This window comes from Streptomyces sp. NPDC053076, assembly GCF_044546845.1.
Classification (GTDB): domain Bacteria; phylum Actinomycetota; class Actinomycetes; order Streptomycetales; family Streptomycetaceae; genus Streptomyces.
The window spans coordinates 228,709-343,330 of sequence record NZ_JBITZL010000004.1; the positions used below are offsets into that span (position 1 = coordinate 228,709).

94 protein-coding genes, 3 pseudogenes and 1 riboswitch (2 of these 98 running past the window's edge) are annotated in these 114,622 nt (G+C 71.6%); of the genes and pseudogenes, 32 read left to right on the forward strand and 65 right to left on the reverse strand.

The annotated features are described in order from the left end of the window. From cimA to ureA, 6 genes are all read right to left on the reverse strand, one after another. On the reverse strand, nt 1–410 hold the 5' portion of the coding sequence (gene cimA, locus ACIGYR_RS18485) for a citramalate synthase (protein ID WP_399598245.1). Its footprint begins 1,201 nt before the window's first position; only the first 410 of its 1,611 coding nucleotides appear in the window; its start codon is at nt 408–410; its stop codon lies beyond the left edge, outside the window. 285 nt (nt 411–695) lie between these two features. After that, nucleotides 696–2,006: an MFS transporter gene (locus tag ACIGYR_RS18490; protein WP_399598243.1), complete on the reverse strand. Its 1,311-nt coding sequence runs from the start codon at nt 2,004–2,006 to the stop codon at nt 696–698. A 123-nt stretch (nt 2,007–2,129) separates the two neighbouring features. Beyond that, nucleotides 2,130–2,756, reverse strand: a complete 627-nt coding sequence (locus ACIGYR_RS18495; protein ID WP_399598241.1) for a TetR/AcrR family transcriptional regulator — start codon at nt 2,754–2,756, stop codon at nt 2,130–2,132. A gap of 185 nt (nt 2,757–2,941) precedes the next feature. Then, nucleotides 2,942–3,985, reverse strand: coding sequence for an agmatine/peptidylarginine deiminase (locus ACIGYR_RS18500; RefSeq protein ID WP_399598238.1), 1,044 nt, complete (start codon nt 3,983–3,985; stop codon nt 2,942–2,944). 17 nt (nt 3,986–4,002) lie between these two features. Beyond that, nucleotides 4,003–5,727 carry an urease subunit alpha gene (locus ACIGYR_RS18505; protein WP_399598235.1) on the reverse strand — a complete coding sequence of 575 codons (1,725 nt, stop codon included), beginning with the start codon at nt 5,725–5,727 and terminating at the stop codon, nt 4,003–4,005. Then, nucleotides 5,727–6,419 carry an urease subunit gamma gene (gene ureA / locus ACIGYR_RS18510; RefSeq protein WP_399598232.1) on the reverse strand — a complete coding sequence of 231 codons (693 nt, stop codon included), beginning with the start codon at nt 6,417–6,419 and terminating at the stop codon, nt 5,727–5,729. The genes ACIGYR_RS18505 and ureA overlap by 1 nt, the downstream gene beginning before the upstream one ends. A gap of 144 nt (nt 6,420–6,563) precedes the next feature. On the opposite strand from ureA, the gene ACIGYR_RS18515 reads away from it, so the two are divergent. After that, nucleotides 6,564–7,994, forward strand: coding sequence for a cytosine permease (locus tag ACIGYR_RS18515; protein ID WP_399598229.1), 1,431 nt, complete (start codon nt 6,564–6,566; stop codon nt 7,992–7,994). A gap of 257 nt (nt 7,995–8,251) precedes the next feature. Here the strand turns inward: ACIGYR_RS18515 and ACIGYR_RS18520 are convergent, their stop codons facing one another. Both ACIGYR_RS18520 and ACIGYR_RS18525 read right to left on the reverse strand, forming a co-directional pair. Next, the gene (locus tag ACIGYR_RS18520) at nt 8,252–9,340 is read right to left on the reverse strand and encodes a branched-chain amino acid aminotransferase (protein WP_391847117.1); all 1,089 of its coding nucleotides are present in this window, start codon (nt 9,338–9,340) and stop codon (nt 8,252–8,254) included. 239 nt (nt 9,341–9,579) lie between these two features. After that, nucleotides 9,580–10,623 (reverse strand): 3-isopropylmalate dehydrogenase, encoded by a 1,044-nt coding sequence (locus ACIGYR_RS18525; RefSeq protein WP_391847115.1) that lies wholly within the window; start codon nt 10,621–10,623, stop codon nt 9,580–9,582. Between the two features lie 144 nt (nt 10,624–10,767). Here ACIGYR_RS18525 and ACIGYR_RS18530 point away from each other — a divergent pair, with 144 nt between their 5' ends. Further along, entirely contained in the window at nt 10,768–12,312 is a 1,545-nt protein-coding gene (locus ACIGYR_RS18530; protein ID WP_399598225.1) for a purple acid phosphatase family protein, read from the forward strand. 112 nt (nt 12,313–12,424) lie between these two features. On the opposite strand, the gene ACIGYR_RS18535 is transcribed toward ACIGYR_RS18530, so the two are convergent. From ACIGYR_RS18535 to ACIGYR_RS18550, 4 genes are all read right to left on the reverse strand, one after another. Then, nucleotides 12,425–12,556, reverse strand: coding sequence for a hypothetical protein (locus tag ACIGYR_RS18535; protein ID WP_391847111.1), 132 nt, complete (start codon nt 12,554–12,556; stop codon nt 12,425–12,427). Nucleotides 12,557–13,065: 509 nt separating this feature from the next. Beyond that, nucleotides 13,066–13,644 (reverse strand): GNAT family N-acetyltransferase, encoded by a 579-nt coding sequence (locus tag ACIGYR_RS18540; protein WP_399598223.1) that lies wholly within the window; start codon nt 13,642–13,644, stop codon nt 13,066–13,068. A 60-nt stretch (nt 13,645–13,704) separates the two neighbouring features. Further along, nucleotides 13,705–15,336 (reverse strand): L-glutamate gamma-semialdehyde dehydrogenase, encoded by a 1,632-nt coding sequence (gene pruA / locus ACIGYR_RS18545; RefSeq protein ID WP_391847107.1) that lies wholly within the window; start codon nt 15,334–15,336, stop codon nt 13,705–13,707. A 172-nt stretch (nt 15,337–15,508) separates the two neighbouring features. Further along, nucleotides 15,509–16,435 carry a proline dehydrogenase family protein gene (locus tag ACIGYR_RS18550; RefSeq protein WP_391847104.1) on the reverse strand — a complete coding sequence of 309 codons (927 nt, stop codon included), beginning with the start codon at nt 16,433–16,435 and terminating at the stop codon, nt 15,509–15,511. A gap of 161 nt (nt 16,436–16,596) precedes the next feature. On the opposite strand from ACIGYR_RS18550, the gene ACIGYR_RS18555 reads away from it, so the two are divergent. Beyond that, nucleotides 16,597–17,877, forward strand: a complete 1,281-nt coding sequence (locus tag ACIGYR_RS18555) for a PucR family transcriptional regulator (protein WP_399598218.1) — start codon at nt 16,597–16,599, stop codon at nt 17,875–17,877. Between the two features lie 141 nt (nt 17,878–18,018). On the opposite strand, the gene ACIGYR_RS18560 is transcribed toward ACIGYR_RS18555, so the two are convergent. Next, nucleotides 18,019–18,603: a TetR/AcrR family transcriptional regulator gene (locus ACIGYR_RS18560; RefSeq protein ID WP_399598215.1), complete on the reverse strand. Its 585-nt coding sequence runs from the start codon at nt 18,601–18,603 to the stop codon at nt 18,019–18,021. A 96-nt stretch (nt 18,604–18,699) separates the two neighbouring features. Between ACIGYR_RS18560 and ACIGYR_RS18565 the strand changes: the two genes are divergently transcribed. Then, nucleotides 18,700–20,241, forward strand: coding sequence for an MFS transporter (locus tag ACIGYR_RS18565; protein WP_399598211.1), 1,542 nt, complete (start codon nt 18,700–18,702; stop codon nt 20,239–20,241). A 114-nt stretch (nt 20,242–20,355) separates the two neighbouring features. Here the strand turns inward: ACIGYR_RS18565 and serA are convergent, their stop codons facing one another. The 6 genes from serA to ACIGYR_RS18595 all read right to left on the reverse strand — a co-directional run bounded on the left by serA (nt 20,356) and on the right by ACIGYR_RS18595 (nt 30,323). Beyond that, a complete protein-coding gene (gene serA / locus ACIGYR_RS18570; RefSeq protein ID WP_399598209.1) occupies nt 20,356–21,945 on the reverse strand; it encodes a phosphoglycerate dehydrogenase in 1,590 nt (529 codons plus the stop codon). A gap of 226 nt (nt 21,946–22,171) precedes the next feature. Then, nucleotides 22,172–23,170, reverse strand: coding sequence for a ketol-acid reductoisomerase (ilvC, locus tag ACIGYR_RS18575; RefSeq protein WP_391847094.1), 999 nt, complete (start codon nt 23,168–23,170; stop codon nt 22,172–22,174). 120 nt (nt 23,171–23,290) lie between these two features. Next, entirely contained in the window at nt 23,291–23,815 is a 525-nt protein-coding gene (ilvN, locus tag ACIGYR_RS18580; protein WP_201843191.1) for an acetolactate synthase small subunit, read from the reverse strand. A gap of 20 nt (nt 23,816–23,835) precedes the next feature. Next, on the reverse strand, nt 23,836–25,686 hold the full coding sequence (locus ACIGYR_RS18585) for an acetolactate synthase large subunit (protein ID WP_391847092.1): 1,851 nt from the start codon (nt 25,684–25,686) through the stop codon (nt 23,836–23,838). Between the two features lie 243 nt (nt 25,687–25,929). After that, complete coding sequence (locus tag ACIGYR_RS18590; RefSeq protein WP_399598203.1) at nt 25,930–28,950, reverse strand: putative bifunctional diguanylate cyclase/phosphodiesterase; 3,021 nt, start codon at nt 28,948–28,950, stop codon at nt 25,930–25,932. A gap of 395 nt (nt 28,951–29,345) precedes the next feature. After that, on the reverse strand, nt 29,346–30,323 hold the full coding sequence (locus ACIGYR_RS18595) for a 2-hydroxyacid dehydrogenase (protein ID WP_399598200.1): 978 nt from the start codon (nt 30,321–30,323) through the stop codon (nt 29,346–29,348). A 75-nt stretch (nt 30,324–30,398) separates the two neighbouring features. Between ACIGYR_RS18595 and ACIGYR_RS18600 the strand changes: the two genes are divergently transcribed. Together ACIGYR_RS18600 and ACIGYR_RS18605 are read left to right on the forward strand one after the other, a co-directional pair. Further along, a complete protein-coding gene (locus ACIGYR_RS18600; RefSeq protein ID WP_399598658.1) occupies nt 30,399–31,397 on the forward strand; it encodes an aldo/keto reductase in 999 nt (332 codons plus the stop codon). Nucleotides 31,398–31,495: 98 nt separating this feature from the next. Beyond that, entirely contained in the window at nt 31,496–32,653 is a 1,158-nt protein-coding gene (locus tag ACIGYR_RS18605; RefSeq protein ID WP_399598197.1) for a PQQ-dependent sugar dehydrogenase, read from the forward strand. Between the two features lie 280 nt (nt 32,654–32,933). Here ACIGYR_RS18605 and ACIGYR_RS18610 read toward each other — a convergent pair whose 3' ends face one another. The 17 genes and pseudogenes from ACIGYR_RS18610 to ACIGYR_RS18690 form a co-directional block, all read right to left on the reverse strand. Continuing rightward, nucleotides 32,934–33,320 carry a DUF6191 domain-containing protein gene (locus ACIGYR_RS18610; RefSeq protein ID WP_399598195.1) on the reverse strand — a complete coding sequence of 129 codons (387 nt, stop codon included), beginning with the start codon at nt 33,318–33,320 and terminating at the stop codon, nt 32,934–32,936. Nucleotides 33,321–33,356: 36 nt separating this feature from the next. After that, a complete protein-coding gene (locus ACIGYR_RS18615) occupies nt 33,357–36,401 on the reverse strand; it encodes an AAA family ATPase (protein WP_399598193.1) in 3,045 nt (1,014 codons plus the stop codon). Nucleotides 36,402–36,643: 242 nt separating this feature from the next. After that, the gene (locus tag ACIGYR_RS18620; RefSeq protein ID WP_399598191.1) at nt 36,644–36,835 is read right to left on the reverse strand and encodes a hypothetical protein; all 192 of its coding nucleotides are present in this window, start codon (nt 36,833–36,835) and stop codon (nt 36,644–36,646) included. A gap of 194 nt (nt 36,836–37,029) precedes the next feature. Continuing rightward, nucleotides 37,030–37,740 carry a hypothetical protein gene (locus ACIGYR_RS18625; protein WP_399598188.1) on the reverse strand — a complete coding sequence of 237 codons (711 nt, stop codon included), beginning with the start codon at nt 37,738–37,740 and terminating at the stop codon, nt 37,030–37,032. A gap of 54 nt (nt 37,741–37,794) precedes the next feature. Continuing rightward, complete coding sequence (locus ACIGYR_RS18630) at nt 37,795–38,370, reverse strand: GNAT family N-acetyltransferase (RefSeq protein WP_399598185.1); 576 nt, start codon at nt 38,368–38,370, stop codon at nt 37,795–37,797. 206 nt (nt 38,371–38,576) lie between these two features. Beyond that, nucleotides 38,577–38,939 carry a hypothetical protein gene (locus tag ACIGYR_RS18635; RefSeq protein WP_399598182.1) on the reverse strand — a complete coding sequence of 121 codons (363 nt, stop codon included), beginning with the start codon at nt 38,937–38,939 and terminating at the stop codon, nt 38,577–38,579. Between the two features lie 142 nt (nt 38,940–39,081). Continuing rightward, nucleotides 39,082–40,596, reverse strand: coding sequence for an Asp-tRNA(Asn)/Glu-tRNA(Gln) amidotransferase subunit GatB (gatB, locus tag ACIGYR_RS18640; RefSeq protein ID WP_391847072.1), 1,515 nt, complete (start codon nt 40,594–40,596; stop codon nt 39,082–39,084). A 16-nt stretch (nt 40,597–40,612) separates the two neighbouring features. Further along, nucleotides 40,613–40,852, reverse strand: a complete 240-nt coding sequence (locus ACIGYR_RS18645; protein WP_161292640.1) for a hypothetical protein — start codon at nt 40,850–40,852, stop codon at nt 40,613–40,615. Next, entirely contained in the window at nt 40,849–42,348 is a 1,500-nt protein-coding gene (gene gatA, locus ACIGYR_RS18650) for an Asp-tRNA(Asn)/Glu-tRNA(Gln) amidotransferase subunit GatA (protein WP_399598177.1), read from the reverse strand. Before gatA ends, ACIGYR_RS18645 begins: the two co-directional genes overlap by 4 nt. 5 nt (nt 42,349–42,353) lie before the next feature. Continuing rightward, the gene (gatC, locus tag ACIGYR_RS18655) at nt 42,354–42,650 is read right to left on the reverse strand and encodes an Asp-tRNA(Asn)/Glu-tRNA(Gln) amidotransferase subunit GatC (protein WP_006130840.1); all 297 of its coding nucleotides are present in this window, start codon (nt 42,648–42,650) and stop codon (nt 42,354–42,356) included. Between the two features lie 93 nt (nt 42,651–42,743). Next, nucleotides 42,744–43,238 carry a cupin domain-containing protein gene (locus tag ACIGYR_RS18660; RefSeq protein ID WP_399598174.1) on the reverse strand — a complete coding sequence of 165 codons (495 nt, stop codon included), beginning with the start codon at nt 43,236–43,238 and terminating at the stop codon, nt 42,744–42,746. 25 nt (nt 43,239–43,263) lie between these two features. Next, nucleotides 43,264–43,389, reverse strand: a pseudogene (locus tag ACIGYR_RS18665) (DUF4267 domain-containing protein); the annotation flags it as partial. A 459-nt stretch (nt 43,390–43,848) separates the two neighbouring features. Next, nucleotides 43,849–46,089 (reverse strand): putative bifunctional diguanylate cyclase/phosphodiesterase, encoded by a 2,241-nt coding sequence (locus ACIGYR_RS18670; RefSeq protein ID WP_399598171.1) that lies wholly within the window; start codon nt 46,087–46,089, stop codon nt 43,849–43,851. A gap of 259 nt (nt 46,090–46,348) precedes the next feature. Further along, on the reverse strand, nt 46,349–48,544 hold the full coding sequence (ligA, locus tag ACIGYR_RS18675; protein ID WP_399598168.1) for an NAD-dependent DNA ligase LigA: 2,196 nt from the start codon (nt 48,542–48,544) through the stop codon (nt 46,349–46,351). 15 nt (nt 48,545–48,559) lie between these two features. Beyond that, on the reverse strand, nt 48,560–49,567 hold the full coding sequence (locus tag ACIGYR_RS18680; RefSeq protein ID WP_399598165.1) for a methionine synthase: 1,008 nt from the start codon (nt 49,565–49,567) through the stop codon (nt 48,560–48,562). A 31-nt stretch (nt 49,568–49,598) separates the two neighbouring features. Next, entirely contained in the window at nt 49,599–50,297 is a 699-nt protein-coding gene (locus tag ACIGYR_RS18685; protein WP_399598162.1) for an SDR family oxidoreductase, read from the reverse strand. A gap of 7 nt (nt 50,298–50,304) precedes the next feature. Next, nucleotides 50,305–50,844 (reverse strand): TIGR00730 family Rossman fold protein, encoded by a 540-nt coding sequence (locus tag ACIGYR_RS18690; RefSeq protein WP_391847059.1) that lies wholly within the window; start codon nt 50,842–50,844, stop codon nt 50,305–50,307. Between the two features lie 64 nt (nt 50,845–50,908). Here ACIGYR_RS18690 and ACIGYR_RS18695 point away from each other — a divergent pair, with 64 nt between their 5' ends. Together ACIGYR_RS18695 and ACIGYR_RS18700 are read left to right on the forward strand one after the other, a co-directional pair. Beyond that, nucleotides 50,909–51,232: a DUF427 domain-containing protein gene (locus tag ACIGYR_RS18695; protein WP_399598159.1), complete on the forward strand. Its 324-nt coding sequence runs from the start codon at nt 50,909–50,911 to the stop codon at nt 51,230–51,232. Between the two features lie 37 nt (nt 51,233–51,269). Then, nucleotides 51,270–52,052, forward strand: a complete 783-nt coding sequence (locus ACIGYR_RS18700) for an alpha/beta fold hydrolase (protein ID WP_399598156.1) — start codon at nt 51,270–51,272, stop codon at nt 52,050–52,052. 47 nt (nt 52,053–52,099) lie between these two features. Here the strand turns inward: ACIGYR_RS18700 and mnmA are convergent, their stop codons facing one another. Then, nucleotides 52,100–53,230 (reverse strand): tRNA 2-thiouridine(34) synthase MnmA, encoded by a 1,131-nt coding sequence (mnmA, locus tag ACIGYR_RS18705; RefSeq protein ID WP_391847053.1) that lies wholly within the window; start codon nt 53,228–53,230, stop codon nt 52,100–52,102. Between the two features lie 60 nt (nt 53,231–53,290). On the opposite strand from mnmA, the gene ACIGYR_RS18710 reads away from it, so the two are divergent. After that, nucleotides 53,291–53,971 (forward strand): N-acetylmuramoyl-L-alanine amidase, encoded by a 681-nt coding sequence (locus tag ACIGYR_RS18710; RefSeq protein ID WP_391847051.1) that lies wholly within the window; start codon nt 53,291–53,293, stop codon nt 53,969–53,971. A 10-nt stretch (nt 53,972–53,981) separates the two neighbouring features. Here ACIGYR_RS18710 and ACIGYR_RS18715 read toward each other — a convergent pair whose 3' ends face one another. From ACIGYR_RS18715 to ACIGYR_RS18725, 3 genes are all read right to left on the reverse strand, one after another. After that, nucleotides 53,982–55,151 (reverse strand): cysteine desulfurase family protein, encoded by a 1,170-nt coding sequence (locus tag ACIGYR_RS18715; protein WP_399598153.1) that lies wholly within the window; start codon nt 55,149–55,151, stop codon nt 53,982–53,984. A gap of 113 nt (nt 55,152–55,264) precedes the next feature. After that, a complete protein-coding gene (locus tag ACIGYR_RS18720; RefSeq protein WP_391847048.1) occupies nt 55,265–55,543 on the reverse strand; it encodes a DUF4190 domain-containing protein in 279 nt (92 codons plus the stop codon). Nucleotides 55,544–55,574: 31 nt separating this feature from the next. Further along, a complete protein-coding gene (locus ACIGYR_RS18725) occupies nt 55,575–55,739 on the reverse strand; it encodes a hypothetical protein (RefSeq protein ID WP_391847046.1) in 165 nt (54 codons plus the stop codon). Nucleotides 55,740–55,884: 145 nt separating this feature from the next. On the opposite strand from ACIGYR_RS18725, the gene ACIGYR_RS18730 reads away from it, so the two are divergent. Continuing rightward, a complete protein-coding gene (locus ACIGYR_RS18730; RefSeq protein WP_391847044.1) occupies nt 55,885–56,511 on the forward strand; it encodes a TetR family transcriptional regulator in 627 nt (208 codons plus the stop codon). Nucleotides 56,512–56,628: 117 nt separating this feature from the next. Here ACIGYR_RS18730 and ACIGYR_RS18735 read toward each other — a convergent pair whose 3' ends face one another. Further along, entirely contained in the window at nt 56,629–57,606 is a 978-nt protein-coding gene (locus tag ACIGYR_RS18735) for a helix-turn-helix transcriptional regulator (RefSeq protein ID WP_399598148.1), read from the reverse strand. A gap of 105 nt (nt 57,607–57,711) precedes the next feature. Between ACIGYR_RS18735 and ACIGYR_RS18740 the strand changes: the two genes are divergently transcribed. Next, nucleotides 57,712–58,311, forward strand: a complete 600-nt coding sequence (locus ACIGYR_RS18740; protein WP_399598145.1) for a TIGR03086 family metal-binding protein — start codon at nt 57,712–57,714, stop codon at nt 58,309–58,311. On the opposite strand, the gene ACIGYR_RS18745 is transcribed toward ACIGYR_RS18740, so the two are convergent. The 11 genes from ACIGYR_RS18745 to ACIGYR_RS18795 all read right to left on the reverse strand — a co-directional run bounded on the left by ACIGYR_RS18745 (nt 58,298) and on the right by ACIGYR_RS18795 (nt 71,044). Then, nucleotides 58,298–59,158 carry a thioesterase family protein gene (locus ACIGYR_RS18745; protein ID WP_391847038.1) on the reverse strand — a complete coding sequence of 287 codons (861 nt, stop codon included), beginning with the start codon at nt 59,156–59,158 and terminating at the stop codon, nt 58,298–58,300. The two genes, ACIGYR_RS18740 and ACIGYR_RS18745, sit on opposite strands and share 14 nt — an antisense overlap. 246 nt (nt 59,159–59,404) lie before the next feature. Continuing rightward, on the reverse strand, nt 59,405–60,064 hold the full coding sequence (locus tag ACIGYR_RS18750) for a trimeric intracellular cation channel family protein (protein WP_391847036.1): 660 nt from the start codon (nt 60,062–60,064) through the stop codon (nt 59,405–59,407). Nucleotides 60,065–60,111: 47 nt separating this feature from the next. After that, nucleotides 60,112–61,503 carry a M1 family metallopeptidase gene (locus tag ACIGYR_RS18755; protein WP_399598140.1) on the reverse strand — a complete coding sequence of 464 codons (1,392 nt, stop codon included), beginning with the start codon at nt 61,501–61,503 and terminating at the stop codon, nt 60,112–60,114. A 99-nt stretch (nt 61,504–61,602) separates the two neighbouring features. Next, on the reverse strand, nt 61,603–63,210 hold the full coding sequence (locus tag ACIGYR_RS18760; protein WP_399598137.1) for an ABC transporter ATP-binding protein: 1,608 nt from the start codon (nt 63,208–63,210) through the stop codon (nt 61,603–61,605). Continuing rightward, nucleotides 63,207–64,301: an ABC transporter ATP-binding protein gene (locus ACIGYR_RS18765; protein ID WP_391847031.1), complete on the reverse strand. Its 1,095-nt coding sequence runs from the start codon at nt 64,299–64,301 to the stop codon at nt 63,207–63,209. Before ACIGYR_RS18765 ends, ACIGYR_RS18760 begins: the two co-directional genes overlap by 4 nt. Continuing rightward, on the reverse strand, nt 64,298–65,305 hold the full coding sequence (locus ACIGYR_RS18770; RefSeq protein WP_391847029.1) for an ABC transporter permease: 1,008 nt from the start codon (nt 65,303–65,305) through the stop codon (nt 64,298–64,300). The genes ACIGYR_RS18765 and ACIGYR_RS18770 overlap by 4 nt, the downstream gene beginning before the upstream one ends. 72 nt (nt 65,306–65,377) lie before the next feature. Beyond that, nucleotides 65,378–67,150 carry an ABC transporter substrate-binding protein gene (locus ACIGYR_RS18775; RefSeq protein ID WP_399598133.1) on the reverse strand — a complete coding sequence of 591 codons (1,773 nt, stop codon included), beginning with the start codon at nt 67,148–67,150 and terminating at the stop codon, nt 65,378–65,380. Nucleotides 67,151–67,184: 34 nt separating this feature from the next. After that, the gene (locus ACIGYR_RS18780; RefSeq protein ID WP_391847025.1) at nt 67,185–68,183 is read right to left on the reverse strand and encodes an ABC transporter permease; all 999 of its coding nucleotides are present in this window, start codon (nt 68,181–68,183) and stop codon (nt 67,185–67,187) included. A gap of 350 nt (nt 68,184–68,533) precedes the next feature. Then, nucleotides 68,534–69,322 (reverse strand): enhanced serine sensitivity protein SseB C-terminal domain-containing protein, encoded by a 789-nt coding sequence (locus tag ACIGYR_RS18785; RefSeq protein WP_391847398.1) that lies wholly within the window; start codon nt 69,320–69,322, stop codon nt 68,534–68,536. 195 nt (nt 69,323–69,517) lie between these two features. Then, entirely contained in the window at nt 69,518–70,309 is a 792-nt protein-coding gene (locus ACIGYR_RS18790) for an enhanced serine sensitivity protein SseB (RefSeq protein WP_391847023.1), read from the reverse strand. A 66-nt stretch (nt 70,310–70,375) separates the two neighbouring features. Beyond that, on the reverse strand, nt 70,376–71,044 hold the full coding sequence (locus ACIGYR_RS18795; RefSeq protein WP_399598129.1) for an AAA family ATPase: 669 nt from the start codon (nt 71,042–71,044) through the stop codon (nt 70,376–70,378). Nucleotides 71,045–71,224: 180 nt separating this feature from the next. Next, nucleotides 71,225–71,321: riboswitch (glycine riboswitch) on the forward strand. A gap of 158 nt (nt 71,322–71,479) precedes the next feature. On the opposite strand from ACIGYR_RS18795, the gene gcvT reads away from it, so the two are divergent. The 4 genes from gcvT (at nt 71,480) to ACIGYR_RS18815 (ending at nt 75,876) form a co-directional block, all read left to right on the forward strand. Continuing rightward, complete coding sequence (gene gcvT, locus ACIGYR_RS18800) at nt 71,480–72,598, forward strand: glycine cleavage system aminomethyltransferase GcvT (RefSeq protein ID WP_391847019.1); 1,119 nt, start codon at nt 71,480–71,482, stop codon at nt 72,596–72,598. A gap of 138 nt (nt 72,599–72,736) precedes the next feature. Continuing rightward, nucleotides 72,737–73,114: a glycine cleavage system protein GcvH gene (gene gcvH / locus ACIGYR_RS18805; protein ID WP_391847017.1), complete on the forward strand. Its 378-nt coding sequence runs from the start codon at nt 72,737–72,739 to the stop codon at nt 73,112–73,114. A 14-nt stretch (nt 73,115–73,128) separates the two neighbouring features. After that, the gene (gene glyA / locus ACIGYR_RS18810) at nt 73,129–74,406 is read left to right on the forward strand and encodes a serine hydroxymethyltransferase (RefSeq protein ID WP_399598127.1); all 1,278 of its coding nucleotides are present in this window, start codon (nt 73,129–73,131) and stop codon (nt 74,404–74,406) included. Nucleotides 74,407–74,508: 102 nt separating this feature from the next. Next, complete coding sequence (locus ACIGYR_RS18815) at nt 74,509–75,876, forward strand: L-serine ammonia-lyase (protein WP_391847013.1); 1,368 nt, start codon at nt 74,509–74,511, stop codon at nt 75,874–75,876. A 78-nt stretch (nt 75,877–75,954) separates the two neighbouring features. Here the strand turns inward: ACIGYR_RS18815 and ACIGYR_RS18820 are convergent, their stop codons facing one another. After that, nucleotides 75,955–77,712 (reverse strand): M28 family peptidase, encoded by a 1,758-nt coding sequence (locus ACIGYR_RS18820; RefSeq protein ID WP_399598124.1) that lies wholly within the window; start codon nt 77,710–77,712, stop codon nt 75,955–75,957. Between the two features lie 260 nt (nt 77,713–77,972). On the opposite strand from ACIGYR_RS18820, the gene ACIGYR_RS18825 reads away from it, so the two are divergent. After that, entirely contained in the window at nt 77,973–79,004 is a 1,032-nt protein-coding gene (locus ACIGYR_RS18825; protein ID WP_399598122.1) for a phosphatidylinositol-specific phospholipase C domain-containing protein, read from the forward strand. Between the two features lie 93 nt (nt 79,005–79,097). Continuing rightward, nucleotides 79,098–79,655 (forward strand): GH25 family lysozyme, encoded by a 558-nt coding sequence (locus ACIGYR_RS18830; protein ID WP_399598119.1) that lies wholly within the window; start codon nt 79,098–79,100, stop codon nt 79,653–79,655. Nucleotides 79,656–79,720: 65 nt separating this feature from the next. Here the strand turns inward: ACIGYR_RS18830 and ACIGYR_RS18835 are convergent, their stop codons facing one another. Both ACIGYR_RS18835 and ACIGYR_RS18840 read right to left on the reverse strand, forming a co-directional pair. After that, nucleotides 79,721–80,380 (reverse strand): NADPH-dependent F420 reductase, encoded by a 660-nt coding sequence (locus ACIGYR_RS18835; protein WP_399598117.1) that lies wholly within the window; start codon nt 80,378–80,380, stop codon nt 79,721–79,723. 140 nt (nt 80,381–80,520) lie between these two features. Further along, a complete protein-coding gene (locus tag ACIGYR_RS18840) occupies nt 80,521–81,513 on the reverse strand; it encodes a zinc-dependent alcohol dehydrogenase family protein (RefSeq protein WP_399598115.1) in 993 nt (330 codons plus the stop codon). Between the two features lie 103 nt (nt 81,514–81,616). Here ACIGYR_RS18840 and ACIGYR_RS18845 point away from each other — a divergent pair, with 103 nt between their 5' ends. The 3 genes and pseudogenes from ACIGYR_RS18845 to ACIGYR_RS18855 all read left to right on the forward strand — a co-directional run bounded on the left by ACIGYR_RS18845 (nt 81,617) and on the right by ACIGYR_RS18855 (nt 83,665). Continuing rightward, nucleotides 81,617–82,537 carry an AraC family transcriptional regulator gene (locus ACIGYR_RS18845; RefSeq protein ID WP_399598112.1) on the forward strand — a complete coding sequence of 307 codons (921 nt, stop codon included), beginning with the start codon at nt 81,617–81,619 and terminating at the stop codon, nt 82,535–82,537. Between the two features lie 5 nt (nt 82,538–82,542). Next, nucleotides 82,543–82,773, forward strand: a pseudogene (locus ACIGYR_RS18850) (2-isopropylmalate synthase); the annotation flags it as partial. A 103-nt stretch (nt 82,774–82,876) separates the two neighbouring features. Further along, complete coding sequence (locus tag ACIGYR_RS18855; RefSeq protein WP_399598109.1) at nt 82,877–83,665, forward strand: ABC transporter ATP-binding protein; 789 nt, start codon at nt 82,877–82,879, stop codon at nt 83,663–83,665. A 61-nt stretch (nt 83,666–83,726) separates the two neighbouring features. Here the strand turns inward: ACIGYR_RS18855 and ACIGYR_RS18860 are convergent, their stop codons facing one another. The 7 genes from ACIGYR_RS18860 to ACIGYR_RS18890 form a co-directional block, all read right to left on the reverse strand. Further along, nucleotides 83,727–83,939, reverse strand: coding sequence for an EF-hand domain-containing protein (locus ACIGYR_RS18860; protein WP_391847397.1), 213 nt, complete (start codon nt 83,937–83,939; stop codon nt 83,727–83,729). 205 nt (nt 83,940–84,144) lie between these two features. Then, nucleotides 84,145–85,332: a beta-propeller fold lactonase family protein gene (locus ACIGYR_RS18865; protein ID WP_399598105.1), complete on the reverse strand. Its 1,188-nt coding sequence runs from the start codon at nt 85,330–85,332 to the stop codon at nt 84,145–84,147. Next, on the reverse strand, nt 85,332–86,138 hold the full coding sequence (locus ACIGYR_RS18870; RefSeq protein WP_399598104.1) for a polysaccharide deacetylase family protein: 807 nt from the start codon (nt 86,136–86,138) through the stop codon (nt 85,332–85,334). Before ACIGYR_RS18870 ends, ACIGYR_RS18865 begins: the two co-directional genes overlap by 1 nt. Before the next feature lie 183 nt (nt 86,139–86,321). Further along, a complete protein-coding gene (locus tag ACIGYR_RS18875) occupies nt 86,322–86,930 on the reverse strand; it encodes an ATP-binding protein (protein WP_391847396.1) in 609 nt (202 codons plus the stop codon). 195 nt (nt 86,931–87,125) lie between these two features. After that, nucleotides 87,126–87,893 (reverse strand): enoyl-CoA hydratase/isomerase family protein, encoded by a 768-nt coding sequence (locus ACIGYR_RS18880; RefSeq protein WP_399598103.1) that lies wholly within the window; start codon nt 87,891–87,893, stop codon nt 87,126–87,128. A 162-nt stretch (nt 87,894–88,055) separates the two neighbouring features. Next, complete coding sequence (locus tag ACIGYR_RS18885) at nt 88,056–89,273, reverse strand: Ig-like domain-containing protein (RefSeq protein WP_399598101.1); 1,218 nt, start codon at nt 89,271–89,273, stop codon at nt 88,056–88,058. 165 nt (nt 89,274–89,438) lie between these two features. After that, on the reverse strand, nt 89,439–90,662 hold the full coding sequence (locus ACIGYR_RS18890) for an Ig-like domain-containing protein (protein ID WP_399598099.1): 1,224 nt from the start codon (nt 90,660–90,662) through the stop codon (nt 89,439–89,441). A gap of 311 nt (nt 90,663–90,973) precedes the next feature. Between ACIGYR_RS18890 and glgX the strand changes: the two genes are divergently transcribed. The 5 genes and pseudogenes from glgX to ACIGYR_RS18915 all read left to right on the forward strand — a co-directional run bounded on the left by glgX (nt 90,974) and on the right by ACIGYR_RS18915 (nt 96,536). Beyond that, nucleotides 90,974–93,217 (forward strand): glycogen debranching protein GlgX, encoded by a 2,244-nt coding sequence (gene glgX / locus ACIGYR_RS18895; protein WP_399598097.1) that lies wholly within the window; start codon nt 90,974–90,976, stop codon nt 93,215–93,217. Between the two features lie 147 nt (nt 93,218–93,364). Beyond that, entirely contained in the window at nt 93,365–93,871 is a 507-nt protein-coding gene (locus tag ACIGYR_RS18900; protein WP_391846991.1) for a SigE family RNA polymerase sigma factor, read from the forward strand. Nucleotides 93,872–93,881: 10 nt separating this feature from the next. Beyond that, a complete protein-coding gene (locus tag ACIGYR_RS18905) occupies nt 93,882–94,421 on the forward strand; it encodes a hypothetical protein (RefSeq protein WP_399598093.1) in 540 nt (179 codons plus the stop codon). 37 nt (nt 94,422–94,458) lie between these two features. Then, a pseudogene (locus ACIGYR_RS18910) lies at nt 94,459–95,298 on the forward strand (dolichyl-phosphate beta-glucosyltransferase); the annotation flags it as partial. After that, nucleotides 95,298–96,536 (forward strand): hypothetical protein, encoded by a 1,239-nt coding sequence (locus tag ACIGYR_RS18915; protein WP_391846987.1) that lies wholly within the window; start codon nt 95,298–95,300, stop codon nt 96,534–96,536. The pseudogene ACIGYR_RS18910 and the gene ACIGYR_RS18915, both read left to right, overlap by 1 nt. 24 nt (nt 96,537–96,560) lie before the next feature. Here the strand turns inward: ACIGYR_RS18915 and ACIGYR_RS18920 are convergent, their stop codons facing one another. Both ACIGYR_RS18920 and ACIGYR_RS18925 read right to left on the reverse strand, forming a co-directional pair. Continuing rightward, the gene (locus ACIGYR_RS18920) at nt 96,561–98,411 is read right to left on the reverse strand and encodes an ABC transporter ATP-binding protein (RefSeq protein ID WP_399598090.1); all 1,851 of its coding nucleotides are present in this window, start codon (nt 98,409–98,411) and stop codon (nt 96,561–96,563) included. Then, the gene (locus ACIGYR_RS18925) at nt 98,408–100,192 is read right to left on the reverse strand and encodes an ABC transporter ATP-binding protein (protein WP_399598088.1); all 1,785 of its coding nucleotides are present in this window, start codon (nt 100,190–100,192) and stop codon (nt 98,408–98,410) included. Before ACIGYR_RS18925 ends, ACIGYR_RS18920 begins: the two co-directional genes overlap by 4 nt. A gap of 384 nt (nt 100,193–100,576) precedes the next feature. Between ACIGYR_RS18925 and ACIGYR_RS18930 the strand changes: the two genes are divergently transcribed. The 3 genes from ACIGYR_RS18930 (at nt 100,577) to ACIGYR_RS18940 (ending at nt 105,134) form a co-directional block, all read left to right on the forward strand. Next, nucleotides 100,577–102,631, forward strand: a complete 2,055-nt coding sequence (locus tag ACIGYR_RS18930; protein WP_399598085.1) for a M4 family metallopeptidase — start codon at nt 100,577–100,579, stop codon at nt 102,629–102,631. A 248-nt stretch (nt 102,632–102,879) separates the two neighbouring features. Then, nucleotides 102,880–104,541: a M4 family metallopeptidase gene (locus tag ACIGYR_RS18935; RefSeq protein WP_399598082.1), complete on the forward strand. Its 1,662-nt coding sequence runs from the start codon at nt 102,880–102,882 to the stop codon at nt 104,539–104,541. A gap of 71 nt (nt 104,542–104,612) precedes the next feature. After that, nucleotides 104,613–105,134, forward strand: coding sequence for a DUF1990 domain-containing protein (locus tag ACIGYR_RS18940; protein ID WP_391846977.1), 522 nt, complete (start codon nt 104,613–104,615; stop codon nt 105,132–105,134). Nucleotides 105,135–105,255: 121 nt separating this feature from the next. Here ACIGYR_RS18940 and ACIGYR_RS18945 read toward each other — a convergent pair whose 3' ends face one another. Then, on the reverse strand, nt 105,256–107,874 hold the full coding sequence (locus ACIGYR_RS18945; protein ID WP_399598078.1) for a glycosyltransferase family 1 protein: 2,619 nt from the start codon (nt 107,872–107,874) through the stop codon (nt 105,256–105,258). A 335-nt stretch (nt 107,875–108,209) separates the two neighbouring features. On the opposite strand from ACIGYR_RS18945, the gene ACIGYR_RS18950 reads away from it, so the two are divergent. The 4 genes from ACIGYR_RS18950 to glgB all read left to right on the forward strand — a co-directional run. Then, nucleotides 108,210–110,399 carry an alpha-1,4-glucan--maltose-1-phosphate maltosyltransferase gene (locus ACIGYR_RS18950; protein WP_399598075.1) on the forward strand — a complete coding sequence of 730 codons (2,190 nt, stop codon included), beginning with the start codon at nt 108,210–108,212 and terminating at the stop codon, nt 110,397–110,399. Beyond that, complete coding sequence (treS, locus tag ACIGYR_RS18955) at nt 110,396–112,117, forward strand: maltose alpha-D-glucosyltransferase (protein ID WP_399598074.1); 1,722 nt, start codon at nt 110,396–110,398, stop codon at nt 112,115–112,117. Before ACIGYR_RS18950 ends, treS begins: the two co-directional genes overlap by 4 nt. Before the next feature lie 104 nt (nt 112,118–112,221). Further along, entirely contained in the window at nt 112,222–113,607 is a 1,386-nt protein-coding gene (locus ACIGYR_RS18960) for a phosphotransferase (RefSeq protein WP_399598071.1), read from the forward strand. A 192-nt stretch (nt 113,608–113,799) separates the two neighbouring features. Further along, nucleotides 113,800–114,622 carry the start of a 1,4-alpha-glucan branching enzyme gene (gene glgB, locus ACIGYR_RS18965; protein WP_399598655.1) on the forward strand. It continues 1,403 nt past the right edge of the window, so only the first 823 of its 2,226 coding nucleotides appear in the window; the start codon lies at nt 113,800–113,802; the stop codon falls past the right edge of the window.

Sequence of the window (114,622 nt, forward strand, 5' to 3'; positions counted from 1 at the left end):
CGGACCATCTCCAGGTTCTCGTCCAGGGTCGTGCGCAGCGCCAGCTCCACGTGCCGGTCGTGCGACTTGGCGACCAGGGTGATCACCGGGGCGCCGGACTCCAGCAGCGCGTTGACCTGGGGGTCCTCGGCGGCTTTGGCACCGGGGCGGCGGGTGGCGCCGAAGGCGACCAGCTGGGCGTGCCGGAACTCGATCTCCGCCTGCGCGCGGGCGAAGAACTCGGTGTCGCGGGGGTTCGCGCCGGGCCATCCGCCCTCGATGAAGCCGACGCCGAAGTCGTCCAGGTGCCGGGCGATGGCGAGCTTGTCCGCGACGGTGAGGTTGATGCCCTCGCGCTGCGCGCCGTCGCGCAGCGTGGTGTCGAAGACGTGGAACGAGTCGTCGAGCTCGCTGGTTTCCGTCTCGGTCATGGTCTCAAGGCTCCTGTTGTGAATCTTCGGTCTTACCGGAATGACCGGCTCCACCGTCCCCCCAATACTCCCTCGCGCTCCGTTCCCGGCTGAAGGTGGGCCGGAAAACGAAAAAACCCCTCGCGGGTGCGAGAGGTCTGCGCGCGGGTCGAGAACGACGGTGGCCACCCGCACCTGGTCGTACGAGGTGGTCACTGCGGACCGGCGCGCCTGCTGCCCATAATCATGGCGAACGAGAGCACGGAGGCAGTCTGGCACAGCACCGCCCCCGGCTCACCGCCCGTCTCAGGATGCGGTCGTCAGACTGGACTCCCCGGATTCCTCGGCGGCCTTCACCCGGGCCAGATCCAGGTCCTTCGTCTCGCGCATGGTGACGTACACCAGCAGGGACACGGCGGCACAGCCGGCCACGTACCAGTAGAAGCCGGATTCGATGCCGCCGTTCTTGAACCACAGGGCGACGTACTCGGCGGTGCCGCCGAAGAGGGCGTTGGCGATGGCGTACGGCAGGGCCACACCGAGCGCGCGCACGCCGGTCGGGAACAGCTCGGCCTTCACGCAGGCGTTGATGGAGGTGTAGCCGGTGACCACGACCAGCGCGAGCAGGGCGAGGCCGAGGGCGGGCCAGTAGCCGTCGACGTGCCTGAGCAGGGTCATGATCGGGACGGTGAGGAAGGTGGAGCCGACCGCGAAGGTGATGAGCAGCGGGCGGCGGCCGATCCGGTCGGACAGGGCGCCCGCGAGCGGCTGGAGCGCGGCGAAGACGATCAGTGCGGTGAAGGAGACCAGGGTGGCCGTCTCCTTCGACAGGCCCGCGGAGTTGGAGAGGTACTTGGTCAGGTAGGTGGTGTACGTGTAGTAGGCCACCGTGCCGCCCATGGTGAGGGCGATGACCAGGAACGCCTCCCGCTTGTGCTGCCACAGGGCGCGCAGCGTGCCGCGCTCCTCGGCGTGCGAGGTGTCCTCCGCGTACACCTCGGTCTCCAGCATGCTGCGGCGCAGGTAGAAGATGACCGCCGCGCCGAGGGCTCCCACGACGAACGGGATGCGCCAGCCGTAGCTGTGCAGGGCGTCGTCGGACATGGTGCGCTGGAGGATGATCTGCAGGCCTAGACCGACGATCTGGCCGGCCGTCATGGAGACGTACTGGAAGCTGGAGGCGAAGCCGCGCCGGGCCGGGTCCGACGCCTCGGTCAGATAGGTGGCGCTGGCGGCGTACTCGCCGCCCACCGACAGGCCCTGGAGCAGGCGTGCGACGAGCAGGACGAGCACGCCGCCGTAGCCGGCCACCGCGTAGGTCGGGGCCACGGCGATCAGGATCGCCGACGCCGACATCAGCGAGACGGTCAGCGTGAGCGCGGCCTTGCGCCCCTTGCGGTCGCCGACCCTGCCCAGCAGCCAGCCGCCCACGGGCCGCATGAAGAATCCGACGGCGAAGATGCCCGCGGTGTTCATCAGCTGGGCGGTGGGGTTGCCGCTCGGGAAGAACGCGCCGGCGAAATAGGTGGCGAAGCTCGCGTACACGAACCAGTCGAACCACTCCACCATGTTGCCGGCCGAGCCGACCCAGATCTTCTTCCAGTGTTGTCGTCCCATGAGCCGTTACCTGCCCGGCGGCGGAGTGAACGATTCCTTTGCCCGGCGACGGCGCCACGAAGGGGCGCGGGGAACCGCGCGATCAGCCACGGCGGACCCGCGGTCGCCAGGCGCCAGGTGCTCCTACGGCGACTGGGCGTCGGACGCCAAAAGCGCGTCCGCGATGAACTCCCGCACATGCGCCAGCACTTGCTCCCGGTCGGTACCGCGCAGCCCGATGGCGACATGGATGGAGAACCCGTCGAGCAGTGCACGCAGCCTCGTGGCGAAACGGTCCGCGTCCACCGCCCGGAACTCCCCGCGCGAGACGCCCTCGGCGATCAGGGCGACCAGGTCGCGGTGCCAGGCCCCTTCGATGGCCGCCTGCCGGGCCCTCGCGTCGTCGTCGGCGTTCTGCGAGCGGTTCCAGACCTCCAGCCAGAGCGTCCAGTGCGGGTCGCGGTGGCCGTCGGGTACGTACAGGTCGACATAGGCGGACAGCCGTTCGCGGGCGGTTCCGGGGCCGGTGAGCAGGCGGCCCCGCTCCCCGCCGAGCCGGCCCTCGCTCCACTCCAGGGTCCGCAGCAGCAGCTCGTCCTTGGAGCGGAAGTAGTACAGCAGGTGCCCGCTGCTCATGCCGACCTCGCGGCCCAGCGCCGCCATGGTGAGCTTCTCCAGACCCCGCTCGGCGATCATGTTCATGGCCGCGGCGAGGACGTCCTCGCGGGGCGGGGCGGGGGTACGGCGGCGGGGGGAAGGAGCCGCGCTCATGCCGGGACCTCCCCTGTGCCACCGGGAACGAACCGGGTGGGCCACCGCCCGCCCGGTCCCGGCCCGCCGTCCCGGCCGGGGGACCCGGACAGTGCGTCGGGAGGCCGGACGGGCTCGGTCGGTCGGCGGCCGCACGCGGCGCTGAGCAGTACATCCACGCGTATGTTCTACCCGACCGGCTTTCCTCACCGGACCTTCGGCTGCTGCTGCGTGATGCAGTGGATACCGCCGCCGCCCGCGAAGATCGTGCGGGCGTCCACGAGGGTCACCGTCCGCTCGGGGAAGAGACGGCGGAAGATCCCGGCGGCGATCTCGTCGCGCGGGTCGTCGAAGCCGCACAGCACGACGCCGCCGTTGCAGAGGTAGTGGTTGATGTAGGAGTAGTCGGCCCAGTGGCCGTCGGCCTCCAGGACGGTCGGGGCGGGCACCTCGACGACCTCCAGCTTGCGGCCCCGGGCGTCGGTCGCCGACTTCAGCAGGCCGATGACCTCCTTGGTGACCTCGTGGTCGGGGTGGGCCGGGTCCGGCTGGTGGTGCGCGACCACGACGCCGGGGCGGGCGAAGGCGGCGACGATGTCGACGTGGCCGAGGGTGCCGAAGCCGTAGGGCGGGTAGTCGCCGGTCAGGCCGCGGGGCAGCCAGATCGCCTTGCTGGTGCCGAGGTGGGCGTGGATCTCGGCCTCGACCTCCGCCTTGGACCAGTGCGGGTTGCGCTCGGGGCCGAGCTGCACGGTCTCGGTGAGCAGGACGGTGCCCTCGCCGTCGACGTGGATCGCGCCGCCCTCGTTGACCAGCTTCGAGGCGTACGTCTTGGCGCCCGCGAGGTCACTGACGTACGCGCCGATCTTCGAGTCGTGCTCCCAGCGCGCCCAGTCCTGGGCGCCCCAGCCGTTGAACGTCCAGTCGACGGCGGCCAGTTCGCCCCGGTCATTGGTGAGGAACGTGGGGCCGATGTCCCGCATCCAGGCGTCGTCCAGCTCGCGCTCGACCGTCTCGATGCCGGGTCCGAGCAATGCCTGCGCCTGCGCGGACTGGCCGGGGCCGCAGACGACCGTGACCGGCTCGAAGCGGAGGACGGCGCGGGCCACCGAGGCCCAGGCGACGCGGGAGAGGCGGAGGTCGTCCGGGTCGTCGAAGGTGGGGTTGGGGCTGGGCCAGGCCATCCAGGTGCGCTCGTGCGGGGTCCACTCGGCGGGCATGCGGAAGCCGTCGGCTGCGGGCGTGGTCATGTGATTTTCCCGGGATCTCAGAGGAAGTAGAGGCGGTTGAGGGAGACGGATTCGGCGGGCTCGGAGCTGAGCGGGTCGCCGTCGAGGGTGACCAGACCGGTGCGCTGGTCGACGTCGACCGCTCCGATGCGGGCGTTCAGCCGCAGGTCGGCGGGCCCGATCCCGCGGGTGCCGCGCACGGCGACCCGGCGCCGGCGGGTGGGCATGATGTCGTTGCCCTGGTCGACGGCGGCCTGGGCGACGAACGCGACCGAGAGGTCCGCGGCCGTGGCGCCGTACGAGCCGAACTGCGGTCCCAGGACCAGGGGTTCGCAGGTGTCGGTGGCCGCGTTGGGGTCGCCGACCACGCCGTACGCGGGGAAGCCGGACTTGAGGACGAGCTGCGGCTTGGCGCCGAAGTACTCGGGGCGCCACAGCACGATGTCGGCGAGCTTGCCGACCTCGATCGACCCGACCTCGTGCGCGAGGCCGTGCGCGAGGGCCGGGTTGATGGTCAGCTTGGCCATGTAGCGCAGGACGCGGGCGTTGTCGTCGCCCTCGCCGTCGCCCTCCATCGGACCCAGCTCGCCCTTCATCTTCCCGGCCATGGCGAAGGTACGGCGGACCGTCTCGCCGGCCCGGCCCATGCCCTGGGCGTCGGAGGAGGTGATGCCGATCGCGCCCAGGTCGTGCAGCACGTCCTCGGCGCCCATCGTGCCGGCCCGGATCCGGTCGCGGGCCATGGCCGCGTCGCCGGGCAGGTCGGGCTTGAGGTCGTGGACGGAGACGATCATGCCGTAGTGCTCGGCGACCGCGTCCCGGCCGAAGGGCAGGGTGGGATTGGTGGAGGAGCCGATGACGTTCGGCACTCCGGCCATCTTCAGCACGTTGGGGACGTGCCCGCCGCCGCAGCCCTCGATGTGGAAGGCGTGGATCGTGCGGCCCTCCAGCACCCGGAGGGTGTCCTCGACCGACAGGCACTCGTTCAGGCCGTCGCTGTGCAGGGCCACCTGGACGTCGTGCTCCTCGGCGACCCGCAGCGCGGTGTCCAGGGCGCGGGTGTGCGCGCCCATGTCCTCGTGCACCTTGAAGCCGCTGGCCCCGCCCTCGGCGAGCGCCTCGATCAGGGGTGCCTCGTGGGACGACGAACCCCGGCCCAGGAAACCGATGTTGACCGGCCAGGCGTCGAAGGCGTTGAAGGCGTGGCGCAGCGCCCAGGGCGAGTTGACGCCGACGCCCCAGACCGGGCCGAACTCCTGTCCGATGATCGTGGTCACCCCGGAGGCGAGGGACGCCTCCATGATGCGCGGGGACAGCAGATGGACGTGGGTGTCGACGGCGCCCGCGGTGGCGATCAGCCCCTCGCCGGAGACGATCGAGGTGCCGGTGCCGACGACCACGTCGACGCCGTCCAGGGTGTCCGGGTTGCCGGCCCGCCCGATGGCGCGGATGCGGCCTTCCCGGATGCCGATGGACACCTTCCTGATCCCCTGCACCGCGTCGATCACGACGACGTTGCTGATCACGACGTCACAGGTCTCGCGGACGGCGGCGGCCTTCAGGTGCAGTCCGTCGCGCGCGGTCTTGCCGAAGCCGGCCAGGAACTCGTCGCCGTACTTCTGGGCGTCGGACTCCACGCGGATGGTCAGACCGGAGTCGCCGAGGCGGACGCGGTCGCCGGCGCGGGGTCCGTGGGTGGCCGCGTAGGCGTGCGGGTCGACATGGATCGACCGGCTCACCTCGCGCCCCTTCGAGCGGCTCATCACCGGCCTCCTTCCGTCGTGACGCCGAGATATCCGCAGGCGGCGGCCCTGCGCAGGGCCTCCTCCCGCGCTCCGGGCGCGTCCAGCGGCCCGTCGACCAGGCCGGCGAAACCGATCGCGACGCGCTCGCCGCCCACGGGTACGAGCCCGACCTCCTCGCTCCCCCCGGGCCCGAAGCGGACCGAGGAGCCCGCGGGTACGGCGAGCCGCATCCCGTAGGCGCTGCGGCGGTCGAAGTCGAGGCGCGGGTTGGCCTCGAAGAAGTGGAAGTGGGAGGTGACGGAGACCGGCACGGTCGCGGTGTTGGTGACGCGGAGCCGGACGACCGGTTCGGGGTCGGCGTGCTCGGGGCCGGGGAGCAGCGCGCCCGGCGCCCGCTCGCCCAGGCCGCCCCCGATGGGGTCGGAGACGACCGCGAGCCGGGAGCCGTCGTCGAAGACGGCCTCGACCATCACCTCGGTGACGACGTCGGCGACGCCCGGCAGCACGTCCTGCGGGCCGAGCACCGACCGGGCCGCCTCGATGGCCTCGGCGAGCCGCCTGCCGTCCCGGGCGGCCTCGCAGACGGCGTCCGCGATCAGCGCGGTGGCCTCCGGCACGTTGAGCCGGAGGCCGCGCGCCCGGCGGGCCCGGGCCAGCTCGGCGGCTCCGAAGAGCAGCAGCCGGTCACGTTCCGTTGGGGTCAGTCTCACGACGCGGCACCTCCTTGTCTTCCGCAAGTTAGAACATCACTCTAAACACAGAATTCACCGAACAGAAGCATTGACCGGAGCTGACGGTTCACGTCACATTGAACGTCGCTCTAAACCAGTGGCGGCCGTCGAAGGAGACCAGCCATGCCGATCGAACAGCACGGAGTCGACACCATCCCGGAGGAGGAGCGGACCAGCGGTCCGCGTGACCTCGTGTCGATCCTGCTCGGCTCCAACCTCTGCCTCGGGGTGATCATCTTCGGCTGGCTGCCGCCGTCCTTCGGGCTCGGGTGGTGGGCGTCGGTCAGCGCGATCGTGGCGGGGACGGCCATCGGCACCCTGTTCACGGCTCCGCTCGCGCTGGTCTCCCTGCGCACCGCGACCAACCTGTCCACCTCCTCCGGCGCCCAGTTCGGGGTACGCGGCCGGCTGGTCGGCTCGGTCGTCGGACTGCTGCTCGCCCTCGGCTACACCGCGCTGACGGTGTGGATCGGCGGCGACGTCATGCTGGACGTCCTGGGCCGGCTCTTCGGGGTGCCCGCGGACGGGGTGTCGTACGCCCTCGTCTACGCGGTGCTCGCCGCGGCGACCGTCGCCGGCGCGGTCTACGGCTATCGGGTACTGCTCGCCATGTCCCGGGTGCTGGCCATCGGCATGACGGCCCTGCTGCTCCTGGGCGTGCTCGCCTACGCCCCGCACTTCACCACCGCCGCGCTGCCGGACGCGGGCGGCTATCTGCTGGGCTCCTTCTGGCCCACCTGGTTCCTGGCGGCGGTGGCCGCGGGCCTGTCCGGACCGATCGCCTTCATCACCCTGCTCGGCGACTACACCCGCTACATCTCCCCCGCCCGCCACTCCAGCCGCAAGGTCCTGCACGCCACCTGGCTGGGGCTGATCCTCGGGCTGCTGGTGCCCCAGCTGTTCGGCACGTTCACGGCGTACGCGGCCCGCGCGGCCACCGACTACGCGGGCCCGCTGGTCTCCGCCTCCCCCGGCTGGTACCTGGTGCCGCTGCTGCTGGCCGCCTCGGCCGGCTCGGCCGGCAACGCGGGTCTGATGCTGTACTCCATGGGCCTGGACCTGGACGCGATCCTGCCCCGCGCCTCCCGCGCCCGCGCCACCTGCACGGTCGCCGTCGTGGCCACCGCCTGCGTCTTCGCCGGCCACTACGCCTGGAACGCGCAGTCGGCGATGACGTCCTTCGTGCTCCTGCTGACCGCCATCGGCACCCCCTGGGCGGTCATCACCCTCATCGGCTTCGTCCGCTGCCGCGGGGTGTACGACGCCGACGCCCTACAGGTCTTCAACCGCCGTTCGCGGGGCGGGGTCTACTGGTACCGGGCGGGCTGGAACGTACAGGCTGCCACCGCCTGGGCGGCCGGCGCGGCGGTCGGCCTGCTGGCGGTGTCCCTGCCGTCGTACGAGGGCCCGCTGCTGACCCTGACGGGCGGGGTGGACTGCAGCTTCCTGCTGTCGGGTGCGGTGGGCGGGGCGGTGTACGTGCTGCTGCCCTCGGGCCGGGAACGGCCGAGGGCCGCCGCGGACGCCGAAGAATCCGAGGCGGCCCTGGCCTAGCGCTGTGGCCGGAAAGGTTTGCCGGAAGGCTCGCGGCGTCCGGTGCGGTGCATCGCAAGGCGGAGCATCACCCGCGTACTGGATGTACTCGGGTGATGCGACAACGCGGCGAGGTGCCGTGCCGGGCGCCGCGAGCCGGTGAACCTTTCCGGTTCACAGCACTAGGGACCTCGCGGGAACCACCGGAACACGCTGGGGAGCGGCTGCGGCACCGTCGCGGCCGACCGCGCAGTCCCCCGCGCCCCTGCGGGCGCTGCTCAGCCGATGCGGTGCATCCAGCCGTGCTTGTCCTCGGTCATGCCGCGCTGGATGCCGAGCAGGGCCTCGCGCAGCCGGCCGGTGACCGGGCCGGGCGTGCCGTCGCCGTGCGACCACTGGTCCGTCTTGGTCTTGACGTGACCGATCGGGGTGACCACGGCGGCGGTGCCGCACGCGAAGACCTCGGTGAGGGCGCCGGAGGCGGCGTCCGCCCGCCACTGCTCAAGGGTGATCGTGCCCTCCTCGGCGGTGTAGCCGAGGTCGCGGGCGACCTGGAGGAGGGAGTCGCGGGTGATGCCCTCCAGGATCGAGCCGGTCAGCGACGGGGTGACGATCCGGTCGCCGTAGACGAAGGCGACGTTCATGCTGCCGCTCTCCTCGACCTTGGTGCGGGTGACCGCGTCGAGGTAGACGACCTGGTCGCAGCCGTGCGCGGCGGCCTCGGCCTGCGGGAGCAGGGAGGCGGCGTAGTTGCCGCCGGTCTTGGCGTCGCCGGTGCCGCCCGGAACGGCGCGGACGTGGTCCTCGGAGACCCAGATGGTGACCGGCTTCACGCCACCGGCGAAGTAGGCGCCGGACGGGGAGGCGATCAGCATGAACAGGTACTCGTTGGCCGGGTGGACGCCGAGCGCGGCCTCCGTGGCGAACATGAACGGCCGCAGGTACAGCGACTCCTCACCACCGTGCGGCGGGACCCAGTCGGCGTCCTGGGAGAGCAGCGCGTCCAGGGCGGCGATGAACAGCTCCTCGGGCAGCTCGGCCATGGCCATACGGCGGGCGGAGGTGCGGAAGCGGCGGGCGTTGGCCTCGGGGCGGAACAGCGCGATCGAGCCGTCGGCCTGACGGTATGCCTTCAGGCCCTCGAAGATCTCCTGGCCGTAGTGCAGGACGTGGGTGGAGGGGTCCAGGGAGATCGGGCCGTACGGGACGAGCTGGGCGTCGTGCCAGCCGCGGCCCTCGGTCCACTTGATGGTCACCATGTGGTCGGTGAAGTGGCGGCCGAATCCCGGGTTGGCCAGGATCGCCTCGCGCTCGGTGGCGGCGAGCGGGCTGGCGGACGGCTTGAGCTCGATCGTGGGCGTCGTCATCAGTGGTGTCCTTCACCGGTTGTAGTGACGGGCCGCGTCACGCCTGTACTGCCGGTCGTCGGTGCTAGGACGTCCGAGCATTCCCTCATGTCGCGGCCCCGCGTTCGATTATCGCGCGGGGGGCGGCAGCGGACGGAATCGGGGTGATGCGGCCCGGGTTCGATGGTGGCACCCGGCGAGGCACAGGAAAAGCCGCCGGGTGCGGCAGCGACCCGGCGGCTTGGGTGTAGCGCGGCGGGTCAGCCGGCTACGCGTACGGCGAGCGCGTCGCCGACCTCGGAGGTGGAGCGGGCGGGCTTGCCGACACGCTCGGTCAGGTCGGCGGCGACCGCCGCGTCGATGCGGTCGGCCTCCGCGTCGTAGCCGAGGTGACGCAGCAGCAGGCCGACGGACAGGACGGTGGCGGTGGGGTCCGCCTTGCCCTGGCCGGCGATGTCGGGCGCCGAGCCGTGGACCGGCTCGAACATGGAGGGGAACTCCCGGCCGGGGTTGATGTTCCCGGAGGCGGCCACGCCGATGCCGCCGGAGACGGCCGCGGCGAGGTCGGTGATGATGTCACCGAAGAGGTTGTCGGTGACGATGACGTCGAAGCGGCCGGGGTCGGTGACGAGGTAGATCGTCGCCGCGTCGACGTGGATGTAGTCGGTGGTGACCTCGGGGAACTCCTTGGCCACCTGGTTGAAGATGTTCGTCCACAGGTGCCCGGCGAAGGTCAGCACGTTGTTCTTGTGGACCAGCGTGAGCTTCTTGCGCGGGCGTGCCTGGGCGCGGGCGAAGGCGTCACGGACGACGCGCTCGACACCGAAGGCCGTGTTGACGGAGACCTCGGTGGCGACCTCGTGCTCCGTGCCCTTGCGGATGGTGCCGCCGTTGCCGGTGTACGGGCCCTCGGTGCCCTCGCGGACGACGACGAAGTCGATCTCCGGCTGGCCGGCGAGCGGGGTGGCGACACCGGGGAGCAGCTTCGACGGGCGCAGGTTGACGTGGTGGTCGAAGGCGAAGCGGAGCTTGAGCAGGAAGCCGCGCTCCAGCACGCCGGAGGGCACCGACGGGTCGCCGATCGCGCCGAGCAGGATGACGTCGTGCCGCTTGAGCTGCTCCAGGTCGCCGTCGGTGAGGGTCTCACCGGTGGCGTGGTAGCGGCGGGCGCCGAAGTCGTACTCCTTGGTCTCCAGCTTCACATCCTGCGGCAGGACGGCGGAGAGGACCTTGAGACCCTCGGCCACGACCTCCTGGCCGATGCCGTCACCGGGGATCACTGCGAGATTGATGCTGCGAGACATGCCCGGCACCCTACTCCTCGTCCCATGGGATGACACACCTTGTCCGTCATGCGGACACCCGGACGGGTTGCCGGCGTCCACCCGTCGGCCCACGTTCACCCGTAGGTGGCACGGGTGTTGGGCTCCGGTGGAAGATTCCCTGACATGGAGACCCCTGACGTCGGCATTCCGCGTCCGCTCGCCGAGCGGCTGAGCATGGCCGAGCAGTACGAGTACCTGCGCACCCGCGTGCTCCCGCGCCGCACGCTGGTGACCGCGGGCACGGTGGCGGGCGGCCTGCTGACGGGCTGCGGCACCGCGGCCGGGAAGCCGCGGCCGGCCACCTCGCGGGCGCAGGGCTCGGCGGCCCTCCCCTTCGGCCGCCATCTCGCCTTCGGCTCCGACCCCAGGACCGGGACACGGATCTCCTGGCAGGTGCCGTTCGCCGTGAAGCGGCCGTACGTGCGCGTCGGCCTGCGTCCGGACGACCTCGGGCGCCGCGTCGCGGCGGAGCTGCGCCCGCTGCACACGCCCGCGGTGCAGGGGGTGCGCCCCGCACTGGAGCAGTACTACCTGCACGCGGCCGTGGACGGCCTCACGCCCGGCACCACCTACTACTACGGCGTCGGGCACGACGGCTGGGAACCCACGGCCCCCGCCCACCGCGCGGCCATCGCCTCCTTCCGCACGGCGCCCGCGCGCCCTGAGCGGTTCGTCTTCACCGCCTTCGGGGACCAGGGCGTGGGCCGGGCCGCGCACGCCAACGACGATGTGCTGCTGCGCCAGAAGCCGGCCTTCCACCTGCACGCCGGTGACATCTGCTACGCGGACGCCAACGGCACCGGCCGGAAGACCGACGGCTACGACCCCGCCTTCTGGGACCTGTTCCTGAAGCAGAACGAGCCGGTCGCACGGTCCGTGCCGTGGATGGTGACGACCGGCAACCACGACATGGAAGCCTGGTACTCGCCGGACGGCTACGGCGGCCAACTGGCCCGGTTCTCCCTCCCCGGGACCGGCTTCGACCCGCACGGCACACCGGGCGCGTACACGTTCACCTACGGCAACGCCGCCTTCGTCGCGCTGGACGCCAACGACGTGTCGTACGAGATCCCCGCCAACCTCGGGCACACCGGCGGCCGGCAGACGGCCTGGCTGGACCGGACGCTACGGCGGCTGCGCGCCGCCGACGGCATCGACTTCCTGGTCGTCTTCTTCCACCACTGCGCCTACTCCACCTCGCAGCACGCCTCGGACGGGGGCATACGGCGGGAGTGGCTGCCGCTGTTCGCGAAGCACCAGGTGGACCTGGTGATCAACGGCCACAACCATGTGTACGAGCGCACGGACGCGATCAGGTCCGGACGGGTCGGCCGGGCGGTGCCCGTGGGCGGCTCCACCGATCCCACCAGGGACGGCACGGTGTACGTCACGGCGGGCGGCGGGGGCCGGGACCTGTACTCCTTCCCCTCGGGCGTCAAGGACAGCTACGAGGGACACGTCACCCGGCACGGGACCGTGCCGACCTTCGCCTGGGCGCGGGGCGGACACCGCACGCCGGAGACGGTGGAGTGGTCCCGGGTCCGCTACACCGGCTTCTCGCTGCTCTCGGTGGAGGTGCGGGCCGGCGCGTCACCGCGGCTCGCGGTGTCGGCGCTGGCCCAGAACGGGCGCCGGATCGACCACTTCGAGGTGCGGCGCGGCGGGTGACCGACCGCTGCGGAGTGCGGCGAGCGGGGAATCGACCGCCGCGGACCGCGGCGCGGCGGATGAGCGCCGCGCCGCACCCCGTGCGGGTGCGGCTCCCGGCTGGTGGTCCGGCTCAGTGGCCGGTCTCGCCACCGTTGTCCCGGCGGTCCAGGGCGCGCTGGAGGGCGGCGGCGGCGTTCTTGCGGTCGGACTCGCTCGCGCGGGTCGCGTGGCGGACTCGGCGGCGGATGGTCGTCTCGGCCATGGGAATCGACTCCTTCGGCGGAACGCGGAGTACGGCAGTGAGGGGGTACGAGACTCCCCCGCTGCCCGAAAGGCGCGGGAGGTGCCCCCGGAAGGGGCGGAAAGCGTCGGCCGCAGGGGTTGCCTGCACAGGGCCCGACTCACGACCGCCATTCGCTGGATGGAGCGAGACGTTCGGCTCCTCCCAAACTAAGGGAGCGGCCCGCGTCTGTCTGCCCAATTACTCGGACTTCCTACTATCTGAGACGGCGAACCGGAGCACACCGCCGTGAGCTGGGCCTTCGTGCGTTCGGGCGTACCCGCGCCGAGTGCGCGCCGGTCGCGGCCGCGACGGTGACCGACGGGTTCGGGCGGATCGTGGAAGGGTTCCCGCGGATGCTGCGCGGCGGGCCGGCTGGCTCCCGGTCCGCGGATGCTGCGCGGCGGGCACACCGGCTGGATCCCGGTCCGCGGATGCTGCGCGGCGGGCACACCGGCTGGATCCCGGTCCGCGCCGCCCCGGCGCACCCGTCAGGCGACGTCGCCGTCCCGCCAGTCGAGGACCAGCTCCCCGGCCGGGTCGAGGGGGCCGGCGAGCGCGGGCCACAGGTACAGGTCCCCTTCCTCCTCCGGCAGCCGTACGATCCCGTCCGGCGAGAGGGCGTGCACCTGTCCGGGCCAGCGCAGCCACCCCCGGGCGGTGTACAGCGGGGCACCGTCCTCGCTCGCCGACAGCGCGCCGAGGTCGTAGGCCCGCTCGACGACCCGCTCCAGCGCGGCCATCACCCGCCCGCCGAGCCCGGTGCGCCGCACGTCGGCCCGTACCGCGACGGCCTCCACGTATCCGGTGCGCAGCCAGCGCCCCCGGTGCCGCAGCCGGCGCATCACCACGGAGCCGTGCGCGGCGAGCCCGGCGTCGTCCTGGACGAGCACGTGCATGCCGCCCAGCCCGTGCTGCCAGTCCTCGTCGGAGAAGTCCCCGTCGAAGGCCGCGTCCAACAGGGCGCGGGCGGCACTGAGTTCGGAGGGTTCCAGCTCGGCGGTGTGCGCGACTCGCAGGGTCATGACGCCAGTATCGCGGCGCGGCCCGCGGCCCGGACGCGCGCGCATGGGAACGGCCCGGGAGGCCCGCTCGGATGTCGGGCTTCCCGGGCCGTGCTCGCGGGGCGGTCAGCCCATGTGCGGGTAGGCGTAGTCGGTCGGCGCGACCAGGGTCTCCTTGATGGCGCGGGTCAGCGTCCAGCGCAGGAGGTTCTGGGGGGCACCGGCCTTGTCGTTGGTGCCGGAGGCGCGGCCGCCGCCGAAGGGCTGCTGGCCGACCACGGCGCCGGTCGACTTGTCGTTGATGTAGAAGTTGCCCGCGGCGTAGCGGAGCTTCTCCATCGTGTGGGCCGCGGCGGCGCGGTCGTTCGCGATGACCGAACCGGTGAGGGCGTAGTCCGACACCGACTCCATCTGGGCCAGCATCTCGTCGTACTTGTCGTCCTCGTACACGTGCACGGCGAGGATGGGGCCGAAGTACTCGGTCGTGAAGACCTCGTTCTCCGGGTCGGTGCACTCGATGACGGTCGGGCGGACGAAGTAGCCGACCGAGTCGTCGTAGGTGCCGCCCGCGACGATCGTGCAGGTCGGGTCCGCCTTGGCGCGGTCGATCGCGGCCTTGTTCTTGGCGAAGGAACGGTCGTCGATCACGGCGCCGATGAAGTTCGACAGGTCCGTGACGTCACCCATGGTGAGGTAGTCGACCTCGGCCGCGAACTCCTCCTTGAAGCCCGAGTTCCAGATGGAGGCCGGGATGTAGGCGCGGGAGGTGGCGCTGCACTTCTGGCCCTGGTACTCGAAGGCGCCGCGGGTCAGGGCCGTCTTGAGGACGGCGCGGTCGGCCGAGGGGTGCGCGACGAGGAAGTCCTTGCCGCCGGTCTCGCCGACCAGGCGCGGGTACGAGCGGTACTTCTCGATGTTGTTGCCGACCGTCTTCCACAGGTACTGGAAGGTCTTGGTCGAGCCGGTGAAGTGGATGCCGGCCAGGTCGCGGTGGTTGAGGGCGACCTCGGAGACGGCGATGCCGTCACCGGTGACCAGGTTGATGACGCCCTTCGGCAGGCCCGCCTCCTCCAGCAGCTGCATGAGCAGGACGGCGGCGTGGGTCTGGGTCGGGGACGGCTTCCAGACCACCACGTTGCCCATCAGGGCCGGGGCGGTGGGCAGGTTCGCCGCGATCGCCGAGAAGTTGAACGGCGTGATCGCGTAGACGAAGCCCTCCAGCGGGCGGTGGTCCAGGCGGTTCCACACGCCCGGGGAGTTCGCCGGGGGCTGCTCGGCCAGGATCTGGCGGGCGTAGTGGACGTTGAAGCGCCAGAAGTCGACCAGCTCGCAGGGGCTGTCGATCTCGGCCTGCTGGGCGGTCTTGGACTGGCCCAGCATGGTGGAGGCGGCGATGGTCTCGCGCCACGGGCCGGCCAGCAGCTCGGCGGCGCGCAGGATGATCGCGGCGCGGTCGTCGAAGGCCATCGCGCGCCAGGCCGGCGCGGCGGCCAGGGCCGCGTCGATGGCGTCCTGGGCGTCCTGCCGGGTGGCGTTGCGCAGGGTGCCGATGACGGACTTGTGGTTGTGCGGCTGGACCACCTGGATGGTCTCGCCGCCGCCCATCCGCTTCTCGCCGCCGATGGTCATCGGCAGGTCGATCGGGTTCTCGGCCAGCTCCTTGAGCTTGACCTCCAGCCGGGCGCGCTCGGGCGAGCCGGGGGCATAGCCGTGCACCGGCTCGTTGACGGGGGTGGGGACCTGGGTCACAGCGTCCATGAGATCCTTGACTCCTTGTACGTGAGCGGGTGTTCGGGCTCAGCCCTTGGTGATCATGCTGCGGACGAAGAAGCCCGGGTTCGCGGGCTTCCCGGCGAGGCGGCGCATGCTGTGCTGTCCCGGGGGACGACCCCCGGACCCCCGGCCGACGCCGCGGCACGGCCTCGTTGCATCAGCCACGGGTGATCATGCTCCTCATGAAGAAGCGCAGGTTCGCGGGCTTCTCGGCGAGGCGGCGCATGAAGTAGCCGTACCAGTCGGTGCCGTAGGCGGTGTAGACGCGCATGCGGTGGCCCTCCGCGGCCAGCCGCAGGTGCTCCTCGCCACGGATGCCGTACAGCATCTGGAACTCGTACTCGTCGAGTTTACGGCCGGCCTTGTGGGCCAGTTCCTGGGCGATCGCGATCAGGCGCGGGTCGTGGGACCCGACCATCGGGTAGCCCTCGCCCTCCATCAGCGTCCTCAGGACGCGCACGTACGCCTTGTCGATCTCGTGCTTCTGCTGGTAGGCGACCTCGGCGGGCTCCTTGTAGGCGCCCTTGACCAGGCGGACGCGGCTGCCGGACTCCGCCAGGCGACGGGCATCGGCCTCGGTCCGGAAGAGGTACGCCTGGATGACGCAGCCGGTCTGCGGGAAGTCCTTCCGCAGCTCCTCGTGGATGGCGAACATCGAGTCCAGCGTGGTGTGGTCCTCGGCGTCCAGGGTGACCGTCGTGCCGATGGCGGCGGCGGCCTCGACGACCGGGCGGACGTTGGCGAGGGCCAGCTCGTGGCCGCCCTCCAGCGCCTGGCCGAACATGGACAGCTTGACCGACATCTCGACCCGCTCGCCGAGCTCCAGCTCCTTGAGGTGGTCGATCAGCGCCAGGTAGGCGTCCCGGGCGGCGGCCGCCTGCCCGGGGGTGGTGATGTCCTCGCCGACGACGTCCATCGTCAGCTCCAGGCCCTTGGCCGTCAGGTCCTTGATGATCGGGACGACGTCGGCCACGGTCTCGCCGGGGATGAACCGGTCGACGACCTGCTTGGTGACCGGGGCCGCCGAGATCAGGCGTCGCATCCGGTCGCTGCGCGACGCGGCGAGAATCACGGGACCCAGCACGGGGCACCTCCACAAGACCAAAAGTAGGCCGAGACCCGACCATTCGGGTACGGCACGGAGAACCACCGTGAAACCTAAGGATTGCTCCGATCGTCGGCCATCGACAGCTGTCACGCATCCGTTGCCGGGATCTCAGACAGATGTATGAAGGGCGCCGGGAAATGGGGGAGAATGCCCGAGTGGCGGCGGAATACAAGGCGGACCACCAGGAGCTGGTGGACGAGATCTCGGAGCTGCTGGGCGTCCCGGCGACCCTGGAGAACCGGGACTTCGAGCTGATCGCCTTCGGCGCGTACGACAGCGACGACGAGCTGGACGCCTCCGCGCTGGACCCGGTGCGCACCCGCTCGATCCTGACCCGGCGCTCCACGGCGACGGTCCGGGTCTGGTTCGAGGGCTTCGGCATCACCCGCGCGACCGGCCCGGTAAGGATTCCGCCGAGCCCGGAGGCCGGCGTCTACCGCGGCCGGATCTGTCTGCCGGTACGCCATCGGGGTGTCGTCCTCGGCTACGTCTGGCTCCTGGACGGCGATCCCGGGCCGACGGACGCGCAGCTGGCCGCGGCGATGGAGGTGGCGGGCCGGATCGGCGCGCTCCTCGCGGACGAGGCGGAGGCCGGGGCGGGGCTGAGCCGGGAGCTGCGGGCGGTGCTCACCGCGGAGCGGGGCTGGCAGCGGGACATGGCGGTGGCCGACCTGCGCACCGCTCTCGGCCCCCGCGCCGACGGCCCCCTCACCCTGGTGTGTGTCGCACCCTGGCCGTCGGCCGACCCGGACGACGCCCCTGCCGCCCGTACGATCCCCCACGCCGCGGCGCTGTGCACGCTGCCGTGGGGAGCGACGGGGCAGAGCCTGGCAGTGCTGGTACGGCTGCGGAGCACCGGGACGAGCACCCCCGCGCTGGCGGCGGCCGCCCGGCTGCTGAAGGAGGCCGAGGGGGCTCGTGGGGTAGCGGGCGACGTGGCGCGCGGGGCCGGGGCCCGGGTGGCGGCGGCGGTCGCCGCGGGACTCGGCGCGCAGGCCGGGGCGACCGGATGCGCCGCGGGGGTCGGCGAGCCCCGCACCGGACTCGCCGAGCTGGACACGGTGTGGCAGGAGGCGTCGGCCGCCGCGCGCGCCGCGCTGGCCGAGACACGGTTCGGACCGGTCGCTCAGTGGGCGGGAATCGGGGCGTACCGGCTGCTGACCGCGCTGCCGCCGGAGGCCGCGCAGGACCGTGTGGTCGGCCCCCTCCTCGCCCCCGCCCACCGGGAGCTGGCCCGCACGGCCGAGGTCTACCTCGACTGCGCGGGCCAGGCCGGGCGCGCGGCCTCCGAGCTGGGCATCCACCGCCAGACGCTGTACTACCGGCTGTCCCGGGTGGAGCGGCTGACCGGCCTGGACCTGGACGACGGCGAGGACCGGCTGCTGCTGCACATGGCGTTGAAACGGGCGCGGTTGTGACCGCCTCACGGATCACCGTCGGGCGGGCGCCGCGCCGGTGATCGCGCTGGGGCGCGAGGGAGACCGGCGTCGGCGGCGCCGGGGGCGCTGCCGGGGCCGGGGGCGCTGCCGGGGCCGGGGGCGCTGCCGGGGCCGGCCGGGTCAGCTCCTGGCGGCTCCCCGCATCACCCGTCGCAGCCCCTCCGTGAGCTGCTCGGCGGTGCTCGCCGAGTCGGGGTCGAAGAGCCACTGGACCATGAGCCCGTTGAGGAGGGTCTGGTAGAGGCGGCCCTCGGTCTCGGCCGCCGCCGGGTCGAGGTCGGCCTCCGGGACGCCGCTGAACAGGGCGGTGAGCCCCACGCGGCCCTCCAGCTGCGCCGCCGCCAGGAGCTTGCGCACCTCCTCCAGCCGCTCGTCCTGGAACATCAGCTCGAAGCTCAGGAGCCAGATCGCCCGCGACTCCGGCACCGTGCGGATGACACTGGTCCACACCTCCTGGAAGCGCTCCAGCGACCCCGGAGGCTGCGTCACCTTGCCGCCGAGCCCGGGGTCGAACCGCTCCCCCACGCCTTCGATCAGCGAGACGTACGCCTGCACCAGCAGCTCGGCCTTCGACCCGTAGTGGTAGCCGATCGACGCCAGGTTGGTGCCCGACTCCTTGACGATGTCCCGCGCCGTCGTGCGCAGGAACCCCTTCTCCAGCAGGCAGCGCTTGGCGCCTTCGAGCAGATCCTCACGGTGTCCCATGCGGCCACCCTATCCGGGATCCATACGACTGTCCTATACGCATGACCTATACATGCGTTCTAGACAGACGTTTAATACATCCGTACAGTCCTCGGCATGACGAACTCGACGAGCTCCACCACACCCGTCGGCGCCGACAGCGCCGCCCCCGCCCGTGCCGGGCGCCGCGAGTGGACCGCCATGGGCGTGCTGATGCTGCCGCTGCTGCTGGTCTCGATGGACGTCTCCGTCCTGTACTTCGCGACCCCCGCCATCAGCGCAGACCTGCACCCGAGCGGCACCCAGCAGCTGTGGATCTTCGACGTCTACGGATTCGTCCTGGCCGGCCTGCTGATGACCATGGGCTCACTCGGCGACCGCATCGGCCGCCGCCGGCTCCTGCTCATGGGCGCCGCCGCCTTCGGCACCGCCTCCGTCCTCGCGGCCTACGCCAACAGCGCCGAGACCCTGATCGCGGCCCGGGCGATCCTCGGCATCGGCGGCGCGACACTGATGCCGTCCACGATGGCGCTGGTGCGGACGATGTTCACCGACCCCGCCCAGCGGGGCAAGGCGATCGCCCTGTGGTCCGGCGTGATGACCGGCGGCATCGCCCTCGGCTCGGTGATGAGCGGCATCCTGGTCGAGCACTTCTGGTGGGGCTCGGTCTTCCTGGTCAACCTGCCCGCGATGCTGCTCCTGCTGCTCCTCGGTCCCGTGCTGCTGCCCGAGTCGAAGAACTCCCGGCCCGGCCGCTTCGACTGGGTGAGCGTCCCGCTGTCGATGGCCGCCGTGCTCCCCGTGATCTACGGCGTGAAGGAGATCCCCTCCGAGGGCTGGCGCCCGCTGTACGTCGTCTCGATCGCCGTCGGCCTGCTCTTCTCGGCCCTCTTCGTCCACCGGCAGCGCACCAGCAGCTCGCCGCTGATCCCGCCGGCCCTGCTGAAGGGCCGGGGCTTCACCCCGGCGCTGGTGCTGAACCTCCTTGCCGCGCTCGCCATGATGGGCTCGGCCATCTTCACCACGCAGTACCTTCAGTCGGTCCTCGGCAAGGGCCCGCTGGCGGCGGCCCTGTGGAGCCTGCTGCCCTCGGTCTTCATCGGAGTCGCCGGTCCGCTCACCGCGCAGCTCGTCCAGCGGGGCGTCAACCGGGGTTATGTCGTCGCCGGCGGCTTCCTGGCCATGGCGGCCGGGTACTCGATGCTCGCCCTCGTCGGCACCGACTCGCTGTGGCTGGTGCTGGCCGGGGCCGGCGTCCTGGCCTGCGGGATGGTCGCCATCTCGGCCCAGTTGGCCGACCTGGCCATGAGCAGCGCCCCGGTGGAGCGGGCGGGCACGGCCTCCGCCCTGCTGGAGACCGGCACCGAGTTCGGCGGCGCGCTCGGCATGGCGGTCCTCGGCTCCATCGGTGCGGCGGTCTACCGCCACGAGATGCCGTCCACCGCTCCGGCCGGGGCCCGCGAGACCCTGGGCGGTGCCCTCGTCACGGCGGCGGACCTGCCCGGCCGGGCCGGTGAGTCCCTGCTCATCACCGCCCGGGAGGCGTTCACCAGCGGTTTCCAGGGCGCGGCGATCGCCGGGGCGGTGCTGACGGCGCTGGCGGCGGTGGGCGCGGCGGTGACGCTGCGAGGGGTCGACGCCGGGCAGAACCAGAAGTAGGACGACGGCAGAACGCCGGTCAGGCTGAGAGAGCTCAGCCTGACCGGCGTTCTGTCGTTGCCCGGGTCAGGGGCCGAAGCGGGGCCCGGGGGCGGCAGCCCCCGGACGACGGCCTCAGACCAGGTTCACCGAGCGGGCGGACGTCGCACCGATCTCGGAGGCGACCTCGGCCAGCACACCGGCGTCCACCGTGTCGTCGACGGTCAGCACCGCCAGCGCCTCGCCGCCCGCCGCCGCGCGGGCGACCTGCATGCCGGCGATGTTGAGGCCCGCCTCGCCGAGGATGCGGCCGACGGTGCCGACGACACCCGGACGGTCCTCGTAGCGCAGGACGACCATGTGGTCGGCGAGCGCGAGGTCGACGTCGTAGTCGCCGACCGCGACGATCTTCTGGACGTGCTTGGGGCCGGCCAGCGTGCCGGAGACCGACACCTCCTCGCCGGTGCCCAGCGTGCCGCGCACGGTCACCACGTTGCGGTGTTCGGCCGACTCCGAGCTGGTGGTCAGCCGGACCTCGACACCGCGCTCCTGCGCGAACAGCGGCGCGTTGACGTACGACACGGTCTCGTCGACGACGTCCTCGAAGACACCCTTGAGCGCGGACAGCTCCAGCACCTTGACGTCGTGCTGGGTGATCTCGCCGTAGACCTCGACGTCGAGGCGGACCGCGACCTCACCGGCGAGCGCCGTGAAGATCCGGCCGAGGCGCTCGGCGAGCGGCAGACCCGGCTTGACGTCCTCGGCGATGACACCGCCCTGGACGTTGACGGCGTCCGGCACCAGCTCACCGGCGAGGGCGAGGCGCACGGACCTGGCGACGGCGATGCCGGCCTTCTCCTGGGCCTCGTCGGTCGACGCGCCCAGGTGCGGGGTGCACACGACCTGGTCCAGCTCGAAGAGCGGGGAGTCCGTGCACGGCTCCTTGGCGTACACGTCGAGGCCGGCGCCGGCGACCCGGCCCTCCTTCAGCGCCGCGTACAGCGCCGCCTCGTCGACGATGCCGCCGCGGGCCGCGTTGACGATGCGCACGCTGGGCTTGACCTTGCGCAGCGCCTCGTCGCCGATCAGGCCGAGGGTCTCGGGGGTCTTGGGCAGGTGGACGGTGATGAAGTCGGAGACCTCGAGCAGCTCGTCCAGGGACAGCACCTTGACGCCCATCTGAGCGGCCCGCGCGGGCTGCACATAGGGGTCGTAGGCGACGACCTTCATGCCGAAGGCGGACATGCGCTGCGCGACGAGGGCGCCGATGCGGCCGAGGCCCACGACACCGAGGGTCTTCTCGGCCAGTTCGACGCCCGTGTACTTGCTGCGCTTCCACTCGCCGTTCTTCAGCGCGGCGTTGGCCTGCGGGATGTTGCGGGCGGTGGAGAGGAGAAGACCGCAGGCCAGCTCGGCGGCGGTCACGATGTTGGAGGTCGGGGCGTTGACGACCATCACGCCGGCCTTGGTGGCGGCGGAGACGTCGACGTTGTCCAGACCGACGCCGGCTCGCGCGACGACCTTGAGCTTCTTCGCGGCGGCGACGGCCTCGGCATCGACCTTGGTGGCCGAGCGGATCAGGATCGCGTCGACGTCGGCGATCGCGGGGAGCAGTTCGGCTCGGTCCGCTCCGTTGGCGTGCCGGATCTCGAAGTCCGGGCCGAGTGCGTCGACGGTCGCGGGCGAAAGCTCTTCAGCGATGAGTACGACAGGTTTCGAGCTCACGTGAGTCCTCACAAGTCCAATGCGGACGGCCGTCCCGACGGCCGCAGGCGGTGGAGGGGCTAGCCGCGGAAGACGCACGACGCTGTGGGCCTGACGCGTGTTGTCCAGCAGTCTAGTGGCGTGGCGGGCGGCGTATTGCGCCTCCACGGAAGGATCACCCGTCCGTGGCTGGACGGGGTGGACAACAGGGGCCGGAGCGATTCCGCCCCGGCCCCCGTCATGAGGCTTACGCCTCTTCGTTCACCCAGCTCATCAGCTTGCGCAGCTGCTTGCCGGTGGTTTCCAGCAGGTGCTCGGAGTCCTGCTGCTTGTACTCGTTGTACTTCTTCAGACCGCCGTGGTACTCGTCCATCCAGTTGGTGGCGAAGGTGCCGTCCTGGATCTCGGCGAGGACCTTCTTCATCTCGGCCTTGGTGGCGTCGGTGATGATCCGCGGGCCGGTGACGTAGTCGCCCCACTCGGCGGTCTCGGAGACCGACCAGCGCATCTTCTCCAGGCCGCCCTCGTACATGAGGTCCACGATCAGCTTCAGCTCGTGCAGGCACTCGAAGTAGGCGATCTCCGGCTGGTAGCCCGCCTCGACCAGGGTCTCGAAGCCGGCCTTGACCAGCGCGGAGGTGCCACCGCACAGGACGGCCTGCTCACCGAAGAGGTCGGTCTCGGTCTCCTCGGTGAAGGTCGTCTTGATGACACCGGCGCGGGTGCCGCCGATGGCCTTGGCGTAGGAGAGGGCCAGCGGGAAGGCGTTGCCCGTGGCGTCCTGCTCCACCGCGGCGATCGCCGGAACGCCCCGGCCCTCCTCGTACTGACGGCGCACCAGGTGACCCGGGCCCTTCGGGGCGACCAGGGCGACGTCGACACCGGCCGGGGGCTTGATGAAGCCGAAGCGGATGTTGAAGCCGTGGGCGAAGAACAGCGCGTCGCCGTCCTTCAGGTTCGGGGCGATGGACTCCTCGTAGACCTGGGCCTGGATCGGGTCCGGGATGAGGATCATGATGACGTCGGCCTCGGCGGCGGCCTCGGCCGGGCTCACCACACGCAGGCCCTGCTCCTCGGCCTTCGCCTTGGACTTGGAGCCCTCGTGCAGACCGACACGGACGTCGACACCGGAGTCACGCAGCGACAGGGCGTGGGCGTGGCCCTGGCTGCCGTAGCCGATGACCGCGACCTTGCGGCCCTGGATGATGGACAGGTCGGCGTCGGCGTCGTAGAACAGCTCGGCCACTTTGGGTTCTCTCCTTGGTGTGCTGATGGTGCGTCCCACCGTATGCCGGTGGGGGGAAGGGAAGTTTCGGGGTCTCGGCATACGGGCGACCGGCGTTGCTCCGACCGCCCGTATCCAGCGTTACGCGGATCGGTCCAGAGCGCGCAGCGAGCGGTCCGTGATCGAGCGGGCGCCGCGCCCGATCGCGATCGTGCCGGACTGGACCAGTTCCTTGATGCCGTACGGCTCGAGCATCTTGAGCATCGCGGACAGCTTCTCACCGGACCCGGTGGCCTCGATGGTGACGGCCTCCGGGGAGACGTCGACCGTCTTGGCGCGGAACAGCTGGACGATCTCCACGATCTGGGAGCGCGTCTCGTTGTCGGCGCGCACCTTCACCAGGACGAGTTCACGCTGAACCGCCTGGCCGGGCTCCAGCTCGACGATCTTCAGCACGTTGACGAGCTTGTTGAGCTGCTTGGTGACCTGCTCCAGCGGCAGGTCCTCGACGCCCACCACGATGGTGATGCGGGAGATGTCGGGGTGCTCGGTGACACCGACCGCCAGCGAGTCGATGTTGAACCCTCGGCGGGAGAACAGGGCGGCGATCCGGGCGAGGATGCCCGGCGTGTTCTCCACCAGGACGGAGAGCGTGTGCTTGGACATGGTCTCTGGGTCTCTCTCGCTCAGTCGTCTTCGTTGTCGCCGAAGTCCGGGCGGACGTCCCGGGCGGCGAGGATCTCGTCGTTGGAGGTGCCGGCGGCGACCATCGGCCAGACCATCGCGTCCTCGTGGACGATGAAGTCGACCACGACCGGACGGTCGTTGATGGAGTTCGCCTCCGCGATGACCTTGTCCAGGTCCTCGGGGCGCTCGCAGCGCAGACCGACGCAGCCCATCGCCTCGGACAGCTTCACGAAGTCCGGCACGCGGGTGCCCCTGGCCTGCGGGTTGATGTCCTCCGGGCCGCTGTGCAGCACGGTGTTGGAGTAGCGCTGGTTGTAGAAGAGGGTCTGCCACTGGCGGACCATGCCGAGGGCGCCGTTGTTGATGATGGCGACCTTGATCGGGATGTTGTTCAGGGCGCAGGTGGTCAGTTCCTGGTTGGTCATCTGGAAGCAGCCGTCGCCGTCGATCGCCCAGACCGTCTGCTGCGGCTGCCCGGCCTTGGCGCCCATCGCGGCCGGGACCGCGTACCCCATCGTCCCGGCGCCGCCGGAGTTCAGCCAGGTGGCGGGCTTGTCGTACTGGATGAAGTGCGCGGACCACATCTGGTGCTGACCCACACCCGCCGCGAAGATCGTGCCCTCGGGGGCGAGCTGCCCGATGCGCTCGATGACCGCCTGCGGGGAGAGCGAGCCGTCCTCGGGCTGTTCGTAGCCGAGCGGGTAGGTCTCGCGCCAGCGGCTCAGATCACTCCACCAGGCGCTGTAGTCACCCTTGTTGCCCTCGCTGTGCTCCTTCTGCACCGCCTGGACCAGGTCGGCGATGACCTCACGGGCATCACCGACGATCGGCACGTCCGCGGCCCGGTTCTTGCCGATCTCCGCCGGGTCGATGTCCGCGTGGACGATCTTGGCGTACGGGGCGAAGCTGTCCAGCCTGCCGGTGACACGGTCGTCGAAGCGGGCCCCGAGAGCGACGATCAGATCCGCCTTCTGCAGCGCGGTGACCGCGGTGACGGCCCCGTGCATACCCGGCATCCCCACATGCAGCGGATGGCTGTCGGGGAACGCGCCGAGCGCCATCAGCGTGGTGGTGACCGGGGCTCCGGTCAGTTCGGCCAGGACCTTCAGCTCCGCGGTGGCCTGCGCCTTCAGAACACCGCCGCCGACGTAGAGGACGGGCTTCTTCGCGGCGGCGATCAGCTTGGCCGCCTCACGGATCTGCTTGGCGTGCGGCTTGGTCACCGGCCGGTAGCCGGGCAGATCCATCACCGGCGGCCAGGAGAACGTCGTGCGCGCCTGCAGGGCGTCCTTGGAGATGTCCACCAGGACCGGACCCGGACGGCCCGTGGAAGCGATGTGGAACGCCTGCGCGATCGTGCGCGGGATGTCCTCCGCCTTGGTGACAAGGAAGTTGTGCTTGGTGATCGGCATCGTGATACCCACGATGTCCGCCTCCTGGAAGGCGTCCGTGCCGATCGCCTTCGACGCCACCTGACCCGTGATCGCCACCATCGGCACCGAGTCCATGTGCGCGTCCGCGATCGGCGTCACCAGGTTCGTCGCACCCGGCCCCGACGTGGCCATGCAGACACCGACCTTCCCGGTGGCCTGCGCATAACCCGTGGCCGCGTGACCCGCGCCCTGCTCATGCCGCACCAGGACGTGGCGCACCCGGGTGGAATCCATCAACGGGTCGTACGCCGGCAGGATCGCACCGCCCGGAATACCGAAGACCGTGTCCGCGCCGACCTCCTCAAGAGAGCGGATGAGGGACTGCGCACCCGTGACGTGCTCGACGGGGGCGGAGTGCTGTCCTCCGGAACGGGGCCGCGGCTGCGGATGGTGGGCCCCGGTGGCCTGCTCGGTCATCGGCATTCTCTTCTCGATGCTGAGGGTTTTTGCGAGGTTTGTACGGAGTTCAAGCGCTGCACGAAAGGCACTCGTGCAACAAAAAACCCCTCGTGCCGCAAGGCAAGCGAGGGGAGCGCGCCGGTGAGGTCGCTGGGGATTCCGGATCGTCCTCCGGTGGGTCCCAGCTCAGCCGACGCGCTGTCCAAGTACGAGAATTCGGGTGCGCATGGCACTGACCCTCCCCCCGGCACGCACCATGTGTCAAGTGGGTGGGACGGGAGTCTCAGAATGTGAGCGAAGGGCACTGCCGCCCCCCAGGACAGCGGGAAAGCCCCCTGTGTACACCCCCTCAGGCTCCCGCACGCTGCCGGCGAACGCCGGTTCGGCCGGGGCGTGCGGCACCGGGTAGTGGCCGGATCCGAGCGCCCGGCGCAGCCGGTACTCGTCCAGCGGACCGGCGAACGCCATGCCCTGCCCATGGGTGCAGCCCATGGCGCGCAGCGCGACCACCTGCTCGGGCAGGTCGACGCCCTCGGCCAGGGACTGGAGCCCGAGATCGCCGGCGATCCGCAGCAGACCGCTGGTGATCTTGTGCAGCCGGGCGGACTCGACCACACCCTCGACCAGGCTGCGGTCGAGCTTGAGGATGTCCACGGGCAGCCGCCGCAGGGCCGTGATGGCCGCGTACCCGCTGCCGAAGCCGTCCAGCGCGATCCGCACCCCGAGCCGGCTGAGCGCGGTCAGGCGCCGCTCCAGCTCGTCCAGGGAGACCCGGGGATCGGTGTCGGACAGCTCGACGACCAGCGCCCCGGGCGGCAGCCCGTGCCGGGTCAGCAGCGCCTCCACCGAGCCCAGTGGCATCGAGCGGTCCAGCAGCCGCCGGGCGCTCATCCGGACCGCGACCGGCACGGCGAGCCCGGTCGCGGCGCGCTCGGCCGCCTGTTCCACGGCCTCCTGGAGGATCCAGCGGTCCAGCTCGGCGGTCTTGTCGCCGTCCTCGGCCACCCGCAGGAACTCGGCCGGGGTGAACAGCACCCCTTGGGAGGAGCGCCAGCGCGCCTGCGCGGAGACAGACGTGATCCGGCCGTTCTGCAGGCCCACCACGGGCTGGTGGAGCAGCGCGAACTCGCCGTCGTGCAGCGCGGCACGCAGGCGCGTGGCCAGTTCCGCCTTGCGGACGACGTCCTGCTGCATCTGCGGCCTGTACAGCTCGACCCGGCCCTTTCCGGCCGACTTCGCGCGGTACATCGCGAGATCGGCGTTGCGCAGCAGCTCGCCCGCGCCCAGGCCCGGTTCGGCGAAGGCGACGCCGATGGAGGCATTGACCCGGACGTCGTTGCCGTCGATGGCGTACGGCTGGGAGAGGGTCGCCCTGAGGCGGTCGGCGAGCTCCAGGATGTTCCGCTCCCGGGCGGCGCGGTCCCGGGTGCCGTCCCCGACGATCAGGGCCGCGAACTCGTCGCCGCCGAGCCGGGAGGCGGTGTCCCCCTGCCGGACGGCGTCCTGGAGCCTGCGGGCGGCCTGGATGAGCAGTTCGTCCCCGGCCTGGTGCCCGATCGTGTCGTTGACGGCCTTGAAGCCGTCCAGGTCGATGAAGAGCACGGCCGTGCCACGCAGGGCGGCACCCCGGTCGGTGGCCCGGCGGCCGGACAGGGCCTGCTGCACGCGCCGGGTGAACAGCGCACGGTTGGGCAGGTCGGTCAGCGGGTCGTGTTCGGCGTTGTGCTGCAACTGCGCCTGGAGGCGGACCCTTTCCGTCACGTCCCGGCTGTTGAAGATGAGCCCGCCGTGGTGGCGGTTGACGGTCGACTCGACGTTGAGCCAGCCGCCGTCGCCGGAGCGGAACCGGCACTCGATGCGCGTGGTGGGCTCCTCCAGCGGGCTGACGGCGAGGAAGCGGCGTACCTCGTGCACCACACAGCCCAGGTCCTCCGGGTGGATGAGACCGGCCAGCTCGGTGCCCACCAGCTCCTCGGCGGGCCTGCCGTACACCCCGGCGGCGGCCGGGGAGACGTACCGGAGGATGCCGTTCGGCGCGGCGATCATGATGACGTCGCTGGAGCCCTGCACCAGGGAGCGGAAGTGGTTCTCCTTCTGCGCCAGTTCCTGGGTGAGGGTGATGTTGTCCAGCAGCATGATGCCCTGCCGGATGACGAGCGCCAGCACCACGGCGCCCGCGGTGATCAGCACGACGTGATCCGGTCTGCGGCCGTTGAGGACGTTGTACAGGATGCCCAGGGTGCACACGGCCGCGGCGAGGTAAGGGGTGAGGGCGGCGAGGGAGCCGGTGAGCGGCCGGCCGGCCGGGTACCGGGTGTGCTCGCCGCCCGGCGCGGGCAGGGGCGGGAGGGTGTGGCCCGGGCTGCGCTGACCGGGCACGTGCTCGTGGACCACGCGCGTGTGCCCGTCGGCCGTGCGTGCCTCCTGCGCGCTCCGGCGCCGGGGCGCGGCCCAGGGGGCGTAGGCGAGCAGCAGCGAACCGGCGAACCAGCCCGCGTCCAGCAGCTGCCCGGAGCGGTAGCTGCTGTGCAGCAGCGGCGAGGTGAACAGGGCGTCGCACATCACGGTGAGCGCGAGGGCGCCGATCGCGGTGTTCACCGCCGTACGGTTGCCCGGGGCGCGCCGGAAGTGCAGTGCGAGGACCATGCTGACGAGGGCGATGTCGAGCAGCGGGTACGCCAGTGACAGCGCGGCGTGGGCCACGCTCGACCCGTCGAACCGGGCCGCCTGGGCGAGCGCGAGGCTCCAGGAGAGGGTGAGCAGCGAGCCGCCGATCAGCCAGGCGTCCAGCCCCAGGCAGATCCAGCCGGCCCTCGTCACCGGCCGCTTGGCGAGCACCAGCAGGCCCACGATGGCGGGCGGTGCGAAGCACAGGAAGAACAGGTCGGCGTAGCTCGGGCTGGGCACGGTCCGGCCCAGCACGACCTCGTACCAGCCCCAGACCGCGTTGCCCAGGGCCGCCATGGCCGAGGAGAGGGCGAACAGCAGCCAGGCCGACCGGAAGCGCACGCGCCGGCTGCGGGCGTACAGGAAACAGGAGACGGCGGCGGTACCCGCCGCCGCACTCAGTCCGAAGTCGCCCATGACGAGCGCGATCTGGCTCGTCCCCCAGTCGAACGCGGCTCCGACGGCGTAGGCCGCGCAGACCAGGGCGAGGACGAGCTGTTCCATCAGGCGGGTATTGTCGCCGGCGGCCGGGCGGCGGGGCGGCGGCGCCTCGTGCGGGTGCGGTGCGCGCACCGCGTCGTCGAGGGTGGTCGTCATCGAGGGCGGCGCACTCACCGGGGCCTCCCGGTCCGCGCCGCTCCCGAGTCCCGACGGTCCCGGTGCGCTGGGTGCGCATGCCTGCGACGGCCGCTGTGCCTGCCCTGGTGGTGACTGTGGTGACTGTGATGGCTGGTGTGCCGGCCGCGTCGCCGCGCGGCCGTGCGCCAGGGTCGCCGTCGGCGGCTCCGCCGCGTCGGATCGTTCGTCCATAGGCCGTGCATCGCCCGTCGCCCCCCTCACAAATCTGAAATGTCCGTCCCCGGGCGCCGAGTGGTCAGCGGCGCAGCCCCTGTCGGGACGATACACCAGGATCGTCACTCAGGGACATAGTGTCTCTACGCTCCGTGACGACCAGGGAATATGCGCGTACGGGCCGCGTCCGAAAGATTGCGGAGGGTGCCGGAAGGGGGCTACCGCCCCTTTGTTCCCGCCGTTTCGGGTCCGGTCGTAAGGATCACGTTCCGCAGGGGTTCCTGGTGGACGAACCGGGTCAGCTGGTCCACGATCAGCCGCTTGGCGCGCGGCAGGAAGGCCGAGGAGGGCCCGCCGACGTGCGGGCTGATCAGCACGCCGGGCGCCTGCCACAAGGGATGGCCCGGGGGCAGCGGCTCCGGGTCCGTCACGTCCAGGGCGGCGGTGATCCGGCCCCGCTCCAGCTCGGCGAGGAGCGCCTTGGTGTCGACCACGGGCCCCCGCGCGACGTTCACCAGCAGCGCCCCGTCCTTCATCCGGGCGAGGAAGCCGGCGTCGACGAGCCCCCGGGTGTCCGCCGTGAGCGGCGTGCAGAGGATCACCACGTCCGCCTCGGGGAGCAGTGGAAGCACATCGGTGATCGGGTGCACAAGACCGCGCGCCGTGGTGCGCCGGGAGCGCGCGATGCGCGCCACCCGCGCGACCTCGAACGGCACGAGCCGATCCTCGATGGCGGCACCGATGGGCCCGTAACCGACGATCATGACGTTCTTGTCGGCGAGAGCGGGGTGGAAACCGCCCTCCCAGCGCTCCTGCTGCTGGGCGCGGACGAACCCGGGGATGCCGCGCAGCGCGGCGAGGGTCAGGGTGAGCGCCAGCTCTGCCGTGCTCGTCTCGTGCACCCCACGCGCGTTGCACAGACGCACGCCGGGCACGATCGCCGACAGCCGCGCGGTGATGTCGTCCACGCCGGCGGTGAGCGTCTGGACGACCCGGACGTTCGTCAGGTGCTCCAGCGGCCCCACCCTGACCGACAGCCGCTTCATGTACGGCACCACGTACACGGCGCACTCCGCGGGGTCGCCGGGAAACGGCTGGTCACCGTCCTCACCGCCGTCCCAGAACAGGTACCGGGGTCCCTCGGGCAGCCCCTCGATCTCCTCGGGCGGAATGGGAAGCCAGACGTCTGAAGTCATGCGAGGAGGCTATGTCAGGCACGCGCGCGTGCAGAGGTTAGGTTGGTGGCCGGGCAGAGGGAGGTTCACGAGCAGGTGGAGCGCAGGACGATCGGCGCGGGGGGACTCGCGGTGGGGGCCGTCGGACTCGGATGCATGCCGATGAGCTGGGCGTACAGCGGATCGCGTCAGCGCGGTGACGAGTCGCTCAGAACCGTGCACCGGGCGCTGGACCTGGGCTCCGGTCTCCTGGACACCGCGGACATGTACGGCCCGTTCACCAACGAGCTGCTGCTGGGCCGCGCACTGAAGGAGCGGCGCCGGGACGCCTTCGTGTCCACGAAGGTGGGGCTGCTGGTGGGCGAGCAGCACATCGTGGCCAACGGCCGCCCCGGTTATGTGCGGCGGGCCTGCGACGCCTCGCTGCGCCGGCTCCAGACCGACGTGATCGACCTGTACCAGTTGCACCGGGCCGACCCCGAGGTGCCCGTCGAGGAGACGTGGGGCGCGATGGCGGACCTGGTGCGGGCCGGGAAGGTGCGGGCCCTGGGCCTGTGCGCGGTGGGGGCGCGCGGCGGACGCCGCTCGGGCACCGGCCTGTACGACACGACGCTGCGCCAGTTGCAGCGGGTGCAGCAGGTGTTCCCGGTGAGCGCGGTGCAGGCGGAGCTGTCGGTGTGGTCCCCGGAGGCGCTCCGGGCGCTGTTGCCGTGGTGCGAGGCGCGGGGGGTGGGTTTCCTGGCGGCGATGCCGCTGGGCAACGGCTTCCTGACCGGCACGCTGACGCCGGGCGAGGGCTTCGAACCGGACGACGTACGCGCCCGGCATCCCCGCTTCACCGCCGAGATGATGGCGGCCAACCAGCCGATCGTCGCGGGCCTGCGGCGCGTCGCCCGCCGGCACGGGGAGGACGTCACCCCGGCCCAGGTGGCCCTGGCCTGGGTGCTGGCGCAGGGCCGCCATGTGATCGCGCTGCCGGGCACCAAGCGGGAGCACTGGGCCGCCGAGAACGCGGCGTCCGCCGGTCTGCGGCTGACCGCGGAGGACCTGGCGGAGCTCGCCCGGCTGCCACCGGCCCAGGGGTCGTGGGACTGAGGGTTCCCGTCATCGGTCGCACCATAGCGGTGACCCGGCGGCCGCCGGCGGTGTATGAGAGGGAGAGGGTGTCGTTGGACCGCCGCCTCGAAGGGACCTTGATCGTGCGACGTCGAGCTGTACCGGCCGTGCTGGCCGCGACCGCCCTGCTGCTGACAGCCGGCTGCTCCTCGGGGCACGGGGACTTCCCGGCCGGCCGGCCGTCCGCCACCGCACCCGGAGCCACCGCTTCCGGGCACGGCACCGAGTCGGCTGCCCCGGCCAAGGGGTCGGTGACGGTGCTGCGCACGGTGGCCGAGGGACTGAAGTCGCCCTGGGGGCTTGCTCCGCGGCCCGGCGGCGGACTGCTGGTCTCCTCCCGGGACGACGGGACGATCACCCGGATCGACGAGAAGACGGGGAAGAAGACCGAGCTGGGCACGGTCTCCGGGGTCTCCCCGGCGGGCGAGGGCGGCCTGCTGGGCATCGCCCTCTCCCCCGACTACGCCTCGGACCACATGATCTACGCCTACTTCACCTCCGCGTCGGACAACCGCATCGTGCGCATGCTGTACGACGAGCGGAAGCCGGCCGGTGAGCAACTGGGCGCTCCGGACACGGTGTTCAAGGGCATCCCCAAGGGCTTCATCCACAACGGCGGCCGCATCGCGTTCGGCCCGGACGGGATGCTGTACGCGGGTACCGGCGAGAGCGGGCAGCGAGGGCTGGCACAGGACCGGAAGTCGCTGGGCGGCAAGATCCTGCGGCTGACCCCGGACGGCGAGCCGGCGCCGGGCAACCCGTTCCCCGGCTCCCCGGTGTACTCGTATGGCCACCGGAACGTCCAGGGGCTGGCCTGGGACGACCGGCAGCGGTTGTTCGCCTCGGAGTTCGGGCAGGACACCTGGGACGAGTTGAACGCGATCAAGCCGGGCGACGACTACGGCTGGCCGAAGGCCGAGGGCAAGTCCTCCGGCACCGGCTTCCACGACCCCCTCGCCCAGTGGCACACCGACGACGCCTCCCCCAGCGGCATCGCCTACGCGGACGGTGTGATCTGGATGGCGGCCCTGAAGGGCGGGCGCCTGTGGCGGGTCCCGCTGCGCGGCACGCGGGCCGCGGCGGCCCCGCAGGCGTTCCTCACCGGCGACTACGGCCGCCTGCGCACGGTGGCGGCGGCGGGCGGCGACAAGCTGTGGCTGGTCACGAGCAACACGGACGGCCGTGGCAAGCCGCGTGAGGGCGACGACCGGATCCTGGAGTTGCGGGTGCGGTGAGTGGCCCGACCGCGGGTCTTGGGCGCGTCGTTGCGCGTCATCGCATGTCGTCGCGCTTCATCGGCGCCTCGGCGGGCGCGGTGAGCGGACCGGCCGGACGTCGATGCCGCCGCACGTCATCCGCGCCTCGACAGGTGCGGTGAACCGACCGGCCGGACGTCGATGCCGCCGCACGTCATCCGCGCGTCGGCGGGCGTGGTGAGTGGGCCCGGCCGGACGTCGTCGGAGTGTCATGCTCCCGTCGTCGGCCGGTACCCGCCTTTCCGGCCGTTCGCCGGGTTCATCCGGCCTCGGGACGGGGCCCGGGCTCGGGACGGGGCCCGGGCTCGGGACGGGGCCCGGGCTCGGGACGGGGCCCGGGCTCGGGACGGGGCCCGGGCTCGGGCTCGGGAACGGGCTCAGGTTCGGGAACGGGCTCAGGTTCGGGTTCGGGCTCGGGTTCGGGTTCGGGTTCGGGTTCGGGTTCGGGTTCGGGTTCGGGTTCGGGTTCGGGTTCGTCGGATGGTGGTTCCGGCAGGCGTATCACCGCTTTTCCCGACCTCAGGTCGATGGGGCCGCGGCCGGGGTCGTTGTCGCCGACGTCCTCCCGGGACAGTTCGAGCCGGTTCAGCTCGTCCCGGGTGTGCTTGCGGCCGGGCGCGAACAGTTCCTCGAAGGCGTTGAACACGGCTCCCCCTCTTGCCGGTTTCCTCCAGCGTAGGTCTCAGCCGGGCGTTTCCGCAGTGAGCGTCCCGGCCACGAACAGGCCGAGCCGGTGCGCCACCGCCGCCGCCTCACCCCGGCCCGAGACGCCGAGCTTGCCGAGGATGTTCGAGACGTGGACGCTCGCGGTCTTCGGGGAGATGAACAGTTCCTCGGCTATCTGGCGGTTGGTGCGGCCTGCCGCGACCAGGCCGAGGACGTCCCGCTCCCGGCTGGTGAGGCCGAGCGCCGCGGCCGGGTCGGCGGAAGCCGGGGCCTGTCCGGAGGCGCCGGCCAGGGTGAGGCGGGCGCGCTGGGCGAGCCGGGCGACGGCGTCGGCGAGAGGGCGGGCCTCCAGGTGGGCGGCGACCGCCGCGGCCAGCCGGAGCAGCTCCACCGCGCGGTCGCGCTCGCCGTCACCGCCCTCGGCCAGCAGCGCCCCGGCGAGGCGGTGGCGGACCCGGGCGAGGTCGTAGGGACGCTCCAGGCACTCGAACCCGGCGACGACCGGGGACCAGGTGTCGACGGTGTCCCGGCCTGCCGCCCGCAGGAGTTCCGCTCGGGTCCACTGGCCGTAGGCCCGCCAGAGGGGGACGCCGGTGGTGAGGGTCCGTACGGCCGCCGCGAGGCGGTCGAGGGTCTCGGTGCGGCCGGGCCGGGCGGCGGGCAGGGTTCGGGCGTCCGCCTCCGCGGTGGCGGCGGCCAGCAGCAGCGGCCAGCCGTGGCGGTGGGTGCCGGGCGGGAAACCCGCGTCCAGGACAGGCAGCAGTGCCGCGCGGGCGTCGGCTGTCCGGCCCTCCGCCGCGGCGATGCCGAGGGCGACGCGGGCCAGCGGCAGGGACTGCTGGGGCCGGGAGTCATGGGTGCCGTACCAGGCGCGGGCTGCGGCGAGTTGCCGGCCGGCCTCGGCGAGGTCGCCGCGGGCCAGGGCGAGGTGGGCCAGGCGCAGGGCACCCGCGGCGCGGGGCTTGGCGCTGTGGCCGACCCCGGTCGCGTGCGCGGCGGCCTCGGCGGCCTCCCGCCACTGACCCAGCGAGTACAGCGCGTCGGACAGGTTGCCCCAGGCCCAGGCCCCGGAGTCCAGCAGGCCGTACCGGCGGCAGAAGTCGACGCCCTCGCGCAGCAGGGGGACGGCCTCCCGGTCCCGGCCGACGCTCTGCAGCGCGGACGGCAGATTCACATAGGCACGGCCCGCGACATGGTGCACGCCCTCCGCCCGGGTGTCCCGCAGGACCTGCCGCATCTGCGTGAGACCGGCCTCCGGGTCGCCGGACTCCACCGTCAGGCCGCCCAGGGTGAGCAGGGCGTGCAGTTCGGTCTCGCGGGCGCCCACCATCCGCGCGTACTCCACGGCCCGCTCGGCGGCGGCGAGGGCCTCGGGGCCGGGCCGGTGCTGCATGGACCAGTTGGCGGCGACCGCCAGCACCTCGGCGTGCACCTCGGACGGCGGCAGGCCGCGCACCAGGTCCTGGGCGGTGGCCAGCTCCTGCCAGCCGTCGCCGCGGCCCTGTGCCTGCACCAGCCGGGAGCGCTGCACCCAGAACCAGGCGGCGCGCAGGGGGTCCTGCTCCTCCTCCAGCAGGCGCAGGGCCCGCTTGGTGATCTTCAGGGCGCGTTCGCGTTCGCCGCCGAGGCGACCCGCCACCGCCGCCTCGGCCATCAGGTCGAGATAGCGCAGGGGGGTGGTGGCCGGATCGGTGCCGCACGGGGGACAGCCCTCGGCGTAGTCGACCGGGCGCAGGGCGGAGCGCACCTCCTCGGGGGCGCCGTCCCACAGTTCCATCGCCCGTTCCAGCAGTCCGAGTTGCTCGGTGTAGGCGTGCCGGCGGCGGGCGACGACGCCGGCGGCCAGGACGGCGGGCAGGGCTTTCGCGGCGTCGTGGGCGTGGTACCAGTAGCTGGCCAGGCGCATCACGCGCGCGTCGGCGGGGACGAGGGCGGGGTCGGCCTCCAGGGCCTCGGCATAGCGGCGGCTGAGCCGGGAGCGTTCGCCGGGCAGCAGGTCGTCGGCCACGGCCTCGCGGACCAGGGAGTGCCGGAAGCGGTAGCCGTCGCCGGCCGGGGTGACGGTGAGGAGGTTGGCGCCGACGGCGGCCCGCAGCGCCTCGATGAGGTCGTCCTCGGTGAGCTGGGCCACGGCCGCGATCAGCGGGTACTCCACCGTGGAGCCGCCCTCGGCGACGATCCGGGCGACCCGCTGGGCGCTCTCGGGCAGCGCCTCGACGCGGACGAGGAGCAGGTCGCGCAGGGAGTCGGTGAGGCCGGTGCGGTTGCCCTCACAGGCGGCGACGGCGAGTTCCTCGATGAAGAAGGCGTTGCCGTCGGAGCGTTCGTAGATCTCGTCCACCTGGGCGGGGTCGGGTTCGGCGGCGAGGATGCCGGCGATCTGGCGGCCGGCCTCCTCGCGGGTGAAGCGCGCGAGTTCGATGCGGCGGACGGTGCGCAGCCGGTCCAGTTCGGCGAGCAGGGGGCGCAGCGGGTGGCGGCGGTGGATGTCGTCGGAGCGGTAGGTGGCCAGGACGAGGAGGCGGCCGGCGCGCAGGGTGCGGAACAGGTAGGCGAGCAGGTGGCGGGTGGAGGCGTCGGCCCAGTGCAGGTCCTCCAGGGCGAGCACGACGGTGCGTTCGGCGGCGACCCGCTCCAGCAGCCGGGCGGTGAGCTCGAACAGGCGGGCCAGGCCCTGTTCGTCGTGGCGGCCCGCGGCGACCTCGCCGAGGTCGGGCAGCAGCCGGGCCAGTTCCTCCTCCTGGCCGGCCGCCGCGGCGGCGAACTCCTCGGGCAGGGCGTCGCGCAGGGCCCGCAACGCGGTGGAGAAGGGGGCGAACGGCAGCCCGTCGGCACCGATCTCCACGCAGCCGCCGACGGCGACGACGGCACCACGACCGGCCGCGGCCGTGGCGAACTCCTCCACGAGGCGGGTCTTGCCCACGCCTGCCTCGCCGCCGAGCAGCAGCGCCTGCGGCTCGGCGGCCCCGGCGCGGCCGAGCGCGTCGTTCAGCGTGGCCAACTCATCGGCACGGCCGACGAACACGGGACTGACGGACCTGGTCTCCACGGGCCCGAGCATCGCACGAGGCCGGGACGGCCCGGCACCGGTTTTCCCCAGGCCCTGCATGATTGTCGTACCAGTCGTACTGGCACTCGGCGGAGTCGTCGCCGCTACCGCGGGCGCGGGAGCCGCGGGGGAAGCCGTGCCCCCGGGCGGCACGGGCGACACAGGCGACAGGGCCGTACGGCTCCGCTGGAGAACCGTACGACCCTGTTGCCGCGAGCGCCCGACCCCCGTCCGGTCGCTCTGTGCCCCCGTCGTCACGCGAAGCGCGACAGCCGGAGCCGGCGAGGGCGGTCGGTATGCGACTCGGCGACCGGGGTGCCGTTGCCGGCGTTCTCCGCGCGGCGGGCGACACGGCGGGCGCGGACGGCCTCGCGGGCCAGGCGCTCCCGCTGAGCCCTGCGGCGCAGCTCGGCGGTCCGGATCCGGTGCAGTTCGAACTCGTACATGGCAGGTCCTTCGGGAGGGACGGTGTGGTGCGTCGCTTTCTGCGATGCCTCCACTTTCGTCTCCCAGGGGGGTGTGCCACATCGGGAGAGTTCCGCATCTTCGGGCGGCCGACGGGCCGCACGCGCGCGTAAGGGGCCTTAGGGCGTCCGTGAGGTGGTCACGGATTCCCTAAGGCCCCTGGGAGCTGCGGCTTTCAGCCGGCCGAGGGCAGGCCGAGCAGTGCGTCGGAGTACTTCAGGACGGCCAGGAGCAGGCCGATGACACCGAGCGAGACGCCCGCCCAGGCGACCGACTTGATCCAGGGTGCCTGGGGGCGGCCGGGGGTGCCGAACGCGGGGCGGGCCAGCACGACCACGCCGGTGATCAGCGCGGCCAGTGCGAACAGGCCGGCCCACAGGGCGGTGGTGTGCCAGGCGTCGCCGTAGACCTCCTTCAGCTGCCGGCCGACGCTCGCGGTGGAGGACGTCTGGAGCTGGCCGACGAGCTGCTCGCGGGCGGAGGCGACGGTGCCGATCCAGCCGCCGGTGAGCGAGACCAGACCCAGCGCGGCCGAGACGACGGCCCCGGCGCCCTGGCCGACGCCGGAGGCCACCTTGGCACCGGCGCCGTCGGCCGGCTCACCCGCCTCGTCGGCGTCACCGGCCTCGCCCGCGTCACCGGCCTCGCCCGCGTCACCGGCCTCGCCCGCGTCACCCGCCGCATCCGCGTCGTGCGCAGCGTCCCCGGCGTCCCCACGGTCCTGGGCGTGCTCAGGGTGTGCCGCGTCCGGAGTGTCCTGGGCGTCCCGTTCCCCGGCTCCCGCCCGGCGGTCCCGCCCCTCCTCGGCGGCGCCGGCCGCCGCCGTCTCGTCGTCCTTGCGCGCCGCGGTACCGGCCTCGGCGCCTTCCGCTGTCTTCGTTGCCATGCCTGGCACCGTACGGACGCTCTCTGAGAGGTCCCTTAATGATCGAAAGCCGGGTCAGTGGTCGTCGTGCGCGGTACGCGCGCGTGCCGCACGCCACTCGGGCGCGAGCAGCGCCCAGATCTCAGTGCTGGTACGCACGCCCCGGTGCCGGTAGTTCTCGCGGAGCACGCCCTCGCGGGTCATGCCGAGGCGCCGGGCGACGTCGATGCTCGGCTCGTTGGCCGTGGACACATGCCACTCCACCCGGTGCATGCCGCGCTCCTCGAAGGCCCAGTCGAACAGCACCCGCATGCCGCGGGTGACCAGTCCGCGTCCGGCCGCCGCCGGCTCCAGCCAGCAGCCGGCCTCGCAGACCCCGCTCGAGGTGTCCCAGACCCGGAACAGCAGGCCGCCGACCAACTGGCCCTCCAGCCAGATCCCGTGCACGCTGCCGGCGTCGGCACCGCGCTTGTCGGCGTACGACTTCAGCCAGGCACGGGCGCCGTCGAGATCGCAGACCACGTCCGCCAGTCCGATGTGCCGGCCGACGAACTCCCTTCCCCGGTCGATGTTGGCGAGCAGCTCCCCGGCGTGCCACACCTCGAGGGGCCGCAGTTCGGCGCCGTCACCGCCGAGCGATGTCGCGTACATCGTGCGATTCTTCCTTCCGAGCTTCGTCCGCCGGCTTCCGCGGTTCGTCCGCCGTCTTCCACAGTTCTTCCGCCGGCTTCCACCGCTCGTCCGGCCGGCTTCCGCGGTTCGTCCGCCGGAACCCGGCCGAGCCTCTCATGAGCCGCGGACCTCAGTGATCACAGAGACGGCGACATCGATCACCCTGGCGCCGCGGCACGGGGACGTCAGTCGAACTGGTCCCCGAGCGCCATGACCATCGTTCCGACGATCAGCAGCCACAGGGCCCTGCGGGTGCGGCCCCTGGTCCCGAGCACTGTCGCGAGCGCGCACACGGCGGCCCCCAGGGCGTAGGCGGCGGGCACGAGCACCGGGGCGGATCCGGCCGCCCGGAGCAGCGCGGCGGCCAGCCCGGCCAGCGTCAGCAGCGCACCGGTACCGGCGGCGGTCCAACGGGCCCGCCGGGCGTCCCCGACGTACTCCTCACCGTCCGCAATTCGGTCACCGTCCGCAATTCGGTCGGCGTCCTCGGTGCCGGCGGCGTCCTCGGCTATCACGGGTTCGGTGTCGGAATCGGTGCGTCCACTCATGGCGGGCGAGCGTACCGCCCCCGCTCGGGAAGACCCGGTGCGGGGCGGTGCCCGCGGCCGCCGGGGCCGGTCGCTCGTCGCGCACGGGCAAGAGTGCGGCCCCGGAGGACATGCCTCCGGGGCCGTACGGCGCGGTGTGGGGTCAGCCCTCGCTGACGCCCAGCCTCTCCAGGATCAGTTCCTTGACGCGGGCAGCGTCGGCCTGGCCGCGGGTGGCCTTCATGACCGCGCCGACCAGGGCGCCGGCCGCCGCCACCTTGCCGCCGCGGATCTTGTCCGCGATGCCAGGGTTGCCGGCGATGGCCTCGTCGACCGCCGTACCGAGCGCCGAGTCGTCGGAGACGACCTTCAGGCCGCGCTTCTCGACGACCTCGTCCGGGGTGCCCTCGCCCGCGAGGACGCCCTCGATGACCTGGCGGGCCAGCTTGTCGTTCAGGTCACCCTTCGCGACCAGCTCGGTGACCCGGGCCACCTGCTCCGGCGTGATCGCCAGCTCGTCCAGCGCCGTGCCGGACTCGTTGGCGCTGCGCGCCAGTTCGCCCATCCACCACTTGCGGGCGGAGGCCGCGTCGGCACCGGCGTCGATGGTGGCGACGATCAGGTCCAGCGCGCCGGCGTTGAGGATCGCCTGCATGTCGGTGGCGGTGATGCCCCACTCGGCCAGCAGCCGGTTGCGGCGGGCCAGCGGCAGCTCGGGCAGGGCCGCGCGGATCTCCTCGACCCACTCGCGCGAGGGGGCCACGGGGACCAGGTCGGGCTCCGGGAAGTACCGGTAGTCCTCGGCCTCCTCCTTGACCCGGCCCGAGGTCGTGGACCCGGTGTCCTCGTGGAAGTGGCGGGTCTCCTGGATGATCGTGCCGCCCGAGGACAGCACGGCCGCGTGCCGCTGGATCTCGAAGCGGGCCGCGCGCTCCACGGACCGCAGCGAGTTGACGTTCTTCGTCTCGGAACGCGTACCGAACTTCTCGGTGCCGTTCGGGCGCAGCGACAGGTTCACGTCGCAGCGCATCTGGCCCATCTCCATGCGGGCCTCGGACACGCCGAGGGCCCGGATGAGTTCGCGCAGCTCGCGGACGTACGCCTTCGCCACCTCGGGAGCGCGCTCGCCGGCGCCGACGATGGGCTTGGTGACGATCTCGATCAGCGGGATGCCGGCCCGGTTGTAGTCCAGCAGGGAGTGGGACGCGCCGTGGATACGGCCCGTGGCGCCGCCGACGTGCGTCGACTTGCCGGTGTCCTCCTCCATGTGCGCGCGCTCGATGTCCACGCGGAAGGTCTCGCCGTCCTCCAGCTGCACGTCGAGGTAGCCGTTGAAGGCGATCGGCTCGTCGTACTGGGAGGTCTGGAAGTTCTTCGGCATGTCCGGATAGAAGTAGTTCTTCCGGGCGAAGCGGCACCACTCGGCGATCTCGCAGTTCAGCGCGAGACCGATCTTGATGGCCGACTCGACGCCGGTCGCGTTGACGACCGGGAGCGCGCCGGGCAGGCCGAGGCAGGTCGGGCAGGTCTGCGAGTTGGGGTCGGCGCCGAGCGCGGTCGAACAGCCGCAGAACATCTTCGTCTTGGTGCCGAGTTCGACATGGACCTCAAGGCCCATGACGGGGTCGTACGACGCCAGCGCGTCCTCGTACGACACCAGGTCGGTCGTGGTGGTCACGGTGAAAACTTCCCTCTCAGCCCAGCAGGACGTCGTCGTCGCCCAGCCGCTTCAGCTCGCGGTAGAGGATGGCGAGGCCGGTGGCGATGCCGGCGGCGGTGACGACGGCGTCGACGAGTCGCAGCGTGTCGTTCTCGGCGCGGGCCTTCTTGATCTGCTTCATGGCGCCGACCGCGCCGAACGCGGTGGCGGCCATGGACAGGTACGTACCGGACTTGGACTTCTTGAAGCCCTTGGCCTTGGTCAGTGCGCTCACAGCGACGGTGCCTCCTCCAGCAGCGGGTGGCCCCACTTTTCCACGAAGGCGGCCTCGACGGCGGCACCCACCTTGTACAGCCGGTCGTCCTGCAGCGCCGGGGCGATGATCTGCAGGCCCACCGGGAGGTTGTCCTCCGGCGCGAGGCCGCAGGGCAGGGACATGGCCGCGTTGCCCGCCAGGTTGGTCGGGATGGTGCACAGGTCCGCGAGGTACATCGCCATCGGGTCGTCGGCCCGTTCGCCGATCGCGAAGGCGGTGGTCGGGGTCGTCGGGGAGACGATCACGTCGACCTGCTCGAAGGCCCTCTCGAAGTCCTGCGTGATGAGCGTACGGACCTTCTGCGCGGAGCCGTAGTACGCGTCGTAGTAGCCGCTCGACAGGGCGTACGTGCCGAGCATGATGCGACGCTTCACCTCGGGACCGAAGCCGGCCTCGCGGGTGAGGGAGGTGACCTCCTCGGCCGAGTGGCTGCCGTCGTCGCCCGTACGCAGGCCGTAGCGCAGGCCGTCGAAGCGGGCGAGGTTGGAGGAGCACTCGGACGGCGCGATCAGGTAGTACGCCGACAGGGCGAGGTCGAAGGACGGGCAGTCCAGCTCGACGATCTCGGCGCCCAGCTCCTTGAGCAGCTCGACCGACTCGTCGAAGCGCTGGATGACACCGGCCTGGTAGCCCTCGCCGCGGAACTGCTTGACCACGCCGACGCGCATACCGGCGACGGAGCCGTTGCGGGCGGCCTCGACGACCGGCGGGACCGGGGCGTCGATGGAGGTGGAGTCCAGCGGGTCGTGGCCGGCGATCACCTCGTGCAGCAGCGCCGCGTCCAGGACCGTACGGGCGCAGGGGCCGCCCTGGTCGAGGGACGAGGAGAAGGCGACCATGCCGAAGCGGGACACCGCGCCGTACGTCGGCTTCACACCGACCGTGCCGGTGACGGCGGCCGGCTGGCGGATGGAGCCGCCGGTGTCGGTGCCGATGGCCAGCGGGGCCTGGTAGGCGGCGAGCGCGGCGGAGGAGCCGCCGCCGGAACCGCCGGGGATCTTGGTGAGGTCCCAGGGGTTGCCGGTCGGGCCGTAGGCGCTGTTCTCGGTGGAGGACCCCATGGCGAACTCGTCCATGTTGGTCTTGCCGAGGATGACGACGTCGGCGGCCTTGAGCCGCTTGGTGAGCGTCGCGTCGTACGGCGGGATCCAGCCCTCCAGGATCTTCGAGCCGACGGTCGTGGGCACGCCCTCGGTGGTGAAGATGTCCTTGAGCGCGAGCGGGACGCCGGCCAGCGGGCCGAGCTTCTCGCCGCGCGCCCGCTTCTCGTCCACGGCGCGGGCCTGGGCGAGGGCGCCCTCGCGGTCGACGTGGAGGAAGGCGTGCACCTTCTCGTCGACGGCCTCGATCCGGGCGAGGTGCGCCTCGGTGACCTCGACCGCCGTGAGCTCGCCGGAGGCGATCTTCTCGGCGATCTGCGCGGCCGTGAGCTTGATGATGTTGCTGTCCGTCATGGTGGTCACTCCTCCCCCAGGATCTGCGGCACCTTGAAACGCTGCTGCTCCTGGGCCGGGGCGCCGGACAGCGCCTGCTCGGGGGTGAGCGAGGGACGGACCTCGTCCGCCCGCATGACGTTCGTCAGCGGGAGGGGGTGCGAGGTCGGCGGTACGTCTTGGTCGGCGACCTCGCTGACGCGGGCGACCGCGCCGATGATGTCGTCAAGCTGTCCCGCGAAGTGGTCGAGTTCTTCGGGCTTCAGCTCCAGACGCGCCAGCCGGGCGAGGTGGGCGACCTCCTCGCGCGTGATGCCAGGCATGCAGCGATCCTCTGGGGTGAGTGAATGTGGTTTGGGCCCAATCCTATGGGGCGGGGCCCGGTGCCCGTGAAACGGTTTCCCGGGGCACCGTCCTCACCGGTGCCGGCCGTCCCATGCCTCGCTCTTCAGGAAGTGGTTGTCGTACCGCTCCTGGACCTCCAGCAGGCTCTCCCGGGTCGCCTCGCCCAGGCGGATGCGCTGGAGGTGGCGGAAGTACTCGAAGCGCTCGACGCCGGGGGCGATGACGATGAGCAGGTCGGCGGTGCTGCCGGGCGCGGCGGCGAAGGCATGGGGCCGGTCCGGCGGGACGATGATCAGGTCACCGCGCTCGGCGGTGACGACGTCGTCGCCGGAGAGGACCTCGGCCTCGCCGTCGAGCAGGTAGAACATCTCGGCCGAGTTGTGGTGGACATGCGGATAGGCCCCGTCGGCACCCTCGGCGAGGGTGACCCGTACGGTGGACAGCGCGCCGCCGCTGGCGCTGCTGTCGGCCAGCAGCTTGACGCCGACCGGGGCACCGCCGAGGACCTCGGCCTCCGCGTCCCGGACCAGCACGGTCTCGTCGAACCTGGGCACGAACAGTGACATGCTGGATCTCCCCCGGTAGGTGTCGTCAGACCGCGAAGAGCAGTCCGGCACTGATCAGTACAACGATCGCGGTGGCGAGGTGGATCCCGAAAGCGACGGCTTTCGTGCCGCCGTTGCGCAGGACTGTCAGCGTGTCGACGAGCGGTACGAGGGTGTGCGGGCCGTGTCGTCCACGGCTCCGCCGCGAGAGCGCGACCGGCCACGCCGAACGGCGGCCACCGATGCGGCCGGGCCACCCACGGCAAACGGTCAACGCCCGGCCCAGTCGAAACGCGCAGCCGGACCACGACGAAGCCGCAGCCGCTCACACAGGACGACCACCCACGGCAAACGGTCAGCACCCGGCCAAGTGGAAACGGGCAGCCGGACCACGACGAAGCCGCAGCCGCTCACACAGGACCGCCACCCACGGCAAACGGTCAGCGCCCGGCCAAGTGGAAACGGGCAGCCGGACCACGACGAAGCCGCAGCCGCTCACACAGGACGACCACCCACGGCAAACGGTGAGCACCCGGCCAAGTGGAAACGGGCGGGCGGGTGGGAAAGACCGCTCGGCGGTCGGCGCAACCGTGGGAAAGACCGCTCGGCGGTCGGCGCAACCGTGGGCAGGTTACTCGGCGGCCGGCAACGCGGCACGCGGCCGTTGCCACCCGCGGGAACCCCGCGCCCGCAGCCACGCGGTGGTCTCCTCCGGAGGCATGGCGGCGGCGACCAGCCACCCCTGCACGGCATCACAGCCCAGATCCCGCAGCCGCTCCCAGGTCTCGTCGTCCTCCACGCCCTCGGCCACGACGAGGAGACCCAGCGAATGGGCGAGGTCGACGGTGCAGCGCACGATCGCGGCGTCCTCGGCGTCGACGGCCAGCCGGGCCACGAAGGAGCGGTCGATCTTCAGCTCGCTGACGGGCAGCCGCCGCAGGTGCACCAGGGACGAGTACCCGGTGCCGAAGTCGTCCAGGGACATCTTCACGCCGTGCCCGGTGAGCCCGGCGAGGGTGTCGGCGGCCCGTTGCGGGTCCTCCAGCAGGACGTGCTCCGTTATCTCGAGCTGGAGCGCCCCCGCGGGGACGCCGTGCCGGGCCAGCCGGGCGGCGACGGAGCCGGCGAAGCCGGGCGTGTGGACGTCGCGCGGGGAGACGTTGACGGCGACCGGCACCCGCAGGCCCTGCGCGCGCCACTGGGCGACCTGGCCGAGCGCGGTCTCCAGGACGTACTCGGTGAGGTGGGGCATCAGCCCCGAGGACTCGGCTATCGCGATGAACTCGTCCGGCGGCACCTTCCCGCGCTCGGGATGCACCCAGCGGACCAGCGCCTCCAGGCCGGCGACCTGCCCGTCGAAGCGGACCTTGGGCTGGTAGTGGAGCTCCACCTCGTGGGCGTCCAGGGCCCGGCGCAGGTCGCCCAGCAGGCCCAGGCGGTCGGGGGTGTTGGAGTCCCGCTTGACCTCGTACACCTCGACGCCCGTACGGTCCCGCTTCGCCTGGTACATCGCGACATCGGCGCGGCGCAGGAGCCCTTCGGCGTCGAGCGCGTGATCGGGGAAGACGGCGACGCCGGCGCTGGCCTCCAGGACGAGGGTGAGCCCGTCCAGGTCGAGCGGGGAGCTGAGGGCGGCGACGAGGCCGCGGGCGACGCGCGTGGCCGACGTCGTGGAGTCGGCGACGGGCAGTAAGACGGCGAACTCGTCACCGCCGAGCCGGGCGGCCTCGGCGCCGCGGGGCAGGGCGAGCCGCAGCCGGTCGGCGATCTGGAGCAGCAGCCGGTCGCCGGCCAGATGGCCGAGGGTGTCGTTCACCGACCGGAAGCGATCGAGGTCGATCAGCATGAGCGCGGCGCGGGCCCCGATCCGCTCGGCGTCGTCCAGGGCGGTCCAGATCCGCTCCAGCAGCCACTGCCGGTTGGGCAGTCCGGTCAGCGGGTCGCGCAACTGCTCCTCCGCGCGGGCGCGGGCCATCCACAGCGTGGAGTCCAGGGCGATGAGCGGGATGGCGAACAGCGGGAGCAGCACCGGCTGGGCGTCGGCGACGACACACAGCAGGGGCGCGATGCCGAGCAGCGCGACGGCGACGACTCCCTGTCTGACCAGGGCGGTGCGGGCGACCGTGCGCACCCCGCCGCCGCGCGGGGCGTGCAGGTACCACACCAGGCCGCGGCTGACGGCGAGATAGGCGACCGCGGCCAGGACGACCTCGGGGACCGTGGAGACGCTCCAGCTCTCGGGCCGCCAGGGCTCCTCCACGCTCGGGACCCGGCCGAACGCGCCGAGCAGCAGGGCGCCGACGCCGATGCCGAGGACGTCCACCGCGCCGTGCAGCACGCCCTGCCGCCAGTGGTGCCGGCGGGCGATGCCGACCAGGACGACGACGGTGAGGCTGACCAGGCCGGCCGGCACCCAGCCGTACAGCAGCAGGACGGCGAGGGTGAGGGCGGCGCCCGATCCGGTGCCGCCCCACCAGCGGGCGCGGCCCAGCATCACGAGGTGGCCGACGATGACGCCGGTGAGCAGGGCCAGCGCCCAGCCGACCGTGCCGCGTGGGAAGAGGGCGTGGTGGCCGGTGTAGGCGCGGTAGAACCCGGCACCCAGGGTGAGTCCCGCGGCGGCGACGACGGCCGCGGGCAGCGCCGGCCAGGACAGGTGCCGTTCGGTGTCGGCGCCGGCCAGGCCGGGGCCGGGCGCGAGGGCCGGCGGCCGGGGTTTGGCGGCTTCGGCGGCGGTGCCCGGTCCGGCGGGGCGCGTTCGCGCGCCCGGACGCCCGTCGGCCCGCCCGGTCCACCGGTGCCCGCGCCATGCGCCCGCGCGGCGGCGCAGGCGCAGCCATGAGTCCGGGGCGGCGCTCTCGGTCGGTTCCATTCCCGTCCCTCTCACAGCCGGCGGTGCCCACGCCACGCGGCCCGATGCCCGACAACCATCAGCAGCTCCGCGTCGAAGAAACCTTCCCCGGGCCTCTGGAGGGCACGGAGATGCCCCAGCCGCAGCTGGGCACGGCAGGCGCACACCTCAACAGTAGGCCGCGGAAGGCTTCCACGGGCAGCGGTCTCCGACGGTTGCCCGAATGCGCCCGGGCCACCCGTATGCAACTGATATGCGCCGATCGGGTGGCCTTCAACCGCTACTCCTCGGTCGGAAGCGCGACTTCGGCCGCCGCTTCGGGGCCCCGCTCCAAGAGGACGTCAAAACCGTCCTCGTTCAGAACAGGAACCTTCAGTTGCATGGCCTTGTCGTACTTCGATCCGGGGTTGTCACCCACTACGACGAAAGAGGTCTTCTTCGAGACCGAACCGGTTACCTTCGCGCCTTGGCCCTGGAGTGCCTCCTTGGCGCCGTCCCGGGTGAAGTTCTCCAGCGTGCCGGTGACGACGACCGTGAGGCCCTCCAGCGGACGAGGCCCCTCTTCCCCGCCGGACGACTCCTCCTCCAGCGGTACTCCCGCGGCCTTCCACTTGCGGACGATCTCGCGGTGCCAGTCCTCGGCGAACCACTCCTTGAGTGCGGCGGCGATGATCGGGCCGACGCCGTCGGTGGCCGCCAGCTCCTCCTCGGTGGCCTGTTCGATGCGGTCGACGGACCGGAACTCGCGGGCGAGGGCCTGCGCGGCCACCGGTCCCACGTGCCGGATGGACAGACCGTTCAGGAAACGGGCCAGCGGCCGGGACTTGGCCGCCTCGATGTTCGCCAGCAGCGCCAGGGTGTTCTTCTTCGGCTCGCCCTTCTGGTTGGCGAAGACCGTGACGACCTTCTCCTCGCCGGTCTTGGGGTCACGCTTGGGCAGGCCGCTGTCGGGGTCGAGGACGTACGCCTTGATGGGCAGCAGCTTCTCCACCGTCAGGTCGAACAGGTCGCCCTCGTCCACCAGCGGCGGGTCGGCCGGCTCCAGCGGCTGGGTGAGCGCGGCGGCGGCCACGTCGCCGAAGTGCTCGATGTCCAGGCACTCACGGCCCGCCAGGTAGGAGACGCGCCCTCGCAACTGGGCCGGACAGGTGCGGGCGTTGGGGCAGCGGAGGTCGATGTCGCCCTCCTTCATGGGCCGCAGCGGCGTCCCGCACTCGGGGCACTCGCCCGGCATCACGAACTCCCGCTCGCTGCCGTCCCGCAGGTCGGCCACCGGGCCGAGGATCTCCGGGATGACGTCACCGGCCTTGCGCAGGACGACGGTGTCACCGATGAGGACGCCCTTGGCCTTGACGACCTCCTGGTTGTGCAGGGTGGCGAACTCCACCTCGCTGCCCGCGACCGTGACCGGCTCCACCTGGGCGTACGGCGTGACGCGGCCCGTGCGGCCGACGCCCACCTTGATGTCGACGAGCTTGGTGTTGACCTCCTCCGGCGCGTACTTGTAGGCGATCGCCCAGCGCGGGGCGCGCGCGGTGGAGCCGAGACGACCCTGAAGCCGGATCTCGTCCAGCTTGACCACGACACCGTCGATCTCGTGCTCGACGGAGTGACGGTTCTCGCCGTAGTACGCGATGAACTTCCGTACGCCGTCGAGGTCGTCGACCACGCGGTTGTGCGGGGAGGTGGGCAGTCCCCAGGTCTTCAGCAGGTCGTACGCCTGGGAGAGCCGGGTCATGCCCGAGTAGCCCTCCAGGGCGCCGATGCCGTGGACGACCATGTGCAGCGGGCGGGTGGCGGTGACCCGGGGGTCCTTCTGGCGCAGCGAACCGGCAGCAGCGTTCCGGGGGTTGGCGAAGGGCTTGTCACCGGCCGCGACCAGGCGTTCGTTCAGCTCGAGGAACTTCTCCATCGGGAAGTAGACCTCGCCGCGGATCTCCACCAGGTCGGGCACCTCGTCGCCCTCGAGGCGGTCCGGGATCTCCGCGATCGTGCGGACGTTGGGGGTGATGTCCTCGCCGGTGCGGCCGTCGCCGCGGGTGGCCGCGCGGGTGAGACGGCCGTGCTCGTAGGTGAGGTTGACCGCGAGGCCGTCCACCTTCAGCTCGCACAGGAAGTGGTACTTCTGGTCACCCAGCTCCCTGGCGATGCGCTCGGCCCAGGCGGCCAGCTCGTCGTCGTTGAAGGTGTTGTCGAGCGACAGCATCCGCTGCCGGTGCTCGACCGCCGTGAACTCCGTCGCGTACGACCCGGCGACCTTCTGGGTGGGCGAGTCCGGGGTGCGCAGTTCCGGATACTCCTCCTCCAGGGCCTCCAGAGCCTTCAGGAGCTTGTCGAACTCCGCGTCGCTGACGACGGGAGCGTCCTTCACGTAGTACCGGAAGCGGTGCTCCTCGATCTGCTCAGCGAGCTGCGCGTGCTTGTCACGTGCCTTGGCGGGCACTGCCGTCTCCGCCTGCTGCTTGTCGCCGGCCACCGTGTTGTCCTCCCGTTACTCTGGGTTGTCCGCGAGGGATCTCGCCGCCTGGACGCAGTGGGCGAGCGCGTGCCGTGCGTAGGCGGGGGAAGCGCCCGCCAGACCACACGCCGGGGTCACCGTGACCGCCTCCGCGAGCAGCCCCGGATGCAGCCCCAGCCTGCGCCACAGCGTCCTGACACCCATGACGCTACCGGCAGGGTCTGACAACGGGCCGTCCGTGCCCGGCACGACACCGGTGAACAGCCGGGTGCCGCCCTCGACGGCCTCGCCGATCGCGTCGTCGTCACGCTCGGTGAGGAGCGAGAAGTCGAAGGAGACGGCCGCCGCGCCGGTCCGCCGGAGCAGGGCGAACGGCACGTCCGGGGCGCAGGAGTGCACCACCACGGGTCCGCCGCCGTGCGCCGCGACGACGTCCCGCAGCGTGGACTCCACGACCTGCCGGTCCACGGCATGGTACGTGCGATAGCCGCTGGCGCTGCGGACCCGGCCGCGCAGGACGGAGGTGAGGGAGGGCTCGTCGAGCTGGAGTACGAGCCGGGCGCCGGGGATGCGCCGCCGGACCTCGTCCAGATGCAGCCGCAGCCCCTCGACCAGGGAGGCGGCGAGATCCCGGCACGCGCCGGGGTCCGACAGGGCGGCCTCGCCGTTCCTCAGCTCCAGGGCGGCGGCCAGTGTCCAGGGCCCGACGGCCTGCACCTTCAGGTCGCCCTCGTAGCCCTGGGTGAACTCCTCCAGGGCGTCCAGGTCCTGGGCCAGCCAGGACCACGCCCGCTTGGTGTCCCGGCCCGGCCGGTCCCCGATCCGCCACCCACTGGGCTCCACACGCGCGTACACCTCGACCAGCATCCCGGCGGTACGACCGATCATGTCGGCGCCGGGTCCGCGCGCGGGCAGCTCCGGAAGGAAGGGGAAGTCCTCGAAGGACCCGGTGGCGGCCTTGGCGGCCTCTCGGGCGTCGCCACCGGGCAGAGACCCGACACCGGTGGCCCCGGCAAACCTGAACTGGCTGTTTTCGCTCACCGGGGAAGCCTACGGAACCCCTCGGCGGAGGTCAGCGTCCCGGCCGTACCGACAGGTCGTTGACCTCCGCGTCCGCCGGCAGGTCGAGGGCCATCAGGATCGTCGTGGCGACCGACTCGGGGTCGATCCACTTCGACGCGTCGTACTCCTTGCCCTCCTGCTGGTGCACCTTGGCCTGCATGGGGCTGGCGGTGCGGCCGGGGTAGACCGAGGTGACGCGGACGCCGGCCGGGTGCTCCTCGTGGCGCAGGGAGTCGGCGAGGGCCTTCAGACCGTGCTTGGAGGCGGCGTAGGCGGACCAGCCGGCGTTCGCGCTGAGGCCGGCGCCGGAGTTGACGAAGATCACATGACCGCGGGCCGCCCGCAGCTGCGGCAGGAAGTGCCGGGTCAGCTCGGCGGGGGCGATCAGGTTGACGTTCAGCTGGTGGCGCCAGGACTTCGGGGTAAGGTCGCCCACATCGCCGAGATCGACGACCCCGGCGACGTGCAGCAGGGAGTCCACCCGGTCCGGGAGGCTCTGGTGGGAGAACGCCCAGGACAGTTTCTCCGGGTCCGCGAGGTCGCCGACCAGGGTGCGGGCGCCGGGGAACTCGGCCGCCAGCTCCTTCGCGCGGCCCGCGTCGCGCGCGTGCAGCACGAGTGCGTCCCCGCGCGCGTGCAGCCGGCGGGCCACGGCCGCGCCGATACCGGAACCGGCCCCGGTGATCACATGAGTAGCCATGCCCGCCATGCTCGCATCACCGGACGCCGGCCTGCTCCTCCAGGTGGGCCAGCGCCCCGACCGGCTCGTCCGCGAAGTGGACCAGCTCGGCCAGCGGGCGGGGCAGGAAGCCCTCGGCCTCCATGCGGCGGAACTGCTCGCGCAGGCCGTCGTAGAAGCCCGCCGTGTTCAGCAGCACGACCGGCTTCTCGGTGCGGCCGTGCTTCTTCAGCTCCAGGATCTCGGTGGCCTCGTCCAGCGTGCCGGTGCCGCCCACCATGATCACCACGGCGTCGGCCTTCTCCAGCAGCAGCTTCTTGCGTTCGGCGAGGTCGCCCGCGATGACCATCTCGTCGGCACCGGGCCGTGCCTTGTTCGCCAGGAACTCCACGGAGACGCCCAGCAGCCTGCCGCCCGCCTCCTGCACACCGTCGGCGACCACCTTCATCAGACCGACGTCGGAGCCGCCCCAGACCAGGGTGTGGCCGGCCTTGCCGATCAGTTCCGCGAACTCGCGCGCGGGGCGCGTGTAACGCTCGTCGAGGTCGGCGGCGGACAGGAAGACGCAGATGTTCATGACCTCCACCGTACGGTCCCCGCGCCGGCGGGAAGAAGCGCGGCCCGTCCGGTGCTGATCCGGTATGACCCAAGGACACACGATCACGATCCGGAAGAGCGAGCGGCACGTGCGCGTGGTGCACGGCGACCAGGTGCTCGCGGAGACCGACCGGCCCCTGGAGCTGCGCGAGACGGGCTCTGCGGTGCGGTACTACATCCCCGCCGAGGACGTACGCCTCGATCTGCTGACGCCCTCCGACACACACACCGTCTGCCCCTTCAAGGGCACGGCGTCCTACTGGTCGCTGCCGGACGCGCCCGACCTCGTCTGGGTCTACCCCGACCCGAAGCCCGGCGTCGCCGAGATCAAGGACCACTACTGCTTCTACGAAGCCGACGTGTCGTGACCGATGAGTGCCGTGCCGTGCGGCAGTCTGCACGGCCATGGACAAGAAGACGACTTCCCGCGACGGCACCTCCCTCGCGTACGGAGTGATCGGCCAGGGGCCCACCGTCATCCTGGTGAGCGGCGCGATGTCCACCGGCGGCACCATGGCGCCCCTGGCGCAGCGCCTCGCGGACCACTGCACGGCCGTCGTCTACGACCGCCGGGGCCGCGGCGGGAGCGGCGACACGGCGCCCTACGCGGTCGGCCGTGAGGTCGAGGACCTGACCGCGCTCATCGACGCGGTCGGCGGCGACGCGGCACTGTTCGGGGTCTCCTCGGGCGGCGCGCTGGTGCTGCACGCGGCGGCGAGCGGGCTGCCGCTCCGCCGGGCGGCGGTGTACGAGGTGCCGTACGCCGACCACCTGGCGGACGGTGCCGCGCGGGAGGCCGCCTACAAGGAGCGGCTCAACGCGGCGCTCGGCGAGGGCCGGCGCGGGGAAGCGGTGGAGCTGTTTTTGCGCCTGACGGGCCTCGGCGAGGAGATGATCCAGGGCGCCCGTCAGTCCCCGATGTGGGCCGGCATGGAGGCCGTCGCCCCCAGCCTCGCCCACGACGACGCGGTCATGGGCGACGGCCTGCTGCCCCGGGACCGGCTCGCCGCGATCACCGTGCCCGTGCTCTCGGTCGCGGGCGGGGCGAGCCCGGAGTGGATGCGCACGGCGTCCCGGGAGATCGCGGAGACCGTGCCGAAGGGCGCGTACCGGGTCCTGGAGGGCCAGACCCACATGGTGGAACCAGAGGTACTGGGCCCGGTGCTGACGGAGTTCTTCGCCGGATAGGCACCCCCGCCGACCGAGTCCCACGCCGGGCAGGCGCCCGCGTCGGCTCAGAGCGCCTGTGCCGTCGCGCGCGTGGTGGCCGCGATCGTCGCCGAGCCCACCACGCGCGTGCCCGCGTACAGCACGATCGCCTGGCCGGGGGCGACCCCGCGGACGGGCTCGGTGAACGTCACGCGCAGCTCGCCGTCGACCGGTTCGGCGGTCACCTCGGTCTCGCCGCCGTGGGCGCGCAGCTGGGCGGTGTAGGTGCCGGGGCCGGTGGGCGCGGCACCGCACCAGCGGGGCTTGATCGCGGTGAGGGCGCTGACGTCCAGGGCGGTGGCCGGGCCGACGGTGACCGTGTTGGTGACCGGGGAGATGTCCAGGACGTAGCGGGGCTTGCCGTCCGGGGCCGGGGTGCCGATCCGCAAGCCCTTGCGCTGGCCGATGGTGAAGCCGTACGCGCCCTCGTGCGTGCCCAGCCTGGCGCCGGACTCGTCCACGATGTCGCCCTCGGCCTTGCCGAGCCGCTTGGCCAGGAAGCCCTGGGTGTCGCCGTCGGCGATGAAGCAGATGTCGTGCGAGTCGGGCTTCTTGGCGACGGCCAGGCCCCGGCGCTCGGCCTCCGCGCGGATCTCCTCCTTGGTGGTGACCGTGTCACCGAGCGGGAACATCGCGTGCGCCAACTGCTTGTCGTCGAGCACACCGAGGACGTACGACTGGTCCTTCGCCATGTCGGAGGCGCGGTGCAGCTCACGCGTGCCGTCCTCGTTCACGATCACCTGGGCGTAGTGGCCGGTGCAGACGGCGTCGAAGCCGAGGGCCAGCGCCTTGTCCAGCAGCGCGGCGAACTTGATCTTCTCGTTGCAGCGCAGGCACGGGTTCGGGGTGCGGCCGGCCTCGTACTCGGCGACGAAGTCCTCGACGACGTCCTCGCGGAAGCGGTCGGCGAGGTCCCAGACGTAGAAGGGGATGCCGATGACGTCGGCCGCGCGGCGGGCGTCACGCGAGTCCTCGATGGTGCAACAGCCCCGCGCGCCGGTTCGGAAGGACTGCGGGTTGGCGGAGAGCGCGAGGTGGACGCCGGTGACGTCGTGGCCTGCTTCCGCGGCACGCGCGGCGGCGACGGCGGAGTCGACTCCGCCGGACATGGCGGCGAGGACGCGGAGGGGGCGGGTGCGCTGCGGGGTGTCAGTCATAGCCACTCCAGGGTACGGGGGTGCGGGAACCCGGTCGGCCGGATATCCGTTGACGATCACATGGGGGCGACGACAGAAGTGGCGGCGAAGGACGGGGACCGGCGGCTGGGGCGGCGCGCCCTGCTCGTCGGCGGGGCCGTGGCCGCGGTGGGCACGGCCGTGCTGGCCCGCGAGGAGCTGTCCCACCTGTGGTGGCGGCTGCCGGGGGTGGAGAAACCGCGCGTGGCGGGCGCGGTGGACTTCCGCGGCGCGCGCTGGGTGGCGGCGTCCTCGGCGAACTACCGGCGGGCGGACCGGCCGGACGACTACCGGGTGGACCGGGTCGTCATCCATGTCACGCAGGGCGGCTACGCATCGGCGGTCAAGGTCTTCCAGGACCCGGCGCACGGGGCGGCGGCGCACTACATCGTGCGCAGGGACGGGCGGATCGCCCAGCTGGTCCGCGAGCTGGACGTGGCCTTCCACGCGGGCAACCGGGAGTACAACGAGCGCAGTGTCGGCATCGAGCACGAAGGCTTCGTGGCGGACGCCTCCTCTTTCACGGACGCCATGTACGCGGCCTCGGCCCGGCTGACGGCGGCGATCTGCGGGCGTTACGGGATCCCCGTGGACCGGGAGCACATCATCGGGCATGTGGAGGTGCCGGGGACGGACCACACGGACCCGGGGCGGTTCTGGGACTGGGGGCGGTACATACGTCTGGTCCGCGCCGCGCACACCGAAGGCCCAGCGGCCCCCTGAGGCCGCGCGCCTAGGTGAGGCCCGCCGCCCTGGCTCGCTCCACCGCCGGGCCGATCGCCCTCGCGACGGCTTCGACGTCCGCTTCCGTGGAGGTGTGGCCGAGCGAGAAGCGCAGGGTGCCGCGCGCCAGGTCCGGGTCGGTGCCGGTGGCCAGGAGGACATGGCTGGGCTGGGCGACGCCCGCGGTGCAGGCGGAGCCGGTGGAGCACTCGATGCCCTGGGCGTCCAGCAGGAGCAGCAGGGAGTCGCCCTCGCAGCCGGGGAAGGTGAAGTGGGCGTTGGCCGGGAGCCGGCCCTCGGGAGCGGGGTCGCCGCCGAGGATCGCGTCCGGTACGGCGCCGCGCACGGCGTCGATCAGCTGGTCGCGCAGGGCGCCGATCTCCCGCGCGAACCACTCGCGCTGCTCGGCGGCGAGCCGGCCGGCGACGGCGAAGGAGGCGACGGCCGGGACGTCGAGCGTGCCCGAGCGGACGTGCCGCTCCTGCCCGCCGCCGTGCAGTACGGGTACGGGGGTGTACTCGCGGCCGAGGATGAGGGCGCCGATGCCGTACGGGCCGCCGATCTTGTGGCCCGACACCGTCATGGCGGCCAGGCCCGAACCCTCGAAGTCGACCGGCACCTGCCCGAACGCCTGGACCGCGTCGGCGTGCAACGGGACACCGGACTCGGCCGCGACGTCAGCGAGTTCACGGACCGGCAGGACCGTGCCGATCTCGTTGTTGGCCCACATGACGGTGGCCAGGGCGACGTCGTCGGGGTTGCGGGCGATGGCCTCGCGCAGCGCCTCGGGACTGACCCGGCCGTAGGAGTCGACGGGGAGGTACTCCACGGTGGCGCCCTCGTGCTCGCCGAGCCAGTGCACGGCGTCCAGCACGGCGTGGTGCTCGACGGGACTGGCCAGGACGCGGGTACGGGCCGGGTCGGCGGCGCGGCGGGCCCAGTACAGGCCCTTGACGGCCAGGTTGTCGGCCTCGGTGCCGCCCGAGGTGAAGACGACCTCGCTGGGGCGGGCGCCCAGCGCTTCCGCGAGGGTCTCGCGGGATTCCTCGACCGTACGGCGGGCCTGCCGGCCGGACGCGTGGAGGGAGGAGGCGTTGCCCGTCATGCTCAGCTGGGCGGTGAGTGCCTCTGCCGCCTCCGGGAGCATCGGGGTGGTCGCGGCGTGGTCGAGGTAAGCCATGGTGAGGTGATTCTACGGCTCCTCGGCACTCGGCCCCGGCTGCGTGGGTGCGGGCGGGGCAGCGGCTCCCGGCGGGCCGGTGGCCCCGTCGTCCTCGGGGCTCGGCCCTTGGGTCACAGGCTCCAGGAAACCGTCCCCGACACTTCCATCGCCGTCACCAGGACCGCCAGGTCGGCGATGCCCAGGGCCAGCCCCAGGCAGGCGCGGCCCGGGCGAGCCGTGCCGCGCCAGAGGGCGACCGCGGCGAGCACGATGGCGATCGGGCCGAGGAAGAGGTTGAGGACGAGCAGGCCGAGGAGGCCGAGGATGAAGGACGCGACGGCCATGCCGTCGGCGTCGCGGGTGCGGGGACGGGTGTCGGTGCGGCCGGTGGCCGGTGCGGTGAGGTGCATGGTGCTCAGCTCCTGAGGTCCTTTCCTGCGATCAGTCGGCCGAGGTCCGTCGGCGGGCGTGGCGCTCGCGGAGCGCGAAGACGCCGAGCCAGACGGCGATGACGGCGGCCAGGACGCCGGTGACGGTCAGCGGCGCGTGGGCGACGGTGCCCAGCACGACTCCGAGCAGCATGAGCGCGGCGACGAGGAACAGCATGGGATGAGATCCCCCCTCCGAAATGCCTCGTGTTCAGCCGGTGTGAAGCTTCGGTGAACAGTTGTAGTAACAGTTGTTCACTGACTTCGAGTCTAGCGCTCCCGGCGGCTTTTCAATTCCAGAGAACAGTTGTTAACTGGATGACATGAGTCACACCCTCGGCATCCGGCAGGCCCAGAAGCAGAAGACCCGGCAGGCGTTCCTCGACGCGGCGCTCAGTCTGCTGGAGGAGCAGAGCCTGAGCAGTCTGGGCCTGCGCGAGGTCACCCGGGCCGTCGGCGTCGCCCCGACCGCCTTCTACCGGCACTTCCGCTCGACCGCCGATCTCGGGGTGGCCCTGGTGGACGAGGCGCTGGGCAGCCTGCATCCGATGGTGCGGACGACGGTGTCCACGACGGGCGACAGCGAGGAGCGCATCACGCGCGCCATCGAACTGATCGCCGGTCATGTGGACGCGCACCCCGCGCATGTGCGTTTCATCGCCCGGGAACGGCATGGCGGCGTCCAGCCGGTGCGCGAGGCCATCCGCGCCCAGTTGCTGCGGTTCGCCGAGGAGGTGAAGGCGGAGCTGGCCAAGGATCCGGAGGCGGTGGGCTGGAGCGACGACGACCTGCTGATGCTCGCGCACCTCTACGTCGACCAGATGCTCATCACCGCCTCCCTGTTCCTGGAGGCGCTGGAGGCACCGGCGCAGGAGCGGGAGCGGGTGAAACAGCTCGCCGCCCGCCAGCTGCGCCTCATCACCATCGGCCGGGGCCACTGGCTCGACTGAGCCGGCCCGCCGGTACTCGGCCGGCGGAGCACCCCCGAGCGGTCCCCCCCGACCGCGGTCCCCGTAGGTACTCAGCCGGGCGGAAGACGCCCCGGGCGTTCTTTCCCGGCGGCGGTTTCAGCGGTCGGGCGGACCCGTGTCCCGGTACAGGGCCGTGACGGAACGGGCCGCCGCCAGCAGTTCCGCGCGCGCCTCGGGCGGGTCCAGGAGTTCCACCCGGTCGGAGAAGGCGAGGAGTTGGCGTACCGCCCGGAGCGACGGGTAGGCCAGCCGCGCGGTGACCCACTCGCTCTTCCCGTCGCCGTCGGGCAGAGCCGTCAGCTGGGCCGTGACGATCCGCTGGAACATGTCGAGCAGGTCGCGCCGTATCCGCACAGTGACCTCGATCTCGTTCTCCCGGTCCTCCACCTGCCGGCGCAACGCCTCCCACACGTCGGCGAGTTCGGCCCCAGGCCGGCGCCGGACGGGCTCGTCCAGCAGGTGGGCCGAGCGCACCCGGTCGGCGCGGAACAGCCCCGGCCGCCCGCGCCGGTCGGCGACCAGGTACCAGACACCGGCCTTGGCGACGAGGCCGTACGGATCCACGGTGTACGTGCGCGGCTCCTGCTCCCCGCTGTGCCGGTAGCGCAGCCTGAGCCGCCGGTCGGAGAACACCGCGTCCTGGAGCACCTCCAGGTCGACGGCCTGCTGCGGGCCGCTCATCCAGCGGGTGGCGTCGACCAGGACGCGACGGCCGGCGATCTCGGCGGCGGGGCGGTGCGGTGCCGGAAGCGCGGCCATCACCTTGCGCAGGGCCGAGCCGAGGGCCGCGTCGAGACCGAGCGCGGCGTGGGCACCCTGGGCGGCCAGGATGAACAGGGCCCGGGACTCGTCGACGGTCAGTCCCGTGACGTCGGTGCGGAAGCCGGCGAGGAGTTCGATCCCGCCGTGCCGGCCGCGCTCGGCGTACACCGGGACCCCGGCGGCGGACAGTGCCTCGACGTCCCGGTAGATGGTGCGGACCGACACCTCCAGCCGCTCGGCGAGTTCGGGCGCGGGGACGCGGCCCCGGGTCTGCAGGAGCAGCAGGATGGACAGCAGCCGGTCGGACTTCACCCCGTCAGAATCCGCCGTGCGGCCTCGACTGGGCAAATCCTGACGGAAACTGTCAGGTTATCTGCCCATCCTGTCCGTATCGAGCACCGGCCAGAGAGGCACATCATGACCAGCAACGACTTCGTCGACCCCCGCCCCGTCTACACGCGGGCCACCGAGCAGGCGGCGGCCGTCATCCGGACCGTACGCCCCGAGCAGCTCGAACGGCCGACGCCCTGCGCCGAGTTCGACGTCCGTGGGCTGCTCGGCCACATCGTCGGCGGCACCCGGCGGATCGCGGTCGTCGGCGAGGGCGGTGACGGGCTCGCGGTGACACCGTCCGCCGAGGGCGTCGCGGACGACGGCTGGACGGCGGCCTACGACGAGGTGCGCGCCCGCGTCCTGAAGGCGTGGACGAGCGACGAGCGGATGACGTCCGCGGTGCGGGTGCCCTGGGGTGAGGTCCCGGGGCACGCGGCCCTGTCGGGCTACGTCATGGAGATCGTCACCCACACCTGGGACCTGGCCGAGGCCGTCGGGCATCCGTTCGCACTCGACCCGGAGCTGGCCGACTTCGCCCTCACCACAGCGCGCACCGTGCTGCCCGACTCCCGGCCCCGTGACGAGCAGACCCCCTTCGGCACCCGGCGCGAGGTGCCCGCGGAGGCCGGCGCCTACGAGCGGTTGGCGGCCTGGCTCGGCCGCACCCCGCTCAGCCGAGCCTGACCCGGGCCAGCTGGCGGGACTGCGCGACCAGCCGGTCCTCGCTGTCCCACACCTCGGCGTCCTCCTCCAGGAAGCCGCCGGCCAGGTTGCGGGTGATGATCGACACCCGCAGCGGGCCGGGGGCCGGGCGGTGCCGGACGTGGACGGTGAGCTCCACGGTCGGGACCCAGCCCTTCAGGCCCAGCTCGAAGGCGGTGGGCGGCAGGGCGTCCACGGCGAGGAGCAGCGAGAGCGGGTCGGCGTCGCGGCCGTCGGCGAGGCCGAACCAGGCGCGCATCTCGCCCTTGCCGGAAGGCGTGCCGAGCGCCCAGCCGAGGGTGGCGGGGTCCAGCTTGAGCATCAGCCGGTCGGCGATGGCGGAACTGCCGTCGACCGGGGCGGGTCCGTCCTCGGCGCCGAAGCATTGCTCCAGCGGCGGGATCCGGGGCGGCGTGGCGGTGGTGCGGACGTCGTCGGGGAGGGCGGCGAGATCGCCGTAGGAGGCGAGGACGCGGATGCGTTCGACCTCGTTGCCCTCGTCGTCGTACTGGAAGAGCGATGCCTGGCCGGTGGAGAGGGTCCGGCCGGCCCGGACGGTCTCGGTGCGGATGACCGCCGGGCCGGGCTGGGAGGCGGTCAGATAGTGCGCGGAGACGGAGAAGGGATCCGCGTGCGGCAGGGTGTCCGCGAGGGCCCGGCCCAGCACGGCCAGCAGGTAGCCGCCGTTGACGGCGCTGATGATGGTCCAGCCGGCCGAGAGGTCGATGTCGTAGACGCCGGGCTCGCGCCGGACGACCGCCGTGTCACGGTCGAACTCGCTGTCGCCGATCACGGCCCGCGTCGCGGAGGCGGTAGCTGCTTCTGGCATGCGTGAACGGTACAGCAGAAAACTACTAAGCGGTAGCTTTTGCGGGAACGGCCGCTGCGGTGACCTTCCCCACGGGTGAGAGTCCGGCCATTTCTCGCACCACCGTGCGCGTGGTGTTCCTGCCGCGCGACGCGGGCGGGCACACCATGGCGCTGTGGCGCCCGCAGGTCGGCACCGTCTTCCGCCGGCTGACCCTGCAGACCGGCCGGAGCCGTGCCAGGGGGCGCGACACCTCCGTCGTGAGGTCTACTCCTCGGACACCGTCGACCGCCGGTTCCAGGCACGCGGCGCTCGCCAGTGGAACCGCATCGCGAGCAGCCGCAGCGCGAAAGCCGTGATCACCGCGAGCCCGCTGGTGAACGGGGTCAGCGCGTCGTAGCGGAGGCACAGGACGACCATCGTGGCGCCGACGATCGCCGGGACCGCGTACAGGTCGCGGTCCCAGCGCAGCAGCGAGGGCACCTCGTTGGCCAGCACGTCCCGCAGCACGCCGCCGCCCACGGCGGTGGCGAGGCCCAGCGTCGCCGACGCGGTCAGGCCGAGGCCGTAGCTGTACGCCTTCGTCGTCCCGCTGACGCAGAACAGGCCGAGGCCGGCCGCGTCGAAGACGAGCACCGCCGCCTGGATGCGCTCCACGTGCGGGTGCAGGAAGAAGACGACGAGTGTGGCGATCAGCGGGGTGAGGAAGTACCCGAGGTCCGTGAAGGCGGCCGGGGGTACGGCACCGATGACCAGGTCGCGGAACAGCCCGCCGCCCAGCGCGGTGACCTCGGCGAGGACGGCGATGCCGAAGACGTCGAAGTTCTTCCGGACGGCCAGCAGCGCGCCGGAGATCGCGAACACGAAGATGCCGATCACATCGAGCGTGTGCTGGACGGAGGGACTGAAGAGTAGCTGGAGCTGCACCCTGACATTCTCACCTGTCAGGAGCGGTGAACCTTACAAAGCCAGGCTCACAGGGCGGGCTTCCCTGTGGTGAACAGCCAGGCGTCGAAGAGATCGTCCAGTTGCCGCCCGCTGACGCGCTCGGCGAGGCGGATGAAGTCGGCGGTGTCGGCGTTGCCATACCGGTGGAGCTTCGTCCAGGCGGGCAGCAGCCGGAAGAAGGCGGTGTCGCCGATCCGCTCGCGCAGCGCCTGGAGCGTCATCGCGCCGCGCTGGTAGACGGCGGAGGCGAACATGGTGTCGCGCTGCGGGTCGGCCACCTTGATCTGCCAGAAGGAGGAGTCGGCGGGCCGGGAGCCGTAGCCCGCGAGGAAGGAGTCGTGGGCGGAGCGGGTGCCCTGGTGCTCGGCCCACAGCCACTGGGCGTAGGTGGCGAAGCCCTCGTTCAGCCAGATGTCCTTCCACTGCGCCACGCTGACGGAGTCGCCGAACCACTGGTGGGCCAGTTCGTGCACGATGGTCGTCTCGTTGCGCACGGCCGAGTAGGCGGGCTTGCTCTGCACCTCCAGCGAGAACCCGGCCTCGGGCATGTCGTCGACGATGGCCCCGGTCTCCTCGAAGGGGTACGGCCCGAAGACCTGCGACCAGTAGTCGGTGGCGGCGGAGGTGACGGCGTACACGTCGACGCTGTTGCCGTCCTTGAGCACGGGGTCTATGGCGACGTACACCGGGATGCCGCCGGGGGTCCGCCCGGTGCGCACGTCGAACTTCCCGATGGTGGCGGTGGCGAGGTACGTGGCCATCGGCCGGCTCTCCCGCCAGTGCGTGTACGTCGAACCGTGCCGGTCGTACGTCGACACGAGCCGGCCGTTGGAGACGCCGGTCAGGCCCTTGGGCGCCTTGATCCGGATGTCGTACGTGGCCTTGTCGGCGGGGTGGTCGCTGGAGGGGAACCAGGTGGAGGCGGCGTTGGGCTCGCAGGCGACGAAGACGCCGTCGCCGGTCTTCATCCAGCCGTACTTGGAGCCGAACACGATCGGGCCGCCCAGGGCTTCGGGTACGCCGCCGTAGGTGACGGAGACGGTGAAGGTACGGCCCCTGCGCAGGACACTGCGCGGAGTGACGGTGATCTCGTCGCCGTCGCGGGTGAACCGGGCTTCTCTGCCGTCCACTTCGACCCGCGTGACCTGAAGCTGCTGCAGGTCGAGGTCGAAGGAGGAGAGGTTCTGCGTCGCACGCGCGCGCAGGGTCGTACGGCCGTCCAGGCGGCCGGTGTCCGGGGCGTAGGCGATGTCCAGGTCGTAGTGGCGAGCGTCGAAGCCGCCGTTGCCGAGCCGGGGGAAGTAGGGGTCGCCGATGCCGGATGCGCCGGGAGTGGGGGCGGAGGAGGCGGCGATGACGAAGAAGGAGGCCGTCGCGGTGACGACAGCCCCGATGCGTGCCGAACGGGAGAGTGCCATGGTCGTCCCTTTCGAGCGTGTGCCGATCAGTACTCGGACACGGACGACTCTGCACTCTCCCGTTCAGGCATGTACATGACTTTGCCCAGTCGTCATGTGCTACTTGTCGGTTGACTCCTGGGCGTCGGTGCCGGTCTGACGAGCCGTCTCCTCGGCGGCGGCCGCCGGCTCCTCGGCGGGAGCGTCGGCGGCGGCACCGGTGGCGTCGGTGGACTCCTCGGCAGGCGTACCGGACGCGGGCGCGGCCTTCTCGGTCGAGGTCTTCGCGCCGGGGCCGGTCTTCTCGGCGGAACCCTCCGCCGCGGCGGCCTCCTCGGCCGCGACCTCCTCGGCGAGCGTGACGTCCTCCGCGGCCGGGGTCTCCTCGGCCACGGCAGCCTTCTCGGCCGCCGGAGCCTCCTCGACCGCCGGAGCCTCCTCGACCGCCGCCGTCTTCTCGACCGCTGGAGCCTTCTTGACCGCCGCCGTCTTCTCGACCGCCGCCGTCTTCTCAGCCGCCGGAGCCTCCTCGGCCGCCGAAGCCTTCTCCGCCGCCGCCGTCTTCTCGGCCGCCGGAGCCTCCTCGGCCGAGTCGCCGGCGGTGACCGCGTCCGGCACCAGCTCCGACGCCTTCTTCGCCGCCGACAGCAGGACCGTGTCCTGCGGCGCCTGGTCGGCGAAGTTCTCCGGGTGGTGGCACGCGACCCGCTGACCCGGCCTCAGCTCAACGAGCTGCGGCTCGGTCGTCCGGCAGATCTCCGTCGCCTTCCAGCACCGGGTGTGGAAGCGGCAGCCGGAGGGCGGGGCGATGGGCGAGGGCACGTCGCCGCGGAGCAGGATGCGCTCGCTCTTCTGGCCCCGGCGCTTGGTGTCCGGCACCGGCACCGCCGACATCAGCGCCTTGGTGTACGGGTGCATCGGCGCCTCGTACAGCGAGGTGCGGTCGGCGAGTTCCACGATCTTGCCGAGGTACATCACCGCGATGCGGTCCGAGACGTGCCGGACGACCGAGAGGTCGTGCGCGATGATCACGTAGGTCAGGCCCAGCTCCTGCTGGAGGTCGTCCATCAGGTTCACGACCTGAGCCTGGATCGACACGTCCAGCGCGGAGACCGGCTCGTCCGCCACGACCAGCTTCGGCTTCAGGGCCAGCGCGCGGGCGATGCCGATGCGCTGGCGCTGGCCGCCGGAGAACTCGTGCGGGTAGCGGTTGTAGTGCTCGGGGCTGAGGCCGACGAGTTCGAGGAGTCCCTGGACCTCCTTCTTCACCCCGCCCTCGGGCTCCACGCCCTGGAGCCGGAAGGGCGCCGAGACGATCGAGCCGATGGTGTGGCGGGGGTTCAGGGAGCCGTAGGGGTCCTGGAAGATCATCTGGATGTCGCGGCGCAGCGGACGCATCTGCCCGGTGCTCAGCCGCGTGATGTCCTGGCCCTCGAAGGTGATCTTCCCGCCGGTCGGGTCCTGGAGGCGGGTGATGACCCGGCCCATGGTCGACTTGCCGCAGCCCGACTCGCCGACCACGCCCAGGGTCTCGCCCTTGCGCACCTCGAAGTCGATGCCGTCGACGGCCTTCACGGCGCCGACCTGGCGCTGCAGGATGCCCTTCTTGATCGGGAAGTGCTTGGTCAGGCCCTCGACCCTGAGCAGCACCTCACGCTCGTCGGGAGCCGACGCCTGCTTCGGGACCGCGGCCTCGGCGACGGTGTCCGTCTTCTTGGTCTCACTCACAGCTTCGGCGCAATCTCTTCGGTCCAGATCCGCTCACGGTCCTCCGCCGGGAGGTGGCACGCGGACCAGTGCCCGGTGCTCACCTGCTCCAGCTCGGGGCGCACCGTGCGGGTGACGTTCCCCTTGGGGATGTCCGCGTACGGGCAGCGCGGGTGGAAGGCGCAGCCCGAGGGGACGTTGATGAGGCTCGGCGGGGAGCCCTTGACCGGGATGAGCCGTTCGGAGGTCTCGCGGTCGATGCGGGGCATCGAACCGAGCAGGCCCCAGGTGTAGGGGTGCTGCGGCCGCTCGAAGACCTCGTCGGCCGCGCCGCGTTCGACACACCGGCCGCCGTACATCACGAGGACGTCGTCGGCGATCTCGGCGACCACGCCGAGATCGTGGGTGATCATGATGACCGCGGAGCCGAACTCCTTCTGCAGGTCGCGGATCAGGTCGAGGATCTGCGCCTGGACGGTCACGTCGAGCGCGGTGGTCGGCTCGTCCGCGATGAGCAGCTCGGGGTTGTTCACCAGCGCCATGGCGATCATGGCGCGCTGGCGCATACCGCCGGAGAACTCGTGCGGGTAGCCGTCGACGCGCTTGGCCGGCTCGGGGATGCCGACGCGGTCGAGCATCTCGATGGCCCGGGCACGGGCGACCTTCTTGCTGACCTTGTGGTGCACCCGGTACGCCTCGACGATCTGGTCGCCGATCTTGTAGTAGGGGTGCATCGCGGACAGCGGGTCCTGGAAGATCATCGACATCTCCCGGCCGCGGAGCTTGCGCACCTCGTCCGGGGCGGCGGAGACCAGTTCCTGGCCGTCCAGCCAGATCTCGCCGGACATCTGCACGTTCTTGCCGCGCGTGCCGAGGCGGTGCAGGCCCATGATCGCCTGCGAGGTGACGGACTTGCCGGAGCCGGACTCGCCGACGATGGCGAGGGTCTTGCCCTTCTCCAGCGAGAAGCTGAGCCCGTCGACGGACTTGACCACGCCGTCGTCGGTCGGGAAGTGCACCTTGAGGTCGCGGACCTCCAGGAAGGCTTCGGGTGCCTGGCGGCCGGAGGTGGGCTCGCCCACTGCGGCGCCGGTCTTGGAGAGTTCGGTCACGAGAGCCTCACCCGCGGGTCGGCGGCGGCGTAGAGCACGTCCACCACAAGATTTGCGAAGACGACGAAGAAGGCGGCGAGCAGGGTCACACCGAGGATCTTGGGCAGGTCGTTGTCGGTGATGCCCTGCACCGCGTACTGGCCGACGCCGGGCAGCGAGAACACGTACTCCGTGATCACGGCACCGCCGAGCAGCAGGCCGATGTCCATGCCGAAGACCGTGATGATGGGGGTCAGGGCGGCGCGCAGACCGTGCCGGGTGACCACGGTGCGCTCCCGCAGACCCTTGGCACGGGCCGTGCGGATGAAGTCCTCGTTCATCGTCTCCAGCATTCCCGAGCGGGTCAGCCGCGCGTAGATGGCGGAGTACAGCAGGGCCAGCGAACACCACGCCGGGAAGAGCGTGTTGGCCCACTGTGCCGGGTTCTCGGTGAACGGGACGTAGGTGCGGCCGAAGATCGGCAGCTTGACGGTGAAGAGCAGGAGAGCCAGGTTGCCCGTGAAGAACATGGGCAGTGAGACGCCGGAGAGCGCGATACCCATGAAGGCGCGGTCGTAGAACGAGCGCGGCTTCAGCGCGGAGATGACACCGGCCACCACGCCGGAGACCAGCCACAGCACGGCGGCGCCCACGGCGAGCGAGAGAGTGATGGGGATACGCGAGGTGAGCTCCGGCCAGACCGCCTGGTGGTTCTTGAAGGAGTAGCCGAAGCAGGGTGCGTCGCAGTGCACCGTGGTGGGGCCGAGGTCATAGGTGGCGCCGGCCACGATCCCCTTGATGAAGTGCCAGTACTGGACGTAGACAGGCTGGTCCAGACCGAGGTTGTGCTTGACGGCATCGATGTCCGCCTGCGACGGGCTCTTGCCGATGTACTGCTGCGCCAGCTGGTCCGCTGTCTGGCCGGCGAGCCGTGGCAGCAGGAAGAAGATGGCGAAGGTGACCGCGGAGACGACCAGCAGCAGGATCACTGCCGCGAACGTCCGGCGGAGGATGTACGAGATCACGGGGACCGGCGCTGGTGTCCGCGGGCTGTGAAACCCGCGGACACCAATGCCTTCACCTGCCTTCCGGGGCTGCTACTTCGACGCGACGCCGATGTTGAGGTAGTCGTACTGACCGCTGAAGGCCGCCGTGGAAACCAGGTTGGTGTAGTTCGTCGGGCGGCCCAGCAGGACCTTGAAGTAGGTCAGCGGGACCAGGACGGCGTCGTCCATGGTCTTCTTGTCGATCTGGGTGTAGAGGCTGTTGCGCTCGTTGGTGTCCTGCGTGCCGATCGCCTTGCCCAGCAGCGCGTTGACGTCAGCGCTGTCGTACTGCGACAGGTTGGTGTTACCGGACTGGCTGATCGCCTTGCCGTTCAGGATCTGCTGCAGGAAGCCGTAGCCGGAGGGCCAGTCGGCGCCCCACTGCATCATCTCCAGGCCGATGTTCTGCTTCACGGTGAACTTCGGCACACCCGCGTAGTCGGTGAAGTACTTGCCCGACGGGTACTGCTTGAGGGTGGCGTTGATGCCGACCTTCTTCAGCGAGTTGATGATCGCCGTGGCCGCGTCGATCTCCTGCGGACGGTCCGAACGCGCCGAGATGTTGGTCGAGATCGACGAGGCGCCGCAGGCCTTCAGCTGCGCCTTGGCCTTCGCGGCGTCACCCTTGCTGTCCTTGCTGGCGTAGACGTCGGACTTGGCGTAGCCCGGGATGTCCGGCGGCAGCACGGTGGAGGCGACGTCACCGCGGATCGGGCCGCCCTCGGCGGTCTGCACCGACACCTTGTCGATCGCGTACTGGACGGCCTTGCGGCACTCGGGCTTGTCGAACGGCTTCACCTTGGTGTTGATCGCCATGTAGACGAGACGGCCACCGTAGGTGTTGTCCGTGTTGGCCTTCTTGGCGGGGTCGGTGAGCACTTCGGCCTGCGTGGAGGCCTGGACGCCGGTGCCGACGAGGTCGATGGCGTCGCCTGCCATGACGTCCTGGTCGATGGTCTCCGGGTTGACCTTCAGCTTGACGACGATCTTGTCCGGCAGCTGCTTGCGCAGCGGGTCGGTCTTCGCGTCCCACTTCTCGTTGCGCACGAGCACGGCCTGCTTGCCGTCCTCGTAGCTCTGGAACTTGTACGAGCCCGAGGAGACGATGCTCTTGACGTAGTCGACGCCCTTGTCCTTCGCCTGCGGCACGGGGGCCGTCTGCGGGGCGGCGACCAGGTAGTCGAACTCCTGGAAGGCCTGCTTCAGGTGGAAGGTGATGGTGGTGTCGTCGGGCGTCTCGATGGAGGACAGGCCCTTGGCGCTCTTGTCCTTGTACGGGCCCTTGTACTTGTCGCCGCCGGCCAGGAACTGCTGGAAGTAGTTCGGGCCGAGGGAGAGCACGTCACGCGCGAAGTTGGAGCGCTCGACGGCGTACTTGACGTCCTTCGAGGTGATCGGCGTGCCGTCCTCGTACTTCAGGCCCGGACGCAGCTTGTACGTCCAGGTCTTGCCGCCGTCGCTCGGCACGCCCTTGCCCGCCGCGAGGTCCGGGACGAGGGTGTTGCCCTCTTCGCCGGGGCCCGGCTTGAAGGTCATCAGCGGGCGGGCCCACAGGCGGCTGAGGTTGTACATGTACGCGTAGTACGTGTTGCCCGGGTCGAAGGAGTCCGGGACGTCGGACATCTCGTAGGTGACCGTGCCACCCTTCTTGTCCGACGCGTTCACGACGCCCTTGGTCGCGGCGTTGGCCCCGGCCGACTTGGTGCCGTTCTCGTTCTTGTTGTCATCGGCCTTGCTGCAACCCGCAAGAAACAGGCTGGCGGTGCCGATGGCCGCGATCGCGGCCAGCGCTGACCTTCGCATAATGGGCGCTTTCCCCTCCATTGTCGGAAACTTTTCGGACTCTCGGTGGCAGGCGTCAGCGACTGCGGGGGTCGAGAGCATCGCGGAGACCGTCGCCCAGCAGGTTGAAGGCCAGGACGGTCACAAAGATGGCGAGACCAGGGACGATCATGTACTGAGGGTCGACCTGGTAGTAGGTGACCGCTTCACGGAGCATGCCGCCCCAGGACGCCTGCGGGGGCTGGATGCCGACGCCGAGGAAGCTCAGGGACGCCTCGAAGAGGATGTTGGTCGGGATGAGCAGCGTCGAGTAGACGATGATCGGGCCGACCAGGTTCGGCAGCAGTTCCCGGAACAGGATGTAGGGGACCTTGGCGCCCATGCCCCGTGAGGCGTCCACGAACTCGCGTTCGCGCAGGGCGAGGGTCTGGCCACGGACGATCCGGCCCAGATACGGCCAGTTGAAGAAGCCGATGACGAAGATCAGCACGCTCAGGTGGAGCGGCAGCCCTTCCAGGCCGAACGCGCCGCCCTGCAGAGTGGCGGAGATGGAGATGGCGAACAGCAGGAGGGGGAAGGCGAGGAACGTGTCCATCAGCCGGCTGATGATCGAGTCGACCCGGCCGCCGTAGTAGCCGGCGACGACACCCATGATCGCGCCGATCACGTTGGACAGGATCGTGGCGCCGAAGGCGACCACCAGCGACACCCAGGAGCCCTCCAGGACGCGGGTGGCGATGTCCCGGCCGAACTTCGGGTCGACGCCGAGCGGGTGGTCCAGGCTCATGCCGCCCCAACTGCCCTTGGGCAGCGAGGTGTCAGGGGTGATCAGGTCCTGGTTGAAGGCGTTGGGGTCGAGCCCGAACATGGCCTGGATGGGGCGCGCGAGGACGGCGAGGAGGATCAGCAGGATCACGATGACGCCGCCGGCGACGGCGACCTTGTCCTTCTTGAACCTGGTCCAGGCGATGCGGCCCAGGGAACGACCCTCGATCTGCCCCTTACCGGCACCCTCCAGCACAGCCTCAGGCTGCACCTCGGCTGCTGCTCCGGTGGTCTCGATCGGTGCGGTCACGGTGAGCGACCCCTCTCGCCGGTGGTGACCGGCCTGCGCCTGCCGCGGATTGCGGCTTTGTCGACTTGCCATCGATCAGGAGGTCTCGACCTCCTGTCTGACTCGGGAGTCTTCAGCGTCGCTGTGATCACCCGCCAGAGCTGGCGGTGAAAGTATGCGCAACCGTGATGCAGTCCAGGGGATTCCGTTATCCGAACAGTGGGTAACGACCCTCGGACACGGTCCAGTTGCGGCACAAGGGCGAATTTGCGCGGTTCGGGGCGTTCGGCCGCTGTCTACGCGCGCAGAAGCGGGCCGACCGCGCGGATTTTGCGATCCGGGCCAAAAAACAGGTTCCGCCGCCCGGTTGCTCAGTAGCCGCCGTGCACCGGCGGATAGCCGTACCCGCCGGCCGGTGCCTGCGGCGGGGCCGGCACCTGGAGCTGGGGCTGCGGCGGCGCGGAGGCGTGGGCCTCGCGGTCGTAGAAGGGGCGGGCGTTGACCCGCATCCACATCACCACCGGGTCGTGCTCGTCGGTCATCGCGACCGTCGACACCGGCAGCCCCTCCGGGACCGCGCCGACGGACTGCTGCATCATCGCGCGGACCGAGTCGACCGCGGCGGGCGAGGCGTCGTACACGTCGAGGCCGAGGGCGAGATAGGGCGCTCCGAGCGCGGGCTGCACCCAGGCGCGGCGCAGTGAGCGGAGCGCGGGGGTGCGGTGCGCGTTCTGCGCGAGCAGGGCGTAGAACTGCGGGATCTCGATGCCGGGCTCGGACAGCCGGAGCGGGCCGGCGGGCTGTCGCTCCAGACCGGTGGCGATGCGGCGCAGATCCAGCCAGGGGATGCCGACACCGCCGCCCGGGGTGTGCGGGTTGAGCCAGAGGCCGTAGTGGTCCGGGTAGAGGGTGCGGGCCACGTCCAGGCCGTCGACCACTTCGTAGGAACGGTTCCAGCCACTGGCCGACAACTCCTGGGCGGAGGTGACGCAGGGGGCGTAGTGGGAGCCGTCCACCTCCATGTTCCCGTACTGGGCGTCCGGGGAGCCGGCCTGGCCGTGCCACAGGAGCATCCAGATCTGGCCCGAGGAGGGGGTGGCGAGGGCGCGCAGCAGGGCTTCGTACGCGTCGTAGCGTCCGGGCGTGACCTGGCGCAGCATGTGCTCGACGCTGCCGCTGACGCTGCCGCTGTGGCTCGCGCTCACCTGTCGTGCCCTTCTTTTCAGTGCCCCGCGTTCGGAGACAGCTTAAGCGCCCACGGGGGCGTGGCCTCGGGTCCGTGCGCGGGTGCGGGTGCGTGGTGGCTCGTCGCGCGGTTCCCCGCGCTCCCGGGTCGGCTGCCCTTGCGTCGGCTGCTAGTGACCGTACTGGTAGAAGGGCCGGACGTTCGTCTTCAGCCAGTCGCCCACCGGGTCCTGGGCCACGTCCAGCAGGACGAGGTTGACCGGCCACTTGACCGGGACTTTGCCGAGAGCCTTGCCCAGGGCTTCCAGCGGAAGTGCCCGCACATCCCCTTCCCACTGGGAGAGTTCCACGCCCACGAACATCACCGGGTCGGCCGTCTCGACGGCGGCGAGGCAGCGGCGGGCGGTGAGGACCACGCCGGTCGCGGCGAACTCGGCGGAGGCGGCGGCGAGGAAGTCGACCGGGTCGTCCTGCCAGTCGGGCTCGAAGAGGCGGACCCGGCCGCCGCTGCCGGGGCCGTCGAGCGGGGTGCGGCCCGCGCGGCACAGCTCGGCCACGGCCTCGGGCGGAAGAGGTATGCCGACCACGCCGTCGGGGTTGACGGCGATACCGACCTGCGGGGGCAGGCCGCGGGCGAACTCGACCGCCGGAGCGATGGTGTACGACATGTGGGAACCGGTCACCTGGCGCAGCTGCTCCTCGGAGCTGAACACCGGGACGTACGCCTGGCCGCCGATGTCCAGCGTCGGCAGGTCCAGCGGGCCGCTGTCCGGGCCGCCGCCGTTGGGCAGCGGTATCCACAGGAAGCTCCGGCCGAGGACCTCGATGATCCGGCCGCCCGCCGAGGGGATGCCGAGGGAGGCCGACAGCACCTCCTCCAGCTCGTTGCCGGGCCAACCGCCGTGCGGGTGGGGGTGCGCCTGTGCCGGGAAGTCCGCGGGAAAGTCCGCCGGGAAGTCCATCTGCCTACCGCCTGCTGGTAACCACTGCTGAGAGCAAGAAGGCTAGCGGGTGACTGTGACAGCCCCTCACCGAGTGAAGCCGACGCGGTCCAGGACGTCCGCCGCGTCCCGGTCGAGCAGCACCGCCGCACCGCAGCCGGCGGGCAGTTCCCCCCTCTCCACCGCGCGCAGCAGGCGGCCGCTGGTCCGGCGGTGGCGGCGGAAGGCGTAGCGGGAGACACCCCGGCCGCGCTCGTGCTGGCCCTGCCGGGCCGTGTCGGGGGTGACGTCGAGGAGGAGCAGGTGCAGGGTGGCGCCGCGCCGCCGGGCTTCGCGGGCGAGCCAGGCGCGCACCCAGGGCTGGGTGCCGCAGTCGTGCACGACGACTCCCTCGCCGGTGCGCAGGGCCCGGCGCAGTCCGGCGTAGTGGGCGAGGCGGACCAGCGGGCGGTACAGCGCGTAGGGGAGCGGGCGGGGGACGCGGGCGTCCCAGCGGTCGCGCGTGTCCTGGGAGTCGATGCGGTGGCCGGTGACCGCGCGGTGCATCAGGGTGGACTTGCCGCTGCCGGGCAGACCGGTGATCACCACGAGGTCGCGGGGGGCGAAGAGCAGGGCGCGGGGGCTGCGGCCCGCGCGGTCGCGCAGGTCGCGGACGACCGGGGCGGGGCGGTCCGCACAGCGCTCGCGAGCCGGTGCGGAGGGCTGCTTCGGCACCGCGATGCCGGCAGTGGCGGCGTAGGCCGATGTCCTGTTCACCGTGATCGTCCTCCCCCTGTGGGCCCGGTCATCCCCATGCCCGTTGTACGTAAAGAGAAGGTAATGGGCAACGGTCGGCGGTTCGTGCGCGTACTGCCACAGCTCGGTCACAAGGAGCACACTCTGGCTGGCCGGGGTACGGCGTGCAATGATGTGCCCGCCAACTGCATACCGGCCGTTTGAATCCGCGCGGGAGAGTTCCCAGCAGCCTCGCTGGGGCGCCGAAGGAGCAAGTCCCTCCCTTGAATCTCTCAGGCCCCGTTACCGCGCGGGCGAGGCACATCTGAAAAGCGGGCCGCTGCGACAGCGGCCCCACCCAAGGTGCAAGCCGTGATCGTCCCTGTGGCGGTCGTGGCGAACCTCTCAGGTTCCGATGACAGATGGGGAGGAACGTTCCTCGCCCGCCCCATGTCTGCCTTGGGAGACGACCGACCGATGAGCAGTACCGAACTCCGTCACACCGCGCTCGATGCCGTGCATCGTTCGCTGGGCGCGACGATGACCGACTTCGCCGGCTGGGACATGCCCCTGCGCTACGGCTCCGAGCGCGACGAGCACGTCGCCGTGCGGACCAGGGCCGGTCTCTTCGACCTGTCCCACATGGGCGAGATCACCGTCACCGGGGCCGGGGCCGCCGCCCTGCTGAACTTCGCCCTGGTCGGCAACATCGCCTCCGTGGGCGTCGGCCGTGCCCGCTACACCATGATCTGCCAGGCCGACGGCGGCATCCTGGACGACCTGATCGTCTACCGGCTGGCCGAGACCGAGTACATGGTGGTCGCCAACGCCTCCAACGCCCAGGTGGTGCTGGACGCGCTGACCGAGCGCGCGGCGGGCTTCGACGCCGAGGTGCGCGACGACCGGGACGCGTACGCGCTGATCGCGGTCCAGGGCCCCGAGTCCCCCGGCATCCTGAAGTCCGTCACCGACGCCGACCTGGACGGCCTGAAGTACTACGCCGGCCTCCCCGGCACCGTCGCCGGCGTCCCGGCGCTGATCGCCCGCACCGGCTACACCGGCGAGGACGGCTTCGAGCTGTTCGTGAAGCCGGAGCACGCCGTCGAACTGTGGCAGGCGCTCACCAAGGCCGGCGAGGGCGCCGGCCTGGTGCCGTGCGGCCTGTCCTGCCGGGACACGCTGCGCCTGGAGGCGGGCATGCCGCTGTACGGGCACGAGCTGACCACCTCCCTGACCCCCTTCGACGCCGGGCTCGGGCGCGTGGTGAAGTTCGAGAAGGAGGGCGACTTCGTCGGGCGTGAGGCGCTCGCGCGGGCCGCCGAGCGTGCCGCCGCCGAGCCGCCCCGGGTCCTGGTCGGCCTGGTCGCCGAGAGCCGCCGGGTGCCGCGCGCCGGATACGCCGTCGTCTCCGGCGGCCAGGTGATCGGCGAGGTCACCTCCGGTGCCCCCTCCCCCACCCTGGGCAAGCCGATCGCCATGGCCTACGTCGACGCCGCGCACGCGGCGCCGGGCACCGAGGGTGTAGGCGTGGACATCCGGGGCAGCCACGAGCCGTACCAGGTCGTGGCGCTGCCGTTCTACAAGCGCCAGAAGTAGACACTGAGCGCGGTTGCGTGTCCGCGGGGCCCCGGTCCCGTGGCCGGCGCGTGACCCTGCGCACACTCACCCGCCCACCAGCGGTTTCCGCAGTCCCCCCGTCACCAGCACTCCCGCGCGTACAGGAGAATTCAGGCCATGAGCAACCCCCAGCAGCTGCGCTACAGCAAGGAGCACGAGTGGCTGTCGGCCGCCGAGGACGGCGTCTCGACGGTCGGCATCACGGAGCACGCGGCCAACGCGCTCGGTGACGTCGTCTTCGTCCAGCTCCCCGAGGTCGGCTCCACGGTGTCCGCGGGCGAGACCTGCGGCGAGCTGGAGTCGACGAAGTCGGTCTCCGACCTGTACTCGCCGGTCACCGGTGAGATCACCGAGGTCAACGAGGATGTCGCCGCCGACCCGTCGCTGGTGAACTCCGCCCCGTTCGAGGGCGGCTGGCTGTTCAAGGTACGCGTCACGGAGGAGCCGGCCGAGCTGCTCTCCGCCGACGAGTACTCCGCCTTCACCGCCGGCTGAGGAGTCGTGGCCCTATGACTGTCCTGAACACCCCCCTGCACGAGCTGGACCCGGAGATCGCCGCGGCGGTCGACGCCGAGCTGGACCGCCAGCAGTCGACCCTGGAGATGATCGCCTCCGAGAACTTCGCGCCGCTCGCGGTGATGGAGGCGCAGGGCTCGGTCCTCACCAACAAGTACGCCGAGGGCTACCCGGGCCGCCGCTACTACGGCGGCTGCGAGCACGTCGACGTCGCCGAGCAGATCGCCATCGACCGGATCAAGGAGCTGTTCGGCGCCGAGTACGCCAACGTGCAGCCCCACTCCGGCGCCTCCGCGAACCAGGCGGCCCTGTTCGCCCTGGCCAAGCCCGGGGACACCATCCTCGGCCTGGACCTGGCGCACGGCGGCCACCTGACCCACGGGATGCGGCTGAACTTCTCCGGCAAGCAGTTCAACGTGGTCGCCTACCACGTGGACGACGCCGGCCTGGTCGACATGGCCGAGGTCGAGCGGCTCGCCAAGGAGCACCGCCCGAAGGTGATCATCGCGGGCTGGTCGGCGTACCCCCGGCAGCTGGACTTCGCCGAGTTCCGCCGGATCGCCGACGAGGTCGAGGCGTACCTGTGGGTCGACATGGCGCACTTCGCCGGTCTGGTCGCGGCGGGCCTGCACCCGAACCCGGTCGAGTACGCGGACGTGGTGACGTCCACCACGCACAAGACCCTCGGCGGTCCGCGCGGCGGCGTCATCCTGGCGAAGAAGGACTTCGCGAAGAAGCTGAACTCGTCCGTCTTCCCGGGCTTCCAGGGCGGCCCCCTGGAGCACGTGATCGCGGCCAAGGCGGTCTCCTTCAAGGTCGCCGCCTCGGCGGACTTCAAGGAGCGCCAGCGTCGTACGGTGGAGGGCGCCCGCATCCTCGCCGAGCGTCTGACGGCCGCCGACGCCCGCGCGGCCGGTGTGAACGTGCTGTCCGGCGGTACGGACGTGCACCTGATCCTGGTCGACCTGCGCGAGTCCGAGCTGGACGGCCAGCAGGCCGAGGACCGGCTCCACGAGGTCGGTATCACGGTCAACCGCAACGCCGTCCCGAACGACCCGCGGCCCCCGATGGTCACCTCGGGTCTGCGCATCGGTACGCCCGCCCTGGCGACCCGCGGCTTCACGGCCGAGGACTTCGCCGAGGTCGCGGACGTGATCGCGGAGACGCTCAAGGCGCCCTCGCCCTTCCCGGCGGCCGACGCGGAGGCCCTGAAGGCGCGTGTGAAGGCGCTCGCCGACAAGCACCCGCTGTACCCGGGTCTGAACAAGTAGGTCACCTTTCGCGGGGCACCGCGCACACTGGGAGTACCGGCGTGCGTGGTGCCCGCGCCCCTGTACCACCCTTTGCACCACCCCCGTATTGAGGAGTCACCCGTGGCCATCTCGGTCTTCGACCTGTTCTCGATCGGCATCGGCCCGTCCAGCTCCCACACCGTCGGACCGATGCGCGCGGCGCGCATGTTCGCCCGACGGCTGCGCAACGAGGACCTGCTCGACTCCGTCGCGTCCCTGCGCTGCGAGCTGTACGGCTCGCTCGGCGCGACCGGCCACGGCCACGGCACCCCGAAGGCGGTGCTGCTCGGCCTGGAGGGTGCCTCGCCGCGCACGGTGGACGTGGAGACAGCCGACGAGCGGGTGGAGAGCATCAAGACGACGGGCCGTCTGAAGGTGCTCGGCGAGCACGAGATCCCGTTCTCCTTCGACGACGACCTGGTCCTGCACCGCCGCAAGGCGCTGCCCTACCACGCGAACGGCATGACGGTCCGGGCGTACGACGCCACGGGCGCCGAGGTGCTGTCGAAGACGTACTACTCGGTCGGCGGCGGGTTCGTCGTGGACGAGGACGCGGTCGGAGCGGACCGCATCGTGCTGGACGACACGGTCCTGAAGTATCCGTTCCGCACCGGCGACGAGCTGCTCCGCCTGACCAAGGAGACGGGCCTGTCGATCTCCTCCCTGATGCTGGAGAACGAGCGGGCCTGGCGCACCGAGGAGGAGATCCGCGCGGGCCTGCTGGAGATCTGGCGCGTGATGCGCGAGTGCGTGCAGCGCGGCATGTCCCGTGAGGGCATCCTGCCCGGCGGTCTGAAGGTCCGCCGCCGCGCCGCCGTCTCGGCCCGCCAGCTGCGCGCCGAGGGCGACCCGCTGGCGCACGCCATGGAGTGGATCACGCTGTACGCGATGGCGGTGAACGAGGAGAACGCGGCGGGCGGCCGGGTCGTCACGGCCCCGACCAACGGCGCGGCCGGCATCATCCCGGCGGTCCTGCACTACTACATCAACTTCGTCCCCGGCGCCGACGAGGAGGGAGTCGTCCGCTTCCTGCTGGCCGCCGGCGCGATCGGCATGCTCTTCAAGGAGAACGCGTCCATCTCCGGCGCCGAGGTCGGCTGCCAGGGCGAGGTCGGCTCCGCCTGCTCCATGGCCGCGGGTGCCCTCGCCGAGGTGCTGGGCGGCTCCCCCGAGCAGGTGGAGAACGCGGCCGAGATCGGCATGGAGCACAACCTGGGTCTGACCTGCGACCCGGTCGGCGGCCTGGTGCAGATCCCGTGCATCGAGCGCAACGGCATGGCCGCGGTGAAGGCGGTCACGGCCGCGAAGATGGCGATGCGCGGCGACGGCTCGCACAAGGTGTCCCTGGACAAGGTCATCAAGACCATGAAGGACACCGGCGCCGACATGAGCGTGAAGTACAAGGAGACGGCCCGGGGCGGGCTCGCGGTGAACATCATCGAGTGCTAGCCGGGCCGGGGCGAGAGCCCGCTGTGCAGGAGGCGGATTCCCCGGGGGATCCGCCTCCTTCCGGTGTCGTGTGCGGGTTCAGCCGGTGGTCAGGGTGGCGTCGTCGACGACGAAGCTGGTCTGAAGGCCGGCGTCCTCGGTGGCGGTGAAGGTCAGCGTGATCTGCTGCCCGAGGTACTGGCTCAGGTCCAGGGCGTGTTCGGTGTAGCCGGTGGCCGCTTGGGCGTTGGAGTAGGTCTGCTTCACGGTTCCGCCGACCTTGACCTGGAAGGTGTCGTACGCCGTCGCGCCCGACTCGGCGGTGTCGATGTGCAGCCAGTACCTCAGGGTCGCCTTCGTGCAGCCGGCCGGGACGGTCACCGTCTGGCCGATGGCGTCGGTGGCCGCGTAGCCGTAGCCGGCCAGCCAGGCGTACCGGGACCCGGAGTGCGCGGACTGGCCGCTGAACGAACCGATCGCACCGGTGTCACCCGTCCACGGTGACGTACCGCTCTCGAAGCCGCCGTTGGAGATCACCTGCGACGTCGTGCAGCCGCCCGCGCCCTTGACGGTCAGCGTGTACGGCGCGGTGTGCGTGGTGGAGCCGGTGCCGGTGATCGTGAGGCCGTACGTGCCCGGTGGCACGGAGGAACCGACGGAGACCGTCGCCGTGGACGAGGCGCCGGAGGTCACCGCGGACGGGCTGAAGGCGACCGTGACACCCGCCGGGGCGCCGGTGGCGGACAGGTTCACCGTCTGCGCCGAGCCGCTGGTGGTGGCCGTGGAGACGGTGGTGGTCAGCGAGGTGCCCGGGTCGGTGCTGCCCGCGGCGGGGCTCGCCGTCACCGAGAAGTCGTTCGCCGGGGTGGTGTCCGACACCGCCTGCTTCCACAGTGTGTAGGCGACGCCGTCGGCGGCGCGGTTCAGCCCGGTGGCGTTGATGTTGCCGGTGGTGTCGCAGGAGGAGTGGTAGCAGCCGTCGTACGCGGCCCCGGCCGTGCCGCCCCACTTGGCCGCCTGCGCCGAGGTCTTGCGGGCGCTCGCACCCATGGCGTAGCCGGAGGTCGGGATGCCGTAGTTCTCGAAGGAGTAGTCGTCGGAGCGGCCCGCGCCCTCGGTGTTCTCCTCGGGCTGGAGGTTCAGCGAGTCCCAGTACGCCTTCATGGGCGCGGCGGCGGCGGAGTTGATGTGGTTGATGAAGTAACCGCCGTTGGGCGAGGCGACCATGTCGAAGTTGTAGTACGCCTTGATCGCCGAGCGCTGGGCCGAGGTCAGCGAGCGGGCGTAGAAGTCCGAGCCGTTGAGGCCCTGTTCCTCGTCCGTCCACCAGCCGAAGCGGGCGCGCGCCGCCATCGAGGGACGGGTCTCGGCCAGTTTCAGCGCGACCTCCAGGAGGGTCGCGCTGCCGGAGCCGTTGTCGTTGATGCCGGGGCCGGCGGAGACGCTGTCCAGGTGCGAGCCGAACATGTACACCTGTGACGCGTCGCCGTTGGGCCATTCGGCGATCAGGTTGGGTCCGGCGCCGCTGGTGCAGCCGGAGGTGCAGGGCTGCTCGGTGACGGTGTAACCGGCCGCCTGGAGCTTGCCCTTCACGTAGGCGACCGAGTCGCGGTAGCCCTGGCCGGTCGACCTGCGGTTGCCGCCGTTGCGGCCGGCTATGGCGTTCAGTTCGGTGAGGTGCGCCTGAACCCTGGTGACGTCGATGTCGGGCGCGGTCGCGGTCAGGGTGGGGGCCGGGGCCGCCGCCGTGTGGTGGCCCGGGGAGGCCGCCTCGGCGTCCGCGGGCAGCGCCGCGAGTCCCGCGGCGGCCGTGACCAGCGAGATGCCTGCCAGGGTGATTCTTCGTAGCCGTAACACCGTGTCTCCTGGTGGGGTGTGAGGAAACGAGGGGTGAGCGTGGGGAGGATCCGGATGAGCCGTACCGCGTTGCAAGGTAATCATGCGCATGCCAACCGCAAGTCACTCCTCGCACCGCGGGACCGGCCGGAACGGGGGCGCGTCCGTCGGAGGCCGCCGGACGCGTGCCCCGGGACCGATGTTCCTCCCGGGGCTACCGCACGGTAACCACCCGGCTCTACGCTGCCGCCAACTCAGCCACTACGAAGGGACGTTGGCGGATGCGTGTAATGAGACGGCTGGCGGCGCTCGCGGGTGCCGCCGCTCTGCTGGCGGTCATGCCGGGCAACGCCCACGCGGCCTCGCCGAAATTCTCCGAGACGACGGCCATCGGCACGCACAACGCCTACGACAAGGCCAAGTACCCGTACTTCGCCCAGGCGCTGGACTCGGGCGCCTCGCTGCTGGAGCTGGACGTCTACGTCGACAGCATCACCCACCGCTGGCGGGTCAGCCACAGCAACCCGCTGGGCAACGACAACAACTGCGAGGCGGCGAAGACCCCGGGCGAGCTGTACGGCAAGAGCCGCAACCAGGACCTCGGCAGCTGCCTGGACAACATGGCCGCCTGGAACCAGCTCCACCCCGACCACCCGCCGATCGTCGTCAAGGTCGAACTGAAGGTCGGTTTCAACAACAACGCCGGTCTCGGGCCGGACGAGTTCGACAGGCTCGTCGCGCAGAGGCTGGGCAGCAGCGTCTACAAGCCGGCCGACCTGCTCGGCGGGACGTACGGAACGCTGGACGCGGCGGCGAAGGCCAACGCCTGGCCGGCCCGGGACTCCCTCAGGGGCAAGTTCCTCTTCGACCTGATCCCGGGCACGGTGGAGCAGGCCAACCCGTTCGACCACTACTGGACGGACGAGGAGTACGGCGACCACCTGCGCGACCTGGCCGCGGCCGGCGACATCTCCGCGGCCCAGGCGTTCCCGGTCGTCCTGGGCGCCGGCGCCGGCGACCCGCGCACCAGCAGGTACGACACCTCGATCCGCCCCTGGTTCGTGTTCTTCGACGGCGACGCGGCCACGTACGTCAACAACGGCTACGACACCTCGTTCTACTCCGCGAACCACTACATCCTGATCACCACGGGCGCCCACAGCGTGTCCCCGGCGATCTCCTCCACCAATCCGACGGACGCCGAAGTCGCCGCACGGCTCGCTCTGCTGGCCAAGAACCACGCGAGCCTCATCACCTCGGACTGGTCCGCGAAGCCGGCGTCGGTGCTGGGGGCGACGGCGGCCCGGGGCTGACGCCTGCCGGAGCCAAGGGCGGGTCGCTCACGCCGGGCCGGGGCATACATCAGTCAACTCCTGTCTCCCCCCACCGGCACTTTGGGAGTCCCCATGCTCCACGGCATCGACGTGAGCGCCTACCAGTCCACCTCCTACGACACGGACGGCCTCTCCTTCGCCTTCGTCAAGGCGACGGAGGGGCGTTCGTACGCCAATCCCCGCCTGACCGCGCAGACGAAGACCGCCCGTGACGCCGGACTGGTCGTCGGCTTCTACCACTTCCTGTGGCCCGGCGACCTCACCGCCCAGGCCGACTACTTCCTCCGCCACGCCCCGGACCGCCCGGGCGACCTCCTCGCCGTGGACTGGGAGCTCACCGGCGACGGCACCCACGCGAGCAACGCAGAGAAGGACCGCTTCATCCGCACGCTGAGGGAACGACGGCCGGACAACCGGGTCGTGCTCTACTGCAACCGCAGCTTCTGGCTGACCGTGGACACCACCTCCTATGCCGGGGACGGACTGTGGATCGCCGACTACGTCACCGCCGGCAAGCCCCGCATCAAGGCGAAGTGGCTGTTCCACCAGTACGCCAGCGAACCCCACGACAAGGACGTGGCGAACTTCGCGAGCAGGGCCGCGCTGAAACAGTGGGCCGGCGGCGCCTGAGCCGGGCCACCCGTTCCGCGCATCACGCGCTCCGCCGGCCCGGCCGCCCCCGGCGGCGGCCGGAGTCAGCCCCGGAAGTCCGCCGGGCGCTCCGGGGACGCCTCCGACAGGGCCTTTCGTACCGCGGCCGCGTCACCGCGCAGGCCGTAGACCGGGGTGCCGGGCTGCTGGCGCCAGGAGTCGGCGACGGAGCCGGCGTCGACCGTGTCGAAGCCCAGTTCGTCGATCAGGCCGCGCACCGTCCGCTTGGCCGCCTCGTCGTCGCCGGCGACCGGGAGGGCCATGCGGCCGGGGTCGCCCGCGGGGCGGTGGCGGTCCAGGATGTCCTGGGCGTAGGTGCCGTTGAACGCCTTGATCACCGGGTGCCCGAGGTGCTGCTCGGTCCAGGCGCTCTCGGTGAGGCCCTCGTCCTCGATGGCCGCGATCCGGCCGTCCCGCTGCGGGTAGTAGTTGCCGGTGTCGATCACCGCGGCGCCCTCGGCCGCGCCGTCCAGCAGGCCCGCGGGCAGGCCCGGGACCGCCTTCAGCGGGACGGTGACGACCACGACCTGGGCGCCCTCGGCGGCGTCCGCGGCCAGGACCGGGGTGGCGCCGGTCTCCTCGGCCAGTTCCCGGAGCGTCTCGGGGCCGCGGGAGTTGGCGACGGACACATCGTGGCCGAGGGCGGTGAGCCGCCGGGTGAGGTTTCCGCCGATGTTCCCCGCGCCGATGATGCCGATCTTCATGGCTGACCTTCCGGATGCTTCATGCACGTGCATGCTTCTGTCGTCCGGGTCAACCTCGCGGGGACACGGCCTATTCCGGTCGCGGCGCCGAACGGGCACAGGCCGTCACGCCCGGGGGTCACCCCCGAGCCGGCCGGGCCTCAGATCCGTACGACGATCTTTCCGGTGTGCGCGTTGGACTCCATCAGCCGGTGGGCGTCCACGATCCGGTCCAGGCCGTCGAAGACCTCGCCGATCACCGGGCGGAGCGTGCCGTCGGCCAGCCCCGACGCGAGGTAGTGGCCGGCCCGGCGGCGACCGTCGGCGGTGCCGGTGAGGTCGAGGTTGCTGTAGCCGTGGACGGTCAGCGGCCACTGCATCGGCAGTTCCGTGGGGCGCTCGGCCAGCCAGCCGTAGCTGATCAGCGTGCCGTCGGCGGCCGTCGCCGCGCCCAGCTCCCGCAGGTACGGTCCGCCGATCGCGTCCAGCACGATGTCGGCGCCCCGGCCGCCGGTCAGCCGCCGGGTCTCCTCGGTGACCTCCTCCCGCTCGGTGACGATGACGTGCTCGGCGCCGAGGTCGAGCAGCGCCTGCCGCTTGCCCTCGGTGCGGGTGGTGGCGATCGGGACCGCTCCGGCCCGCCGGGCCGTCTGGATCGCGGCGGTGCCGACCCCGCTGGACGCCCCGGTGATCAGCACGTGGTCGCCGGCCCGCAGGCCCGCCCGCTCGACCAGGGCGCCGTACGCGGTGGTGTAGGTGAGCCAGACGGCCGCCGCGGTGACCGCGTCGGCGCCGGCCGGGCGGAGCAGCAGCGAGGTCTCGGGCAGCAGCACGTGGTCGCCGTAGACCCCGTGGGAGCTGAGGTTGAAGTTGGCCGCCGACAGCACGAGGTCGCCCGGCGCGAAGTCGGTCACCTCCGGGCCGACCGCCGTCACCTCACCGGCCGCCTCGTAGCCGTTGCGCGAGCCGGGCAGGGCCGGAAGGTAGAAGTAGGCACCGGAACGGAGCATCGCCTCGGCGCGGTTGAGGCCGAGCGCCTCGACCCTGACCAGGACCTCGCCCGGACCGGGCGCGGGCAGCTCGACCTGCTCGACCCTGAGGACGTCGGGGCCGCCGAGTTCGTTGAAGAGCACTGTGCGTGCGGTGGTTGACATGCCGTCGACGCTACGGCCGGAACGGAAGACTCTCCATGTCTGCCGATCTCGGTTTCCTGTCCGATCGTCTTCCGTAGGTGGATGTGTGGGCTAGGGTCGGCGCATGGACGTACTCAGTGACGTGGTCGCCGCCATGCGGACCGGCCGGCCGCACTCCGCGCGCCGGTACAAGTACGCGCCCTGGGGCCTTAGATGGGCCGACTCCGACGAGCCCGGTTTCCATGTGGTGCTGCGCGGCTCGGCCTGGCTGATCCCGCGGGACGGGGATCCGGTGGCGCTGGCGCCGGGGGATGTCGTCTTCCTCGCGCACGGGCAGGGACACGGGCTGGCCAGCGGGCTCGACGCGCCGCTGCGCGAGGTACGGCTGCTGCCCGACGGCACCTGGAGCGGTCCGCCCGAGGAAGCGCGCGAGGGCTGCCCGGACACCGTCACCCTGTGCGGCACCTACCGGCTCGACCGGGACCGGGCGCACCGGCTGCTGGCCGAGCTGCCCCAGGTGGTGCACCTGCCCGCCCGGGTGGGCGGCCACCGCTCGCTGCGGGCGGCGGTGGAGCTGCTGGGGATGGAGCTGGAGGAGCAGCGGCCGGGCACCGACGCGATCGTCACGTCGCTGCTGGACACCCTGCTGCTGTACATCCTGCGGGCCTGGTGGGAGAGCGAGCGGGCCGCGGGCCGGAAGCGGGGCTGGGCGGCGGCACTGGCCGATCCGGCGGTCGCGGTGGCGCTGCGCGCGATCCACGGCGATCCGGCACGCGACTGGACGGTGGCGCAGCTGGGTGCGGCCGGCGGGTTGTCCCGCGCGGCGTTCGCACGCCGGTTCACGGCGCTGGTGGGCGAGCCGCCGCTGGCGTACCTGACGTGGTGGCGGATGACCACGGCGGGGCGGTTGCTGCGCCACGACGACATGTCGCTGCGCGAGGTGGCCGAACGGACCGGATACACCTCGGAGTTCGCCTTCGCCAAGGCGTTCAAACGGGAGTTCGGGATGCCGCCGGGGCGGTACCGCCGGGCCGCGGCGGGGTGAGCCTCAACCTCTCCCGCCGGGACTCCGTGATCCTCTCGGTGCACCCGCACAACGACCGCGGGACGGGGGTCGCGTGCGCCGAACTCGCCGTGCCGGCCGGTGCCCAGCGGGTGGAGGGCTGCCTGTTCGGCAACGGCGAGCGCACCGGTAACGTCGATCTGGTGACCCTGGCCCTGAACCTCTTCGCCCAAGGGGTCGACCCGATGGTCGACTTCAGCGACATCGACGCGGTACGGCCTTCGCCGAGTGCCGGGTGGACGGCGTCGCGGCCTGGGGCGCGGGCACCGGCCCGTCGGCCGCCGTGCTCGCGGTGCTGTCCGCGGTGAACCGGGGGCTGCGATGACGGAGGTACTGCGTGCCGAGGACGTGCACGTCGTGCGGGACGGCCGGTGCCTGCTCCAGGAGGTGTCCCTGACCGTCCGGGCCGGTGAGCACTGGGCGCTGCTCGGCGCCAACGGCGCGGGCAAGTCCACGCTGCTCGGGCTGCTGGGCGCACTGGTGCATCCGACCCGGGGCACGGTGGAGGTGCTCGGGCGCCGGCTGGGCCGGGTGGATCTGCGTGAGCTGCGGACGCGGGTCGGGCACGTCAACCCGCGCCATCCGCTGACCTCGCCGCTGCGGGTACGGGACGTGGTGCTCACCGGGGTGACCAACTCGATCGAGCCGGTGCCGCGGTGGCGGCCGACTCCGCATCAGGTGGCGCGGGCCGATGCGCTGCTGGTCACACTGGGGCTGGGCGCCTTCCGGGACGCCCGGTGGCCGACACTCTCGCACGGGCAGCGGGGCCGGACACTGATCGCGCGGGCGCTGATGCCCGAGCCGCGGCTGCTGCTCCTGGACGAGCCGGCGACCGGTCTGGATCTGCCCGGCCGGGAGCAGCTGATCGAGGCGCTGGAGGAGCTGCGGGCGGCCCGTCCGGCGCTGGCGACGGTGCTGGTCACCCATCATCTGGAGGAGCTGCCGGCGGGCACCACGCATGCCGTGCTGCTGCGCGAGGGGCGGGTGCTGGCCTCGGGGCCGGTCGAGTCGGTGCTCACCGGTGACCAGGTCGGCACGTGCTTCGACCTGCCGCTGGCGCTGGAGCGGCACGATGGCCGCTGGAGCGTGCGCATCCGGCGCGCCGGGTGAGATGACGACGGCAGGGAGCGCCCGGTCCGCGCGGGACGGGGCGTCCCCTGCCGTCATCGGGTCACTTGTTCAGGTAGGTCCAGAACTCGTCGAACGACAGCACCTTGTCGCCGTTGAGGTCGCGGGTCCTGATGATGGCCTCGGCGACCGTCTCGGTGACGTTCCAGTCACCCTGCTGCGCGAGGGCGGACTTGAACTCCGCCGCGGTGATGAACCCGTCACCGTCCGCGTCTATCCGCTGGAACTGCTTGCGTGCTTCCTCGATGTCCGGCACCGATCCGCCCCTTTTGCTCGTGTTTCTCATGCCGTGCTGGCGTACTGACGCAGGTCAGATTAACGGCCCGTGCGAGCCCGGAGTGCCGCGACCACCGGGCGACGTCCTTGGCGTGCGGCGGGGCGGCCCGCCGGTTCACGAGGGCGGGCAGTTCGCGGGAGCCGGCCTTCCGCGCTTGCCGCCCGCCCGGCCGGGCGGCGACGTCTCAGCGGAAGATACCGGTGTGCCCGAGCGAGTAGCGGCCGGGCTGGGGGTAGACGGCGAGGCCGTGCGGGCCGCTGCCGACCTTGATCCGGGCCAGTTGGGTGCCGGTGCGGGTGTCGATGGCGTACACCTCGGAGTTGTACCGGCCGGACAGCCACAGCACCTTGCCGTCGGCGGAGACACCGCCCATGTCGGGGCTGCCGCCGCCGGGCAGACGCCACTTGGCGGTGAGCCGGTCACGGGTGAAGTCGAAGACCGAGATGGAGCCCTCGCCCCGGTTGGAGATGTACATCACGCGGGAGTCGCGGCTGACGTACAGGCCGTGCGCGCCCTTGCCGGTGGCGAGGAACCGGGGCCGGGTGAACTTGTCGCCGTCGAGGATCCACACACCGTCCGCCATCATGTCCGCGATGTAGAACAGCTTGCCGTCCGGTGAGACCTTGACGTCCTGCGGCATGGCGCCGTGGAGCGGCAGCTTCTCGTGCCGGAGGACCTCCATCCGCGCGGTGTCGACCTTGAGGATCTCGCCGCTGAACTCGCAGGAGACGATGAAGTAGCGGCCGTCGATCGAGAAGTCGGCGTGGTTGACGCCGTAGCAGCTGACCGGGAGGGCCTTGACGACCTTCATGGTGTGCGCGTCCCGGAAGACCAGCTGGCGGTCCATGGAGGCCATGACGACGGCGTACTTGCCGTCGGGCGTGAAGTAGAGGTTGTACGGGTCGTGCACGTCGACCGGCGCGCCGGCCCGGCCGGTGCGCGGGTCGATCGGGGTGAGGGTGTTGCCGAGGTCGTTGTTCACCCAGAGGGTCTTCAGGTCCCAGGAGGGTACGACGTGCTGGGGCTGGCGGCCGACCCGGACGGTCTCGACGACTTGGTAGGTCGCCGGGTCGATGACGGTGACCGTGTCGGAGTTGGTGTTGGGGACGTACACCCGGGAGGGGAAGTCCTTGACCACGGGCGAGAGCCGGTTCGGCCGGTCGGCGGAGTACAGGTCGGCGGGGTCCTCGACCGGCGGCATCCCGGGCAGCACGTTCACCCGCGGCTGCCGCACCCGCGGTTGCACCGGCGCCTTGCTGGTGAGGGTCTCGCTCTCGTGAGAGTCCGGCCCGCCACCGCACGCGGAGAGCAGCGTCAGGGCGGTGGCGGCGGCACCGGCGGCCAGCAGGCGGGCGGCTTTCGTGGTTCGCATCAGCTCAGCAGCTCCGTGGTGGTGACCGCGCGCAGTCCGCGGCGGCCGAGTTCGGTCAGGACGTCGGGGAGGGCGGCGACCGTGTCCGCGTATCCGAAGTGCAGGCTCACCACCGACCCGCCGCGCACCTCGGCGAGGACCTTGCGGGTGACGGCGGCGGCGCCGGGGGCGGTGTAGTCGAGCGAGTCGACGTCGTACGACAGCACGTGCGGGTAGCCGGCGGTGCGGGCCAGCCGCGCGACGAGCGGGGAGGCGGCCGGGGCGCGGGAGGGGCGGAACCAGGTGCCGATGGATCCGGTGAGCCGCTTCAGCCGCTCGGCGCAGTCGGTGATCTCCCTGCGGGCGTCCGCCTCGGCCAGGGTGTTGATGCCGATGTGCCGCTGGGTGTGGTTGCCGAGGTCGTGGCCGCCGTCGAGGATGCGCCGGGCGAGGTCCGGGTGCTCGTCCAGCCAGGTGCCGACGGCGAGCACGGTGAGCCGGGCGCCCTGCTTCTCGGCCTCGCTCAGCAGGGAGTGGGCGAGGGCGGGGTCGCCCTGGCCGTGGAAGGTGAGGGCCACCTGGGGGCGGGAGCGCGGGCCGTGGGTGATCTGGACGGGCTGCCCGGGGTAGGCACGGGCGGCGGGGGCGGCCTGGGCGGTGGCCGCGGGTCTGCCGGACCCGCGGACGGCGGACGGGGACGCGGAGGCCGGGGCGGCGGGTGGAGCGGCCGGGCCGGAGCCGCAGCCGGTGGCGAGCGCGCCGCCGGTGACGAGCCCGGCGCCCGCGCGCAGTGCCCCGCGTCGGTTGGTGGTGGTCACCCGCACCATTTAAGGGGCGATGGGTAAGAAAACCGCCGATTAGCCGGTTTGGGGGTGTTCTCGGGTCGCGGCCCCCGCCGTCTCCGCACAGCCGCGCCCGGAACGGGCCGGGCCGGGGCCCTTCCTCCGGATCGGGCCGGCTCCGGGCGGCCGTGCCTGCCGGGCCGTCCCGGCAGGATGCGCATGACAGCCCTAACGGTCGGCGACTCGCATCTCGAACCAGGTCGTCTTGCCGCGCGGGAGCAGATCGACGCCCCACCGGTCGGAGAGCTTGTCCACGAGGAACAGCCCCCGGCCGCTGACGTCCGTCTCCTGGACCGGCATCAGACAGGGCAGCCCGCGCGAGGGGTCGCGGACCTCCACCCGGATCCAGCCGGGGCGGCGGCGCATCCGCAGGCCGAAGACGCGGGCGCCGGTGTGCCGGACGGCGTTGCCGACGAGTTCCGACACGAGTAGGACGGCGTCTTCGGCCAGCTTGGGGGTGAGTCGCCAGGTGCGCAGAACGACGATCTGGGCGAGCCGGCGGGCGGTGGCCGCGGATTCCGGGCGGGACGGCAGCGGGACCTCCGCCTCCGTCGGGTTGCCGAACAGTTCGAGCGCCTTGAGCGCCTGTTCGTCCTCGACCGCGGGCGACCAGCGCGCCGCGGCTGCACGGCTGTGTCCCCGCGGCTGTTCGATGCCCTCCAGCCCCGCCATGCCCCCATGATGGCCGTCGGGAGCCGACTTGGGGGCCGTTCCGGAGGAATACGCCCCCCGCACGCCCCCGTTCCGCGCCTGTCGACCGGCATATGCCCTCGGCATGTCGATGTCCGGCGCATCCCGGTTGACCTGCGAAGACGGCTCGCTGCCGGGCAAGCGCCGGACTCCCTCGACAGAACAGATTTAAGGCTGCCTTAAGGCTCCCATAAACCGCCCCATCGAGGGACCCCAAGGAGACGACGCGTCAGGCAGGAGAATCCGCACGGGAGTCGGCGGGACGTTCACGCCGTCGACGGTTCAGAGGAACCTGGCCTTGCCCGGCCCCTCCTCCACGAAGCTGCGCATGCCGCGCTCGCGGTCCTCGGTGGCGAACAGACCGGCGAACCAGTTCCGTTCGACGGCGAGCCCGGTGTCGATGTCGGTCTCCAGACCGGTGTCGACGGACTCCTTCGCCGCACGCAGCGCGATCGCCGGGCCCTGCGCGAGCTTCGCGGCCCAGGCGTGCGCCTGCTCGTACACCTCGGCGGCCGGGACGACCCGGTCCACCAGGCCGATCGCCAGCGCCTCGTCGGCCCTGACCTGACGACCCGTGAAGATCAGGTCCTTGGCCTTGGAGGGGCCGATCAGCCGGGGCAGCCGCTGGGTGCCGCCGGCGCCGGGGATCAGTCCGAGCAGGATCTCGGGCTGGCCGAGCTTGGCGTTGTCGGCGGCGATGCGGTAGTCGGCGCACAGGGCCAGTTCGCAGCCGCCGCCGAGCGCGTAGCCGGTGACGGCGGCGACGACGGGCTTGGGGATGCGGGCGACGGCGGTGAAGGCGTCCTGCAGGCCGCGGGAGCGCTGGACCATCGCGGCATGGTCCATGTTCTGCATCTCCTTGATGTCCGCGCCCGCCGCGAACACCCGCTCGCCGCCGTAGATCACCACGGCGCGCACGTCGTCTCGGCGTGTGGCCTCCTCGGCCAGCTCCTTGAGCCGGTCCTGGGTGGCGATGTCCAGCGCGTTCATCGGCGGCCGGTCCAGCCGCATGGTGCCGACGCCTTCGGCGACTTCCAGAGTGACGGTCATGGGGCTCAGGTTAACGGTGACTAACGGCCGCGGGCCCGGTGCCGTCGATCACACCCGGCCGCGGGTCCGGGGGTCGTCCCCCAGACAGACACAGCACGGCGACTGACGCCGACGGGCCCGGTGCCGTTCCTCACAGCACCGGGCCCGTACGCCGGGAAGGGGTCACTTCTTCCAGTCGGCCCAGGACATGTTCCAGCCGTTGAGGCCGTTGTCCGGGGCCACCGTGCGGTCGTCGGAGTTCTTGACGACCACCACGTCACCGATCATCGAGTGGTTGAAGAACCAGGCCGCCGGGACGGAGCTGTCGTAGCCGCCGCGCACGTCGCTCAGGCCCACGCAGCCGTGGCTGGCGTTGTAGTTGCCGAAGGCGTCGCCGCCCCAGTAGTTGCCGTGGACGAAGGTGCCGGAAGTGGTGAGGCGGATGGCGTGCGGGACGTCCTTGATGTCGTACTCGCCGCCGTAACCGACGGTCTCGCCGTTCATGCGGGTCACGGTGAGCTTCTCGCTCATGACCATCTGGCCGTTCCAGGTCTCGTAACCGGGCTTGCCGGTGGTCACCGGGATGGTCTTGACGACCTTGCCGTCCTGGGTGACCTTCATCGTGTGCTTCTTGGCGTCCACGACGGAGACCTGGTCGCGGCCGATGGTGAACTTCACGGTCTTGCGCTGCTCGCCGTAGACACCGTCACGGCCCTCGACGCCGTCCAGGTCGAGGTCGACGGTGACCTTGGTGCCGGCCTTCCAGTACTTCTCGGGGCGGAAGTCCAGGCGGTCGTTGCCGAACCAGTGGCCCTCGACGTCGACGGCCGGCTCGGTCCTGATGCGGATGGCCTTCTCGACCGCGGCCGGGCTGGTGATGCCCCGCGTGAAGTGGATGGAGAACGGCATCCCGACGCCCACCGTGGAGCCGTCCTCGGGGGTGAAGTTGCCGACGAAGGTGTTCTTCGGGGTGAGCGTGGTGAAGGTGGCGTCCTCGGCGGCCTCACGGCCCTCCGAGTCCTTCGCGACCGCGTGCACGGTGTACTTGGTGGCGGCGGCCAGATGGGTGGACGGCGTCCAGGACGCGCCGCCCCCGGTGATGGCCCCGGCGACCTTCGCGCCCTTCTCGTCCTTGACGGTGACCTCGGTCAGCTTGCCCCTGGCGACGCCGACCTTGAGCGCGCCGCTGGTGTCGACGCCGGTGGCGCCGGACTTGGGCGCGATAGTGACGGCGGCCGTGGACTGCCCGGCCCGCTCGTCACCCTTGCCCTTCCCGTCCCCGGCGCCCGCGTCCCCGCCTCCGCCGCACGCGGTGAGGGACAGCACCAGGGCGCCGGCTATGAGTGCCAGTCCCCTACGGCCTCGCCGCCCCCGTGCCGACGCCCCCGCTACAGGCCGCATGTTCAAGTTGTTCTCCCCTCGCCGGGCCAGGTCAGGCCCGCTCCCCACCTCTTTGTGCGCGCATATTAACTGCCAGGATTTGAGTGCGGTGTCAGGCGAATGTCACCGTTCCGTCGCAACTTCCGCCTGGCACCCTCGCCCCGCGCCCCCGCCCCCGCCCCCGGGTCACTTCACCGCGCTGCCCGCTCTCCACTCCTTCCAGGTCATGTTCCAGCCGCCGAGTCCGTTGTCCGGTGCGACCGTCTTGTCCTTGCTGTGGATCACCTCGATGACGTCACCGACGAGGCTGCGGTCGAAGAACCAGCCCGCCGGGGTGTCCGAGCCGCCCCCCTTGACGTCCCTCAGACCCACGCAGCCGTGGCTGACGTTGGTCACTCCGGGGGCGTCCGGGGCCCAGTAGTTGCCGTGCAGGAAGGTGCCGGAGTCGGTGAGCTTCATGGCGTGCGGGACGTCGGGGATGTCGTACTCGCCGCCGAAGCCGACGGTCTGACTGTTCATGCGGGTGACCTCCAGCATGTCCATCACCACCATCTTCCCGTTGTAGCTCGGGTGCTTGGGAGCGCCCGCGGTGATGGGGACGGTGGCCAGGAGCTGCCCGTCGCGCCGGACGTCCATGGTGTGCTTGGTCACGTCGACCAGGGAGACCTGGCTGCGGCCGACGGTGAAGGAGAACGTCTTGTCCTGCAGGCCGTAGACGCCCCGGGCGCCCTCGACGTCGCGCAGGTCCAGGTCGACGGTGACCTCGGTGCCGGGCTTCCAGTACTGCTCGGGGCGGAAGTCCAGGCGGTCCTTGCCGAACCAGTGCGGGCGGATCTCGACGGGCGGCCGGGCGGTGACGTGGACGGCCCGCTCGACGGCGGCCCGGTTCTCGATCTCCCGGCTGAAGGCGAGCGAGACGATCATCCCGGTGCCGACGGTGGCACGGTTCTCGGGGGTGACGTAGCCGATGAACCGCTCGTCGGGAACGTAGGTGGTGAAGGTGGTGTGCCGGGCCGAGCGGCGGCCGTGCGAGTCCAGCGCGACCACGTCGGCGGTGTACTTGGCGGCGAGCGCCAGCCGGTCCTCGTCGGGCAGCCAGGTCAGTCCGTCCTCGCTGATGCGGCCCGGGACCGGCGTGTCCTGCGCGTCCTGCGACCTGACGACGGTCACCTTCTCCAGGCGCCCCCCGGGCACCCGGATCCGCATCCGCTCGTCCGGGCGTACGCCCTTGCTGTTGTCATCGGGGACCACCCGGATGACGTCCTCGGGGGCCGGGGGTTTGCCCAGCGCCCCGTCCATGCCCAGTGGTCCCGGTCCGTCCGCGGAGCAGCCCGAGAGCAGCCCCGCCCATGTCAGTACGGCGGCCAGCGCGGCCCCCGCGCGCCGTGCGCGTCCTAGTACGTGCCTCACGCGGGACTCAACGACCGGGCCCGCACGGGGAAACGTGAGTGCGAGCCACGCACTGGGCAGAACACAGGGAAGGACGACACGTTGGGGAGCCGCCGCGCCCGCGTCAGGGGGGTGTTCCTCCGGATCAGGTCGGCTGAGAGGAGCAGAGCCGGTCGGCCTGCGCGGCCACGCGACGCCGACAGGATCCGGAGGGCACCCCCCGGCCGTCAGGGTGCGGTCGTGCCCGGTGGCCGGGGTGCCGAGACGCTCCCCGGGCTCCGCGGCACGGCCGACCGCGCCCCTCGGGCGAGCCACTGAGAAGAGGGCCGACAGTGACGAGCGCAGCCGAGCAGCGGGCACCGGCCGGGGAGCCGGCCGCCGGGAGCGGGGAACCGGCGGCGGTGAACGGCGCCCGGCGGGCCGTACCGCCCACCCCGGCCGTGTGGCCGGGTGCGCCGACCCCGCTGGGGGCCCGGTTCCGGGTCGGGCCGGACGGGGTCGCCGGCACCAACTTCGCCCTGTGGGCGGCCGGGGCGGAGGCGGTCCGCGTGTGCCTGTTCGACGCGGGGGGCCGGGAGACGCAGGTCCCGCTGACCGAACTGACGCACGAGATCTGGCACGGCTTCGTGCCGGGGGTGATGCCCGGGCAGCGGTACGGCTACCGGGTCGACGGCCGCTGGGATCCGTGGACCGGCGCCCGCTGGAACCGGGCCAAGCTGCTGCTCGACCCGTACGCGCGCGCGGTGGACGGCGAGTTCGGCCTGCCGCCGGAGGTGTACGGGCACGTCCGGGACTGGCCGGAGCAGCAGGTCGCCGACACCGTGCGGGACGAGCGGGACTCGGCGCCGTACGTCCCGAAGGGCGTCGTCGTCCACGACGACGACGACTGGTCCGACGACCACCGTCCCAAGACGCCGTGGGCGGACTCGGTCATCTACGAACTGCACGTCCGGGGCTTCACCAAGCTCCATCCCGGCATCCCCGAGGAACTGCGCGGCACCTACGCCGGGCTGGCGCACCCGGCCGCGATCGAGCACCTGGTCGGGCTCGGTGTCACGGCCGTCGAGCTGCTGCCGGTGCACCAGTTCGCGCACGAGGACCATCTGCTGCGCCGGGGCCTGAGGAACTACTGGGGTTACAACTCCATCGGCTATTTCGCCCCGCACGCGGCCTACGCGGCCTCCGGCACGGCGGGGCAGCAGGTCGGCGAGTTCAAGCGGATGGTGCGCGCGCTGCACGCGGCCGGCATCGAGGTCATCCTCGACGTGGTCTACAACCACACCGCGGAGGCGGGCGAGCTGGGCCCGACGCTGTCCCTGAAGGGCATCGACAACCGCGGCTACTACCGGCTCCAGGGCGACGCCCGCCGGTACGCCGACTACACCGGCTGCGGCAACACCCTGCACGTGGTCCAGCCCCAGGTGCTGCGGCTGATCACCGACTCGCTGCGGTACTGGGTGACCGAGATGGGCGTGGACGGTTTCCGCTTCGACCTCGCGGCGGCACTGGCCCGCTCGATGCACGACGTCGACATGCTCTCCCCGTTCCTGGCCGTGATCGCCCAGGACCCGGTGCTGCGCCGGGTGAAGCTGATCGCCGAGCCGTGGGACATCGGCTCCGGCGGCTACCAGGTGGGCGCCTTCCCGCCCCTGTGGACCGAGTGGAACGACCGCTACCGCAACGCCGTCCGGGACTTCTGGCGGCACGCCCTGCCCGACGTGCGGGAGATGGGCTACCGCCTGTCCGGCTCCAGCGACCTGTACGCCTGGGGCGGCCGCCGGCCCTACGCCTCGGTCAACTTCGTCACCGCGCACGACGGCTTCACCCTGCGCGACCTGGTGTCCTACGAGACCAAGCACAACGAGGCCAACGGCGAGAACAACCGGGACGGCACGAACGACAACCGGTCCTGGAACTGCGGGGCGGAGGGCGAGAGCGACGACGGGCGGGTGCGCGCGCTGCGCCGCCGGCAGCTGCGGAACCTCCTCACCACCCTGCTGCTGTCCACCGGCGTGCCCATGCTGGTGGCCGGCGACGAACTCGGCCGCACCCAGCGCGGCAACAACAACGCCTACTGCCAGGACAACGAGATCAGCTGGCTGGACTGGTCCCTGCTGCGGGAGCCCGGCTGGCGGGCGTTGTACGACCTGACCGCGCGGCTGATCGCGCTGCGCCACCGGCATCCGGTGCTGCGCCGGCGGGCCTTCTTCTCCGGCCGGTCCCAGACCGCGGACGGGCTGCGGGACTTGGCCTGGTTCACCTCGCGGGGGGCGGAGATGACGGAGGGCGACTGGTACGCGCCGGCGGCCACCCTCGGCATGTACCTGTCCGGGCGGGACATCCCGGGCCGGGACGAGCGGGGCGCGCCGGTGGTGGACGACAGCTTCCTCGCGGTGCTGCACGCGGGTGACCGGCCGGCCGGCTTCCTGCTGCCGGGACCGCCGTGGGCGGAGCGGTACGAGGTGGTCGTGGACACCTCCGTGGAGGAGCAGGCGGAGGCGCCGGGCACCGTCCATCCGGCGGGGACCCGCATCACGGTTCCGGCGCGGGCGGTGCTGCTGCTGCGGGTCGCCTGAATCCCTGGCCAAGGCCGTGCGGGAGAATTCCCGGGCCTGTGGGCCGGCTGTGCGTGACGCGGATCACGCCCGCCGAGTGCAGCGCGGGCGGGGGCCCAGGGCCTTACCCCTTGTGGAAGACAGCCGGCGAGGACGGGAACCGTGAGGATGGAGCAGACTCGGGCCGGTGAGTACGACGCGTTCGTGGCGGCCCGCTGGTCGGTGTTGTTCCATCTGGCCCGTCTGCTCACCGGGGGCGACCGGCACCGTGCCGAGGACCTGTTGCAGGAGTCCTTGGTCAAGCTGTGGTTCGTCTGGCCGAAGGTCGCCGACGAGGCGCCGGAGGCTTATGTGCGCAAGGTGCTGGCGCGGGCCGCGGCCCGCTCGGCGCGTCGGCGCTGGTGGGGCGAGCGGCCCGTGGAGGAGCTGCCCGAGACGGCGGTGGCCGGCGACCTGTCGGCGACCGTCGCCGAGCGCTCCCGGCTGGAGACGGCGCTCGCCCGGCTGACCCCGCAGCAGCGGGCCGCCGTCGTGCTGCGCTACTACCAGGACCTGCCCGACCGGCAGGTCGCCGAGGTTTTGGGCTGCCCGGTGGGCACGGCCCGGTCCCACGCCGCGCGCGGGGTGGCCCGGCTGCGCCGGCTGTTGGCCGACGTCATCGAGCCGGTGGGGTGAGGGAGGACCCATGGACCGCATGGATCAGACGGATCGCATGGATCACTTCGAACGGCAGCTGACGCAGCTCATGCTCCAGGACAGCCGGCCGGTGTCCTTCGACGCCCGGCACCGGGAGGCGCTGCGGGCGGGAGTGCGCACCCGGCGCCGGGTGCGCGCGGCGCGCCGGGCCGCCGGTTCGGTCCTCGCGGTGGCCGGGCTCGGTCTGGGGCTGTTCCTGTGGCCGCACGGCCACACCGAGGGCCGGCCCACCGCCCCGCACCCGCGGCCGGCGACCAGCCCGACGTCCGAGCCGAGCACGTCACCGTCGCAGTCGCCGAGCGAGCCGGCTTCCTCGTCGACGTCGACTCCGACCTACTCGCCGACACAGGGCACGACCACCTCCGAACCTCCCGTGAGCCCCGGGAGTTCGGCCACCTCCGCCTACAGTCCGCCGTCGGCCACCGCCACCGCCACCGCCACCGCCCGGGGCGGCAGCACCACCGCGCCGGCGACCGCGCCCGCCGAGACGTCGGACGAGCCCTCGTCGGTCATCAGCCCGAGCGGCTGACACCCGCCACTCCGCCTTGCTCGCGCAGGCCCTCACCATGCTCGCAAAACGAGGACAAACGGGAAATACAGTGACATACATCCGACCGAGCCGACCATCGGCCGGGGCACCGGCCCCCCGCCGCGCTCCCCTGCGGACGCTCCGGAAAGAGCCCGTCCTGGACGTGGCCGTGCCGGTGTTCAACGAGGAGAAGGACCTGGAGCCCAACGTCCGGCGGCTGCACACCCATCTGCGGGACACCTTCCCCTACCCGTTCCGGATCACCGTCGCCGACAACGCGAGCACCGACCGCACCCCGGCCATCGCCGCCCGCCTCGCCGCCGAACTTCCCGAGGTGACCTCGCTGCGGCTGCCCGAGAAGGGCCGCGGCCGGGCGCTGCGGGCCGCCTGGTCGGGGTCCCGGGCGCCCGTGCTGGCGTACCTGGACGTGGACCTGTCCACCGGGCTGACCGCGCTGCTGCCGCTCGTCGCCCCGCTGATCTCCGGCCACTCCGACCTGGCCATCGGCACCCGGCTCGCCCCGGGGGCACGGGTGGTGCGCGGGACCAAGCGGGAGGTCATATCCCGCTGCTACAACGCGCTGCTGCGCTGCACACTCGCCGTCGGCTTCTCCGACGCGCAGTGCGGTTTCAAGGCGGTCAGGCGCGAGACCGCCGAGCGGCTGCTGCCGCAGGTGCGGGACGGGGAGTGGTTCTTCGACACCGAGCTGCTGGTGCTGGCCGAGCGGGCGGGCCTGCGGATCCACGAGGTACCGGTGGACTGGGTCGACGACCCGGACAGCAGCGTCGACATCCTCGCCACCGCGCTGGCGGACCTGCGCGGGATCGCGCGGATGCGGCGCCACCTGGCCGGCCGCCGTCCGAGGCCGGTGACCGGATGACGGCGACCCTGCCCCACATACGCGCGTCGGCCCCCCGGGCCGCGCCCGGCTCCCGGCTACGGGCCGCCGGCCGCCGTCATGGACCGGTTCTCGCCCTGTTCGGCGCGCTGAAGCTGGCCGGTTTCTGCTCCTTCATGTATCTGCTGTCCTCCACCGGGGACTACCGCACCAAGGACCCCCGGTTCGGCGGCGGGGCGCACGCCTGGGACGTGCTGGCCACCTGGGACGGCTGGTGGTACCAGCAGGTGGCGCTGCACGGCTACGACCCGAAGCTCGTCCCGGTCCCGGGCGCCACCGGCCTGATCACGCTGGAGGGCAACTCGGCGGCGTTCTTCCCGCTCTACCCGGCCCTGATGCGGCTGACCTCGACGGTCACCGGCCTCGGCTCGTACGGCGCCGGACTGCTGGTCTCGATCGTCGCCTCCTTCGCCGCCGCCCTCGGCGTCCACGCCGTCGCCGAGCGGTTCGGCGGCCGGCGGGCCGGGCTCGCGGCGGCGGGGCTGTGGGCGGTGTGGCCGGGCTCGGGCGTGGAGTGGGCGGTCTACTCCGACTCCCTCTACGTGGCCCTGGCCGCCTGGGCCTGTCACGCCGTCCTCACCCGCCGCTGGCTCACCGCCGGTGTGCTCACCTTCGCGGCCGGTCTCAACCGGCCCACGGCCGCGGCGCTGATCGCCGCGCTCGGCGTGGCCGCGCTGCTCTCCCTGCGCCGCCGCGAGGACGGCGTGCTGCGCCCGGTCCTCGCCATGGCCCTGGCCCCGATCGGGCTGTTCGGCTACCTGCTGTGGGTCGGCAACCGCATGGGCGACCTGGGCGGTTACTTCAAGCTCCAGTCGGGTGCCTGGGCGCACAGCTTCGACTACGGCGAGCAGACCTTCGACGTGCTGACGTCCGTGCCCGTGGGCAAGTTCGACTATCTCTTCGCGTTCCCCTTCGCGGACGTCATCTCGGTCGGCGTCATCCTGCTCGCCTGCGCGCTGCTGCCGCTGTTGCTGCGGCTGCGCCCGCCGGCGGTGCTGGTCGTGTACACCGTCCTCACCCTGGCCCTGGTGCTCGGCAGCCAGCAGATCGTCGCCAACATCTCGCGCTATCTGCTGCCCTGCTTCCCGCTGTTCCTGCCGCTCGCCGTCGCGATGCGGCGACTGAGCCTGCCCGTGCAGTGCACACTGCTGGGCATCGCGGCCCTGGCCTCCGGCTCGTACGCCGGCTACGCCCTCTTCGAACTGGGGGTGCCGTGATCCCGCCGGGCGGGCGGCGAGCGATCAGGCCAGGCTGTCCCGCCATGCGCGGTGCAGGTCGGCGAAGCGGCCCGTGCCCGCGATGAGTTCGGCCGGGTGGCCGTCCTCGACGATGCGGCCGTGCTCCATCACCAGCACCCGGTCCGCGATCTCCACGGTGGACAGCCGGTGCGCGATCACCACGGCGGTGCGGCCGCGCAGCACCGTGGACATCGCCCGCTGCACCGCCCGCTCCCCCGGGATGTCCAGCGAACTGGTCGCCTCGTCCAGGATCAGTACCGCCGGGTCGGCGAGCAGCGCCCGGGCGAAGGCGACCAGTTGGCGCTGCCCGGCCGAGATGCGCCCCCCGCGCTTGCGGACGTCGGTGTCGTATCCGTCGGGCAGCGCGCTGATGAACTCGTGCGCGCCGATCGCCTTCGCGGCCCGTTCGATCTCCTCCCGGGTGGCGTCGGGCCGGCCGATGGCGATGTTGTCGGCGACCGTGCCGGAGAACAGGAACGCCTCCTGCGTCACCATGACCACCCCGCGCCGCAGTTCGGGCATCGCCAGCTCGCGCAGGTCCACACCGTCCAGCAGCACGCGCCCGGCGGTCGGGTCGTAGAAGCGGGCGAGCAGCTTGGCCAGTGTCGACTTCCCGGCGCCGGTGGAGCCGACGACCGCGACCGTCTGCCCGGCGGGCAGAGTGAGGTCGAAGCGGGGCAGCACCTCGCCGCCGGTGCGGTAGCCGAACCGGACCCCGTCGAAGACGACCTCGCGGCCCGGCAACCGGCTCTTTCGCGGGGGAAGTTCACGCGGCCGGACCGGTTCCGGCACGGACGGTGCCCGGTCCAGCAGTCCGGCGATCTTCTCCAGCGAGGCGGCGGCCGACTGGTAGGAGTTCAGGAACATGCCGAGCCGGTCGATCGGGTCGTACAGCCGGCGCAGATACAGCACCGCCGCGGCCAGCACGCCCAGCTCCAGCGAGCCGGACGCCACCCGGGAGGCGCCCCAGAGCACGATCCCCGCGACCGCCGTGTTGGCCACCAGCCGTGAGCCGACCACATAGCGGGCCATCTCCAGCAGCGCGTCCCCGTTCGTGCGCTCGTGCCGTTCGTTCAGCACGGCGAACTCGGCGTCGTTCGCGGCCTCCCGGCGGAAGGCCCGCACCGGCCGGATGCCGTTCATCGTCTCCACGAACTTCACGATCACCTCGGCGATCGCCGTGGACCGGGCCCGGAACACCCGCCCCGCGCGCCGCTGGTAGAGCCGGACGAGCAGGTACAGCGGCACGAAGGAGGCCACCGCGACCGCGCCGAGGCCGAGGTCCAGCCAGAGCAGCAGCGCCGAGATGTAGACGAAGGACAGGACGACGGTCACCAGCTCCTGGAGCCCCTCCTCGAGGAGTTCGCGCAGCGACTCGACGTCCGTGGTGGACCGGGAGATGAGCCGGCCCGAGGTGTACCGCTCGTGGAAGTCGATGCTCAGCGCCTGCGCGTGCCCGAAGATCCGGCCCCTGAGGTCCAGCAGCACGTCCTGGCTGACCCGTGCGGAGGTCTCGATGAACGCGAACTGCAGCACACCCGAGGCCAGGGCGCACAGCAGATAGCCGGCGGCGACCGCGACCAGCGGACCGTGCCGGTCGTCCCGGAAGGCCGGTACGGCGGTGTCGATGGCGTACGCCACGAGCAGCGGGCCCGCCTGCATCACCGCCTGCTGGAGCAGCAGCAGGAGCGTGGTGAGCGCGGCCCGGCCCTTCATGGGCGCGAGGAGCGAGCGCAGCAGGGCGGCGGTGGCGCCGGGAGGGGTGGGCAGGACGTCCCGGTCGAAGGGGTCGCCCGCGTCCTGGGGGCGGGCGGGTTCGTCGGCGGCGGGGGTGGAGGTGGTCGTGGCGGTCAACGGGAGTCCTCCTGTTGCCCGGACATCAGGTGGGCGTACTCGGCGTTCTGGCGCAGCAGTTCCTGGTGGGTGCCGACGGCGGTGATCCGGCCGCCCGAGAGCAGGGCGACCCGGTCGGCGAGCAGCACCGTGGACGGGCGGTGGGCCACGATCAGCGCGGTGGTGTCGGCGAGGACCTGGCGCAGCGCGGCCTCCACGGCGGCCTCCGTGTGCACGTCCAGGGCGGACAGCGGGTCGTCCAGCACGAGGAACTCGGGCCGGCCGACCACCGCGCGGGCCAGCGCGAGCCGCTGGCGCTGGCCGCCGGAGAGGCTGAGGCCCTGTTCCCCGACGCGGGTTGCGGTGCCCTGCGGGAGCGTGTGCGCGAAGTCGGCCTGGGCGATGGCGAGGGCCCGGTCGAGCTCCGGTTTCCCGGCGCCGTCCGGGGCGCCCATGAGCACGTTCCCGCCGACGCTCGCCGAGAAGAGGGTGGGTTCCTCGAAGGCGACGGCGACCCTGCTGCGCAGGTCCTCGCGGGACATCGTCGTGATGTCCACGCCGTTGAGCGTGATCCGGCCGGAAGTGACCTCGTGCAGGCGGGGGACGAGGGCGGTGAGGGTGGTCTTGCCACTGCCGGTGGCCCCGACGAGGGCCATGGATTCACCGGGACGGATGTGCAGGTCGACCTGGGTGAGCAGGGGCGGGGAGCCGGGGGGAGCGTCGGGGTAGCGGAAGGAGACGTTCTGGAAGCGCAGCCCGGCCTCGCCGGCCCGTGCCGCCCCGGCGGTACGGGCGGTGGCGGCACCGGTGTCCTCCGGCACCTCGTCCGCGACCTCGAAGTACCGCTCGGTCGCCGTGGCCGCCTCCTGGCTCATCGCCAGCAGGAACCCGATGGAGTCCACCGGCCAGCGCAGGGCCAGTGCCGTGCTCAGGAAGGCCACCAGCGTCCCGGCCGACAGTTCGTTGTCGGCCACCCGCACCGCGCCCAGGACGAGCGCCGCCCCGATCGCCACCTCGGGCAGCGTCACGATGACGCCCCAGATGGTGGCCAGCAGCCGCGCCTTGCGCAGTTCCGTGCCCCGGAGCCGGCCCGAGAGCTCACGGAAGGCGCGCGCCTGGCTGCGGTGGCGGCCGAAACCCTTGATGACACGGATGCCGAGCACGCTCTCCTCGACCAGCGTCGTGAGGTCCCCGATCTGGTCCTGGGCGCGCCGCGTCACCTGTGCGTACCGCCGCTCGAAGACCACACAGGTCCACAGGACGGGGACGGCGGGGCCGAGGACGACCAGTCCCAGCACCCAGTCCTGCATCAGCATGATCACCAGGCCGACGACGATCGTCACACCATTGACCAGCAGGAACGTCAGCGGAAAGGCCAGGAACAGGCGGAGCAGCATCAGGTCGGTGGTGCCGCGCGAGAGCAGCTGGCCCGACGCCCAGCGGTCGTGGAAGGCCACGGGCAGGCGTTGCAGACGGCGGTAGAGGTCGGCCCGCATCTCCGCCTCGACGTGCGACAGCGGCCGGGCCACCAGCCAGCGCCGTATGCCGAACAGGACCGCCTCGGCGATGCCGAGCAGCAGCAGGTACAGCGCGCCGAGCCGCACGCCCGCCGGGTCGCGGTCGGCGACCGGCCCGTCGACCATCCACTTCAGGACGAGTGGGATCACCAGTCCGGTACAGGAGGCGACGACCGCGACGAACGCGGCCGTGAACAGCCGCGCGCGCACGGGGCGGACGTACGGCCACAGCCGGAGCAGGCTGCGTACGGCGGAGCGGTCGGAGGTTGCACGTGTCGTCGGCATCAGTCGCGAGCGTACGGACCGCCACTGACATCGCCCAGCGAGTTTTGGCCGGACCGTGCTCGGTCGTCGGTCCTACGACCGGTGTCCGCGGCGCCCCTCCCACCCCCTCCCAGCAGTCCGCATACCGGACATGAACAACCGGTCAACGAACCGTTTCCGGCCAAATTTGTGACGCGGTCCTGACAGACAGTGAGATCTCCTGCCACTCTTCCCTGGCCGACTCACAGCAACCCCACAGCTCCTGCACATCTGTGTGAGCCGGCTCAGCACCTGCACCCGCACCTGCACCTGGTTCCGCGTAACGCCCTGTTCTGCCCGGACGCCCCAACCCACCGTCCGGCTCCCCTGGCCGCGCGACCCGCGGTCCCGCAGAAGGAGTCAGTGTTGAGAAGCATTTCCTCTCGCGGACGCACCTCCCACACAGCATCGCGCCGCACGGCGCACCGCCGCACCGCCACCGTCGCCCTCGCCGGCGTCGCCGCCCTGATCGCCGCCGCCGTCCAGTCCGGCGCGGCCAACGCCGCTCCGGCGCAGCCGCGGGCCGGCAAGGTCAACCCGGCCCACGCGGCGGTGAAGCTCACCCCCTCGCAGCGCGCCGAGCTGATCCGCCACGCCGACGCCGGCACGGGTGCCACCGCCCGGCAGATCGGCCTGGGCGACCAGGAGAAGCTGGTCGTCAGGGACGTCGTCGAGGACGCCGACGGCACGCTGCACACCCGGTACGAGCGGACGTACGCGGGCCTGCCGGTGCTCGGCGGCGACCTGGTCGTCACCACCGCCAAGTCGGGCAAGACCATGGACGTGATCAGGGCCACGAGCGCCACGTTGAAGGTCGCCGGCCTCACCCCGGCGGTGGCGAGGGCCACGGCGGAGAAGCAGGCCGTACAGCGGGCGAAGGCCCTCGGCGGGACCAAGTCGGCCGCGGACAGCGTCCGCAAGGTGATCTGGGCCGGCTCCGGCAAGCCCGTCCTCGCCTACGAGACGGTCGTCGGCGGCCTTCAGGACGACGGCACCCCGAACCAGCTGCACGTCATCACCGACGCCGCCACCGGAAAGAAGCTCTTCGAGTACCAGGGCGTCAAGAACGGTATCGGCAACACCCAGTACAGCGGGCAGGTCACGCTGACCACGACCCAGTCGGGCTCGACGTACACGCTCAACGACGGGGCGCGCGGCAACCACAAGACGTACAACCTGAACCACGGCTCCTCGGGCACCGGCACCCTGTTCTCGCAGACGAACGACACCTGGGGCAACGGGACCAACTCCAACGCCGCCACCGCGGGCGCGGACGCCCACTACGGCGCCGCGGTCACCTGGGACTTCTACAAGAACACCTTCGGCCGCAGCGGCATCAAGAACAACGGCGTCGGCGCCTACAGCCGCGTCCACTACGGCAACTCGTACGTGAACGCGTTCTGGGACGACAGCTGCTTCTGCATGACCTACGGCGACGGCTCCGGCAACGCCAAGCCGCTGACCGGGATCGACGTCGCGGGCCACGAGATGAGCCACGGCGTCACCTCCAACACCGCCGGCCTCAACTACAGCGGCGAGTCCGGCGGCCTGAACGAGGCCACCTCCGACATCTTCGGCACCGGCGTGGAGTTCTACGCCAACAACGCCTCCGACGTCGGCGACTACCTCATCGGCGAGAAGATCGACATCAACGGCGACGGCACCCCGCTGCGCTACATGGACAAGCCCAGCAAGGACGGCGCGTCCAAGGACAGCTGGTACTCGGGCATCGGCGGCGTCGACGTGCACTACTCGTCGGGCCCCGCGAACCACTTCTTCTACCTGCTCAGCGAGGGCAGCGGCACCAAGGTCATCAACGGCGTCAGCTACAACTCGCCCACCGCCGACGGCCTTCCGGTCACCGGCATCGGCCGGGACAAGGCGCTGCAGATCTGGTACCGGGCGCTGACCACGAAGTGGACCTCCACCACCAACTACGCGGGCGCCCGCACCGGCACCCTCGCGGCGGCCGGCGAGCTGTACGGCACCTCCAGCGCCGAGTACAAGGCGGTGCAGGACGCCTGGGCGGGTGTCGCGGTCGGCTCACGCTCCGGCGGTGGGGGCGGCGGCGGAACGTCGTACGAGAACACCACGCCGGTGGCCATCCCGGACCACGGCTCGGCCGTCACCTCGAACATCACCGTCTCCGGCAGGACCGGGAACGCGCCGAGCAACCTCCAGGTGGCCGTCGACATCACGCACACCTGGCGCGGTGACCTGGTGATCGACCTCGTCGGCCCGTCGGGCACCGCGTACCGCCTGAAGAACTTCAGCGGTTCCGACTCGGCGGACAACGTGAACGAGACCTACACGGTCAACGCCTCGGCGGAATCGGCCAACGGCACCTGGAAGTTGCAGGTGCAGGATCAGGCCACATACGACACGGGAACGATCAACAGCTGGAAGGTTACCTTCCCGTAAACCGCATGCCGCGGGCCCGGGATCACGGCGTCGCCCGAGGGTGCAGCACCCTCGGGCGGCGCCCGTTCATCTTTCGGAAACGTTTATCGGACAGTCGATTTTCCGCCAACATCACTTCAGGGTCCTGACATGTACGCGCCCTTGATGTCACTCTCTCTCCACCCGCCGCAGCAGCACAGCACTTCACCACCCCACACCTCCGGTCGGCAGCCCCACTCCGGCCGGACTCCCCACGAGAAGGAGCTTGCGTGAGCCCCCTCTACGCGCGTCACAAGCGCACCACTCTGGCCATCGCCACCGCTGTCGCCGCCGGAGCCCTCCTGTCCACTGGTCTGACCACCACCGCCAGTGCCCAGACCCCGGCCGGAGCCGCCGCCGCCAAGCCCTTGGCCGCCGCCCCGACCACGCTGTCCGCCGCTGCCCGCACCACCCTGATCCAGCAGGCCCAGGCCGGCGCCGCCGAGACGGCCCGCCAGATAGGTCTCGGCGCCAAGGAGAAGCTGGTCGTCAAGGACGTCGTCAAGGACGTCGACGGCACGGTCCACACCCGCTACGAGCGCACCTACGGCGGCCTCCCCGTCCTCGGCGGCGACCTGATCGTCCACACCGCCAAGTCCGGCAGGACCGAGGGCGTGACCAGAGCGGCCAAGTCGGCCATCAAGGTGGCCTCGCTCAAGCCGCAGCTCTCCGCCGCCGCGGCCGAGAAGCAGGCGGTGTCCGCCGCCAAGACCCTCGGCTCCGCCAAGACCACCGCGGACGGCGCCCGCAAGGTGATCTGGGCCGGCTCCGGCAAGCCCGTCCTCGCCTACGAGACGGTCGTCGGCGGCCTCCAGGACGACGGCACCCCGAACCAGCTGCACGTCATCACCGACGCCGCCACCGGGAAGAAGCTCTTCGAGTACCAGGGCATCGAGAACGCGACCGGCACCGGCAAGAGCCTGTACTCCGGCACAGTCAGTCTCAACACCACCCTGTCGGGGTCGACGTACCAGCTGTACGACACCACCCGGGGCGGTCACAAGACCTACAACCTGGCCCACAAGACGTCCGGCACCGGCACGCTGTTCACGGACGCCGACAACGTGTGGGGCACCGGTTCGGCATCGAGCTCCAGCACCGACCAGACCGCGGCCGTCGACGCCGCCTACGGCGCACAGGAGACGTGGGACTTCTACAAGAGCACCTTCGGCCGCAGCGGCATCAAGAACAACGGCGTCGGCGCCTACTCCCGCGTCCACTACGGCAACTCGTACGTGAACGCGTTCTGGGACGACAGCTGCTTCTGCATGACGTACGGCGACGGTGAGGGCAACGTCAGCCCCCTCACCTCGCTCGACGTCGCCGGCCACGAGATGAGCCACGGTGTCACCTCCAACACCGCCGGCCTCAACTACTCCGGCGAGTCCGGCGGCCTGAACGAGGCCACCTCGGACATCTTCGGCACGGGTGTGGAGTTCTACGCCGCCAACTCCAACGACGTCGGTGACTACCTCATCGGCGAGGAGATCGACATCAACGGCGACGGCACCCCGCTGCGCTACATGGACAAGCCCAGCAAGGACGGCGGCTCCGCCGACAACTGGTCGTCCACCGTCGGCAACAAGGACGTGCACTACTCGTCCGGCGTCGCCAACCACTTCTTCTACCTGCTGTCCGAGGGCAGCGGCGCGAAGACCATCAACGGGGTGTCCTACAACTCCCCGACGTACAACGGCTCCACCGTCACCGGCATCGGCCGCGCCAAGGCGCTGCAGATCTGGTACAAGGCGCTGACGACGTACATGACGTCGACGACGAACTACAAGGCCGCCCGCACGGCGACCCTGAACGCGGCGTCCGCGCTGTACGGCTCCACCAGCACCGAGTACAAGACGGTCGCGGCGGCCTGGACGGCGGTCAACGTCAACTAGTCACAGCAAGTTCGGCAACGGGCGGCACCCGGGAGACAGACGTTCCGGGTGCCGCCCTACGCTTGTGACCCATGTCCTCGGCGCCCTTCACCTACGAGCCGGTCGGCGCGACCCGCGACGACCCGACTTTCTGCCCGCCCGGCTTCCACCCCATGCTCGTGCGCACCCGCCTCGGCGAGGGCCGGGAGGTGTTCCAGCGCGCCGCCGAGGCGGTCCTGAGCTGGGAGATGCACCGCGCGCTGGGCGTCGGCATCGACGCCACGGCCGACCGCGCGGCCCCCGGCGTCGACGTCACGGTCACCCTGGCCGGCGTCGTCAAGGCCCCCTGCCGCATCATCTGGACGGCCGAGGAGCCCCGCCGCGCCGGCTGGGCCTACGGCACCCTCGAAGGCCACCCCGAGTGCGGTGAGGAGTCCTTCGTGGTCGACCGCACCGGAGACGGCACGGTCTGGCTGACGGTCACCGCGTTCAGCAGGGCGGCCAAGTGGTACGCCCGCGCGGGCGGCCCGGCGACCCGGGGCCTCCAGCACGCCTACGCCCGCCGCTGCGGAACGGTGCTGCGAAAGCTGTGCGCGGAGGTGACGGAGGCATGACGCGGCGCGACCTGCTCGCGCCCCTGCCGGCAACCGCCTCCGCCGTCCTGCTCGAGCCTGCGGCTGATCGCACCCGAGGCGGTGCGGGGCCCCCGGCCACGGGGACCCCGCGCGCCGGGTGTCAGCGGAGCACCATCCCCGCCCCCTCCACCACTTCCTGGGACGGCACCGCCACCACGCCCAGTTCGGCGGCGGAGGCGAGGAGGCGGTGGGTGGGCAGGATGCGGACCGTGTAGCCGTAGGGGCCGGTGCGGTCCAGGGAGAGAGGGCCCTCGTACACCAGGCGGCCCTCCAGATCGGGCGCGCCGGCCGGCTTCAGCGGGACGATCGTGGCGTCGGTGATGCGGTCCTCCGCGTCCACCCGGCCGGACACCGCCTGCACCTCGACGTCGTCCGGGCTCAGCTCGCCCAGACCCACCCGGACCCGCAGGCCCACGGTGGTGCCCAGCTCCGCCGTGGCCGTCGCCGCGGTCGTCTCCACGTGGTCGACGCTCACTCCCGCCCAGGCGCCCCGCACCCGGGCTTTCCACTCGGCCAGGTCCCGCGCGGTGTCCGGGCTCAGCGCGCGGTGCGCCTGGGCGGCGGGGGCGTAGAGCCGCTCGACGTACTCGCGGACCATGCGGCCGGCCAGCACCTTCGGGCCGAGCAGGGAGAGGGTCTGGCGGACCATCTCGATCCAGCGGTCGGGCAGCCCGGCCCGCCCGCGCTCGTAGAACCGCGGCGCGATCCGCTGTTCGAGGAGGTCGTACAGGGCCGCCGCCTCGATGTCGTCCCGGCGGTCGGGGTCGGTCCCGGCACCGTCGGCCGTGGGGACGGCCCAGCCGAAGTCCGGCTGGAACCACTCGTCCCACCAGCCGTCCAGCACGGAGAGGTTGAGGCAGCCGTTGAGGGCCGCCTTCATCCCGCTCGTGCCGCACGCCTCCAGGGGCCGCAGCGGGTTGTTCAGCCAGACGTCACAGCCCGGGTAGAGCTTCTGCGCCATCGCCATGCCGTAGTCGGGCAGGAAGACGATCCGGTGCCGGACGCGGGGATCGTCCGTGAACCGGACCAGCTCCTGCACCAGCCGTTTGCCCCCGTCGTCCGCCGGATGAGCCTTCCCCGCGACCACGATCTGCACCGGCCGCTCCGGATGCAGCAGCAGCTCCATCAGCCGGTCGCGGTCCCGCAGCATCAGCGTCAGCCGCTTGTACGACGGCACCCGGCGTGCGAACCCGATCGTCAGCACGTCCGGATCCAGGACCCCGTCGATCCAGCCCAACTCGGCGTTCCCGGCGCCACGTTGCCGCCAGGACGTCCGCAGCCGCTCCCGTACCTCCAGCACCAGTTGCTCGCGCAGGGTACGGCGCAGCTCCCAGACCTCCTGGTCCGGGATGTCCGCGACCGAGTCCCAGCGCTCGGAACCACCGACGGACAGCGCGTCCTCGGCGCGCTGGGCACCGATCTGCCGGGCACCCAGCCGCAGCACCTCCGGTGCCACCCAGGTCGGCGCGTGCACCCCGTTGGTCACGGAGGTGATCGGCACCTCCTCGGCGTCGAATCCCGGCCACAGCCCGGCGAACATGCCGCGGCTGACCTGCCCGTGCAGCAGGGACACCCCGTTGGCCCGCTGGGCCAGCCGGAGTCCCATCACGGCCATGTTGAACAGGTTCGGCTCGCCGCCCGGATAGGTCTCCATGCCCAGCGCCAGGATCCGCTGCACGTCGATGCCCGGCAGTTCGGCGTCCGGGCCGAAGTGCCGGCCGACCAGCTCCCGGTCGAAGCGGTCGATGCCGGCCGGGACCGGGGTGTGCGTGGTGAACACCGTCCCGCCCCGCACGGCCTCCAGCGCCGAGTCGAAGTCCAGTCCGCCGGCGGACAGTTCCGCGATGCGCTCCAGGCCGAGGAATCCCGCGTGCCCCTCGTTGGTGTGGAACACCTCGGGCACCGGGTGCCCGGTGAGCCGGCAGTACGTCCGTACGGCCCGCACACCTCCTATGCCGAGCAGCATCTCCTGGAGCAGCCGGTGCTCGCTGCCGCCGCCGTAGAGCCGGTCGGTCACCCCGCGTTCGCCGAGGTCGTTCTCCTCCACGTCGGAGTCGAGCAGCAGCAGTGGCACCCGGCCCACCTGCGCCAGCCAGATCCGGGCGCGCAGCGCCTTGCCGCCCGGCAGGGCCAGGGAGACCTGCGCCGGGGTGCCGTCGGGCTCCTTCAGCCGGCTGAGCGGCAGTTCGTGGGGGTCGAGCACCGGGTAGTGCTCCTGCTGCCAGCCGTCCCGGGAGAGGGTCTGCCGGAAGTACCCGTGCCGGTACAGCAGTCCGACCCCGATCAGCGGGACCCCGAGGTCGCTGGCCGCCTTCAGATGGTCACCGGCGAGGATGCCGAGGCCGCCGGAGTACTGCGGGAGCGCGGCCGTGATGCCGAACTCCGGGGAGAAGTAGGCGACGGCGGCGGGCAGGCCCTCCGACTGGGCCTGGTACCAGCGGTCGCCGGTCAGATAGTCGTCGAGGTCGTCGGCGGCAGCGGTGAGGCGGCGCAGGAACCGCCGGTCACCGGCCAGCTCGGCCAGCCGGGCCGGCCGCACGCTGCCCAGCAGCCGTACCGGGTCACCGCCGGCCGCGGCCCATGCCTCGGCGTCGACGCACTGGAACAGATCACGTGTTTCCGCATGCCAGGACCAGCGCAGATTGCGCGCCAGGTCACTCAGCGGCCGGAGGGGGTCGGGGAGAACGGGACGGACGGTGAACCGGCGGATCGCCTTCACATTCCTACCTCGGGACGCGTTGCGGTGAGACGCACCGAGCTGTACGTCTCGTCGTCGCCTTCGACGGTAGTGGTTACCCGGGGGTCGGTGGGGACGTACCCGCCGGGGGTGTCGGGGGCAGGCGTCAACACCCGGACACCGGGCACCTGGAAAAAGGGACCGGTCTTGTGCGTAGACATACGCGTGAGTAGTTAACAAAGTGCCGGATTGCCCACCCGAACCGGGTGGGAAGGCTCCTCCGGTACGCACCCCACAGGAGCACCACAGCACTTCCGCAGGACCCACCTCCCCATATCCATCCGCCCACACCCACGTTGAAGCGGACAGGAGCGGTCATGCCCGCCACGCACCACTCGTCAGCACCCCCGACAAGCAGCAGGAGCAAGGCAGCAGGAACGAAGACGACGGGCAGGAAAGGTGTGACGCCGGCCGGCGCCGCCGGTCCGCCCGTCACCGGGGAGCGGTCCTCCCCGGACGCGGCCGGCACGCTGGGCCGTATCCCCGTCCTCGACATACGCCCCGTGGTCCAGCACGGCCGCAGGCCCGCCAAGGCCGTGCCCGGGGAGTCCTTCGAGGTGTCGGCCACCGTGTTCCGGGAGGGCCACGACGCCGTCGCGGCGAACGTGGTGCTGCGGGACCCGGAGGGCCGGGCCGGCCCCTGGACACCGATGCGGGAACTCGCCCCGGGCACCGACCGCTGGGGCGCCACCGTCACCGCGGGGGAACCCGGCCACTGGACCTACACGGTGGAGGCATGGTCGGACCCGCTCACCACCTGGCGGCACCATGCCCGGATCAAGATCCCGGCCGGTATCGACAGCGATCTGGTCCTGGCGGAGGGCGCACAGCTGTACGAGCGCGCCGCCGCCGGAGTCCCGGAGGCACAGCGGCAGCTCGTCCTGGACACGGCGGCCGCCCTGCGGGACGAGAGGCGGCCCGCCGCCTGGCGTCTCGCCGCGGCGTTGTCGCCGGAGGTGGAGGAGGTGTTGGCCCGCTACCCGCTGCGGGAGCTGGTGACCGCCTCGGACGCGATGCCGCTGCTGGTGGAGCGTGAACGCGCCCTGTACGGCTCCTGGTACGAGTTCTTCCCGCGCTCGGAGGGCACCGCCGCGCAGCCGCACGGCACGTTCCGTACCGCCGCCCGCCGGCTGAAGCCGATCGCGGACATGGGCTTCGACGTCGTCTACCTGCCCCCCGTCCACCCGATCGGCACGACGTTCCGCAAGGGCCGCAACAACACCCTCACCGCCGGCCCGGACGACGTCGGCGTGCCCTGGGCGATCGGCTCGCCCGAGGGCGGCCACGACGCCGTCCACCCCGGCCTCGGCACCATCGAGGACTTCGACCACTTCGTCGCTCAGGCACGCGAACTGGGCCTGGAAGTCGCCCTGGACTTCGCGTTGCAGTGCTCACCGGACCACCCCTGGGTGCACAAGCACCCCGAGTGGTTCCACCACCGCCCCGACGGCTCCATCGCCCACGCGGAGAACCCGCCCAAGAAGTACCAGGACATCTACCCCATCGCCTTCGACGCCGACATGGACGGCCTGGTCACCGAGACCGTCCGCGTCCTGCGGCACTGGATGGGGCACGGGGTGCGGATCTTCCGGGTCGACAACCCCCACACCAAGCCCGTGGTGTTCTGGGAGCGGGTCATCGCCGAGGTCAACCGCCGGGACCCCGACGTGATCTTCCTGGCGGAGGCGTTCACCCGGCCCGCGATGATGCACACCCTCGCCCAGATCGGCTTCCAGCAGTCGTACACGTACTTCACCTGGCGCAACAGCAAGCAGGAACTGACCGAGTACCTCACCGAACTGTCGGGTGAGGCGGCGGCCTACATACGGCCGAACTTCTTCGCCAACACCCCCGACATCCTGCACGGCTACCTCCAGCACGGCGGACGCCCCGCCTTCGAGGTCCGTGCCGTCCTGGCCGCCACCCTCTCCCCCGCCTGGGGCATCTACTCCGGCTACGAACTGTGCGAGAACACCCCGCTGCGGCAGGGCGGCGAGGAGTACCTGGACTCGGAGAAGTACCAGCTCAAACCCCGCGACTGGGAAACCGCCGAACGCGAGGGCCGCACCATCGCCCCCCTCATCACCCGGCTCAACACCATCCGCAGGCACAGCCCGGCCCTGCAGCAGCTACGGAATCTGCACTTCCATCACGTCGACAAGGACGCGGTGATCGCCTACTCGAAGCGGAGCGGATCGAACACGGTTCTGGTGGTCGCCAACCTCGACCCCCACGACACCCAGGAGGCCACGGTCTCGTTGGACATGCCGCAACTCGGCCTGGAATGGCACGAGTCCGTGCCGGTGCGCGACGAGCTCACCGGCGAGACCTACTACTGGGGCAGGGCCAACTATGTGCGACTTGGGCCCGGTGGCGCACATGTGCTCACCGTCGGCCGGGAGTCCGGTCCGCCGCACAGCGGCAACGGGACACCGCGTCCCCCGGGTGAACACAGCACCGTCCTGCGACCGTCCTCCCCGCAGACCGGAGGGTCACCCACAATATGATCGTCAATGAGCCCGTTCCGGACACCTTCGAGGACACACCCGCCAAGGACCGCGATCCCGACTGGTTCAAGCGTGCCGTCTTCTACGAGGTGCTGGTCCGCTCCTTCCAGGACAGCAACGGCGACGGCGTCGGCGACCTGAAGGGCCTGACCGCCAAGCTCGACTATCTCCAGTGGCTCGGCGTGGACTGCCTGTGGCTGCCACCGTTCTTCAAGTCCCCGTTGCGCGACGGCGGATACGACGTGTCCGACTACACCGCCGTCCTTCCGGAGTTCGGGGACCTCGCCGACTTCGTGGAGTTCGTGGACGCCGCCCACCAGCGCGGCATGCGCGTGATCATCGACTTCGTCATGAACCACACCAGCGACCAGCACCCGTGGTTCCAGGAGTCGAGGCGGGATCCGGACGGTCCGTACGGGGACTACTACGTCTGGGCCGACGACGACAAGCAGTACCAGGACGCCCGGATCATCTTCGTCGACACCGAGGTCTCCAACTGGACGTACGACCCGGTACGCAAGCAGTACTACTGGCATCGCTTCTTCTCGCACCAGCCGGACCTGAACTACGAGAACCCGGCCGTGCAGGAGGAGATGATCTCCGCGCTGAAATTCTGGCTCGATCTCGGCATCGACGGGTTCCGGCTGGACGCGGTGCCGTACCTCTACCAGCAGGAGGGCACCAACTGCGAGAACCTGCCGGCGACCCACGAGTTCCTGCGGCGGGTGCGCAGGGAGATCGACGCCCAGTACCCCGACAAGGTGCTCCTCGCCGAGGCGAACCAGTGGCCCGAGGACGTCGTCGACTACTTCGGTGACTTCCGGGACGGTGGCGACGAGTGCCACATGGCGTTCCACTTCCCGGTCATGCCGCGCATCTTCATGGCCGTACGGCGGGAATCGCGCTACCCGGTCTCCGAGATCCTCGCCAAGACCCCCGCGATCCCCACCAGCTGCCAGTGGGGCATCTTCCTGCGCAACCACGACGAGCTGACCCTCGAAATGGTCACCGACGAGGAACGCGACTACATGTGGGCCGAATACGCGAAAGACCCGCGGATGCGCGCCAACATCGGCATCCGCCGCCGCCTCGCCCCCCTGCTCGACAACGACCGCAACCAGATCGAGCTGTTCACCGCCCTGCTGCTGTCCCTGCCCGGCTCGCCGATCCTCTACTACGGCGACGAGATCGGCATGGGCGACAACATCTGGCTCGGCGACCGCGACGCCGTACGCACCCCCATGCAGTGGACCCCCGACCGCAACGCCGGTTTCTCGTCCTGCGACCCGGGACGCCTGTTCCTGCCCACGATCATGGACCCGGTCTACGGCTACCAGGTCACCAACGTGGAAGCCTCCATGTCCTCCCCGTCCAGCCTGCTGCACTGGACCCGCCGCATGATCGAGATCCGGAAGCAGAACCCCGCCTTCGGACTGGGGTCCTACACCGAGCTGCCGTCGTCGAACCCGGCGGTGCTCGCCTTCCTGCGCGAGGCCCCCATGCAGGAGGAGGGAGGGGACGACCTCGTGCTGTGCGTCCACAACTTCTCCCGCTTCGCCCAGCCCACGGAGCTGGACCTGAGCCGGTTCGGCGGACGGCATCCCGTCGAGCTGTTCGGCGGGGTCAGGTTCCCGGCGATCGGCGAACTGCCGTACCTGCTCACCCTCGCGGGCCACGGCTTCTACTGGTTCCGGCTGCGCCAGGACGCCGTGCAGTGACGGCCACCGTGCGGCCGGGTGGGGCGGTGCGGCGTTTCCACCGCCCCACCCGGGGCACGCATCAGTAACACCCCGACGACCTCCGGGGAAAGGACGTGACGCCCATGGCGGAAACGGTCACCCCCTTCGGCACCACCGGTTCTCCTCTCACCTCGCTCGACCCCTTGCTGCGCACCTGGCTGCCCCGGCAGCGCTGGTTCGCGGGCAAGGGCCGTCCGGTCACCGGGTTCACCGCGGTGGCCGTCACCGAACTGCTCCCGGCCGACGGCCGGCTGGGCCTGTACCACCTGCTCCTGCGCGTCCACCAGCCTTCCGCGCCGGGCGCCCCGCCGCACCCGGGCGACTGCTACCAGCTCCTCATAGGCGTGCGCGAGGCGCTGCCGCCCCGGCTGGCGCCCGCGCTGATCGGCCATGTGACCCAGGGCCCGCTCGCCGGACGCACGGTGTACGAGGCCCTGCACGACCCCCGGCCGAACGAGGTGCTCCTGGAGGCCCTGCGCACCCGGGCCCGGGTCGGAGTGCTGTCCTTCGAGCGGGATCCGCGGCAGGAGATCCGGGCGGGGCTCGTGGCCCGGCTGATGACCGCCGAACAGTCCAACTCGTCGGTGGTCTATGGAGATACGTTCATTCTTAAGCTGTTGCGCCGGGTCGTGCCCGGCGTCAACCCCGATCTGGAGATACCCCTCGCCCTGGCCCGGGAGAGCTGTCCCCGGGTGCCCGCGCCGACGGGCTGGCTGCGCGCCGAGCCGGGCGGGGAGCCGTATGTGCTCGCCGTGCTCCAGCCCTACGTCAGCGGGGCGAGCGACGGCTGGGAGCTGGCGCTGCGTGAGCTCGCCAAGGGCGAGGACTTCGTCGCCGAGGCCCGTGCGCTCGGCCGGGCGACCGCCGAGGTGCACACCGCCCTGGCCCGTGCCCTGCCGACGGTCACCCTCGGCCGCACCCAGCTGGAGCGGCTGGTCGACGGCATGACCGAGCGGCTGGCGGCGGCCGTGCAGGCGGTGCCGGCGCTGCGGCCGTACGAGCACGGACTGCGCTCGGCCTACACGGCGCTGGCCTCCCTCGCCGCCGAGGGCCGCACGTGGACCGCCCAGCGCGTCCACGGTGATCTGCATCTGGGGCAGTGCCTGCGCTCCCCGTCCGGGGACTGGTCGCTGATCGACTTCGAGGGCGAGCCGGCCCGGCCGCTGGCCGAGCGGCGCATGCCGCAGCCGCCGGTGCGGGACGTCGCGGGCATGCTCCGCTCCTTCGATTACGCGGCCCACTCGGCGAACCCCCCGGCCCCGAACTGGGCCCACGCCTGCCGGGCGGCCTACTGCTCCGGGTACGCGGAGGCGTCCGGCCGCGACCCGCGCACCGACCCGGTGCTGCTGCGAGCCTGCGAGACCGACAAGGCGGTCTACGAGGTCGTCTACGAGGCCCGGCACCGCCCCGACTGGCTCCCCGTACCGCTGTCGGCGATCCGTCGCCTCGCCGCGTCCGACCCGACCTGACCCGATCCTCGCCCGGGAGACTCGCTCGTGACGTCCAAGAAGCCAGCCGCCAGGAACAAGACAGGCAAGACCAAGACCGAGAAGAAGACCAGGGAGACCAGGGAGAACAGCGAGACCAGGGAGACCAGGGAGACCAGGGAGACCGGGGACGCGAGGGAGGCGAGGGACAGCCGGGAGACGCGGGCCACGCAGGTGCCCCCGCAGCCGGCGCCGCCCGAGCTGGAGGTCGCCGTCTCCCCCGCCGTCCACGCCGCCGACCGCGAACGGCTGCTGCACGGCACCCACCACGATCCGCACTCCGTCCTGGGCGCGCACCCGGTGCCCGGCGGGGTCGCCCTCCGCGCCTTCCGCCCACGCGCCGAGGCGGTCACGGTGGTCTCCGGCGGCCTGCGGGCGGAACTGCACGACGACGGCGACGGCTTCTTCTCCGGGCTGCTCCCGCTCACCGAGATCCCCGCCTACCGGCTGCTCGTGACGTACGACGGCACGGCCCACGAGACCGAGGACGCCTATCGTTTCCTGCCCACCCTCGGCGACCTGGACCTGCACCTGATCGGCGAGGGCCGGCACGAGCAGCTGTGGCAGGCGCTCGGCGCGCATGTCACCACCCGCCAGGGTGTGGCCGGTACCCGGTTCGCGGTGTGGGCGCCGAACGCGCGCGGCGTCCGGGTCACGGGCGGTTTCAACTTCTGGGACGGCACCGGCTTCCCCATGCGCTCGCTCGGCGCCACCGGGGTCTGGGAGCTGTTCGTGCCCGGGGTCGGCGAGGGTGAGCTGTACAAGTTCGAGATCACTCGCCCGGACGGCTCGCGCACCCTGCGCGCCGACCCGCTGGCCCGCCGTACCGAGGTCCCGCCCGCCACCTCCTCGATCGTGCACGTCTCGAAACACGAGTGGGGTGATGCGGACTGGCTGGCCCGCCGCGAGGGCACCGCGGTCCACGCGTCCCCCTTCTCGGTCTACGAGGTGCATCTCGCCTCCTGGCGACCGGGCCTGACCTACCGCCAGCTGGCCG

Bases quoted from the DNA above. Each gene is read 5' to 3' on its own strand.
- ACIGYR_RS18490 (WP_399598243.1), bottom strand. From the start codon at position 2,006: ATGGGACGACAACACTGGAAGAAGATCTGGGTCGGCTCGGCCGGCAAC.
- ACIGYR_RS18495 (WP_399598241.1), bottom strand. From the start codon at position 2,756: ATGAGCGCGGCTCCTTCCCCCCGCCGCCGTACCCCCGCCCCGCCCCGC.
- ACIGYR_RS18500 (WP_399598238.1), bottom strand. From the start codon at position 3,985: ATGACCACGCCCGCAGCCGACGGCTTCCGCATGCCCGCCGAGTGGACC.
- ACIGYR_RS18505 (WP_399598235.1), bottom strand. From the start codon at position 5,727: ATGAGCCGCTCGAAGGGGCGCGAGGTGAGCCGGTCGATCCATGTCGAC.
- ACIGYR_RS18515 (WP_399598229.1), top strand. From the start codon at position 6,564: ATGCCGATCGAACAGCACGGAGTCGACACCATCCCGGAGGAGGAGCGG.
- ACIGYR_RS18520 (WP_391847117.1), bottom strand. From the start codon at position 9,340: ATGACGACGCCCACGATCGAGCTCAAGCCGTCCGCCAGCCCGCTCGCC.
- ACIGYR_RS18525 (WP_391847115.1), bottom strand. From the start codon at position 10,623: ATGTCTCGCAGCATCAATCTCGCAGTGATCCCCGGTGACGGCATCGGC.
- ACIGYR_RS18530 (WP_399598225.1), top strand. From the start codon at position 10,768: ATGGAGACCCCTGACGTCGGCATTCCGCGTCCGCTCGCCGAGCGGCTG.
- ACIGYR_RS18535 (WP_391847111.1), bottom strand. From the start codon at position 12,556: ATGGCCGAGACGACCATCCGCCGCCGAGTCCGCCACGCGACCCGCGCG.
- ACIGYR_RS18540 (WP_399598223.1), bottom strand. From the start codon at position 13,644: ATGCGCGCGCGTCCGGGCCGCGGGCCGCGCCGCGATACTGGCGTCATG.
- pruA (WP_391847107.1), bottom strand. From the start codon at position 15,336: ATGGACGCTGTGACCCAGGTCCCCACCCCCGTCAACGAGCCGGTGCAC.
- ACIGYR_RS18555 (WP_399598218.1), top strand. From the start codon at position 16,597: ATGGGGGAGAATGCCCGAGTGGCGGCGGAATACAAGGCGGACCACCAG.
- ACIGYR_RS18560 (WP_399598215.1), bottom strand. From the start codon at position 18,603: ATGGGACACCGTGAGGATCTGCTCGAAGGCGCCAAGCGCTGCCTGCTG.
- ACIGYR_RS18565 (WP_399598211.1), top strand. From the start codon at position 18,700: ATGACGAACTCGACGAGCTCCACCACACCCGTCGGCGCCGACAGCGCC.
- ilvN (WP_201843191.1), bottom strand. From the start codon at position 23,815: ATGTCCAAGCACACGCTCTCCGTCCTGGTGGAGAACACGCCGGGCATC.
- ACIGYR_RS18585 (WP_391847092.1), bottom strand. From the start codon at position 25,686: ATGACCGAGCAGGCCACCGGGGCCCACCATCCGCAGCCGCGGCCCCGT.
- ACIGYR_RS18595 (WP_399598200.1), bottom strand. From the start codon at position 30,323: ATGACTTCAGACGTCTGGCTTCCCATTCCGCCCGAGGAGATCGAGGGG.
- ACIGYR_RS18615 (WP_399598193.1), bottom strand. From the start codon at position 36,401: ATGCTCGGGCCCGTGGAGACCAGGTCCGTCAGTCCCGTGTTCGTCGGC.
- ACIGYR_RS18620 (WP_399598191.1), bottom strand. From the start codon at position 36,835: ATGTACGAGTTCGAACTGCACCGGATCCGGACCGCCGAGCTGCGCCGC.
- ACIGYR_RS18625 (WP_399598188.1), bottom strand. From the start codon at position 37,740: ATGGCAACGAAGACAGCGGAAGGCGCCGAGGCCGGTACCGCGGCGCGC.
- ACIGYR_RS18630 (WP_399598185.1), bottom strand. From the start codon at position 38,370: ATGTACGCGACATCGCTCGGCGGTGACGGCGCCGAACTGCGGCCCCTC.
- ACIGYR_RS18635 (WP_399598182.1), bottom strand. From the start codon at position 38,939: ATGAGTGGACGCACCGATTCCGACACCGAACCCGTGATAGCCGAGGAC.
- gatA (WP_399598177.1), bottom strand. From the start codon at position 42,348: ATGACGGACAGCAACATCATCAAGCTCACGGCCGCGCAGATCGCCGAG.
- gatC (WP_006130840.1), bottom strand. From the start codon at position 42,650: ATGCCTGGCATCACGCGCGAGGAGGTCGCCCACCTCGCCCGGCTGGCG.
- ACIGYR_RS18660 (WP_399598174.1), bottom strand. From the start codon at position 43,238: ATGTCACTGTTCGTGCCCAGGTTCGACGAGACCGTGCTGGTCCGGGAC.
- ACIGYR_RS18670 (WP_399598171.1), bottom strand. From the start codon at position 46,089: ATGGAACCGACCGAGAGCGCCGCCCCGGACTCATGGCTGCGCCTGCGC.
- ACIGYR_RS18685 (WP_399598162.1), bottom strand. From the start codon at position 50,297: ATGGCGGGCATGGCTACTCATGTGATCACCGGGGCCGGTTCCGGTATC.
- ACIGYR_RS18690 (WP_391847059.1), bottom strand. From the start codon at position 50,844: ATGAACATCTGCGTCTTCCTGTCCGCCGCCGACCTCGACGAGCGTTAC.
- ACIGYR_RS18695 (WP_399598159.1), top strand. From the start codon at position 50,909: ATGACCCAAGGACACACGATCACGATCCGGAAGAGCGAGCGGCACGTG.
- ACIGYR_RS18700 (WP_399598156.1), top strand. From the start codon at position 51,270: ATGGACAAGAAGACGACTTCCCGCGACGGCACCTCCCTCGCGTACGGA.
- mnmA (WP_391847053.1), bottom strand. From the start codon at position 53,230: ATGACTGACACCCCGCAGCGCACCCGCCCCCTCCGCGTCCTCGCCGCC.
- ACIGYR_RS18710 (WP_391847051.1), top strand. From the start codon at position 53,291: ATGGGGGCGACGACAGAAGTGGCGGCGAAGGACGGGGACCGGCGGCTG.
- ACIGYR_RS18715 (WP_399598153.1), bottom strand. From the start codon at position 55,151: ATGGCTTACCTCGACCACGCCGCGACCACCCCGATGCTCCCGGAGGCG.
- ACIGYR_RS18720 (WP_391847048.1), bottom strand. From the start codon at position 55,543: ATGCACCTCACCGCACCGGCCACCGGCCGCACCGACACCCGTCCCCGC.
- ACIGYR_RS18725 (WP_391847046.1), bottom strand. From the start codon at position 55,739: ATGCTGTTCCTCGTCGCCGCGCTCATGCTGCTCGGAGTCGTGCTGGGC.
- ACIGYR_RS18730 (WP_391847044.1), top strand. From the start codon at position 55,885: ATGAGTCACACCCTCGGCATCCGGCAGGCCCAGAAGCAGAAGACCCGG.
- ACIGYR_RS18740 (WP_399598145.1), top strand. From the start codon at position 57,712: ATGACCAGCAACGACTTCGTCGACCCCCGCCCCGTCTACACGCGGGCC.
- ACIGYR_RS18745 (WP_391847038.1), bottom strand. From the start codon at position 59,158: ATGCCAGAAGCAGCTACCGCCTCCGCGACGCGGGCCGTGATCGGCGAC.
- ACIGYR_RS18755 (WP_399598140.1), bottom strand. From the start codon at position 61,503: ATGGCACTCTCCCGTTCGGCACGCATCGGGGCTGTCGTCACCGCGACG.
- ACIGYR_RS18775 (WP_399598133.1), bottom strand. From the start codon at position 67,150: ATGGAGGGGAAAGCGCCCATTATGCGAAGGTCAGCGCTGGCCGCGATC.
- ACIGYR_RS18785 (WP_391847398.1), bottom strand. From the start codon at position 69,322: ATGCTGCGCCAGGTCACGCCCGGACGCTACGACGCGTACGAAGCCCTG.
- ACIGYR_RS18790 (WP_391847023.1), bottom strand. From the start codon at position 70,309: ATGGACTTCCCGGCGGACTTTCCCGCGGACTTCCCGGCACAGGCGCAC.
- gcvT (WP_391847019.1), top strand. From the start codon at position 71,480: ATGAGCAGTACCGAACTCCGTCACACCGCGCTCGATGCCGTGCATCGT.
- gcvH (WP_391847017.1), top strand. From the start codon at position 72,737: ATGAGCAACCCCCAGCAGCTGCGCTACAGCAAGGAGCACGAGTGGCTG.
- glyA (WP_399598127.1), top strand. From the start codon at position 73,129: ATGACTGTCCTGAACACCCCCCTGCACGAGCTGGACCCGGAGATCGCC.
- ACIGYR_RS18825 (WP_399598122.1), top strand. From the start codon at position 77,973: ATGCGTGTAATGAGACGGCTGGCGGCGCTCGCGGGTGCCGCCGCTCTG.
- ACIGYR_RS18830 (WP_399598119.1), top strand. From the start codon at position 79,098: ATGCTCCACGGCATCGACGTGAGCGCCTACCAGTCCACCTCCTACGAC.
- ACIGYR_RS18835 (WP_399598117.1), bottom strand. From the start codon at position 80,380: ATGAAGATCGGCATCATCGGCGCGGGGAACATCGGCGGAAACCTCACC.
- ACIGYR_RS18840 (WP_399598115.1), bottom strand. From the start codon at position 81,513: ATGTCAACCACCGCACGCACAGTGCTCTTCAACGAACTCGGCGGCCCC.
- ACIGYR_RS18845 (WP_399598112.1), top strand. From the start codon at position 81,617: ATGGACGTACTCAGTGACGTGGTCGCCGCCATGCGGACCGGCCGGCCG.
- ACIGYR_RS18855 (WP_399598109.1), top strand. From the start codon at position 82,877: ATGACGGAGGTACTGCGTGCCGAGGACGTGCACGTCGTGCGGGACGGC.
- ACIGYR_RS18865 (WP_399598105.1), bottom strand. From the start codon at position 85,332: ATGCGAACCACGAAAGCCGCCCGCCTGCTGGCCGCCGGTGCCGCCGCC.
- ACIGYR_RS18870 (WP_399598104.1), bottom strand. From the start codon at position 86,138: ATGGTGCGGGTGACCACCACCAACCGACGCGGGGCACTGCGCGCGGGC.
- ACIGYR_RS18875 (WP_391847396.1), bottom strand. From the start codon at position 86,930: ATGCCGAGGGCATATGCCGGTCGACAGGCGCGGAACGGGGGCGTGCGG.
- ACIGYR_RS18880 (WP_399598103.1), bottom strand. From the start codon at position 87,893: ATGACCGTCACTCTGGAAGTCGCCGAAGGCGTCGGCACCATGCGGCTG.
- ACIGYR_RS18885 (WP_399598101.1), bottom strand. From the start codon at position 89,273: ATGCGGCCTGTAGCGGGGGCGTCGGCACGGGGGCGGCGAGGCCGTAGG.
- ACIGYR_RS18900 (WP_391846991.1), top strand. From the start codon at position 93,365: ATGGAGCAGACTCGGGCCGGTGAGTACGACGCGTTCGTGGCGGCCCGC.
- ACIGYR_RS18905 (WP_399598093.1), top strand. From the start codon at position 93,882: ATGGACCGCATGGATCAGACGGATCGCATGGATCACTTCGAACGGCAG.
- ACIGYR_RS18915 (WP_391846987.1), top strand. From the start codon at position 95,298: ATGACGGCGACCCTGCCCCACATACGCGCGTCGGCCCCCCGGGCCGCG.
- ACIGYR_RS18925 (WP_399598088.1), bottom strand. From the start codon at position 100,192: ATGCCGACGACACGTGCAACCTCCGACCGCTCCGCCGTACGCAGCCTG.
- ACIGYR_RS18940 (WP_391846977.1), top strand. From the start codon at position 104,613: ATGTCCTCGGCGCCCTTCACCTACGAGCCGGTCGGCGCGACCCGCGAC.
- ACIGYR_RS18950 (WP_399598075.1), top strand. From the start codon at position 108,210: ATGCCCGCCACGCACCACTCGTCAGCACCCCCGACAAGCAGCAGGAGC.
- treS (WP_399598074.1), top strand. From the start codon at position 110,396: ATGATCGTCAATGAGCCCGTTCCGGACACCTTCGAGGACACACCCGCC.
- ACIGYR_RS18960 (WP_399598071.1), top strand. From the start codon at position 112,222: ATGGCGGAAACGGTCACCCCCTTCGGCACCACCGGTTCTCCTCTCACC.